This is a genomic window from Phaeospirillum tilakii, assembly GCF_042683125.1.
Taxonomy (GTDB): Bacteria; Pseudomonadota; Alphaproteobacteria; order Rhodospirillales; family Magnetospirillaceae; genus Phaeospirillum; species Phaeospirillum tilakii.
Window position 1 is genome coordinate 57186 of the sequence record NZ_JBHUIY010000006.1, and the last position, 91272, is coordinate 148457.

The 91272-nt window shown below is 69.1% G+C and carries 88 protein-coding genes, 1 tRNA gene and 3 CRISPR repeat arrays (1 of these 92 cut by a window edge); of the genes, 42 read left to right on the forward strand and 47 right to left on the reverse strand.

The features are described 5' to 3' along the window. The 19 genes in view from rpsE to rpsJ are tightly spaced (at most 31 nt apart) and all read right to left on the reverse strand, a layout consistent with a single transcriptional unit that may run on beyond the window. Window positions 1-563, reverse strand: the 5' portion of a protein-coding gene (gene rpsE / locus ACFSNB_RS04745) for a 30S ribosomal protein S5 (RefSeq protein ID WP_377314889.1). The gene continues 73 nt to the left of window position 1, outside the view; only the first 563 of its 636 coding nucleotides appear in the window; it begins with the start codon at window positions 561-563; its stop codon lies beyond the left edge, outside the window. 12 nt (window positions 564-575) lie between these two features. After that, on the reverse strand, window positions 576-938 hold the full coding sequence (rplR, locus tag ACFSNB_RS04750; RefSeq protein WP_377314890.1) for a 50S ribosomal protein L18: 363 nt from the start codon (window positions 936-938) through the stop codon (window positions 576-578). Between the two features lie 11 nt (window positions 939-949). Beyond that, window positions 950-1483, reverse strand: coding sequence for a 50S ribosomal protein L6 (rplF, locus tag ACFSNB_RS04755; RefSeq protein ID WP_377314891.1), 534 nt, complete (start codon window positions 1481-1483; stop codon window positions 950-952). Window positions 1484-1499: 16 nt separating this feature from the next. Further along, on the reverse strand, window positions 1500-1898 hold the full coding sequence (gene rpsH, locus ACFSNB_RS04760) for a 30S ribosomal protein S8 (protein WP_377314892.1): 399 nt from the start codon (window positions 1896-1898) through the stop codon (window positions 1500-1502). A 13-nt stretch (window positions 1899-1911) separates the two neighbouring features. After that, window positions 1912-2217 carry a 30S ribosomal protein S14 gene (gene rpsN / locus ACFSNB_RS04765; RefSeq protein WP_377314893.1) on the reverse strand — a complete coding sequence of 102 codons (306 nt, stop codon included), beginning with the start codon at window positions 2215-2217 and terminating at the stop codon, window positions 1912-1914. A gap of 14 nt (window positions 2218-2231) precedes the next feature. Continuing rightward, a complete protein-coding gene (gene rplE / locus ACFSNB_RS04770; protein ID WP_377314894.1) occupies window positions 2232-2771 on the reverse strand; it encodes a 50S ribosomal protein L5 in 540 nt (179 codons plus the stop codon). 15 nt (window positions 2772-2786) lie between these two features. Next, complete coding sequence (gene rplX, locus ACFSNB_RS04775) at window positions 2787-3104, reverse strand: 50S ribosomal protein L24 (protein ID WP_377314895.1); 318 nt, start codon at window positions 3102-3104, stop codon at window positions 2787-2789. Next, window positions 3104-3472 (reverse strand): 50S ribosomal protein L14, encoded by a 369-nt coding sequence (gene rplN, locus ACFSNB_RS04780; RefSeq protein ID WP_068489803.1) that lies wholly within the window; start codon window positions 3470-3472, stop codon window positions 3104-3106. Before rplN ends, rplX begins: the two co-directional genes overlap by 1 nt. Before the next feature lie 31 nt (window positions 3473-3503). Further along, the gene (gene rpsQ / locus ACFSNB_RS04785; protein WP_377314896.1) at window positions 3504-3743 is read right to left on the reverse strand and encodes a 30S ribosomal protein S17; all 240 of its coding nucleotides are present in this window, start codon (window positions 3741-3743) and stop codon (window positions 3504-3506) included. 16 nt (window positions 3744-3759) lie between these two features. After that, window positions 3760-3963: a 50S ribosomal protein L29 gene (gene rpmC, locus ACFSNB_RS04790; protein WP_377314897.1), complete on the reverse strand. Its 204-nt coding sequence runs from the start codon at window positions 3961-3963 to the stop codon at window positions 3760-3762. Window positions 3964-3966: 3 nt separating this feature from the next. Next, a complete protein-coding gene (gene rplP / locus ACFSNB_RS04795) occupies window positions 3967-4383 on the reverse strand; it encodes a 50S ribosomal protein L16 (protein WP_377314898.1) in 417 nt (138 codons plus the stop codon). Window positions 4384-4402: 19 nt separating this feature from the next. After that, window positions 4403-5086 (reverse strand): 30S ribosomal protein S3, encoded by a 684-nt coding sequence (rpsC, locus tag ACFSNB_RS04800; RefSeq protein ID WP_377314899.1) that lies wholly within the window; start codon window positions 5084-5086, stop codon window positions 4403-4405. A gap of 3 nt (window positions 5087-5089) precedes the next feature. After that, window positions 5090-5473: a 50S ribosomal protein L22 gene (gene rplV / locus ACFSNB_RS04805; RefSeq protein WP_377314900.1), complete on the reverse strand. Its 384-nt coding sequence runs from the start codon at window positions 5471-5473 to the stop codon at window positions 5090-5092. Window positions 5474-5475: 2 nt separating this feature from the next. After that, window positions 5476-5754 (reverse strand): 30S ribosomal protein S19, encoded by a 279-nt coding sequence (gene rpsS, locus ACFSNB_RS04810; protein ID WP_002725433.1) that lies wholly within the window; start codon window positions 5752-5754, stop codon window positions 5476-5478. Between the two features lie 12 nt (window positions 5755-5766). After that, the gene (gene rplB, locus ACFSNB_RS04815; protein ID WP_377314901.1) at window positions 5767-6597 is read right to left on the reverse strand and encodes a 50S ribosomal protein L2; all 831 of its coding nucleotides are present in this window, start codon (window positions 6595-6597) and stop codon (window positions 5767-5769) included. A gap of 4 nt (window positions 6598-6601) precedes the next feature. Next, window positions 6602-6913, reverse strand: coding sequence for a 50S ribosomal protein L23 (locus ACFSNB_RS04820; RefSeq protein WP_377314902.1), 312 nt, complete (start codon window positions 6911-6913; stop codon window positions 6602-6604). Next, window positions 6910-7530, reverse strand: a complete 621-nt coding sequence (gene rplD / locus ACFSNB_RS04825) for a 50S ribosomal protein L4 (RefSeq protein WP_377314903.1) — start codon at window positions 7528-7530, stop codon at window positions 6910-6912. Before rplD ends, ACFSNB_RS04820 begins: the two co-directional genes overlap by 4 nt. A 12-nt stretch (window positions 7531-7542) precedes the next feature. Continuing rightward, a complete protein-coding gene (rplC, locus tag ACFSNB_RS04830) occupies window positions 7543-8235 on the reverse strand; it encodes a 50S ribosomal protein L3 (protein WP_377314904.1) in 693 nt (230 codons plus the stop codon). A 13-nt stretch (window positions 8236-8248) separates the two neighbouring features. Then, window positions 8249-8557, reverse strand: a complete 309-nt coding sequence (gene rpsJ, locus ACFSNB_RS04835) for a 30S ribosomal protein S10 (protein WP_002725423.1) — start codon at window positions 8555-8557, stop codon at window positions 8249-8251. A 410-nt stretch (window positions 8558-8967) separates the two neighbouring features. Between rpsJ and ACFSNB_RS04840 the strand changes: the two genes are divergently transcribed. Together ACFSNB_RS04840 and ACFSNB_RS04845 are read left to right on the forward strand one after the other, a co-directional pair. After that, window positions 8968-11406 (forward strand): coiled-coil domain-containing protein, encoded by a 2439-nt coding sequence (locus tag ACFSNB_RS04840; RefSeq protein ID WP_377314905.1) that lies wholly within the window; start codon window positions 8968-8970, stop codon window positions 11404-11406. A gap of 288 nt (window positions 11407-11694) precedes the next feature. Then, complete coding sequence (locus ACFSNB_RS04845) at window positions 11695-11958, forward strand: hypothetical protein (RefSeq protein WP_377314906.1); 264 nt, start codon at window positions 11695-11697, stop codon at window positions 11956-11958. Window positions 11959-11977: 19 nt separating this feature from the next. On the opposite strand, the gene ACFSNB_RS04850 is transcribed toward ACFSNB_RS04845, so the two are convergent. Both ACFSNB_RS04850 and ACFSNB_RS04855 read right to left on the reverse strand, forming a co-directional pair. Then, window positions 11978-12724 (reverse strand): ABC transporter ATP-binding protein, encoded by a 747-nt coding sequence (locus ACFSNB_RS04850; protein ID WP_377314907.1) that lies wholly within the window; start codon window positions 12722-12724, stop codon window positions 11978-11980. A gap of 4 nt (window positions 12725-12728) precedes the next feature. Next, the gene (locus ACFSNB_RS04855) at window positions 12729-13562 is read right to left on the reverse strand and encodes an ABC transporter permease (protein WP_377314908.1); all 834 of its coding nucleotides are present in this window, start codon (window positions 13560-13562) and stop codon (window positions 12729-12731) included. A 225-nt stretch (window positions 13563-13787) separates the two neighbouring features. Here ACFSNB_RS04855 and ACFSNB_RS04860 point away from each other — a divergent pair, with 225 nt between their 5' ends. From ACFSNB_RS04860 to ACFSNB_RS04940, 17 genes are all read left to right on the forward strand, one after another. Continuing rightward, entirely contained in the window at window positions 13788-14339 is a 552-nt protein-coding gene (locus tag ACFSNB_RS04860; RefSeq protein ID WP_377314909.1) for a GNAT family N-acetyltransferase, read from the forward strand. A gap of 137 nt (window positions 14340-14476) precedes the next feature. After that, window positions 14477-14866 carry a DUF4280 domain-containing protein gene (locus tag ACFSNB_RS04865; RefSeq protein ID WP_377314910.1) on the forward strand — a complete coding sequence of 130 codons (390 nt, stop codon included), beginning with the start codon at window positions 14477-14479 and terminating at the stop codon, window positions 14864-14866. Continuing rightward, complete coding sequence (locus tag ACFSNB_RS04870; RefSeq protein ID WP_377314911.1) at window positions 14866-15324, forward strand: hypothetical protein; 459 nt, start codon at window positions 14866-14868, stop codon at window positions 15322-15324. The genes ACFSNB_RS04865 and ACFSNB_RS04870 overlap by 1 nt, the downstream gene beginning before the upstream one ends. Before the next feature lie 4 nt (window positions 15325-15328). Beyond that, on the forward strand, window positions 15329-16684 hold the full coding sequence (gene tssK / locus ACFSNB_RS04875) for a type VI secretion system baseplate subunit TssK (protein ID WP_377314912.1): 1356 nt from the start codon (window positions 15329-15331) through the stop codon (window positions 16682-16684). Continuing rightward, the gene (locus ACFSNB_RS04880; protein WP_377314913.1) at window positions 16681-17529 is read left to right on the forward strand and encodes a DotU family type IV/VI secretion system protein; all 849 of its coding nucleotides are present in this window, start codon (window positions 16681-16683) and stop codon (window positions 17527-17529) included. Before tssK ends, ACFSNB_RS04880 begins: the two co-directional genes overlap by 4 nt. Further along, entirely contained in the window at window positions 17526-21392 is a 3867-nt protein-coding gene (locus ACFSNB_RS04885; protein ID WP_377314914.1) for a type VI secretion system protein, read from the forward strand. Before ACFSNB_RS04880 ends, ACFSNB_RS04885 begins: the two co-directional genes overlap by 4 nt. Before the next feature lie 176 nt (window positions 21393-21568). Next, window positions 21569-22144 carry a helix-turn-helix domain-containing protein gene (locus ACFSNB_RS04890; protein WP_377314915.1) on the forward strand — a complete coding sequence of 192 codons (576 nt, stop codon included), beginning with the start codon at window positions 21569-21571 and terminating at the stop codon, window positions 22142-22144. Next, entirely contained in the window at window positions 22131-23195 is a 1065-nt protein-coding gene (gene tssA, locus ACFSNB_RS04895; RefSeq protein ID WP_377314916.1) for a type VI secretion system protein TssA, read from the forward strand. The genes ACFSNB_RS04890 and tssA overlap by 14 nt, the downstream gene beginning before the upstream one ends. A 94-nt stretch (window positions 23196-23289) precedes the next feature. Further along, the gene (tssB, locus tag ACFSNB_RS04900; protein WP_377314917.1) at window positions 23290-23859 is read left to right on the forward strand and encodes a type VI secretion system contractile sheath small subunit; all 570 of its coding nucleotides are present in this window, start codon (window positions 23290-23292) and stop codon (window positions 23857-23859) included. Window positions 23860-23910: 51 nt separating this feature from the next. Then, window positions 23911-25374: a type VI secretion system contractile sheath large subunit gene (tssC, locus tag ACFSNB_RS04905; protein WP_377314918.1), complete on the forward strand. Its 1464-nt coding sequence runs from the start codon at window positions 23911-23913 to the stop codon at window positions 25372-25374. A 74-nt stretch (window positions 25375-25448) separates the two neighbouring features. Further along, window positions 25449-25940, forward strand: a complete 492-nt coding sequence (locus tag ACFSNB_RS04910; protein WP_377314919.1) for an Hcp family type VI secretion system effector — start codon at window positions 25449-25451, stop codon at window positions 25938-25940. Between the two features lie 66 nt (window positions 25941-26006). After that, on the forward strand, window positions 26007-26426 hold the full coding sequence (gene tssE / locus ACFSNB_RS04915) for a type VI secretion system baseplate subunit TssE (RefSeq protein WP_377314920.1): 420 nt from the start codon (window positions 26007-26009) through the stop codon (window positions 26424-26426). Then, window positions 26416-28233, forward strand: coding sequence for a type VI secretion system baseplate subunit TssF (gene tssF / locus ACFSNB_RS04920; protein ID WP_377314921.1), 1818 nt, complete (start codon window positions 26416-26418; stop codon window positions 28231-28233). Before tssE ends, tssF begins: the two co-directional genes overlap by 11 nt. Beyond that, a complete protein-coding gene (gene tssG, locus ACFSNB_RS04925) occupies window positions 28197-29255 on the forward strand; it encodes a type VI secretion system baseplate subunit TssG (RefSeq protein ID WP_377314922.1) in 1059 nt (352 codons plus the stop codon). Before tssF ends, tssG begins: the two co-directional genes overlap by 37 nt. Window positions 29256-29396: 141 nt before the next feature. Next, a complete protein-coding gene (locus ACFSNB_RS04930) occupies window positions 29397-30332 on the forward strand; it encodes a DUF4157 domain-containing protein (RefSeq protein WP_377314923.1) in 936 nt (311 codons plus the stop codon). 24 nt (window positions 30333-30356) lie between these two features. Continuing rightward, complete coding sequence (locus tag ACFSNB_RS04935) at window positions 30357-32297, forward strand: type VI secretion system Vgr family protein (RefSeq protein WP_377314924.1); 1941 nt, start codon at window positions 30357-30359, stop codon at window positions 32295-32297. 15 nt (window positions 32298-32312) lie between these two features. Continuing rightward, window positions 32313-32996: a hypothetical protein gene (locus tag ACFSNB_RS04940; RefSeq protein ID WP_377314925.1), complete on the forward strand. Its 684-nt coding sequence runs from the start codon at window positions 32313-32315 to the stop codon at window positions 32994-32996. Here ACFSNB_RS04940 and ACFSNB_RS04945 read toward each other — a convergent pair. From ACFSNB_RS04945 to ACFSNB_RS04955, 3 genes are all read right to left on the reverse strand, one after another. Next, complete coding sequence (locus ACFSNB_RS04945) at window positions 32902-33225, reverse strand: DUF4236 domain-containing protein (RefSeq protein ID WP_377314926.1); 324 nt, start codon at window positions 33223-33225, stop codon at window positions 32902-32904. The two genes, ACFSNB_RS04940 and ACFSNB_RS04945, sit on opposite strands and share 95 nt — an antisense overlap. An 81-nt stretch (window positions 33226-33306) precedes the next feature. Continuing rightward, on the reverse strand, window positions 33307-35238 hold the full coding sequence (locus ACFSNB_RS04950) for a potassium transporter Kup (protein WP_377314974.1): 1932 nt from the start codon (window positions 35236-35238) through the stop codon (window positions 33307-33309). 15 nt (window positions 35239-35253) lie between these two features. Beyond that, the gene (locus ACFSNB_RS04955) at window positions 35254-37143 is read right to left on the reverse strand and encodes a potassium transporter Kup (RefSeq protein ID WP_377314927.1); all 1890 of its coding nucleotides are present in this window, start codon (window positions 37141-37143) and stop codon (window positions 35254-35256) included. 219 nt (window positions 37144-37362) lie between these two features. Between ACFSNB_RS04955 and ACFSNB_RS04960 the strand changes: the two genes are divergently transcribed. Beyond that, window positions 37363-37983 carry a D-sedoheptulose-7-phosphate isomerase gene (locus ACFSNB_RS04960; RefSeq protein WP_377314928.1) on the forward strand — a complete coding sequence of 207 codons (621 nt, stop codon included), beginning with the start codon at window positions 37363-37365 and terminating at the stop codon, window positions 37981-37983. Window positions 37984-38127: 144 nt separating this feature from the next. On the opposite strand, the gene rpoH is transcribed toward ACFSNB_RS04960, so the two are convergent. Both rpoH and ACFSNB_RS04970 read right to left on the reverse strand, forming a co-directional pair. Continuing rightward, window positions 38128-39006: an RNA polymerase sigma factor RpoH gene (gene rpoH, locus ACFSNB_RS04965; protein WP_377314929.1), complete on the reverse strand. Its 879-nt coding sequence runs from the start codon at window positions 39004-39006 to the stop codon at window positions 38128-38130. Window positions 39007-39132: 126 nt separating this feature from the next. Further along, window positions 39133-40116: an RluA family pseudouridine synthase gene (locus tag ACFSNB_RS04970; protein ID WP_377314930.1), complete on the reverse strand. Its 984-nt coding sequence runs from the start codon at window positions 40114-40116 to the stop codon at window positions 39133-39135. A 50-nt stretch (window positions 40117-40166) separates the two neighbouring features. Between ACFSNB_RS04970 and ACFSNB_RS04975 the strand changes: the two genes are divergently transcribed. From ACFSNB_RS04975 to cas6, 4 genes are all read left to right on the forward strand, one after another. Next, window positions 40167-40496: a hypothetical protein gene (locus ACFSNB_RS04975; RefSeq protein ID WP_377314931.1), complete on the forward strand. Its 330-nt coding sequence runs from the start codon at window positions 40167-40169 to the stop codon at window positions 40494-40496. Next, window positions 40493-40927, forward strand: a complete 435-nt coding sequence (locus tag ACFSNB_RS04980) for a M67 family metallopeptidase (protein WP_377314932.1) — start codon at window positions 40493-40495, stop codon at window positions 40925-40927. Before ACFSNB_RS04975 ends, ACFSNB_RS04980 begins: the two co-directional genes overlap by 4 nt. A 143-nt stretch (window positions 40928-41070) precedes the next feature. Beyond that, window positions 41071-41146: transfer RNA gene (locus ACFSNB_RS04985), tRNA-Glu, on the forward strand. Between the two features lie 533 nt (window positions 41147-41679). Beyond that, window positions 41680-42339, forward strand: a complete 660-nt coding sequence (cas6, locus tag ACFSNB_RS04990; RefSeq protein ID WP_377314933.1) for a CRISPR system precrRNA processing endoribonuclease RAMP protein Cas6 — start codon at window positions 41680-41682, stop codon at window positions 42337-42339. A 77-nt stretch (window positions 42340-42416) separates the two neighbouring features. Continuing rightward, window positions 42417-43591: a CRISPR direct-repeat array (repeat unit 32 nt; unit sequence GTTTCAATCCGCTCCCACGCGCGGAAAACGCC). A 193-nt stretch (window positions 43592-43784) separates the two neighbouring features. On the opposite strand, the gene ACFSNB_RS04995 is transcribed toward cas6, so the two are convergent. From ACFSNB_RS04995 to cas1, 6 genes are all read right to left on the reverse strand, one after another. Beyond that, window positions 43785-45974: a TIGR03986 family type III CRISPR-associated RAMP protein gene (locus ACFSNB_RS04995; RefSeq protein ID WP_377314934.1), complete on the reverse strand. Its 2190-nt coding sequence runs from the start codon at window positions 45972-45974 to the stop codon at window positions 43785-43787. Next, window positions 45971-47269, reverse strand: a complete 1299-nt coding sequence (locus ACFSNB_RS05000) for an RAMP superfamily CRISPR-associated protein (RefSeq protein WP_377314935.1) — start codon at window positions 47267-47269, stop codon at window positions 45971-45973. The genes ACFSNB_RS04995 and ACFSNB_RS05000 overlap by 4 nt, the downstream gene beginning before the upstream one ends. Beyond that, complete coding sequence (locus tag ACFSNB_RS05005) at window positions 47262-48935, reverse strand: RAMP superfamily CRISPR-associated protein (protein ID WP_377314936.1); 1674 nt, start codon at window positions 48933-48935, stop codon at window positions 47262-47264. Before ACFSNB_RS05005 ends, ACFSNB_RS05000 begins: the two co-directional genes overlap by 8 nt. Beyond that, window positions 48932-50452: a hypothetical protein gene (locus tag ACFSNB_RS05010; RefSeq protein ID WP_377314937.1), complete on the reverse strand. Its 1521-nt coding sequence runs from the start codon at window positions 50450-50452 to the stop codon at window positions 48932-48934. Before ACFSNB_RS05010 ends, ACFSNB_RS05005 begins: the two co-directional genes overlap by 4 nt. 195 nt (window positions 50453-50647) lie before the next feature. Continuing rightward, a CRISPR array of direct repeats spans window positions 50648-51460; the repeat unit is 37 nt; unit sequence GTCTCAATCCGCTCCCGATAGCGGAGACGGCTTAGCC. Between the two features lie 168 nt (window positions 51461-51628). Continuing rightward, window positions 51629-51916, reverse strand: a complete 288-nt coding sequence (cas2, locus tag ACFSNB_RS05015) for a CRISPR-associated endonuclease Cas2 (RefSeq protein WP_377314938.1) — start codon at window positions 51914-51916, stop codon at window positions 51629-51631. A gap of 2 nt (window positions 51917-51918) precedes the next feature. Beyond that, window positions 51919-53874, reverse strand: coding sequence for a CRISPR-associated endonuclease Cas1 (cas1, locus tag ACFSNB_RS05020; RefSeq protein ID WP_377314939.1), 1956 nt, complete (start codon window positions 53872-53874; stop codon window positions 51919-51921). 168 nt (window positions 53875-54042) lie between these two features. Continuing rightward, window positions 54043-54930: direct repeats of the CRISPR family, unit length 37 nt; unit sequence GCCTGGAGCCCATCCGCTGTTGGGAGCGGATTGAGAC. Between the two features lie 123 nt (window positions 54931-55053). Here cas1 and ACFSNB_RS05025 point away from each other — a divergent pair. Continuing rightward, window positions 55054-56649, forward strand: coding sequence for a hypothetical protein (locus ACFSNB_RS05025; RefSeq protein WP_377314940.1), 1596 nt, complete (start codon window positions 55054-55056; stop codon window positions 56647-56649). A gap of 104 nt (window positions 56650-56753) precedes the next feature. After that, a complete protein-coding gene (locus tag ACFSNB_RS05030) occupies window positions 56754-57533 on the forward strand; it encodes a hypothetical protein (protein WP_377314941.1) in 780 nt (259 codons plus the stop codon). A gap of 126 nt (window positions 57534-57659) precedes the next feature. On the opposite strand, the gene ACFSNB_RS05035 is transcribed toward ACFSNB_RS05030, so the two are convergent. The 4 genes from ACFSNB_RS05035 to ACFSNB_RS05050 all read right to left on the reverse strand — a co-directional run bounded on the left by ACFSNB_RS05035 (window position 57660) and on the right by ACFSNB_RS05050 (window position 63063). Further along, complete coding sequence (locus ACFSNB_RS05035; RefSeq protein WP_377314942.1) at window positions 57660-61004, reverse strand: plasmid replication protein, CyRepA1 family; 3345 nt, start codon at window positions 61002-61004, stop codon at window positions 57660-57662. Next, on the reverse strand, window positions 61001-61471 hold the full coding sequence (locus tag ACFSNB_RS05040; protein WP_377314943.1) for a hypothetical protein: 471 nt from the start codon (window positions 61469-61471) through the stop codon (window positions 61001-61003). Before ACFSNB_RS05040 ends, ACFSNB_RS05035 begins: the two co-directional genes overlap by 4 nt. A gap of 4 nt (window positions 61472-61475) precedes the next feature. Beyond that, on the reverse strand, window positions 61476-61679 hold the full coding sequence (locus tag ACFSNB_RS05045) for a helix-turn-helix transcriptional regulator (protein WP_377314944.1): 204 nt from the start codon (window positions 61677-61679) through the stop codon (window positions 61476-61478). Between the two features lie 139 nt (window positions 61680-61818). Next, window positions 61819-63063: a tyrosine-type recombinase/integrase gene (locus tag ACFSNB_RS05050; RefSeq protein WP_377314945.1), complete on the reverse strand. Its 1245-nt coding sequence runs from the start codon at window positions 63061-63063 to the stop codon at window positions 61819-61821. A 463-nt stretch (window positions 63064-63526) separates the two neighbouring features. Here ACFSNB_RS05050 and ACFSNB_RS05055 point away from each other — a divergent pair, with 463 nt between their 5' ends. From ACFSNB_RS05055 to ACFSNB_RS05065, 3 genes are read left to right on the forward strand one after another with little or no spacing between them, the layout of a single operon-like run. Then, the gene (locus ACFSNB_RS05055; RefSeq protein ID WP_377314946.1) at window positions 63527-64822 is read left to right on the forward strand and encodes an O-acetylhomoserine aminocarboxypropyltransferase/cysteine synthase family protein; all 1296 of its coding nucleotides are present in this window, start codon (window positions 63527-63529) and stop codon (window positions 64820-64822) included. 32 nt (window positions 64823-64854) lie between these two features. Further along, the gene (locus ACFSNB_RS05060) at window positions 64855-66390 is read left to right on the forward strand and encodes a nitrogenase component 1 (RefSeq protein WP_377314947.1); all 1536 of its coding nucleotides are present in this window, start codon (window positions 64855-64857) and stop codon (window positions 66388-66390) included. After that, the gene (locus tag ACFSNB_RS05065; protein WP_377314948.1) at window positions 66387-67742 is read left to right on the forward strand and encodes a nitrogenase component 1; all 1356 of its coding nucleotides are present in this window, start codon (window positions 66387-66389) and stop codon (window positions 67740-67742) included. Before ACFSNB_RS05060 ends, ACFSNB_RS05065 begins: the two co-directional genes overlap by 4 nt. A gap of 241 nt (window positions 67743-67983) precedes the next feature. Here the strand turns inward: ACFSNB_RS05065 and ACFSNB_RS05070 are convergent, their stop codons facing one another. The 7 genes from ACFSNB_RS05070 to ACFSNB_RS05100 form a co-directional block, all read right to left on the reverse strand. Further along, a complete protein-coding gene (locus tag ACFSNB_RS05070; protein WP_377314949.1) occupies window positions 67984-69378 on the reverse strand; it encodes a nitrogenase component 1 in 1395 nt (464 codons plus the stop codon). Between the two features lie 12 nt (window positions 69379-69390). Next, window positions 69391-70905 carry a nitrogenase component 1 gene (locus ACFSNB_RS05075; RefSeq protein ID WP_377314950.1) on the reverse strand — a complete coding sequence of 505 codons (1515 nt, stop codon included), beginning with the start codon at window positions 70903-70905 and terminating at the stop codon, window positions 69391-69393. A 12-nt stretch (window positions 70906-70917) separates the two neighbouring features. Beyond that, a complete protein-coding gene (nifH, locus tag ACFSNB_RS05080) occupies window positions 70918-71790 on the reverse strand; it encodes a nitrogenase iron protein (RefSeq protein ID WP_377314951.1) in 873 nt (290 codons plus the stop codon). A 44-nt stretch (window positions 71791-71834) separates the two neighbouring features. Continuing rightward, complete coding sequence (locus ACFSNB_RS05085) at window positions 71835-72794, reverse strand: radical SAM protein (RefSeq protein ID WP_377314952.1); 960 nt, start codon at window positions 72792-72794, stop codon at window positions 71835-71837. Window positions 72795-73093: 299 nt separating this feature from the next. After that, window positions 73094-73492 carry a NifB/NifX family molybdenum-iron cluster-binding protein gene (locus tag ACFSNB_RS05090; RefSeq protein WP_377314953.1) on the reverse strand — a complete coding sequence of 133 codons (399 nt, stop codon included), beginning with the start codon at window positions 73490-73492 and terminating at the stop codon, window positions 73094-73096. A 435-nt stretch (window positions 73493-73927) separates the two neighbouring features. Continuing rightward, a complete protein-coding gene (locus ACFSNB_RS05095) occupies window positions 73928-74143 on the reverse strand; it encodes a hypothetical protein (RefSeq protein WP_377314954.1) in 216 nt (71 codons plus the stop codon). A 160-nt stretch (window positions 74144-74303) separates the two neighbouring features. Next, a complete protein-coding gene (locus ACFSNB_RS05100; RefSeq protein WP_377314955.1) occupies window positions 74304-74510 on the reverse strand; it encodes a cold-shock protein in 207 nt (68 codons plus the stop codon). Between the two features lie 381 nt (window positions 74511-74891). On the opposite strand from ACFSNB_RS05100, the gene cowN reads away from it, so the two are divergent. Continuing rightward, entirely contained in the window at window positions 74892-75209 is a 318-nt protein-coding gene (gene cowN, locus ACFSNB_RS05105; protein ID WP_377314956.1) for a N(2)-fixation sustaining protein CowN, read from the forward strand. A gap of 46 nt (window positions 75210-75255) precedes the next feature. Here cowN and ACFSNB_RS05110 read toward each other — a convergent pair whose 3' ends face one another. Both ACFSNB_RS05110 and ACFSNB_RS05115 read right to left on the reverse strand, forming a co-directional pair. Further along, complete coding sequence (locus tag ACFSNB_RS05110; RefSeq protein WP_377314957.1) at window positions 75256-75519, reverse strand: DUF2312 domain-containing protein; 264 nt, start codon at window positions 75517-75519, stop codon at window positions 75256-75258. 144 nt (window positions 75520-75663) lie between these two features. Then, on the reverse strand, window positions 75664-76569 hold the full coding sequence (locus tag ACFSNB_RS05115; protein WP_377314958.1) for an AsmA family protein: 906 nt from the start codon (window positions 76567-76569) through the stop codon (window positions 75664-75666). Window positions 76570-76581: 12 nt separating this feature from the next. On the opposite strand from ACFSNB_RS05115, the gene tilS reads away from it, so the two are divergent. The 6 genes from tilS (at window position 76582) to ACFSNB_RS05145 (ending at window position 84571) form a co-directional block, all read left to right on the forward strand. Continuing rightward, window positions 76582-78012 (forward strand): tRNA lysidine(34) synthetase TilS, encoded by a 1431-nt coding sequence (gene tilS, locus ACFSNB_RS05120; protein WP_377314959.1) that lies wholly within the window; start codon window positions 76582-76584, stop codon window positions 78010-78012. Between the two features lie 47 nt (window positions 78013-78059). Continuing rightward, window positions 78060-79985: an ATP-dependent zinc metalloprotease FtsH gene (gene ftsH, locus ACFSNB_RS05125; RefSeq protein WP_377314960.1), complete on the forward strand. Its 1926-nt coding sequence runs from the start codon at window positions 78060-78062 to the stop codon at window positions 79983-79985. Window positions 79986-79990: 5 nt separating this feature from the next. Beyond that, entirely contained in the window at window positions 79991-81157 is a 1167-nt protein-coding gene (gene folP, locus ACFSNB_RS05130) for a dihydropteroate synthase (protein ID WP_377314961.1), read from the forward strand. 92 nt (window positions 81158-81249) lie between these two features. After that, window positions 81250-82569: an alginate export family protein gene (locus ACFSNB_RS05135; protein ID WP_377314962.1), complete on the forward strand. Its 1320-nt coding sequence runs from the start codon at window positions 81250-81252 to the stop codon at window positions 82567-82569. 96 nt (window positions 82570-82665) lie between these two features. After that, on the forward strand, window positions 82666-83901 hold the full coding sequence (locus ACFSNB_RS05140; RefSeq protein WP_377314963.1) for an ABC transporter substrate-binding protein: 1236 nt from the start codon (window positions 82666-82668) through the stop codon (window positions 83899-83901). Window positions 83902-83983: 82 nt separating this feature from the next. Further along, on the forward strand, window positions 83984-84571 hold the full coding sequence (locus ACFSNB_RS05145) for a Tll0287-like domain-containing protein (protein WP_377314964.1): 588 nt from the start codon (window positions 83984-83986) through the stop codon (window positions 84569-84571). Here ACFSNB_RS05145 and ACFSNB_RS05150 read toward each other — a convergent pair. Beyond that, entirely contained in the window at window positions 84555-85430 is an 876-nt protein-coding gene (locus ACFSNB_RS05150; RefSeq protein WP_377314965.1) for an MBL fold metallo-hydrolase, read from the reverse strand. The genes ACFSNB_RS05145 and ACFSNB_RS05150 overlap by 17 nt on opposite strands. A 229-nt stretch (window positions 85431-85659) precedes the next feature. Between ACFSNB_RS05150 and ACFSNB_RS05155 the strand changes: the two genes are divergently transcribed. Next, entirely contained in the window at window positions 85660-86037 is a 378-nt protein-coding gene (locus tag ACFSNB_RS05155) for a NifB/NifX family molybdenum-iron cluster-binding protein (RefSeq protein ID WP_377314966.1), read from the forward strand. Between the two features lie 161 nt (window positions 86038-86198). Here the strand turns inward: ACFSNB_RS05155 and ACFSNB_RS05160 are convergent, their stop codons facing one another. Then, window positions 86199-87863, reverse strand: coding sequence for an FAD-dependent oxidoreductase (locus tag ACFSNB_RS05160; RefSeq protein ID WP_377314967.1), 1665 nt, complete (start codon window positions 87861-87863; stop codon window positions 86199-86201). Window positions 87864-87977: 114 nt separating this feature from the next. On the opposite strand from ACFSNB_RS05160, the gene ACFSNB_RS05165 reads away from it, so the two are divergent. From ACFSNB_RS05165 to ACFSNB_RS05185, 5 genes are all read left to right on the forward strand, one after another. Next, window positions 87978-88310: a metalloregulator ArsR/SmtB family transcription factor gene (locus tag ACFSNB_RS05165; RefSeq protein WP_377314968.1), complete on the forward strand. Its 333-nt coding sequence runs from the start codon at window positions 87978-87980 to the stop codon at window positions 88308-88310. Further along, on the forward strand, window positions 88307-88738 hold the full coding sequence (locus ACFSNB_RS05170; protein ID WP_377314969.1) for a YeeE/YedE family protein: 432 nt from the start codon (window positions 88307-88309) through the stop codon (window positions 88736-88738). Before ACFSNB_RS05165 ends, ACFSNB_RS05170 begins: the two co-directional genes overlap by 4 nt. A 13-nt stretch (window positions 88739-88751) precedes the next feature. Continuing rightward, a complete protein-coding gene (locus tag ACFSNB_RS05175; RefSeq protein WP_377314970.1) occupies window positions 88752-89156 on the forward strand; it encodes a DUF6691 family protein in 405 nt (134 codons plus the stop codon). Between the two features lie 221 nt (window positions 89157-89377). Then, window positions 89378-90361: a glycosyltransferase family 2 protein gene (locus ACFSNB_RS05180; RefSeq protein ID WP_377314971.1), complete on the forward strand. Its 984-nt coding sequence runs from the start codon at window positions 89378-89380 to the stop codon at window positions 90359-90361. After that, on the forward strand, window positions 90358-91272 hold a 915-nt coding region (locus tag ACFSNB_RS05185), incomplete at its 3' end, for a glycosyltransferase family 2 protein (RefSeq protein WP_377314972.1). The genes ACFSNB_RS05180 and ACFSNB_RS05185, both read left to right, overlap by 4 nt.

Below are 91272 nucleotides of genomic sequence, written 5' to 3' on the forward strand. Positions count from 1 at the left end.
TTGGCGGCGACGCTGCGCGGCGACGCCATCGCGGTCAGGGCGGCGAAGGTCGCCTTGATCATGTTGTGCGGGTTCGAGGTGCCGAGGCACTTGGCCACGACGTCCTGGACGCCCATGGTCTCGAACACGGCGCGCATCGGGCCGCCGGCGATGATGCCGGTACCGGCGGGCGCCGCCCGCAGCACGACCCGGCCGGCCCCGAAATGGCCATACGAGTCATGATGCAGGGTGCGGCCTTCGCGCAGCGCGATCTTGATCATGTTGCGCTTGGCCTGTTCGGTCGCCTTGCGGATCGCTTCCGGCACTTCGCGGGCCTTGCCCGAGCCGTAGCCGACGCGACCCTTGGCGTCACCGACCACCACCAGGGCGGCGAAGGCGAAGCGACGGCCACCCTTCACCACCTTGGCGACGCGGTTGATGTGAACCAGCTTGTCGACGAATTCGGATTCCTCGCGCTCACGCGGGGACTGCTCGCCGCCGCGGCCACGGGCCCGATCGCCGCGCTCGCCGCGCTCACCACCGCGACCGCGCTCGGGCCGGTCAGAATTGGGAGTACGTGCCATTGCTCATCATCCTCAGAAAGACAGGCCGCCTTCGCGGGCCGCGTCGGCCAGGGCCTTGACCCGACCGTGGTAGATGTAGCCGCCGCGGTCGAACACCACCTCGGTGATGCCGGCCGCCACCGCGCGTTCGGCAATCAGCTTGCCGACGGCGGCCGCGGCCGACTTGTCGGCCCCGGTCTTCAACGTCTCCCTCAGCGACTTCTCCAGGCTGGAGGCGGAAGCGAGGGTGACCCCCCGCTCGTCGTCGATCACCTGGGCATAGATGTTCTGGCCCGAACGATGGACCGACAGCCGCAACCGGCCGTGGCTCTTCGCCTTGAGGGCCTGACGGACGCGCCGCTTGCGGCGCTCGAACAATTCCTTCGGCGTCATCATGGCGGTGCCCCTTACTTCTTCTTGCCTTCCTTACGAAGGATGGTCTCGGTTTCGTACTTGATACCCTTGCCCTTGTAGGGCTCGGGACCACGGAAGGCGCGGATTTCCGCCGCGATCTGGCCGACGATCTGACGATCGCGCCCGCTGATCGAGATGGCGGTCGGCTTGTCGCACTTCATGGTGATGCCTTCCGGGATCGGATAATTGACATCGTGCGAATAGCCGAGGGCCAGCTTCAGGGTCTTGCCCTCGACCGCGGCGCGGTAACCGACGCCGTTGATTTCGAGGTTGACGGTGAAGCCTTCCGACACGCCCTTGACCATGTTGTTGATCAGGGCGCGGGTGGTCCCCCACATCATCCGAGCCGGCTTCGACTCGTTCTTCGGCTTGACCCACACCAGGTTGCCGTCGAGGGTGACCTCGACGTCGTCCCGGATGACCAGCTCGGACTCGCCGAGCTTGCCCTTGACGGTCAGGTTGGCGCCGGTGATCTGAACCGTGACCCCCGACGGCACCGTGACCGGATATTTACCGACACGCGACATTGTTGAGAGCCTCCGATTAGAACACTTCGCAGAGGACTTCGCCGCCGACGTTGCTGGCGCGGGCCTCGGCGTCGGACATCACGCCGCGCGGGGTCGAGAGGATCGAAATCCCCAGCCCGTTGGCGACGCGGCGAAGGTCGGCGATCTTGGAATAGACCCGGCGGCCCGGCTTGGACACGCGCGAGATCTCCCGGATCACCGGCTGACCTTCGTGGTACTTCAGTTCGATCGACAGTTCCGCCACACCGGGACGGATGTCGACGCGGCTGTAACCGCGGATGTAACCCTCGCGCACCAGGACGTCGAGGACATTGGCCCGCAGCGACGAGGCCGGCGCATTGACGGCGGTCTTGTGCGCCCGCTGCCCGTTACGGATGCGGGTCAGCATATCGCCGAGAGGATCGGACATGGACATGGCTCGCCCTCCCTTACCAGCTGGACTTGACCATGCCGGGGATCTGCCCCTGCGAGGCGAGCTCGCGGAGCTTGTTCCGGCACAGTTTGAACTTGCGATAGTTGCCGCGCGACCGGCCGGTGACTTCGCAGCGCAGGCGCACGCGGGTCTTCGACGAGTTGCGGGGCAGGGTCGCCAGCTTGAGGGAGGCTTCGAACCGTTCCTCGGGGCTGGCCTCGCGGTTGTTGGCGACCGCCTTGAGGCGCTCGCGGCGGGCGGCGAACTGCTTCGCCATCCGCTCGCGCTTCTTGTTGCGCTCGACCGAGCTCACTTTAGACATTCCCCAAACCTCCCTCAGGCCACGAACGGCATGTCGAAGCCCTTGAGGAGCGCCTTGGCTTCCTCGTTGGACTTGGCCGTGGTGACGAAGATGATGTCCATGCCCCGGATGGTCTCGACCCGGTCGTAATTGATTTCCGGGAAGATGATCTGTTCCTTGAGCCCAAGGGCGTAGTTGCCGCGCCCGTCGAAGCTCTTGGCCGGCACGCCGCGGAAATCGCGGACACGCGGCAGGGCGATGTTGATCAGGCGGTCGAGGAATTCGTACATCCGGTCCGCCCGCAGGGTGACCTTGCAGCCGACCACCTGACCCTCGCGCAGCTTGAACTGCGCGATCGAGGTCTTGGCCCGGGTCACCACCGGCTTCTGGCCGGCGATCAGGGTCAGCTCGGCCACCGCCGACTCGATCTTCTTCGCATCCTGGGCGGCTTCACCGACGCCCATGTTGATGACGATCTTCTCGAGCTTCGGCACCTGCATCGGGTTCCGGTAAGAGAACTGCGACTGCAGGGCGGGACGGACGACCTTTTCGTAATGAGTGCGCAAACGTGCCATGTCTGGTCCCTCCCCTTACCGGTCGATCACTTCGCCGGAGCGGCGGGCGATGCGGACCTTGCGGCCGTCCTCGAGGATCTTGTGGCCGATACGGGTGGCCTTGCCGTCCTTGGGATCGACGTGGGCGACGTTGGAGACGTGGATCGGCGCCTCCTTCTCGACGATGCCGCCGGGCGTGGCCGGGGTCTGGCGCTGATGGCGCTTGACCACGTTGACGCCCTGCACGACCACGCGCTCTTCCTTCGGGAAGGCGGCGATCACTTCACCCTTCTTGCCCTTGTCCTTGCCGGCGAGGACCACGACCTGGTCCCCCTTCTTGACATTGAGGCCCATCACAGCACCTCCGGCGCGAGCGAAATGATCTTCATGAACTTCTTGCCACGAAGCTCACGGGTAACCGGCCCGAAGATACGGGTGCCGATCGGCTCGCCCTGCTTGTTGATCAGAACGGCGGCGTTGGTGTCGAACCGGATCGCCGAGCCGTCGGGGCGCCGAATTTCCTTGGCGGTGCGAACGATGACGGCGCGATGGACGTCACCCTTCTTCACGCGACCACGCGGAATCGCCTCCTTGATGGAAACGACGATGACGTCGCCCACCGTGGCGATGGTGCGGTGCGAACCGCCCAGCACCTTGATGCACTGCACCCGGCGGGCACCCGAATTATCGGCGACGTCCAGGTTGGTTTGCATCTGGATCATGTCACGGGTTCCTTATTCCCAGGGCCAACCGTCAAGCCTGCGGCTCGACGATCACTTCCCAGCACTTGGTCTTCGAGATCGGGCGGCACTCGCGGATGCGGATGGTATCGCCAACCTTGAAGGTGTTGTTCTCGTCGTGGGCGTGGTACTTCTTCGACCGACGGATGAACTTCTTGTAGATCGGATGCATCACGCGCCGCTCGACGCTGACCACCACGGTCTTTTCCATCTTGGCGCTGACCACGGTCCCCTGAAGAATGCGCTTCGGCATTTCGATGGGTCTCCTATTACGACGCGCTACGGGCGCGTTCGCCAAGCAGCGTCTTGATGGTCGCGATCTCACGACGCACGGCACGCACTTCGGCGGTGTTTTCCAGCTGGCCCGAAGCCTTGCGGAAACGCAGGTTGAACTGGGTCTTCTTCAGCTCGAGCACGCGCTCCTTGAGCTGGTCCGACGTCTTCTGGCGCAGGTCGGCGGTCTTGTCGGCCATGGCTTAGATCCCTCCGAGACGGCTGACGAACTTGGTCTTGATCGGCAGCTTGGCGGCCGCGAGCGCGAAACCGTCGCGCGCGATCTCTTCCGACACCCCGTCCACTTCGAACAGGATGCGGCCGGGAGCGACGCGGGCGACCCAGAACTCGGGGGCACCCTTACCGGAGCCCATGCGGACTTCGGCGGGCTTGCTCGACACCGGCAGATCCGGGAACACCCGGATCCACACCCGGCCCTGACGCTTCATGTGACGGGTCAGGGCACGGCGGGCGGCCTCGATCTGACGGGCGGTGATCCGCTCGGGCTCGAGGGCCTTGAGGCCGTAGGCGCCGAAATTCAGCGCCGAACCGCCCTTGGTCAGGCCCTTGATCCGGCCCTTGTGGGCCTTGCGGAATTTGGTACGCTTGGGCGAAAGCATCGTCTAACCCTCTTTGCGATCAGCGCGCGGCCGGGGCGTTTTCGCCCGCGGCCCGCTTGTCCTGGGCCATCGGGTCATGGGCGAGGATTTCGCCCTTGAACACCCAGACCTTGACGCCGCAAGTGCCGTAGGTGGTCTTCGCGGTGGCGACACCGTAATCGACCTCGGCGCGCAGCGTGTGCAGCGGCACGCGCCCCTCGCGGTACCATTCCATGCGGGCGATTTCCGCGCCGCCGAGACGGCCGGAGCAGTTGATGCGGATGCCCTGGGCGCCCAGACGCATCGCCGACTGCACGGCACGCTTCATCGCACGACGGAAGGCGACCCGGCGCTCGAGCTGCTGGGCGATGCTTTCCGCCACCAGCTGGGCGTCGAGTTCCGGCTTGCGGATTTCGACGATGTTGAGGTGCACCTCGGAGCCGGTCATACGCGACAGCTCCTTGCGCAGCACCTCGATGTCGGCGCCCTTCTTGCCGATCACCACGCCCGGACGGGCGGTGTGGATGGTGATGCGGGCCTTCTTCGCCGGGCGCTCGATCACCACGCGGGAGACGCCGGCCTGGGCCAGCTTCTCGCGCAGATAGGCGCGCAGCTTGAGGTCCTCATGCAGCAGACGGGCATAGGTCTCGTCGGCGAACCAACGCGAATCCCAGGTCCGGTTGATGCCGACGCGGAGCCCGATCGGATTGACTTTCTGACCCATCTGTTACTCCCCCGCTTCGGCGCGTTCGCGCACGATGACGGTCAGATTGCTGAACGGCTTCTCGACCCGGCCGACCCGGCCGCGAGCGCGGGCGCGCCAGCGCTTCATCACCATCGCCTTGCCGACATGGGCTTCGGCGACGAACAGGCGATCGACGTCGAGCTGGTGGTTGTTCTCGGCGTTGGCGATCGCCGACTGGAGGACCTTGCGGACCTCCACGGCGACCCGCCGCTTCGAGAAGGTGAGAGCGTTGAGCGCCACGTCGGCCTTCAGGCCACGGATGCTCTCGGCCACCAGGTTCAGCTTGCGCGGGCTGGTGCGGATGGTGGCGGCGAAGGCCTTGGCCTCGGTGTCCGCCAGAACCCTCTCTGCGGGTTTCTTGCCCATGACTACTTCCTCTTCGCCTTCTTGTCGACGGCGTGGCCGTAGAACGTGCGGGTCGGCGAGAACTCGCCGAACTTGTGGCCGATCATGTTCTCGGTCACCAGCACCGGGATGAACTTCTGGCCGTTATAGACGCCGAAGGTCAAGCCGACGAACTGCGGCAGGATGGTCGACCGGCGCGACCAGATCTTGATCACCTCGTTGCGGCCGCTGGCGCGGGCCTTGTCGGCCTTCCCCAGCAGATAACCGTCGAGGAACGGGCCTTTCCAAACGGAACGAGCCATTCTCTTCCGCTCCTACTGGTTCTGATGACGGCGGCGCATGATCAGCCGATCCGTCTTCTTGTTGCTGCGAGTCTTCTTGCCCTTGGTCGGCTTGCCCCACGGGGTGACCGGATGACGGCCGCCCGAGGTGCGACCCTCACCACCACCATGCGGGTGGTCGATCGGGTTCATCGCCACGCCACGGACGCTCGGGCGCCGGCCCAGCCAGACGTTGCGGCCGGCCTTGCCGAGCGACACGTTCTGCTGGTCGGGGTTCGACACCGCGCCGATGGTGGCGAGGCACTCGCCGCGCACCATGCGCAGTTCGCCCGAGGCGAGACGGAGCTGGGCGTAGCCCTGGTCCTTGCCGACCAGCTGGGCATAGGTGCCGGCGGAACGGGCCATCTGGCCGCCCTTGCCCGGCTTCAGCTCGACATTGTGGACCACGGTGCCGACCGGGATATTCTTCAGCGGCATCGCGTTGCCCGGCTTGATGTCGACCTTCTCGCCCGCGACCACCTGATCGCCGACGCCGAGGCGCTGCGGAGCCAGGATGTAGGCCTTCTCGCCGTCGGCATAGCTGATCAGGGCGATGAAGGCGGTGCGGTTCGGATCGTATTCCAGCCGTTCGACGGTGGCGACCACGTCAAACTTGGTGCGCTTGAAGTCGATCAGACGGTAGCGGCGCTTGTGCCCGCCGCCACGACCGTAGGCGGTGATGCGACCGGTGTTGTTGCGGCCGCCCTTCGAGCGCAGACCCTCGGTCAGGCTGCTGAGGGGCTTGCCCTTCCACAGGTCGGAACGATCGACCAGAACCAGCTGGCGCCGGCCCGGAGTCGTCGGCTTGAACGTCTTGAGTGCCATGGCGTCAGACTCCCGTGGTCACGTCGATGGAGTGGCCTTCGGCCAGGGTCACGATCGCCTTCTTGACGTCGCTGCGGACGCCGATCCGGCCACGGAACCGCTTGACCTTGCCCTTGGCGATCAGGGTGTTGACCGCGGTGACCTTGACACCGAAGATCCCCTCGACCGCGGCGCGGATTTCCGGCTTGGTCGCGTCGAGCGGCACCTTGAACGACACCTGGCGGAACTCGGAGCCCATGGTCGCCTTTTCGGTGATCACCGGGGCGCGGACCAGATCGTACATCCGCTCCTTGCTGATGATGACGGGCTTGCTCATTTCAGGCGGGCCTCCAGGGCTTCGACCGCCTCCCGGGTCAGGACCAGGGTGTCGCGGCGAAGGATGTCATAGACGTTGGCACCCGCCTGCGGCAGCACATCCACGTAGGGGATGTTGCGGCTGGCGAGGGCGAAATTGCCGTCGACCGCCGCGCCGTCGATCACCAGCACCGACGACCAGCCGAGGCTGGCGAGGCGGGCGGCGAGCTCGCGGGTCTTGGGGGTGGCGGCGGCGGCGGTGTCGAGCACCACCAGCTTGCCGTCGGCGGCCTTGGCCGAAAGCGCGGTCTTCAGCGCCAGCTTGCGGACCTTCTTCGGCAGGTCGTGGGCGTGCGAACGCACCACCGGGCCGAAGATGGTCGCGCCGCCGCGGAACTGCGGGCTGCGCAGCGAACCCTGACGGGCGCGCCCACCACCCTTCTGCGCGAACGGCTTCTTGGTGGTGCCGGAGATGTCGCTGATCCCCTTGGTCTTGTGGGTGCCGGCCTGGCGCTTCGCCAGCTGCCAGTTGACCATCCGGAACAGCAGATCGGCGCGCACCGGCAGACCGAACACGGAGTCGGCCAGCTCGATCTCACCGACCGTCTGATTGTCGAGGCTGATTACACTCGTCTTCATCGCCGTAATTCCTTACTGCTCGGCGGCCGGGGCGGTCTTGACGCCGGCGGGGAACGGCACGCCGTCGGGCAGCTTGCGCTTGACCGCGTCGCGGATCAGCACCCACGAACCCTCATGGCCGGGGACCGAACCCTTGACCAGGATCAGGCCACGGTCGGCGTCGGTCGAAACCACCTGGATGTTCTGGGTGGTGACCTGAACCTCGCCGAGGTGACCGGCCATCTTCTTGCCCTTGAACACCTTGCCGGGGTCCTGGCGCTGACCGGTCGAACCGTGCGAGCGGTGCGACACCGACACGCCGTGGGTGGCTTCGAGGCCGCGGAAGTTCCAGCGCTTCATGACGCCGGCGAAGCCCTTGCCGATGGTGGTGCCGGTGACGTCCACGTACTGGCCGACCAGGAAGTGATCGGCGGACAGCTCGGTGCCGACCGGCAGGACGGCGTCGGCGCTGACGCGGAATTCGGCAAGCTTCTTCTTCGGCTCGACCTTCGCCTTGGCGAAGTTGGCGCGAGCGGGCTTGCTCACGTTCTTCACCTTGGCCTGGCCGGCGCCAAGCTGAACGGCAATGTAGCCGTCGGTTTCCTCAGAGCGGGTCGAGACCACCTGGCAGGTGTCAACCTTCAGCACGGTGACCGGCACGTGGGTGCCGTCCTCGGCGAAGATCCTCGTCATGCCGACCTTCTGGGCGATGAGACCGGATCGCATCGTTGTTGGTTCCTTAGAGCTTGATCTCGACGTCGACACCGGCGGCCAGGTCGAGCTTCATCAGCGCGTCCACGGTCTGCGGGGTCGGATCGACAATGTCCAGCAGGCGCTTGTGCGTGCGAATTTCGAACTGTTCGCGCGACTTCTTGTCGATGTGCGGGCTGCGGTTGACGGTGAACTTCTCGATCCGACTGGGGAGCGGAATCGGTCCGCGCACCTGCGCTCCGGTTCTCTTGGCGGTATTGACGATTTCGCGGGTGCTCTGATCGAGAACGCGATGGTCGAACGCCTTGAGGCGGATGCGGATGTTTTGGCTTTCCATGATGCAAGTCATCCGTCAAATCGGATCGGCGCCCCATCGGGGCGCCGATCGGTGAATCTGGTTCAGTTCAAAGAGCCTCCCGCAGTCAGCCGCTCCCACCCTAGGGGGCCGCTCTTACGGAAAAGGCCGAAGCCGAGGGCCGTCTTATACAGGCAGATCGGCCCCAACGCAAGCACCGCGTTGGCTTTTTCGGGCCGCCGCCCCCGGTTTTTTCGCCCTCGCCGCCGCCCGCCCGGCTCGCCCGCCCTTCCGCGCTAAAAAGGGGAGGATGTTATTAACAAAAACCCGAAATGGGTTGGCGGGCCGGGACCCGAGGGGCGGGCGAATTTGCTTTTCGGCGACGAAGCGGGCATCCTCGCCACAAGGCCCGGTAGCGGGCGGCGGCAGGTGAAGCGAGGGAAAACAGCAAGATGGACGGCGGAGAGGGGAGCGAGCGGACGACGCCGCTCGGAGCGTTCGGCGCGCTGCTGTCCCTGGGTTGGCTCGGCCTGTGTGCCGTCCTGCTGGCGCGCGACCCCGGCTGGGCCGGGCTGGCGGCGCTGCCGGTTCCCGCCTCGGCCGGGCTGGTCGGCGGCCTGTGCCTGCCGCTGGTGGTGCTGTGGACCATCCTGGGGCAGATCGCCCGCGTCCGCGCCCTGAAGGCGCTGGAGCGGGGGCTGCGGGCCGAGCTGGCCGGGCTGACCCTACCGGACGAGGCGGTCGGCCGTCAGGGCGCGGCGGCGGCGACGGTGCTGCGCGATCAGGCCCGCACCCTGGCCGAGGCGGTGACGGCGGCGGCCGGAGTGCGCGACGGGCTGGCCGGACAGATCGGCCGGCTGGAGGGATTGTGCCGCGACGCGGCCCAGGCGGCGGAGCGGCTCGACGCGGCGGCGCAGGCGGCGACCCAGGCGGCCCAGGGCGCGGAAGGCACGGTGCGGGGCGAGGCGGAGCGGCTGGAAGGCAGTCTCGCCGGGTTCGGCGCCGGGCTCGACCGCGCGGTGGACCGGCTGGGGGCGCTGGGCGAGCAGGCCGGCCTTCAGGCCGAGCGGCTGAGCCAGACCGCCGCCGACGCGGCCGACCGGGTCGAGGCGGTGGTGTCGCAGGGGGCCGAACTGGATCAGGCGGCCAAGCGGCTGGATGAACAGGCGGCGCGGCTGGCGGCGGCGCTGACGGCGCGGGCGGCCGGGCTGGATCAGGCCGGGGCGCGGGCGGCGGAGCGGGCCGGCGAGGCCGAGGCGGCGCTGGCGGCGCGGGCCGAAAGCACCGCCGCGATCATCGAGGCGGCGGCGGCGCGGATCGGGGTGATCGTCGCGGCGATCGCCCGCATCGAGGACAAGGTCGGCACCCTGATCGAGCGCGGCGGCGCCGATCTGGCCCAGCTCGGCGCCGCGCTGGAGCGGGCGGCCGGCCAGGGGCAGGCGGCGGCCGAGGCGCTGCGCCTGCCGGTCGAATCGCTCGGCCAGAGCGCGGAGCGGGCGGCGATCCAGGCCGAATCGGTGCGCCAGAGCCTGAGCCAGCAGACCGCCGACCTGACCGAGGCGGCGCGGGTGGTGGCGGGACAGGCCCGGCTGTCGGGCGAGGCGCTCGGCCAGCAATCGCGCGCCCTGGTGGCGACCGCCGATCAGGTGATGGGCAAGGTCAAGGCCACGGTCGAGGCGCTGCGCCAGGGCGGCGACGAACTGGAGGGGATCCTCGGCCGGGCCGCGATCGATCTCGACACGGTGGGCGAGGCGCTGCGCCAGCGCGGCGACGAGGTCGGCCACGCCGCCAGCCGCGCCAATGCCGAGACGCTGGAGGTGGCGGAGACGCTGGAGGCCCGGGCGGAACAGCTCGGGCTGGTCGGCGCCACCCTGCACCAGAAGCTGCGCGAGGCGGGCGAAGGACTGCGCCAGCAGGCGGAACGGATGGCGGCGGCGGCCGGACAGGCCGAAACCGCGGTGGCCGGCGTCGCCGAGACGGTGCGCGGCCAGACCCAGGCGCTGGCGCGCGGCGCCGACGACGCCACCGACCTGCTGCGCGGCTTCGGCCAGACCATCCAGCGCAGCGCGCTCGATCTGGCCGAGGCGGCGCGACAGGTGCAGAGCCAGGCCCAGGCGGCGGCGGCGGCGCTCGACGGGGTCGGCGCCGGCTTCGACGCCGGCATCGCCCAGGCCGCCGGTCAGATCACCACCGCCGGCGAGATCCTCGATGCCGGGCTGCGGGCGCTGTCGGCCACCGCGACCCGGATCGACGAGATGCTGCGCGGCAGCGGCGACGGGCTGCGCCGGGCCGCCGCCGAGGCCGAGGCCGACGCCGCCCGCGCCGCTGGCGCCGTCGCCACCGCCTTCGAATCCGCGCGCGGCCATGCCGCCGAGATCGCCGGCGAGGGCGATCGCCTCGCCGAACGGGCCGGCGCGGTGACGGCGGCCTTCTCCCGTCAGGTGGCGGCGATCACCGAGGCCTCGACCCTGGCCGAGACCCGCGCCCGCGAACTGGAGGCCAAATGCGCCGCGATCGCGCTCGAATCGGTGCTCGACCGCGCCGGGATCCTGCTTGAGCGGCTGCAATCGCTGTCGATCGACCTCGCCCGGGTGTTCAACGTCGCCATCGATGAGAAGATGTGGAAGGAGTTCCACGCCGGCGACCACACCCTGTTCCTGCGCAAGCTGCCGCGCAACCTCGACCGCCACCAGATCGCCGCCGTGCGCGCCCGCTATCAGGACGACAGCGAGTTCCGCGAATATGTCGATCGCTACCTGACCGAGTTCGACGCCCTGCTCGCCCAGGCCCGCGACTGCGACCATCGCGACGTGCTGGTCGCCACCTTCCACTCCTCCGAGGTCGGCCGGATCTATCTGGTCCTGGCCCGCGCCCTCGGCCGCCTCGACTGACCGGGTGGGCTGCCGCCCACGCCCGCCCGGGGCGATGCCCCGGACCCCCTTTGTTTTCATCGATCAGCACGGGGGTCGGGGAGCTTTGCGCCCCGGGCGGGCCGCCTGACTCTCCGATGCGGCGCCCATAATAATAAGGACGCGCCGATCAAATCAAAACGCGGCATTGTCGGCAATTTCACACATCGTTCACAAGATGTTTACATGCCGATGGCCGTGGTTTTTGTTGGCGCCGCTTCGGGGTGGGGGTAGAGTTCTGATCGACCCGGGGCGGAAAAGGAGGCGGTGATGGCCTTGTCCGAGACCACTTTGACGCTGGATGCGGTGCTGGCGGAAAAGGAGGCGCTCGACCTCCGTCTCGACGAGGCGTTGCGCGCCTTCGCCACCTTCGAGGAAGAAATGAATCACCGCTGGCGCGACGCCGACGCCAGCGCGCGGCAGGCGCTGCTGGCCGAGCGGGCCCAGGTGGAGGAATCGCTCGGCATCGTCGCCCTGGTCGATCGGCTCGACCAGATCCGCGACCTGCTGGCCCGGTTGCGCGGCACCGCCTGATGCCGGGCGGTATCAGCGGTCAGGCGGCGGTGGCGGCCTCGTAGGCGGCGACCACTTCGGCGGCGGGGCCGAGGGCGCGGATCCGGCCGTGATCGAGCCACAAGGCCTTGGTGCAGTGCGACAGGATCTCGCTCATGCCGTGATTGGCGAACACGGTGATCGCGGTGCGCGCATGCAGTTCGCGCATCCGCTGTTCCGCCCGGATCCGGAACCCGGAATCGCCGGCGCTGAACACCTCGTCGAGCAACAGGATCTCGGGATGCTGGGCGGTCATCAGGGCGAAGGACAGCCGCAGCTGCATCCCGGCGGAATAGGTTTTGACCGGCAGATCGAGGAACGGCCCCAATTCGGTGAAATCCGCGATCTCGGCCACCAGCGCGGCGCGGCTGGGCAGGCCGAGCAGCACCCGGGCGCGGTCGATGTTCTCGTAGCCGGTCATCTCGCCGTCGAGGATCGCGCCGAGGCTGAGCAGCGCGGCGGTGCTGCCCTCGATCACCGCCCGGCCGGCGGTGGGCTCGCGCAGCCCGGCCAGCACCCGGATCAGGGTGGTCTTGCCGGCGCCGTTGCCGCCGATCAGGCCGAGGCGGTCGCCGTCCTCCAGCCGCAGGTCGATGCCGTCGAGGGCGCGCACCTCGACCACGCCGCGCCGCTGGCGCGCAATGGCGCCGCCGACCGCGAGGCGGGCCAGCGAATGGCGGAACGAACGGGCGGCGCCGTCATAGACCGGGAAATCGACCGTCACCCCGTCAAGCTGGATCCGGGCCATCGCGTCACAACCAGTAGGGAATGCGGCGGCGGCAGGCGGCGAACAGCGCCAGCGCCGCCAGATTGAGCCCGACCGCCAGCCCGAGCGCGATCAGCACGCTGGGGCGGGGCAACATCTCGCCGAACAGCGGGGCGCGCACCAGGGTCAGCAGATGGTGGACCGGGTTGATCTCGACCCACCATTTGCTGGCCAGCGGCAGATCCTCGGGCCGCCACATGATCGGGGTCATGAAGAAGGTCATCTGGCCGATCACCTCGATCACCGGGCCCAGGTCGCGAAAACGCGCCCCCAGCACCGCCAGCAGCACCGTCACCGGAAACAGCACCGCGCCGAGCAGCAGCAGGCTGAGCGGCAATTGCAGCAGCGCCGGCCCCAGCCGCCCGCCCAGCACCAGATAGGCCACCACCGCCACCGCCAGGGTGTGGACGTAGATCAGCAGATGGCGCACCAGGACCCGCAGGACGTGGCTGAGCAGGGGCATGCGCAGGGCGTTGATGACGTGCTGGGCCTCGATGAACACCCGGGGGCCTTCCGCCGCCGCCCCGAACAGCAAGCCCCAGGTCACCAGCCCGAGGGCGAGATAGGGCAGATAATAGCGGACGTCGGTCTTCAGCACCGCGCTGAACAGCATGCCGAGAAAGACGAAGGTCGCCGCCTGACTGACGCTGATCCACAGCGGACCGAGCAGGGTGCGGCGGTAGCGGATCAGGATGTCCTGGAGCCCCAGCCCCCACCAGACCCGCCAGCCGACCAGCGCGGCGGCCAGATCGCGGCCCGCCGCGCCCAGGGCCGCCCCCAGCCGAACCCGCGCGGGCAGGGAGGAGGCAACGGGGCTCATGGCGATACTCGCGACCGGAGAAGACTGGGTTCGGTTTGTTTCACATCTCGCCCCCGAAATCATCAGGAAATGCTCCCGACCGGCCGCAACCGGGGCGCCGCCCGAGGCCAAGGCCCCCCCGCCTCGGTCGCGGCCGGCTTGCCCGATCGCCGCCACGGTGTAGACTGACCGGGCGCCACCCGTGGCGCCGGCAACGGAGGAGCGATGGCCAGGGGACAACGGGCAATGGCGGCGATCGCGGCCGACGGGGGCGCCCCGGCGCTGAGCGCGCCGCTGGCGCTGGCCGGAATCGAGTTGCGCCGCCGGCAGGGAAGCGACGAGGCCTTTCTCGCCGCGCTGTTCGCGGCGGTGCGCGGGCCGATGCTGGCCGGCACCGGCTGGCCGCCGGCGCGGCGGCAGGCCTTTTTGCGCGAGCAATTCGCCCTGCAGACCCGCCATTACGCCCGCGCCTTCCCCGGCCTGTGGCCGGGCATCGTCGAACAGGGCGGCCGGCCGGTCGGCCGGCTTTATCTGTGGCGGCGGCCGGACGACATCCGCGTCGTCGATATCGCCCTGCTGCCCGAGGCCAGCGGGCGCGGCCTCGGCGGCGAATTGCTGCGGTGCGTGCTGGCCGAGGCGGCGGCAAGCGGACGCAGCGTCAGCCTGCATGTCGATCTGACCAACCCGGCGCAGCGTCTGTACCACCGGCTCGGCTTCCGTCCCGAGGGCGAGGCGACCTTCCCCGACCAATTGCTGCGCTGGCGCCCCCCCGTCGCGGCGGCGCCCGATCTCGCCTGAGCGGCGACGAGAGGGGACCAGGGCGGCGCCCTCCTTGTGGCGCGCGCCCCACCACCGCCGCCAGGGACGTTGCGGATCGCAAGGCGAGCCGATAGAGTTGTGAGGCGGGGCGATGCGGGAAGGAAGGGTTGTGGCGAATGGCCTGCCAGGTTTGCTCCGGCGCGCTGCTGATGTGCAGCTTCGGCACCGCGCCAAGCTCGCTCGCGGTGCTGCCGACCAACCGCACCTTCGCCGGCGGCCCGGTGGCGGCGACGATCATGGATTACGCGCCGATGGTCAACATCCTGCCCTTCGCGCTGTGCACCAGCCTCGCCAACCCGATGGTGGCCTCGGCCACCGCGGCGGCGCTCGGGGTGCTGACGCCGATGCCCTGCCTCCCCGCCACCGCCGCCCCCTGGATGCCGGGCACCCCCACCGTGCTGATCGGCTCGATGCCGGCGCTCGACGACACCAGCAAGCTGATGTGCTCCTATGCCGGGGTGATCCAGATCACCTTCGCCGGGCAGGTCACGGTGCAGATCCCCTGATGACCGCCCGCCGCCCCGCCCTCCCCGCCCTGTTGCTGGCCGCGCTGCTGGCCACCGTCGCGGCCGGCTGCGGCCCCCGGCTGGTGGCGCTCGATCAGGTGACGATCCACGCCGCCCCCGACGCCAACGCCAACAACGCGGTGGCGATCGATCTGGTGCTGGCCGACGATCCCGCCCTCGACGCCACCCTCGCCACCCTGCCGGCCGGCGAATGGTTCCGCCGCCGCGCCCAACTCCTGCGCGACTTCCCCGAGGGGGTGAGCGTGCTGTCGTGGGAACTGGTGCCCGGGCAGCGGATCAGCGCGCCGGTCCGGCGCAAGGCCGCCGGAGTCTATCTCTTCGCCGCCTATGCCAGCCCGGGCGACCACCGCACCCGGCTGGGCTTCGACCGATCGGAGGTGACCGTCACCTTGCAAGCCGACGATTTCGTCCTCGACGCCGCCGACAGGGCCGAGTGAGGCCATGACCGAGTTCTGCGACATCCCCGAGCCGGTGCAGTGGCACGAGGGCATGCTGCTCGCCCCCCAGCATTTCCAGCAATCCTGGCTGCGGTCGGAGGCGCTGCTCGGCCACGCCTTGGGCGAGACCGGGCTGTTCCCGTGGGGGGTGCGGCGGCTGTCGATCGACCGCGCCCTGCTGGCCGGCGGCCGGCTGCGCCTGCTGGTGGTCGAGGCGCTGCTGCCGGACGGGCTGGCGGTGCTGCACCCGCGCGAGGGCGATCCGTTCCTCGAACTCGACCTCGCCCCGCTGAAGGGCGAACTGGCCCAGGCGGCGATGACGGTCCACCTCACCCTGCCGCGCGAGCATCCCCGCCCCGAGCCGGGCGAGACCCGGCGCTGGCGCTCGGTCGAGGGCGCCCCGGTCGCCGACGCCAACACCGGCGAGGGCGAGGTGGCGATGCCCCGGCTGCGCCCGGCCCTCGGCCTCGCCGTCACCCCCGGCCCGCTGGCGCCGCCGTCGCGCCGCTTCGTCTCGCTGCCGCTGGCGCGGATCGGCTTCCGCGACGACGCCTTCACCCTCGAACCCTACGCCCCGCCGCGCACCGACTTCCCCGCCGGCAGCGACCTCGCGGTGCTGACCGCCTCGGTCGCCCAGCGCCTGCGCGAGCGCGCCGCCGCCCTGGCCGACCGCCTGCTGGCCGCGCCGGGGGCCGAGCCGCCCGGCGGCGGACCGCTCGACGCGCTGAAGGCGATGGTCGGCGCCCTGCCCCGGCTGGAGGCGCTGCTGCTGGCCGAGCGGGTCCATCCCTTCCTGGTCTATCTCGCCCTGTGCGACCTGTCGGGCGCGCTGGCCTGGCTGGGCGGCCAGCCGGTGCCGCCGCCGCCGCCGCCCTATCATCATGACGACCCCCTGCCCGCCTTCGCCACCCTGGTCCATTTCCTGCTGCGGATGATCGAGCGGGTGCGCGAGGGCTACCGCGTCCACCGCTTCCGCCGGGTCGGCGACAACCGCTTCGCCCTGACGCTGGAGGCCGGGATGATCGGCGCGGGCGGATTGGTGATCGGCGCCCGCGCCGGCGCCGGTGCCCCGGTGGCCGAACTGCACGCCTGGCTGGCCGAGGCGCTGATCGGCAGCCGGGCGGCGATGCCGACGATCAGCCAGCGCCGCCTGCGCGGCGCCGCCCGCGTCCGGATCGAGGCGGCCGAGGATCTCGGGCTGGTGCCGCCGCCGGGGATGGCCCTGATCCGGGTGGTGGCCGATCCCGATTTCGTCCTGCCCGACCAGCCGTTCGAGCTGGCCGGCAGCGGCAACGAACCGGCCGAACTGCTGCTTTACACCGCCGAAGCGCCGGGTGGCCCGGCGGCGGGGACGGCATGAGCGGGCCGCCCCGCCCGCTGCCCCAGGCGAAGAAGGCGATCGACCGCTTCCTCGCCTTCCACGCCGAACTGGTCGCGGTCAAACGGCTGGCCGACGCGATGGTGGCGCCCGACGGTGAGGTCGGCGCGGCCGGAACCGCCGCCCCAGCCGACGCGCCCCCCGGCGACGCCCCGCCCGCCGCCTTGGCCGAGACGGGCGGCGACATGGGCGGCGAGCCCGCCCCGCCCCCGGCGACGATCGACCTGTTCCTGCGGCTGCGGGTGGCGATCTGCCCGCAGGGCACCCCGACCCCGGTGCCGGACGGCACCGTCGATATCGGCTACGTGATGGCGGCGCTGGGCGACGAGGCGCTACTGCTCGACGTCGAATGGCCGGGACGGTCGCAATGGCTGGGCCTGCTGCTGGAACAGTCGCTCTACGGCACCCGGCTGGCGGGGGAAAGGATCTTCGATCTGGCCGAGCAGCTGATCGACGGCCGCCTCCCCGGCCGGCCCGACCTTGCCGCCGCGATCCTGATCGCCCTGTCGCTCGGCTTTCGCGGCAAGCTGCGCGGGCGCGGCGCCGAGGCCGAGATCGCCCGGATGCGGCGGGGGCTGTACGAACTGGCCTACACCCAGCCGCCACCGCGCCGGATCGACTGGAGCGCCGCCTTCGCCGCCGCCGCCGAGCCGGTGCTGCCGGGCGAGCGGATGCGGCCGCTGCCCCGCCTCGCCCCGTGGCTGGGCGGGATCGGGCTGGTGCTGGCGCTGTACCTCGCCGCCTCGTCGCTGGTGTGGTGGCAGGCGACACGGCCGGCGCTGGGGCTGGCCGACCGGATCCGCATCCTGGGCGGAGGGGGGTCATGACCCCGGCCGCCGCCGCCGCGCCCGGCTGGCTGCCGGTGCTGCTGCTGGGGCTGCTGGTGCTGCTGCTGATCGCCCTGGCGGTGGCCGCGATCGTGCTGTGGCGCCGCCACCGCGCCGCCCGGGACAAGGCGCCGCCGCCGACCCCCGCCCGGGCGTTGCGGCGGCAGGTGCGGCAGGCGCTCGGCACCCTGGCCCGGCTGGGCGATGCCGGGGCCGATCCCTATGCGGTGCCGTGGATCGTCGCCCTCGGCGCCGAGGGGGCCGACACCCCCCGCCTGCTGGCGGCGATCGACTCCGCCGCTCCGGCCGAGGCCAGCGTCATTCCCGGCGCCGGGGCGGTGCATTTCCTGCCCCAGGGCGCGGTGTTCCATGCCGGCGACAGCCTGATCGAGCGGCCGGGCGGACTCGACCACTGGCGCCAGCTGGTGCGGCTGCTGGCGGAGTGCCGGCCGCACCGGCCGCTCGACGGATTGGTGGTGGTGCTGCCGGCCGACGCCCTGTCCGGGCCGGCGGCGCTGCCGTTCGACCGGGTGGCCGAGTGGGGCGCCCGCCTCTGCACCCTGATCGCCGCCGCCCAAGGCCTGACCGGGCTGCGGGTGCCGGTCTCGATCGTGATCGATCGCTGCGACCGCCTGCCCGGACTGGCCGCCCTGATCGGCGCCCTGCCCGAGGCGGCGCGCGACGCCCCGCTCGGCTGGGCCAACCCTTACGCGCTGGAGACCGCCTTCCAGCCCGACTGGGCCGATCAGGCGGTCGAGACCGTCGCCGCCGGCCTGTCCGACCTCGGCATCCAGCTGCTGCTGGGCGAGACCGCCCCGGCCGATCCCGATCCGCTGCTGCTGGCGCCGTCCGAGGTGCGGGCCCTGCTGCCGCGGCTCAAGCCGCTGCTGGCGGCGATGTTCCAGCCTTCGGCCTATCACGAGGCCTTCCTGTTCCGGGGGCTGTTCCTGGCCGGAGCGAGCGACGACGAGGGACCGGGGCAGGCCTTCGTCCCCGGCCTGTTCAATCACCGCGTCTTCCGCGAATTCCAGCTGGTGCGGCCGGTGCGCGGGCTGCTGACCCGCCGCACCCGCCGGCTGCGGCTGACCCAGGCGGCGCTGGCGGCCAGCCTGCTGGCGGCGGCGGCCGGGCTGACCGCGCTGGCGGTGGGGGCGCCGCGCCGGGCCTTCTCGTTCGAGACCCTGCTGACCACCATCCAGTCCGACCTGACCCACCGCCGCCAGAGCGTGCAGCGGCTCGACATCGACGCGGTGCGCGGCGCGGCCAGCCGGCTGCTGCAGGGGCTGGCCCGGCTCGACGTCGAGACCGTCACCACCCCGCTGGCGCCGCTGGCCTATCTCTACAATCCCGACCACGACTTGATCGAGGCGATCGCCATCGGCTACGGCGCGATCGTCGTCTCCGAGATGCACCGCCGGTTCGAGACCCGGCTCGACGACATCCTGACCGGTCCGGCCGACCTGCCGGACGGCGGCGACCCGATCGACTCGCTGGCCCGCACCGTCGATGCCCTGGCCGAGTTCGACGACGTCTACCGCACCTATCAGGACCTGCCCCAACTGCGCAGCTCGGCGGCGCTCGACAAGGTGGCGGGCTACACCCTCGCCCTCAGCCTGGGCGACACGTTCCAGCAGAACGACCGCACCTATCGCGAGGCGATGGGGATAACCTCGATGCCGGCGCTCGACCATGCCCGGCAGACCATCGGCGCGGCGCTGCGCCGCCAGTTCGCCGCCGCCTATCAGGCGAAGTTCGACATCGGCGCGCTGCGCCGCCGGCTCGACCGCATCGCCGTGCTGAGCCGGGGCGGCGACCGGGCGATGGCGCCGCTCGACCTGCTGGTCGATCTGCGCGGCCAGCTCCAGGCGATCGGCGACGACCTCGATTCCCACAATTACGGCTGGATCAACGGCGAGGGCGCCGACCTCGGCCCGCGCCTCAACGGGCTGCTCGACCGCCTCGCCGGCCTGCAACTGGTCGAAGGCGGCGACGTCGCCGCCCTCCGGGCGATGGGGGAAGAGCAGATCCGCACCGCCCGCCGCACCCTGATCGACACCCTGTCGCGCCAGTCGCTGCCGCAGATCCGGGTCGAGGGCGGCAAGGTGGTGCTGGCCGACTCGCTGGCCGCGCTCAAGCAGCAGCTCGACGCGCTGATGGCCCATCCGGTGATGAGCGAGCCGCTGGCCGGCCCGGCCGAGCTGCGCACCGGGGCGCGGCCGCTGCTGTGGGATCTGCCCGGGCTGAAGCAGGCGACGCGGCTGACCGAGGACCAGATTACCCTGATCGCCGCCGACCTGCCCCGCTTCCCGCCCGCCTTGGCCGGGGTGGTCGAGCGGGCGGCGACCGAGCAGGCCGGCCTGCGCATCACCGCCGCGATCGCCGCCGCCGCCCAGCCGGCCGAGCGGGTGCTGACCGGCCCCTATCAGATGGATACCGAGCTGAAGGCGCTGATCGGGGTGCAGCAGCCGCTGACCGGGCTGGCCGACCAATTGTTCCAGGCCCGGCTCGACCGCGTCGCCCTGCGGCTGGGCGACACGGTGCAGACCCAGGCGCTCCGCCTGCTGGGCGAGATCGACCGGCTGTCGGCCGGACTGATCCTGACCGCCGCCCCGCCCGATTTCTCCTGGTGGGACGGCAGCCTGCCGGTGGCGGCCCGCGCCTTCCGCGCCAGCAGCCTGCCCGAGCTGTCGCTGACGCTGGAGGGCGAGCGCGAGGTGCTGACCCGGCTGTCGCGCGACGGGGCCGAGCCGCTGCTGCGGCTGATCGCCACCTTCGCCGCCGAGGACGGCAACCGTCCGCTGGTGGCGAAATGGCAGGGCATCGCCCGGGCGATCGCCCGCGACGGGCAGAAGGACCAGAACGCCTCGCTGCGCCAGCTCGAAAACTTCATCCTGACCGCGATCGACCGGCTCGACCCGGCCCAGTGCCGCGCCCTGGCCGCCGCGCCGCCGACCCCGGGCGGCGACCTGTTCGCGCTCGAACTCGACCGGCTGAAGGCCAATCTCGGCCAGCGTTGCGTCGCCCTCGCCGGCGAGCGGATCCGCGCCCGCTACGCCGAGATCCAGACCCTGTTCAACCAGACCCTGGCCCGCCGCTTCCCGTTCTCGGCCGATGCCCGGCCCGAGGCGCCGCGCGCCGAGGCGCTGGCGGTGCGGCGCTTCTTCTGGGCGCTCGATCAGGCGCCGCTGCCGGCCCGCGCCGAGCTGGCCGCCGCCGCCGGCGGCCCGGCCGCCGATTTCGCCGCCGCCCTGACCGCCGCCGAGACCGCGCTGGCGCCGATGCTGGTCGATCCCACCCTCGACCAGCCGCTGGCCTATGCCGTCAGCGCCGAATTCCGCGCCAACCCCGCCAATGACAGCGGCGGCAATCAGGTGATCGAATGGACGCTGGAGTGCGGCCCCGGTCAGGGGCTGTCGTCGCGCGATCCGAAAAAGAGCGTGGTGTGGTCGAGCGGCCAGCCGGTGCGGCTGTCGGTGCGCTTCGCCGCCAACGCCCCCGGCATCCCCGCCGCCGATCCGCAGGGGCGCTATCGCGTCGATGGCGCCACCGCGCGGTGGGAAGCCAATGATCCCTGGGCGCTGCTGTCGCTGATCGCGGCGCAGGGAATCGGGGATGGCCAGGGCTTCGACCTCGCCGACCGCCGGCCCCATCTGCTCGGCCTCGACGTCGAGCTTCAGCGCAACCCCGCCGCCGCCCCCGGTGCCGCCCTGCTGCCGCACGCCCGGCTCTATCTCCGCCTCGGCCTCGATGCGGTGATCCGCCGCCCCGGCAAGCCGGAGGAACGCAGCCCGCTGCTGCTGCCGGTCTTCCCCGTCGCCGCCCCCGGCGCCGAGGGGGGCGCGCCGCAAAGGCTCGAACCCTGACGCGGGGCCGCCGCCCCGGCCCCGCCCGGAGGCGGGCGCCTCCGGACCTCTCCTTTTTTCAGGTAAGAGGGGAGGAGGAGGCATCGCCCCGGCGGCGGAGCCCGCGCCGACAGCGATGGTCGCAACGCACGGATTGGGCTACACTCACCCGACCGACGCCACTCCGGGGACCGGTCATGGCCAACAGCGTCAACGGTTATGTGACCATCCAGGTCGGGGTTGCCAACGGCCAGCGCCGCCTTCCCCCCTCCGGGACCCTCAGCGAGACCGAACGCAACCGGCAGGCGAAGCGCCTGCGCAAGGAAGGCTATTCCTATCGCCGCATCGCCGCCGCGCTGGGGATGAGCTACGCCGCGGTCTGTCACCTGCTCGACGGCGAGGAGGGACGGGCCCCGGTGACGCCGCTGTCCTACCGTCCGCCGTCGCCGCCGCCGTCCCCCCCGGTCCCGGCCGGGATCGCGGTGGCGCCGCCGCCGGACAGCCTGCCGACCGGCACGGCGCGGCTGGAGGAAATGGCGGCGGAGATCCATCAGTTGCGGCAGCGGCTCGATCTGGTGCTGGCCCAGAACGAGGGGCAGCGCCAGGGACTGGCCCGGCTGGAACGGACCCTGGTGGCGACGGTGCAGAGCGAAAACCGCGCGCTGGGGGAAAGGATCACCGGCTCGGTGCGCAGCCTGCTGGAACGGTTGATGCCGGCGGCGCTGCGGGCGCGGGCCGCCGCCGGGGAAGGATGTGGCGATGAGCCCGGCTGAGACGGCGCGCCGCCCGGCGGTGGCGCTCGACCCCGAGGCGATCCTCGCCCCGCTGGCGGGGCCAAGCCCGGCCGGACCGGACCTCGGCGAGGCGGTGCCCGGCCCGTTCGCGGCGGTGGCCGAGGCCCGGCGCGAGGATGACAGCCTCGACCAGGGGGTATGGGTGCGCGACCGCAAGCTGGCCGACTGGTCGGCGGTGGTGGCGCTGTGCCAGGAGGCGCTGGCCACCCGCACCAAGGATCTGCGCCTGCTGGCCTGGCTGGTCGAGGCGCTGGTCGAGCGCGACGGCTTTGCCGCCCTCGCCCCCGGCCTCGACCTGATCGAGCGGTTCTGCCAGACCTTCTGGCCCGACCTGCATCCGGCGATCGACAGCGACGGCGACCTCACCGCCCGGGTCAACGTCATTTCCTGGCTCAATTCCCGCCTGCCGCCGCTGCTGCGGACCAAGCCGGTGACCGCCTCGGGCTTCGCCGAGCCGGTGCGGCTGACCTGGGGCGATTACGAGATGGCCCGGCTCTATCAGGCGCGCGGCGCCCAGGGCCCCAGCCTGACCGCGTTCCAGGCCAGCGCCGACGCCACCCCGCTCGACCAGCTCGACCGGCTGCGCCGGCAGATCGGCGCCGGGCTCGAGGCGACCGAGCGGCTCGACCACAGCCTCGACGCGCTGTGCGGCAGCGAGGCGCCCTCCCTGGTTGACCTCAAGACCCTGCTCGGCGACATGATGGCCTGGCTCGACGCCACCCTGCCGCCGCCCCGCCCCGCCGCCGCCGAGACCGAGCCGATGGAAGACGAGTCCCCCGCCCCGCCGCCCCCGCCCCCGCCGGCCCGCCGCGACGGCGCCGCCACCATCGCCAGCCGCGAGGACGCCTATCGCCGCCTCGCCGAGGTGGCCGACTATCTGATGCGGGCCGAACCGCACAGCCCGGCCCCCTACGTCCTGCGCCGGGTGCTGGCCTGGAGCAACATGCCGCTCCAGGAAGTGCTGCTGGAAATGGCCAGTGGACGCAATGATCTCTCCTCGATTCTTGACCTCATATCATTCCGCGAGTGAGTCCGTATGATGCCGCCAAAGGGTTTGACATTCATTCGGTCTCGGATCAAAGTTGTTGCCGAAACGCCGGTTTCATACATTGAGGGACAGGGCCATGGCTGAAAGCTCACAAAAGTGGTTACTGCGCAATCGCCCGCCTCGCGTAAAGATTACTTATGATGTCGAAACCGGCGGCGCGATCGAACGCAAGGAACTGCCGTTCATCATCGGCGTGCTCGCCGACCTGTCGGGCAAGCCGGCCGAACCGCTGCCGCCGGTCAAGGAACGCAAATTCGTCGAGATCGACCGGGACAATTTCAACGACGTCCTCGCCTCGATCAAACCGCGTCTGGCCTTCCGCGTCCCCAACCGGCTGAAGCCCGAGGCGGACGAGCAGCTTTCGGTCGAGCTGTCCTTCCAGCATCTCGACGATTTCAACCCGGTCGAGGTGCTGAAGCAGGTACCGGCGCTGGCCCACCTGTTCGCGGTGCGCGAACGGCTGCGCGACCTGCTGATCAAACTCGACGGCAACGAGGCGCTCGAGGATCTGCTGAAGGAGGTCGCCGCCGACCCGGCCAAGCAGGCCGAGCTGAAGGGGCTGCTGGCGCCCGCCGCCGGCGAGGCCGCCCCCGATGCCGCCGCCCCCGCCACCCCGCCGGACGAGCCCGCGCCGCCGCCGGCCTGAGCCGGCCCCCTCTCCTCCGTGTGACGCCCCCTGCGAGCAAACGAGGCAACGATGGCCGAAGACACCACTCCCTCCGCCTCCCTCACCCTGCTCGACCGGTTGCTGGTCGAGGGGAAGATGGCGCGTGACGAATCGCAGCGGGCCTATGCCCGCGAGTTGCTGGCCGAGTTCGTCAACGACGTGCTGGCCGAAAGCGGCGGCACCGTCGGCAACGACATCCTGGCCCTGATCAACGAGCACATCGCCAACATCGACGCGCTGCTGACCGCCCAGGTCAACGAGATCCTGCATGCCCCCGACTTCCAGAAGATGGAGGCGGCGTGGCGCGGGCTGGCCTATCTGGTGTTCAACACCGAAACCAACACGATGCTGAAGATCCGCCTGCTCAACGTCGCCAAGGCCGATCTGCTGAAGGATCTCGAAAAGGCGGTCGAGTTCGACCAGAGCGCGCTGTTCAAGAAGGTCTATGAAGAGGAATACGGCACCTTCGGCGGCAATCCCTACAGCGTGCTGATCGGCGATTACGAATTCAGCCGCCATCCCCAGGACATGGCCCTGCTGGAGAAGATCTCCAACGTCGCCGCCGCCGCCCATGCCCCGTTCATCGCCGCGCCCCATCCCGGCCTGTTCGACATGGACAGCTTCACCGATCTCGGCTTGCCGCGCGACCTCGCCAAGATCTTCGAAAGCGTCGAACTGATCAAATGGCGCTCGTTCCGCGCCAGCGAGGACAGCCGCTACGTCGCGCTGGTGCTGCCGCGCGTGCTGCTGCGCCTGCCCTACGGCCCCGACACCGTCCCGGTCGAGGGCTTCGACTTCACCGAGGATTGTTCCGGCCTCGATCACCGCCACTATCTGTGGGGCAACGCCGCCTATGTCGAGGGGCAGCGGATCGGCGCCGCCTTCTCCCATCACGGCTGGACCGCGGCGATCCGCGGCGTCGAGGGCGGCGGCAAGGTCGAGGGCCTGCCCGCCCACACCTTCCGCAGCCCGGACGGCGACATCGCCCTCAAATGCCCGACCGAGGTGTCGATCACCGACCGGCGGGAAAAGGAACTGTCGGACCTCGGCTTCATCGCCCTGGTCCATTGCAAGAACACCGACTATGCCGCCTTCTTCGGCGGCGCCACCGCCAACCGGCCCAAGCTTTACATCACCCCCCAGGCCAACGCCAATTCGCGCCTGTCGGCGATGCTGCCCTACATCCTCAACGCCTCGCGCTTCGCCCACTACATCAAGGTGATCATGCGCGACAAGATCGGCAGCTTCATGACCAAGGACAATGTCGCGACCTACCTCAACACCTGGATCTCGCAATATGTCCTCGGTCAGGACGATGCCGGCCAGGACATCAAGGCACAATACCCGCTGCGCGAGGGGCGGATCGACGTGTCCGACATTCCCGGCAAACCGGGCTGCTACAACGCCGTGGTGTTCCTGCGTCCGCACTTCCAGCTCGAGGAACTGACCGCCTCGATCCGTCTGGTGGCCGAACTGCCGCCGCCAGCGGCCTGAGCGGGGACGGGACGGCCCAGGCCCAGAGCTTCCGCCGGTGACGGAAGCGCCTTCAATCCGGGAGCATCAGCCTCATGGCCCAGAATTTCTTCATCAAGATCGACGGCATCGAGGGCGAGTCGAAGGTCGAAGGTCACGACAAGGACATCCAGGTGCTGTCCTGGAGCCATTCCTTCAACCAGCCGACCTCGGCCACCCGCTCCTCCGCCGGTGGTGGCACGGTCGAGCAGGCCAACCACGCCGATTTCTCGATCACCAAATATCTCGACATCGCCAGCGTGCCGCTGATGAAGCAGTGCTGGAGCGGCAAGACCGCCGCCACCGCCACCTTCACCGCCTACCGCTCCGACGGCGATGCCCTGGTTGAATATCTCAAGATCGAGATGAACAACGTGCTGATCTCGAACATCTCGCTCGGCGGCGGCACCGGCGACATGGCCACCGAGACCGTCACCCTGTCCTACAGCAAGGTCCAGTACACCTACGTCCAGCAGAAGGTCGCCGGCGGCGGCAATGACGGCAACAAGGTCGCCTCGCACGATCTGGCGTTGCAGAAGATCGGTTAAGCCGGCATGGCGGGCCCGCGGCCGGTCACAGGCGGCCCGCGGTCGGTCGAAGGGGGCCGCGCCCTGTTGTTCGAACGGCTGGTCGATCTCGCCCCGGGAGAGGGCGAGAGCCAGCCCTTCCTGCTGCATGACCGCGACGGGCTGAAGGCCTCGGTCGCGGCCGAACTGGCGGCGCTGCTGTCGACCCGGCTGTCGCGCCCGCTGGCGCTGCCGCCCGGCCAGGACCGTACCACCCTCGATTACGGCATCCCCGACGCCGCCGGGCTGGCCCCCGGCGATGCCGAGGGCCGTGCCGCCTTCGCCGCCGAGATCCAGGCGGCGATCCTGGCGTTCGAGCCCCGGCTGGAGACGCCGCGGGTGACCCTGTCGCCCGATCCCGCCCGCAGCGACGGGCTGATGGCGCGGATCGAGGCCCATCTGCGCTGCGGCGACGAGATGGAGCCGGTCTCCTTCGCCCTCGCCTTGGGACGCGGCGATGAGTCTTGACCCGTTCGACCCGCTGTTCCGCGCCTATGTCAACGAACTGGCCTGTCTGCGCGGCGCCGGGGCCGATTTCGCCCGCAGCCACCCCAAGCTGGCGCGGCGGCTGGAACTGGCCCGCGACGGCGCGGCCGACCCCCAGATCGAACGGCTGATCGAATCCTTCGCCTTCCTGGCCGCGCGGATCCAGCGCGAGATCGAAGCCGACTTCCCGCTGATCCCCGCCGCGCTGCTCGGCACGCTCTATCCCCACCTCACCGCGCCGGTGCCGTCGATGGCGATCGCCCGCTTCGACACCGACCCGGCCCATTCCCGGGCGACGATGGGGATCGCGGTGCCGCGCGCCACCCCGCTTTACGCCAGCGCCGAGGACGGGCTGACCTGCCGGTTCCGCACCTCGGCCCCGGTCACGCTGTGGCCGGTCGAGGTGGCCGGGCTCGATCTGCTGTCGCCGTTCGCCCTGACCGCGGTGGCGGGCGAGGCGGAACGGCTGGGCGCCGCCGCCCTGCTGCGGCTGCGGCTGACCTGCCAGGGCAACCGCGATTTCGCCGAGTTCACCCCGAACCGGCTGCGGCTGTTCCTCGACGCCGATCCGACCACCGCCGAGACCCTCTACGAACTGCTTGGCCACCGCGTCGGCGGGGTGCTGGTGCTGCCGGACGGGGCCGAGCGGGCCCGCCGCAGCCGGATCCGGGTCGAGCCGGTCGGGTTCGGCCCCGACGAGGCGCTGCTGCCCCACCCCGACACCGCCCATCAGGGCTATCGCCTGTTGCAGGAATATTTCCTGTTCCCGGAGAAATTCCTGTTCGTCGATCTGGTCGATCTGCCGCCGCTGGGGCCGGGGCGGGTGGTCGATCTGGTGTTCCTGCTGACCCGGCGGCCGCCGGGCGGGCTGATCCTGCGCCCCGACACCCTGCGGCTGGGCTGCACCCCGATCATCAACCTGTTCCCGCGCACCAGCGAGCCGATCCGGCTCGACCATACCCAGGTCGAATACCGGCTGATGCCCGACATCCGCTGGGAACGGGCCACCGAGATCCACTCGATCCTCAAGGTGTCGGACACCGCCGCCGCCAACGCCCCCGACCGCGCCGTCCTGCCGTTCTTCTCGACCGGCCATCCCTCGACGCGGGGCGAGCGCGACTGCTACTGGATCGCCCGGCGCCAGCCGACCGGACGGCCCGACCTGCCCGGCAGCGAGATGCTGCTGTCGTTCAAGGATCTCGGCCTCGACCCGGCCCTGCCGTCGAGCCCGGTGCTGTTCGCCCATACCCTCTGCACCAATCGCGGCGCCGCCGAGCAGATCGCCCCCGGCACCGCCCTGACGATGGAACGCGCCGCCCCGGTGGCGGCGATCGTCTGCCACACCCGCCCCACCGCCCAGCTCGCCGCCCCCGAGGATGGGGAGACGCTGTGGCAATTGGTGTCGCATCTGTCGCTCAACCACCTGTCGCTGGCCGGCGGCGCCGACAGCCTGGAGGGACTGAAGGAGATCCTGCGGCTGTATGGCGGCCGGCAGGCCGGCCACGGCCAGCAATTGATCGACGCCCTGACCGCGCTCGCCACCCGGCGGGTGGTGCGGCGGATCGGCGCCGACGCCTGGCGCGGCTTCTGTCGCGGCACCGAGGTCACCCTCACCGTCGATGACCGCACCCTCGGCTCGGCGCTGTACCTGTTCACCGGGGTGCTGTCGCACTTCCTCGGCCTCTATTGCGGGGTCAACCTGTTCACCGAGCTGCGGGTCACCACCCCGCGCCAGGAAGGAGCCTGGATCACATGGCCGCCCCGAACCGGCGAGGCGATCGTCCTCTGAGCGCCCGGCTGCGGGCCGAACCGCAGCGTTTCGCCCTGCTCCAGGCGGTGGCGCTGGCCGAGGCCGAACGCCCGGAGGCCCAGCCGGTCGGCAGCGGCTTCGACACCAGACAGGAGGCGGTGCGCTTTCGCGCCAGCCTGTCGCGCGCCTTCCCCGCCAGCGACGTCACCGGCTGGCGCGACGGGGCAGACGGCGCCCCGCCCGAGCTGGAGACCGCCTTTCTCGGCCTCGCCGGCGCCTTCGGCCCGCTGCCGCCGCCGCTGGCCGAACTGGCGCTGGAGCGGGCCCGGCGCGGCGATACCGGCATCCGCGACTTCCTCGACCTGTTCAACCATCGCCTGATCGCGCTGTTCGTCCGCGCCAAGCGCGCCCATCGCCCCACCCTCCAGCCCGGCCGGCCCGACGCCACCGGCTTCGCCGGCCTGCTGTGGGCCCTGCTCGGCCTCCGCACCCCCGGCCTGCGCCGGGGACTGTCGCGACGCGGCCGCTCCCGCCTCGCCGGCCAGGAACGCGCCCTGCTGGCCTGCGCCGGGCTGCTCAACCAGCGCCCGGTCAGCGCCCACGCCCTCGAACGCCTGCTCGCCGCCGCGCTGACCCTGCCGGTGCGGGTCGAGTCGTTCGTCGGCGGCTGGCTGCGGCTCGATCCCGACCAGCGCACCGAACTGGGCGGGCCCGGCCGCAACCAGACCCTCGGCGACGGCGCGGTGCTGGGCGGCCGGGTGTGGGACCAGGGCGCCGGCATCCGGGTGGTGCTGGGGCCGATCAGCCTGCGCCGCCTGCATCGCCTGCTGCCCGGCGCCGCCGACCACGTCACGCTGTGCGCCCTGCTGGCCTATGCCCTCGGCGGCAGTGTCGCGGTCGAGGCCCGGCTGGTGCTGCCGCCGCGTCAGGTGCCGGGCTCGCGCCTCGACACCCGTTCCCCGGCCCACCAGCCCCGGCTGGGCTGGACCAGCTTCCTCACCACCGCCCCCCGCCGCGCCCCCGGCGAGGTGCTGCTTCAGCTCGGCCGCCCGGGCGAGTGAAGGATGCGGGCCGGGCCCGACCATCGAAGCAGGTCCAGGAGCCGCTGGCTCCTGGCGGGTGCGGGCAGAGCCCGCTTTTCGGTTGCGACGGCCTGCCGCTCATCGCACAATGGATTGGTCAGACTTGCCGGGAGATCCGTCGTGTCGCAGCGTCACGCGCCCCCGCCGACCCGGTTCGGCCCCGCCGCGCCGGCCCAGGCCAAATCCGGCTACCAATTGGTGGTCGGGGCCTATCTGCATCAGGGCAGCCAGCCGGCGGCACTGGCCGGGCATGCCTTTGTCGGCATCGAGCGCCCCAACGGCCAGCGCGAAACCTTCGGCTTCTCCCCCGCCGATTACGGCCGGTTCGACCCCCGGCGCGACTATCAGCGCCTGTCGGCCGGGGTTCAGGGCAAGGTTCACGGCGACGCCGGCGCCTTCGCCCAGCCCGGGGTGCGGGTGGCCAAGGTGCCGATCAGCGATTCCCAGGCCCGCGCCGCGCTGGCCACGGTCGAACGCTACAAGGCCAGCAACGCCGATTTCAGCGCCACCCGCCGCCAATGCACCACCTTCGCCAGCGACGTCGCCCGCGCCGCCGGGGTGTCGGTGGCGGCGGCGCCGGGCCAGCCGCGCGCCTTTTATGCCGCGCTCGGCCGGCCGGACGGGGTGATGCAGGGGCGCTTCCCCGGCGGCTGCATCCAGCGGCGGGGCGCCACCAACGGCAACGCCTTCGCCCTGCCCGAGACCTTCACCCTGCCCGCCGCCAGCGGCCAGCCGCTGCCCGACGGGGTGCGCGGCAAGATGGAGAGCTTCTTCGGCACCGATTTCTCACGGGTGCGGGTCCATGTCGGGCCGGAAGCCCCGGCGATCGGCGCCCTGGCCTTCACCGTCGGCGACACCATCGTCTTCGCCCCCGGCCAGTACGATCCCTCCAGCCCGCGCGGCCAGCAGATCCTCGGCCATGAACTGGCCCATGTCGTCCAGCAGCGCGCCGGCCGGGTGCGCAACCCGTTCGGCGCCGGCCTCGCCGTGGTCCAGGACGCCGCGCTGGAGGCCGAGGCCGACCGCCTCGGCATGCGCGCCGCCTTCGGCCGCTGAGACGTCGCCGCCCGCCCACCCCCGATGCCCACCGTCAACACCCCGCTGTCGCTTCAGCTCACCACCCCGCTCGGCCCCGACAAGCTGGTTGCCACCGGCCTGTCCGGCAGCGAGGGGATCAGCGAGCTGTTCCTGTTCACCGTCACCGCTTCCGCCACCGCCGACGGGCTCGATGCCGGCGCGGTGACCGGCAAGGCGGTGACCCTTACCCTGGTCGATGGCGCCGGCCTGACCCGCTCCATCAACGGCATCGCCACCCGGGTGGCGGTGTGCGGCAAGAGCTGGTCGATCGATCTGCGGCCGTGGACGTGGCTGCTGGGGCTGGCCAGCGACAACCGCATCTTCCAGCAGAAGAGCGCCCCCGACATCGTCAAGGCGGTGTTCGCCGACGCCGGCTTCACCGATTTCCAGGACAAGCTGACCGGCAGCTACGCCGCCCGCGATTACTGCGTCCAGTACCAGGAAACCAACCTCGCCTTCGTGCTGCGCCTGTTCGAGGATGAAGGGATCTGGTTCAGCTTCAGCCACGAGGACGGCAAGCACACCCTGGTGATGGGCGACGATTGCTCGGCCCATGCCGCCTGCGCCAACGTCTCGGCGGTCAAGTTCCTCGAACTGACCTCCAGCCGCAACTGGCTGGAAAACAACCGGGTCGAGGCGCTGTCGCTTGAACACAACGTCGTCACCGGCAAGTACCAGTCGGAGGATTTCAATTTCGAGACCCCCACCGCCGAGCTGAAGGCCAACGCCGCCGGCAGCGGCCCGGCCTATCAGATCTACGATTATCCCGGCTGGTACCAGACCAAGGATGCCGGCGACGCCCGCGCCGGCAAACGGCTCCAGATCTTCGAGGCGATGACCAAAATTCTGTCCGGCCGCGCCGACGTCCGCCACTTCACCGCCGGCGGCAAGATCACCATTTCCGGCCATCCCGACAGCGCCCTCAACGGCGATTGGGTGCTGGCCGAGGTCCGCCACGACGCCGCCCCGGGCGCGTACGCCAACAGCTTCACCGCCTTCCCCGCCGACGTGGTGTTCCGGCCGGCGCGGCGCACCCGCAAGCCGCGCATCGCCGGCAGCCACACCGCGATCGTCACCGGCAAGGCCGGCGAGGAGATCTGGACCGATTCCTACGGCCGGATCAAGGTGCAGTTCCCCTGGGACCAGCTCGGCAAGCACGACGAGAACACCACCTGCTGGATCCGCGTCGCCCAAAGCTGGGCCGGCAAGTCGTGGGGCGCCTGGGTGCTGCCGCGCATCGGTCAGGAGGTGGTGGTGACCTTCCTCGACGGCGACCCCGACCGGCCGCTGGTCACCGGCTGCGTCTATAACGGCGACAATTCGCTGCCCTACCCCCTGCCCGACAACCAGACCCGCAGCACGCTGAAATCGAACAGCTCGAAGGGCGGCGCCGGCTACAACGAGATCCGCTTCGAGGACAAGGCGGATGCCGAGGAGATCTTCGTCCACGCCCGCAAGGACCTCAATATCGAGGTCGAGAAGGGCAACCGCACGGTGACGGTGATGGAGGGCAATGACAGCCTGACCATCAGCAAGGGCAACCGCACCACCACCATCACCGAGGGCAACGAGACCCACGAGGTGCAGAAGGGCACCCGCGCCATCACCGTCAAGGATGCCGAGACCCACACCAACCAGGCCGACTTCACCCATGAGGTAAAGGGAAACTACACCCTCAAGGTCTCGGGGGACTTCCTGCTCCAGGTTTCTGGTAAGATCACCGTCAAGTCCGATGGCGATGCCCTGGTTCAGTCCGGCGCCGCCGGCACGGTCAAGACCGGCACCAGCCTGACCCTTCAGTCCGGCACCGACCTGACCGCCAAGGCCGGCACCGGCGCCACCCTCCAGGGCGGCACCACCGTCGAGGTCAAGGGCTCGGCCTCCGGTACCGTCGATGGCGGCGGGATGCTGACGGTCAAGGGCGGGATGGTCAAGATCAACTGAGGCGGGAGGCATCCGATGGCGATCACCTGGCACCAGCCACCGCCCCAGCCGCCCCTGCGCGGCGGCGCCGCCGCGTCCGTCCCCCCGGCCAGCACGGTCCAGCCGCTGCGCGCCTTCGCCGCCGTGCCGCACACCGCCGCCCCGCCCCGCCGCGCCCCGGCCGGCGACGAATTGCTGAGCCTGCCCGGCGGCGGCTTTCAGTTGCGGCTGCATGACCGGCAGGTGATGGCCCGCCCGAACGGCACCTACAATTTCGTCCGGGTTCAGGGCCTGACCCGCAACCAGACCACCACCGTGCTGTCGCCGCGCGCCGCCCATGCCGCCCTCGCCGCCGGCCGGCCGGTGCTGTATGCCGGCACCGCCGCCTTCGCCGACGGCCGGCTCGATTGGTGGAGCAATTATTCCGGCACCTACCAGCCCCAGGCCGAGTTCAACCGGCAGGCCGGCCTGCCGGCCGACAAGTTCATTCCCTGGCAGAAATTGCAGATGGGCGGGCTTGGCCTGCAACGCGGCATGCTGGGCGAGCGCCGCGCCGCCCTCGCCCCCGAACGGCCGGCGGCCAAGGCGGTCAGCCCCGACCGGGCCGGCCACCCTGGCCCGGCGGCTACTTCGTCAGCTGCGACAAAAGATGCGACAGCGACGGCACATGCGGGAACAGCTTCGGGTTCACCAGCGTCAGGCCGGCCAGGATCAGGCTGACCACGATCACCGCGATCGCGATCCAGGACGGCCGCGCGCCGCCGCGCAGCGGCACCCGCTCGGAATAGGACAGGCCCGAGCCGGGCAGCCCGACGGTGCCGCGCACCCCCTGCCGGCCCAGATTGACCGTCGCCCCGCGCCCGCCCAGCGACAGGCTGATCCCGCCCTTGCCGATGTTGAGCCACAGGCCGGGGGCGATCTTCAACACCTGACGGACCCGCAAACCCATGCCATTCCTCCGCGATCCGGTTGAAACCGGCGGCAGCATAGCCCACCACCTCCTGTCCTGAGAAGCGGGCTCTGCCCACATCTACAGCCGGATCTGCGCCCCCAGTTCGACCACCCGGCCGGGAGGGATGCGGAAGAATTCGGTGGCGGAGACGGCGCTGCGGCTCATCACCACGAACAGGCGTTCGCGCCATTCCGGCATTTCGTGCCGGTCGCCCGAGACGATGGTCTCGTGGCCGAGGAAGAACGAGGTGTCCATCAGGTCGAAATCGAGCCCGAGCGCCTTGCACAGCCGCAGCGCCTTCGGCACGTCGGGTTCCTGGACGAAGCCGTAGCGCAGAATCAGGCGGTAGAAGCCCTCGGCCAGGGCCACCACCTCGATGCGGTCGCGGCCATGGACCCGGGGGATGTCCTCGACCAGCACGGTCAGGAAGATGATGCGGCGGTGCAGCGCCCGGTTGTGCTTGAGGTTGTGCAGCAAGGCGAGCGGCACCACGCTGGAGGCGCTGGTCATGTAGACGGCGGTGCCGTCGACCCGGATCACCCCCTTCGAATCCTTCTGCTGGGCGATGAACTGGTCGAGCGTCAGCGCCCCCTCGGCGAGGCGGCGCGTCAGGATGGCGCGGCCCTTGCGCCACGTCCCCATCAGCAGCAGCATCCCGGCGCCGACCACCAGCGGGAACCAGCCGCCGCTGCCGAGCTTCAGCAGGTTGGCGCCGAAGAAGGCAAGATCAATGGCGAGGATCACCCCGCCGAGGCCCAGGCACAGCGCCAGCGGCCAGCCCCAGCTCAGCCGCGCCACCACCATCACCAGCACGGTGGTCGCCACCATCGTCCCGGTGACGGCGACGCCATAGGCCGAGGCCAGGGCGTTGGAACTGCCGAAGCCGACCACCAGCACGATCACCCCGGTCAGCAGCCACCAATTGGCGCGCGGGACATAGACCTGCCCTTCCTCCTCGTCCGAGGTGTGGCGGATGGCAAGGCGGGGGGAATAGCCGAGCTGCATCGCCTGCCGCGACAGCGAGAACACCCCGGAGATCACCGCCTGACTGGCGATCACCGTCGCCGCCATCGCCAGCAGCACCATCGGCAGCACCGCCCAGTCCGGCACCAGCAGGAAGAACGGGTTCTCCGCCGCCCCCGGATTGTCGAGCAGCAGCGCCGCCTGACCGAGATAGTTCAGGAGCAGCGCCGGCAGCACCAGCAGGCTCCATACCAGCCGGATCGCGGTGCGGCCGAAATGGCCGATGTCGGCGTACAGCGCCTCGGCCCCGGTCACCGCCAGCACCACCGCCCCCAGCACGGCGAAGGCGGCCCAGCCGTGATGGATCAGGAACATCACCCCCAGGCGGGGATCGAACGCGGCGACGATGGTCGGCTGCTGGACGATCTGGACCGCCCCGAGCAGGCCGATCACCACGAACCACACCACCATCACCGGGCCGAACAGCCGGCCGACCCGCTCGCTGCCCCGGCTTTGCAGCATGAACAGCCCGACCAGGATCACCAGGGTCAGCGGCAGCACCGCCGAGGCGAAGGCCGGGCTTTCGACTTCGAGCCCCTCGACCGCCGACAACACCGACATCGCCGGGGTGATCATCCCGTCGCCGAAGAACAGCCCGGCCCCGGTCAGCCCCAGCGCCATCAGCAGCCCGGCCGAGGCGCGCGGCCCGACCGCGCGGAGCGCCAGCGCCAGCAAAGCGAGGATGCCGCCCTCGCCCCGGTTGTCGGCCCGCAGCACCAGCCCGACATATTTGAGGCTGACCACCAGCAGCAGCGCCCAGATCACCAGCGAGGTCACCCCCAGCACGTTGTCGGGGGTCGGCGCCACCCCCAGCGCCGGGCCGAAGCAGGCGCGCAGGGCGTAAAGCGGGCTGGTGCCGATGTCGCCATAGACCACCCCGAGCGCCGCCAGCGACAGCGCGGCAAGACGGGCCCGGCTCGGCGCGACGGCGGAGGACGCGGCGGCGGGCGGCGGAACGGCGGCGGGATCGGGCGCGGCGGGCGACAGGATCGGTTTCCCCCTTCAGATCTCGACCTGGCTGCCGAGTTCGACCACCCGGTCGCTCGGCAGGTGAAAGAAGTCCGAGGCGCTGGTGGCGGTGCGGGACAGGGTGGCGAACATCTGCTCGCGCCAGCCCAGCAGGCCGGGGCGCCGGCGCGGGATCACCGTCTCGCGCGACACGAAATAGGATAGGGACATCGGCTCGTAGAAGAAACCGAGTTGCGCGGTGCTGGCCTGGGCCAGCGCCTTCGGGATGTTCGGGCTTTCCATGAAGCCGTAGCGCAGCAGCAGCCGGATCACGTTGGGGGCCAGCTCGCGCTTTTCCAGCCGCCGCTCGGCGGCGACGAACGGGGTCTCCTCGACCAGCACGGTCAGCAGCACCACCCGCTCATGCATCACCCGGTTGTGCTTGAGATTGTGCAGCAGGGCGACCGGCACCCCCTCGCTCATCCCGGTCAGGAACACCGCCGTGCCGGGCACCCGCGGCACCCGGTCGGACAGGCTGGCGAGGAAGTCGGCCACCGGCAGGCTGTTGGCGCGCGAACGCTCGGTCAGCAGGCGGCGGCCGCGCTTCCACACCGTCAGGGTGACGAACACCGCCAGCCCGACCGCCAGCGGGAACCAGCCGCCATAGGGGATCTTGACCGCGTTGGCGAGGAAGAAGGCGAGATCGACCACCAGGAAGCCGCCGACGAAGATCGCGATCTTGCGGTGAGGCCATTTCCAGATCAGCAGCATCGCCAGCCCGACCAGCAGGGCGTCGATCACCATCGTCCCGGTCACCGCCACCCCATAGGCGGCGGCGAGGTTGCTGGAACTGCCGAACCCGATCACCAGGGCGCAGACCGCGACCATCAGCAGCCAGTTGATGAACGGCAGGTAGATCTGGCCGATTTCCTCCTTCGAGGTATGGATGATCTCCATCCGCGGCAGGTAACCGAGCTGGATCGCCTGCCGGGTGACCGAGAAGGCGCCGGAGATCACCGCCTGACTGGCGATCACGGTGGCGGCGGTGGCCAGCAGCACCAGCGGCATCGTCGCCCAGGCGGGGGCGAGGCGGAAGAAGGGATGGGCCAGCGCCGAGGGGTCGTGCAGCAGCAGCGCCCCCTGGCCGAGATAATTGAGCATCAGCGCCGGCAGCACGAACACGTACCACGCCAGCCGGATCGGCAGCCGGCCGAAATGGCCCATGTCGGTGTAGAGCGCCTCGGCCCCGGTCACCGCCAGCACCACCGAGCCGAGGGCGAGAAAGCCGTACCAGCCGTGATCGAACAGGAACGCCAGCGCGTAATGCGGGCTGAGCGCGGCCAGCACCCCGGGGGTGAGGACGATGTTGCGCAGGCCGAGGATCGCCAGCACGGTGAACCAGCCGAACATCACCGGCCCGAACAGCCGGCCGACCGTGCCGGTGCCCTGGCGCTGGATCAGGAACAGCCCGACCAGCACCACCAGGGTGATCGGCAGCACCGCATGCTCGAGCGTCGGCGCCACCACCCCCAGCCCCTCGACCGCCGACAGCACCGACACCGCCGGGGTGATCATGCTGTCGCCGTAGAACAAGGCGGCGGCGAAGATGCCGAGCGCGCCGACCAGCAGCGACAGGCCGCGCCGTCCCTCGGCGGCGTGGGCGACCAGCGCCATCAGCGCCAGCGAGCCGCCCTCGCCGCGATTGTCGGCGCGCATGATCACCAGCACGTACTTGATCGAGACGATCACGGTGATCGCCCAGAACACCAGCGACAGCACGCCGAGCACGTTGCCGCGATCGAGCGGCAACGGATGCGGCCCGGCGAACGTCTCCTTGAGGGCATAAAGAGGACTGGTGCCGATATCGCCGAACACCACCCCGATCGCGGCCAGCATCAGCGCCGGCACGTTGCGGGACGTCCCCTCGGCCGGTTGGGTGGTCATGTTGGGGTTCCCCTCCGCCTTGCTCGGCTCATGCCTACCCGGTTTGCCCCAGGAGTCAAGCCCCCCGGCCCCAACCGTCAGGCGAGTGTGAGAGATTCCCTTGATTTACCAGACGTTTCCAATGCAGCCGGCGCGGCCCGTGACAGAACGGGCGAAGCCCGCTACAGTCGTCGCGACGGCGAAACCGCCGCCCCCGACCCGATCCGAACGGTATCCGCCATGAGTTTTCCCGACCATCCCTACGCCGAGGCCGGAGCGTTCTGCACCGATTATTTCGCCGAACTGGCCCGGGCCGCCGCCTCGGTCGATCCGGCTTCGGTGGCCCGCGCCGCCGCCCTGCTGACCGAGGCCTTCGCCCGCGACGCCACCCTGTTTTCCTGCGGCAATGGCGGCTCGGCGGCGATCGCCGACCATCTGGTGTGCGACTGCGCCAAGGGGGTCCAGGCCGATACCGACTGGCGCCCCCGGGTGGTCAGCCTGTCGGCCACCACCAGTCTGGTCACCGCGATCGCCAACGACATCGCCTATGCCGAAGTGTTCGCGTGGCAGGTCAATACCTTCGCCCGCCCCGGCGATGTGCTGCTGACGATTTCCTCCTCGGGCAATTCCCCCAACATCGTGCGCGCGGTCGAGGCGGCCCGGGCACGGGGGGTGGCGAGCATCGCCCTGACCGGCTTCGACGGCGGCGCCTCGGCCGGCCTCGCCGACGTCAACCTCCACGTCGCCGCGCGCAATTACGGCATCGTCGAGGACACCCATCAGAGCCTGATGCACATCCTGGCCCAGTATCTGCGCCAGAGCCGGATGGACCCCGCCCTGGTCGCCGCCCGCACCTTCTAGGATGTGGGCTCCGCCCACACCCGCCAAGGGCCGCAGGCCCTTGGAACCCATTGGTTTTCCGGGGGTGGGCACGAAGGATAAGGGAAGGGGATCCAAGGGCCTTGCGGCCCTTGGCGGGTGCGGGCAGAGCCCGCTCCCCGTTGTTCAGACCCGGGCGGCGGCGGCGGCCGACTGCACCGACTTCTGCAACTTCTCGAAGGCGCGGACCTCGATCTGGCGCACCCGTTCGCGCGAGATGCCGTAGCGGCGCGACAGGTCGTCGAGGGTGGCCGGCTCCTCGGCGAGACGGCGATGGGTCAGGATCGCCCGCTCGCGCTCGTTGAGGCTGGCCAAAGCGGCGGTGAGGAAGCCGCGCCGCTGTCCCAGTTCCTCGCGCTCGCCCAGTTCGGTTTCCTGGTCCTCGCGCTCATCGACCAGCCAATCCTGCCATTCGCCCTCGCTTTCGGCGCGCAGCGGCGCGTTGAGCGAATGGTCGGGGCTGGCGAGGCGGCGGTTCATGTTGACCACCTCCTCCTCGCTGACGTCGAGCGATTCGGCGATGCGGCCGACCACCTCGGGGGCGAGGTCGCCTTCCTCGATCGCGTTCATCTGCCCCTTCAGCTTGCGCAGGTTGAAGAACAGCTTCTTCTGCGCGGCGGTGGTGCCCATCTTCACCAGCGACCAGGAATGCAGGATGTATTCCTGGATCGCGGCGCGGATCCACCACATCGCGTAGGTGGCAAGCCGGAAGCCACGATCGGGATCGAAGCGGCGCACCGCCTGCATCATGCCGATGTTGCCTTCGGAGATCATTTCGCCGAGCGGCAGGCCGTAGCCGCGATAGCCCATCGCGATCTTGGCCACCAGCCGCAGATGGCTGGTGATCAGCCGTTCCGCCGCCGACCCGTCGTCATGGTCGCGGTAGCGCTTGGCCAGGAGATATTCCTCCTCGGGCGGCAGCATCGGGAACTTGCGGATGTCCTGCAGATAGCGGGTGAGGTTGCCCTCGGGCGCGAGCGACAGGCTGGAACTGATGGCCGTCATCGTCGTGTCTCCTCTTCCGGCGGGAGGGGGGTTCCCTCCCTGGCGGGGCGGCGGCGCTTGCCGCGCCTTGTCCGTCCCGCGAGTTGGAAAACGATGCCACAGCTGGGCGGTCAAGTATAGCTCTTTTTAAACCGCCTCTAAAATTTTTATCAAGCTACTGATATCCGAAGGTATAGCACTCTCAAACCTCAGCCAACCCCCTTGGGTGGGGTGGCGAAACCCGAGCAGATAGGCATGAAGGGCCTGACGGGGAAACGCCTGTAGGGCTTGACGCTGCACGTCCGGTAGCCGTGACATTCGGCTAGGACGTACCCTACCATAGGTCATATCACCAACCAAGGGATTATTCACACTGGTCATATGAACCCGGATCTGATGTGTCCGGCCGGTGGCGAGCCGGCACTCGACCAGACTGACCGCGCCGGCCAGGAAACTTTTCATCACCCGATAGCGGGTCAGCGCCGGCTTGCCGCCATGGCTGACCACCGCCATGGTCTTGCGGTCGCGCGGATTGCGGCCGATCGCGCCCTCGATGCGGCCCTCGGCCGGGTTGGGCAGGCCCCACACCAGGGCGCGGTAGGCCCGCTCCAGGCTGTGGTCGGCGAATTGCTCGGCGAGGCCGCGATGGGCGGCATCGGTCTTGGCCACCACCAGCAGGCCGGAGGTGTCCTTGTCGATGCGATGGACGATGCCGGGGCGGCGCACCCCGCCGATCCCGGCCAGCGACTCGCCGCAATGGGCCAGCAGGGCGTTGACCAGGGTCGAATCCGGGCTGCCGGGGGCGGGATGGACCACCATGCCGGCCGGCTTGTCGATCACGATCAGGTCGGCGTCCTCGTAGACCACCACCAGGGCGATGTCCTGGGGCTCGGGCGTGGCGGGAGCGTCGGGCGGAACCTCGACCCGGGCGGTCTGGCCGGGTTTGACCCGGTACGAGGGGTCGGCTATCGTCGCGCCGTCGAGGCCGACCTGGCCGGCCTCGATCAGAGCCTTGATCCGGCTGCGCGACAGCTCGGGCAACCGGGCGGCCAGCCATTTGTCGAGACGGTCGCCGGCCTCGTCGGGCGTGGCCGGGACGGGGATGAGAACACGGGAAGCGATGTCGGTCATCGCCGCATCATCGCCGATCCGGCCGCCGGCGGCGACAGGGGAAATCACAGATGAAAGCACTGAAAGCCTTGGTGATCGTGCTCGGCCTGCTGATCGTGGCCGGCGTGGTGCTGCTGATCTACGGCGTGTCGTCGAAGCTGGGGCCGCGCCCGGCCCCGAGCGCGGCGGCGGGAACGGCCGGCGGCGCCACGGCTTCGTTCGGCACGGTGGCGGTGCCGCTGCCGGGCGGAGCCCAGGTGGTGCAGGTGCTGAGCGCGGGCGAGCGGCTGGTGGTGCGGATCGCCACCCCGGACTCGACCGAGCTGGTGGTGCTCGACCCGGCACGCGGCGAAATCGCCGGCCGCTTCAGCCTCGCCGCGCCGACGCTGGCGGCGCGATGATCCTGCTGGCGGCGGCGGAGGCGGCGGCGATCGCCGCCCACGCCGAGGCCGCCTTTCCCGGCGAGGGCTGCGGCCTGCTCGCCGGCACCGGCACCGCGCCCTTGCGGGTGACCCGGATGGTGCCGGCCGCCAATTTGTGCGCCGGCCAGCGCGACGACCGCTTCGAGCTCGACCCCGCCGCCCGCTTCGCCCTGACGCGCGCCCTGCGCGGCACGCCGGAGCGGCTGATCGGCCACTGGCACTCCCACCCCAACGGCCGCGCCGAACCCTCCCCCACCGACCTCGCCCGCGCCTGGGAGCCGGACCTGGTGTGGCTGATCGTCCCGGTGAGGACCGACGCCGGGGGGCGGCCCCGGGCCGGAGCGCCGCGCGCCTTTCGGCTTGATGGCGAACGGGGGGTGATCACGCCGGTAATGTTGCGGCTGACGTAGGATCGCGCGGGCGCCGCCCGCGAGCCCGCCGGGGCGATGCCCCGGACCCCCTTTGTTTTTATGGGAAAATGGGAAGACCCAAAAAAAGCGCTTGCCAAGGGATCCGCTATCCGGCATAAACCGCGCCGCACCGAGCCTCCAGCGTCCCCATCGTCTAGAGGCCTAGGACATCGCCCTCTCACGGCGGTAACCGGGGTTCGAATCCCCGTGGGGACGCCAATGGTTTCAATGGCTTAGGTAGCGCCCTCCCCCTTCAGTGTCCTGTCCGTATCCAGTCCGAGTCGGTGGATGGAGAGGGATCTTCGTGGACAAGGGTGGCGTGTTCGTTCCAGGAACCCCCATCCCGACCTGAAAAGCCGGGTCTGCATCCCAGCGCCGCCCTTACCTCTTTCGGGCGGCGCGACCTCGGGATATTTTCTCCCCTCACCTGTGCTTCGGCCCCAGCCGGTTCCGTAAACCGGGGCCCCTCCCGCCTTGGACGGACCGTGGAAGATTCCCTGCGTCAGAGACTGAGCCAGCCGGCCCGCACGATCACCCTCGAACAAGCCCTCGCGATCTGGCACGTCGTTGACGTTTCGGTACGCTGCCGTGGCGTCGGGAGCTGGGCGCAAGATCCACGCCTGCCCGCCCGCCTTCGCGGCGCCCTGGGACGGCAACTGACCGAAAGCGCCTCGCCGGAAGCCCGAGCCGGCCAGCCCTGCCCCTGGTGGCCGCCCTGCGCTCTCGACCTGTTGTTCGGCCAACATGGCAAAGTGACCGGAGGGATCGAAATCCCCAAGCCCTATGTCGTTGCCGCCAGGGCCGACGGAACCGATCTGGTGGCAAGCGTGACGCTGTTCGGTCTGGCCGCCGACTGGGCCGGATCCGTCGCCGATGCCCTGGTGCGGGGCCTGCGTCAGGGGATCAACGAGGCCGATGCCGACCGGGCGCGGTATCGGTCGCTGGAGGTCATCGACCGCACCATCGCCGTCGGCACCGGCCCGGAGCCGTTCACCCCCGACAGCGGAACGATCCTGCTGGTCACGCTGGAAACGCCACTGTCGATCCGCAGCGGCGACACCATTCGCTCGCCTGATTTCGGCGATCTGGTCTCATCCCTCACCTCCCGGGTCCAGGGACTGGCGCGGTGGCATGACGCGGCCCTCACCGCCGACTGGCCGGACCTGATCCGGCAAGGGCGCACCCTGCCCCGCCATGACATCGCCCGCACCGCCCCCCTCCTGTGGCAACGGGGCTCGACCCGACAGGATCGGGCGTTTAGGGTGGGCGGCGGACGCGGGCAATGGCTGGTCGATACGCCCTCCCCCGACCTGATGGCCCTCCTGCTGCTTGGCCAGACCACCGGGGCCGGCGGCCGCACCACCCTCGGTCTGGGCCGTTTCCGGATCGATCTGGTGTCAGAGCCGACCTGACACCACACGGCTTCGCATCGGCGCGCCCCTCGCGTCACCCACAACACCGGCGAGCCGGCCAAACCTCAGATCAGCCAACTGCACTCCGCTCCCATGCGCGGAAAACGCCCGATGGTTCCCGGATCGACGGTGCCCGTTCATCGGCGTGTTTCAATCCGCTCCCATGCGCGGAAAACGCCATGGTCGGCGCGCTGAGCAAGGCGCTCCCCGCCGTTTCAATCCGCTCCCACGCGCGGAAAACGCCATCACCCGCTGCGAGACGGTCCACCTTGCCCGCGTTTCAATCCGCTCCCACGCGCGAAAAACGCCAAGACCGCCTGAGTGATATCCCCCGGCCGGTTCTTCGTTTCAATCCGCTCCCACGCGCGGAAAACGCCAGAAATCGGCCGCGTCAGAATTTGACCAGACACTGTTTCAATCCGCTCCCACGCGCGGAAAACGCCGAGGGCAGTCAGAGCGTGGTCGGCTTGAAGGTGGAGTTTCAATCCGCTCCCACGCGCGGAAAACGCCGCCGGTGGAAGGACAGATGGTCGCTACCGAGATGGCGTTTCAATCCGCTCCCACGCGCGGAAAACGCCTTTGTTTCGGGTCATTTCAAGGTACGGCAAAGCGGAGGTTTCAATCCGCTCCCACGCGCGGAAAACGCCACAAACCGAGGTCGAAACTCTGCTGCGTCAGGCCGGGGTTTCAATCCGCTCCCACGCGCGGAAAACGCCACTCACGGTCCTTCGCGAATTTCGCGATGTCTTCATGTTTCAATCCGCTCCCACGCGCGGAAAACGCCACGCGACATGAACTTCAGATGCCCCATCACGGGCGTTTCAATCCGCTCCCACGCGCGGAAAACGCCGATCATGGGCGGCGAGGAAAAGAAGGGGACGTGGGTTTCAATCCGCTCCCACGCGCGGAAAACGCCACCAGGGGCGGCCCCACCCCCCGGCCCCCGCCCCGTGTTTCAATCCGCTCCCACGCGCGGAAAACGCCTTGCGGTGGCGAACCTCTCGGAGGACCTCAACAAGGTTTCAATCCGCTCCCACGCGCGGAAAACGCCTCAACCAACGAGTTTCATTGGGTCGCGCGTCGATGTTTCAATCCGCTCCCACGCGCGGAAAACGCGTCAGGTCGCATACCTGGACCATCGAGTCATTCGGCGTTTCAATCCGCTCCCACGCGCGGAAAACGCTGTCGGAACTGGCCTATATCGAGATGCAGTCCCGGCTGTTTCAATCCGCTCCCACGCGCGGAAAACGCTCCCTTTTTTCAAGGTTATTGTGAAACAAGGAGAATTCCTGGTCAATCCGCGAACCGACCCCGCAGAAAGTACCCAGAGCCGCAAATCGACGACCCCCAGAAATATTCCCATTGAAAAAATTTGGTTTTTTTCAGGTGCGAACCTCCCTGGGACCATACGCACGCTACCGGTTCGCACCAGCGGAACCGATGCCCTACCGCGAGGGTTTCGGTGCCAGCAGCCGATCCTCGGCGAAGCCATGGCAGACGGGAGTGTTCCCCTTGATCCGTTGCACCGCCCGACGAAGCGCCGAGAACTTTTCCGGGGCAGGCAGGTAATCAAGCCCGTCGGCCACCGCACCGGGGCGCGAGCAGGTCAGGAAATCCTCGATCGGCTGGCTATCCCGCCATTCATTACCACCCATCCGGGCTTCGAATGCTTTCAGAAAGGGGGAAAGGTCCGCGATCGGTTCGGCGGGCGCGCCGGGACGGTTGGCGCGCAGGGTCAGGGCGACGCGGTCCACCCGGATCTGCCCGGCGCCGAACGGCTTGGCCCGGCCGAGCATGTGGCGGTATTTCTCCTGCTCCCCTCCATGAGTCAGGGCCCACAGCACCGCGCCGATTTCTTCCCGGCCGACATTGTGCAGGCGGATGGTGCTGGTGAAGGAAAATTCTTTCCGCCCCTGGTCCGGCACCAGAAAACGCAGCCTAGTCTGGATATTGGGGTTGTCGCCCTGGGCGCGGTTCGGGGTGTTGTTTCGGATGTTTTCGATCTGGCGCCTCAGCATCGGTTCGATCGTCGTGCAGGAGGCCCCGCCGTCATAACGTGGCAGATAACGTTTCCGCCCCGCCAGCCGGGCCTCGCTATCGCTGTAATCCTTGAGAGGCCCGGCGAGGTAGAACGGAGCAAAGGACGGACGCGGCGCCATCATCACCGTGGTCATGAGGGGGCCAACCTTGACCGGCGTGGTTTTGCTGTCGATCGTGCCGAACGAGAACGCCACCTTGCCCTTGCGGGCGATTGAGCGGGGTTGCTCATCCCCGCCCTCGAACTGGTCACCTTCGAGCACGTAACCGAACAGGGTTTCGACCAGATCGAGGTTGGAAACTCCGTCCTTGGTACGAATCGGCCGGGTGGCGTGATCCTTGCTCCGCGCCCGGATCTCGCCGAGCGAATAGCGGTGCGGCACCTTGAACAGCCGGGTCAGGCCGAACGCGAAATTATCGCCCTGTTGCTCCAGGGAGCCGACATAGAACACCGGCACCCGTTTTCCGGCCTTGAGGGTGGCTTGAAGTTTTTTCCAGGTGCCATCCGGTTCGCTCTTGTTCTTGGCCGGCTTGGAATACATCCGCCGGAACTGGCGAAAGCTGTCTTCAGACAACTTCCATTCCTTTCCCACCGGACCATGAAATACATATTCGACTTTCTTCCCGTTTTTCCCGCCCTTTCCAGGAATCTTGTCGGAAAAAACCAGCACGCCTTCAATCGTACCATGCGGGTCGATCCGCACAGCATCCTTGTTATTATGCACCACCCTCGATGAAAACCGAAATAACTTGCCAAAATCATATATATCGCCGTCCAGCATCCCAAACTTCTGATACTTATCCTTCAGATCTAGTTGCACCCACTGCTCACGGTCGCCGAATTTTTCATTTTCTTCGATCAGGATCTGCGACCACTGACAGGGGGTGATGCGATAGATATCCCGTATCGGTTCGCCGTTTTCTTCCGGTTCTTTCCGGAGCGACAACCATCCCGCCTTCACCTCCGTGACCTTGCCGACCGGGTAACGGCTGTTCTCTCCGGCATAGTCGGGATGGAGGAAGTCGCGCAGGCCATAACGGCGATGGGCATTAAGGTGGGACAGCCGGCCGAAGGTGATGATTTCTAGCACCGCCCGCAGCATCCCGCGCAACGACGCCCCCGGCACCACCCAGTTTCCCTCGCCAAACGCCATCGGCACGACCACGCTGGATTCGTCCTTGCCCTCCTGCTGACCGATCAGCAACGGCGTCTCCGCCGTCCAGGTCACCTCGATCCGGCCGCAATAGCCATCGGAACGCGGCTTGTCGAGCGGGGCGCGTTCCGTCTCCGTGGCCAGTTCGACCCGGTCGTTGAGCGCGACGAACCGGAACGGCGCCGAGGGAGACGGCGCTTTATGACATTGGCGATCACCCGGCTTCTCGTTCTCTCTCCCTCTGTTCCCGGGCCGATCCGCCCATTGCGACGGCCGGGGCGAGGCCACATTGCGTTGCTCGTGTTCCAACGCCGCGATCACCGCGTTGACCTGATCCTCGTCATACCCCTGTTCGACCATCTTCTCGAACACGTCTTCCCAACTGAAGCCGGGATTGGCCTGTTTGATCTCCAGGGCCCGGGCTCTGATGTCCGCGTCGGTCATTGCCTGTCCTCCCGGGTCACGGTGAACCAGCCGAATCCCTTGTTGGTGCCGTGGCCCAGCATCAGCCCCTCTTCCACGGCATCGGCGATCAGCCGCTCGCACAGGGCGCGGTCGGCCTCCGTGCAGCGCGCGGACTCTTCCAGCCGCTCGGCCTCGGTGCAACGCCCGGTCTCGTCCAGCCGCAGCCAGACCTCATAGTCGCAGCCGACAAAGACGGTGGTGGTGAACAGCGCCCCGTCAAGCGGCGCCTGGGAAAAGGAATCGAGCGCCACCGAGGTGATGTCGAACTTCTGCCCCGGCGCGCGGGTTTCGATCCGCTCGACCGCCAGCAAGCCGCGCCAGCCATTGACCCCGAACAGCCGCTCCACCGGGGTCAAGGTCGTCTCGCCGGCCCGATAGATCCGGTCACGATCGTCCACCTTGTCGGGATTGGCGCCGGTGTCGATCGCCGCCAGCCACGCCGCCCGCGCCCGCAACACCCCGAGCAATTGGGTCGGCCGCAACACCGGCCGCCCGTCCCCATCGAGCAAAGGTTGCAGCTTCTCCGGCTCGTCGTCCTCGTCACGGTTTTTCTGGCGCTGACGCTTCGAGGAATCGAGCGTCAGATAAGGGCCGGAACAATGCAGCCTCAGCACAATCGGTTTGGTCCGCGCCGGGGGCGGGGCCAGCCCGTCCAGTCCCTCCACCGTTTCCGGCCGCAGCCACAGCCGGCCATACCCATCGCTTTGACCATGGCCGACCATCAGCCCGGCCGGATCGGTCAGTGCCCCCAACACCCTCCTCAGCAGATCCAGCCGCCCCGGATCGGGCCGCAGCAGGATCAGCCGCAGGCCGAACCGGCTGCCCGGCGCCACCTGCTCGACGTGAAACAGCTTGGCATCGTCGGCGGTGCCGGTGGCGCGATCGATCCGAGTGCGGGCGTCGATGAAGATCCCGGTCTCGCCATTGCCCTGGGGCAACTTTTCCGCCCCCGGCCCGGGCGCCAGCAACAGCGCGGCCCGCACCAGCAGCCAGCCGCCGGACCCGGGTTCCTCCTCGCTGCGTGGTGCGATGCGAGGTGAACCGAACAGCGCCGTCACCGCCGCCGCGTCGGCCAGCCCCTCGGCCACCCGGCGCAGCAGCCCCTTGAGGGTCGAGCCGGGCAGACAGGGCTTGCCCTCGAAATCGCGGATCACCTCCGCCATCGTGGCCGTCTCGCCGTCGGTGCGGGTGAAACTCCCCCGCTCGCCGCTGCCGACATGCAGCGGCGCCAGGGTTTCCAGCACGCCGGAAATCTCGAACCGAACCTCAGGCATTGGCGCCCCCCGGCAGCAAATCGGCATGATCGACCACGCCAAGATCGAACGCGCCGAAGCCGTTTTCCGGCACGAACGGGCAGGTCTGCCACGTCGCCTCGGCCAGCCAGTCCGGCAACGGCAACCCGCTGCGGCGCAGCGCGGCATAGGTGGCGGGATCGCCCCCTTCCAGCAGGAACACCGCCCCCGGCTCGGTCAGCAGGAACGGGTAATAAACGGTGCGGCGTGCCTTCTTCGCCTGCCATCCCCCCGCCAGACGCTGGGTGGCGAAGAAGGTCACCAGCCGCGCCCCCGGCACCGCCCGCGCCCAATAGGCGCCATAATCGGCCATCAGGTCGGGATCGGCATACAGTCGCTGCGGATCGCCATTGAGCAACGCCGGGGTCCGCAAGGTGACCGCCCAGCCCGCCCCGGAGCGCACCGGCTCGGGCGGCGGCTCGGCGGGGGCGGTCAACGTGATCTTAGCCCGGGCGTCGGTCTTGCCGATCCCGTCCAGCCCCTCTTCCAGCACCGCCAGCAGCAAAGCGAACGCCGCCGGATCGGCGCCGTTGCGCTCGATCTCGGCCTGCCAGCACCGCTTGCCGGGGATCAGGGCGGAATAGGAGAACAATTGACTTTCACTCGATTGACCGGTCTCCCGATCGATCGCGGTGCGGGTCCGGGTGAGAAAGTCGAACGCCACCTCCGCCGGCCACCCCAGGTGCTCGCGGACCGCATCCACCTCCGCCGCCTTCCAGTCGAGGGCGAAGCGCGGCGCCTGACCGTTCAGCAACGGCGGCGGCGCGTCGGGTGGCGCCAACAGCAAATCGGCCTCCGCCCCGCCCTGCTCGCCGATCACCAGCGACAGCGGCAACGGCCGGTGCGACAGCCGCCCGTCCTCCCCCACCGGGAAGGCGTGGCCGATCCGCATCCGGCTCAACGCCTGATCCAGCCCGTCCCAGCCCCCCCGCCGCACCCGCGCCGCCAGGGCTCCTTTCAGCACCCCGCCGGGGATCACCGCCTGACCCTGGAACACATTGTTGGCAACCCGACGGGCATCGACCAGCAACGGCCGGTCGAACTGCAAGGTCACCTCGACCCGGTCGCCCAGATCGGCGCGGGGAGCCGGCCGCGACGCCAACGGCCGCGAGGCGACCTGATCGGGCACCAAATCGAGCGCCCAATCGACCACCACCCCGAACCCCACCGTCTTGAACGCCCCGACCGCAACGATTCGCTCCAGCGCGGCGCGCAGATCGTCGAACACCGTCTCGTCGGCGGCGAACACCACCAGCGGCCCTTCGAACGTCACCACCTGCCCGATCGGCCGGGCCAGTTCGATCGAGAACAGCGCCCCAGCCTGGGCCGCCCCGGTCGCGTCATCGATCGCCACCCGGGTCAGAATTTGGGGTTCCCCCCCGTCGTCAAGCTGCGCCACCAGATCGCCCAGGATCAGCCCGCCCCGATCCGTCTCCTTCTGTCCGAACAACGGCACCGGGTCGCGCCCGATCTCGGCGAAGGCATGGCGCAGATTGCCCCGGATCAACTCGGCCGGCAGCACCACCCGGTCTTTGGCATCGCGGCATTGGGCGATGTCAATCCCCCAAGCGGCGACGGTCAGGCCGTGCGAGACGAACGGGCTTTCCACCCGGAGACGCAACCGTCTCTCGAACCGAATCTGGCTCATGCCACGTCCCCCGCCGCCGCCGTAACCGGATCAACGTAATCCCACAGCCCGGCGATCGCGGCCAGACGCAGCAGCCGGCCATCCGTTGCGTCGGCGACGGGCGGCGGCCCAAGGAGAGTGTCGGCGGTGATCTCTCGATATCCATTGTCGGCAATCACCTGCGCCAGTTCCTTCGCCCGCGCCGCCACCCCGTTCGAATCGAGGAACCCGCCCTGGTCCCGCGCCGCAAACAGCAGCCGGTACAATTGCGAGCGGGGGAAATGCTTTCGTGCCGTCTTTACCGCTTCAATCAGTTTCCCCCATTCCTCGTCACCAAGGGTGAACAGGGCGGAAAACGCGGCCTGATCGGTCACGGTGTGGTTCGGATCGAACCGCCGCCGGCGCTGACGGTCGAGGTAGCCGTCCGGAATGTCCAGGCTTTCCAGGATTTCGATCTGGAGGGCGCTGCGGCTGCGGTCACCCTTGGCATTGTCGGCCAATTGATGGGCCAGGGCGATCATCTGCCGCACCGGAGTCTTGTAGGAGCCGATCACCACCCCGCCGGCATGGGTCAGGCGGTGCCCGCCGATCTTCCACTCCCGGCTCTGCTTGAAAAAGGCTCCCACCAGCGGCACCGCCAGCCACGCCGGCACCGCCCACAACATCTCGTCGCCGCCCCACACCAGGGTTTCCAGCGGCAGGCGCGGCGTTTCCGGGTCATCCGGGTCCTCGGCATTGTCCCTGAAGAACCGGGATTCCACCAATCCCCCATTCGGCGCCAGCAGCGCCGCCATCAACCCCCGGCGCAGCTCCAGCAACGCCTCGGAAAATTGTCGGTCATTCTTCACGTCCTCGCGGATCTTTCCGAACCGGTTGCCGTCGAAATAGATCAACGCCAGCTTGTCGCGGATCGCCTCGTTGGCGGGGCGCGGCGGCGCGCTCACCAGCCCGAGAAAATCATCGGCCCACCGGGGCCGTAGCCCCGCCGCCAGACCGATCGTGCTGTGATAGAACGCGTCGCGGTGGCCGCGCCGATATTGCCGGCGGGCCTTGACGCTGGCCGAGACCAGCCCCTCTCGGTCCGCTTCCACCCCCGGCCGCACCCGGTCGATCACGCACGGGTCGGTCGCCGTCGCATTGGGCTCCGGCAGCCGCACGGTCAGGGTCTGCACCTGCCGGCGCCGGTTACGGGCCAACACCCGCTCTTTCGCCCGCTCCTCGTCCGCCCCGATCGGCTCGACATCAACCACGAAACTGAGATGGGAAAACACCACTCCGGACCCGACCAGAAAGCCCCGGGCAGCCTCGGCCACGTCCTCCGCCGCATCGTCTGACTCGGCCTCGAACCGGAACAGCCCCTGCGACGCCCCGACATAAATCGGCTCCAGCCGAGTTCCCTGCCTCGCGCCGTGCTGCCTGACCGCCTCGGGCGCGTTGAGCAACGCCAGACTGGCTCCCTGGGTCGCCCCCAGATCCTGGGTGTCATCCAGCGAGGCCGCCAGATTAACCCCCTCGACCCGCAACAGATACCGCCGCAAGCGCCCCTCCTCGACCGAAGGATGTCCTGCGTCTCACGATAACACGCTGAAGAAAGGTGACAAGTCGAAGTGATTACTGCGGATAGGAGGCGTGACTGCCGGAAACGTGGGCTCCGCCCACACCCGCCAAGGGCCGAGGGCCCTTGGAACCTGTCAATGGCCATCTCGGGATGGGCCGCGCCCCTCGGCATCAGCCCCCCAATCCGCTCCCGATAGCGGAGACGGCTTAGCCGAAACGCTCGAATTGGTGCGGGCGTACTATCGGATCGTCTCAATCCGCTCCCGATAGCGGAGACGGCTTAGCCGATCACCCCGGAATACCTGATCTGCTTCGAAGTCTCAATCCGCTCCCGATAGCGGAGACGGCTTAGCCGCGACCGACACGCTCAACGTCGAGGTGGTCCGCGTCTCAATCCGCTCCCGATAGCGGAGACGGATTAGCCTACACTCCCCACAAAGCGAGGATGAGAGATCCTGTCTCAATCCGCTCCCGATAGCGGAGACGGCTTAGCCGATCATCATCGCGCGGGATCTCTTCGAACAGCTGTCTCAATCCGCTCCCGATAGCGGAGACGGCTTAGCCTTCCGGTGGTGGTCGGGTGCATCCTCGATCATCACGTCTCAATCCGCTCCCGATAGCGGAGACGGCTTAGCCGCGTGATCTCTTCGAACAGCTCGACGAGGAGCAGGTCTCAATCCGCTCCCGATAGCGGAGACGACTTAGCCAAGCCAGTCACTGGGGGCAACTTGCGCCGAACGTCTCAATCCGCTCCCGATAGCGGAGACGGCTTAGCCTCAGCGTTTAAGGCTTGATCCTGTTTCAGGCTGTCTCAATCCGCTCCCGATAGCGGAGACGGCTTAGCCCCTCCTTCGGTATCGATCCATATCGGTCAATTGGTCTCAATCCGCTCCCGATAGCGGAGACGGCTTAGCCACGCCTATCACATGACGGCAATAAATGTGATGTGCAAGTCTCAATCCGCTCCCGATAGCGGAGACGGCTTAGCCTCCCCCCATCGTAAGCCCTTGTCAATCGGCCACAATTTCCGCCTCTTTCCACGGGGTGAAGGGCGACCGCGCGAGAATCAGCCTGTTCCAGCGACAAACAGAACCGTTTCATCAGATATTCCCATTATAAATCATGGTCATAACCAGCTTTCCACGGGGTAGGGCCCTCTACAGCAGGATGTAGGGCTCGTTTTCGAGCATCGGGCCACCGCCGACGACATGGCAGCGGGACCGGCCGACGGTGGCGACGGCATAGACCCGGAGCGAATCGCCGGGGTCGAGCAGCGCGGCCGCCGCCCGGGTCACGGCCTGGGTGCGGGCGGCGGTGAGGCGGGCCTCGAACACGCTCTTCTGCACCCGGACGGCGAAATCCTCCAGATAGGCCGACAGACGGCGGCGGGTCCGGTCGCTCTCGACGTCATAGACGAACACGGTCAACATCTCGGCATCGGCCATGGTCAGTAATCCATCCGATAGGGCGCATAGGGAGCCTCGTCGCGACAATGGGCGGCGTAGGCCAGCACCTGCTCCTCGATCAACCGCCGCCACACCACCTTGCCGCCGCGCGGGCTGGCGACCGGACGGTCGAGCCAGCGTTCATAGCCCTGGATCACCCGGCGGCGCCCCTCGCCGGTCAGCCGCACCGCCGCCGCCGGGGTCTCGACCGTCAGGAAATCCGCCGCCGACACCTCCCGATTGTTGAACAGGGTGACGGTCAGCCCCTCGGCCAGCGGGGCGCGGAATTCCTCGACCAGATCATAGACACAGCCGTCATGCCCGTCGCGCGAGCCGTGCAGCGCCCCAAAACCGGGATGCAGGCCATGGCGCGACACCAGCGCCGCGACCTCGCGGGTCAGCATCGCCGCCGTCAGCGACAGCACCGCGTTGACCGGATCGGTCGGCGGCCGCCGCACCCGGTGGGTCAGGCTCCAGCCCCGCTTCAGCCGCCGCCCCAGCGCCGGCCAGTACAGCGCCGCCGCCGCGCCCTCGGTGCCCATCAACGCGGCCAGATCCAGGGTGGGATCGGCGGTCTGACGATAGGCGCGGTTGAGCCCGGCCAAGGCCGTCTCGGTCTCCGCGTCATGCGCCCCGGCCGGCAGCAACCGGCGCAACAGCGCCCGCTGGTTGTGGATCCGCCCCGCCACCAGCCGCCGCGCCAGCTCCAGCCGCCGCACCGGATCGAGCACGATCCCGGCCTGGGCCAGATGCAGCCCGGCCCGACGCGACGAGGACGGGGTCAAGGTTCCCTCGGTGGCGCCGAAGCCATCGACGAACTGCACCACGATCCCGGCGGCCAGCGCCTGACGCAGCGCCACCGGCTCCGCGTCGGCCTCCGGCCCCAGATCGATCCGCTCGACCCGCTCCGCCGGCAGGGCGAGCAGTTCCCGGCCCTCCTCGCTGACGGTCAGACTCTGGTTGCGCAGCCCCAGACGCCGCCGCCCGCCATGGAGATAGAGAACCCGCTGGGTGGCGCGCCAGCCGGCCCGCTCCCCGGCCTCGGCCTCGTCGCGGGCCCGGGCGGCGCGCTCATCCCCGGCGGCGATCTCGCGCAACAGCCGGGTCGCCGCCTCCTCGGCCCCATCCTCCTCGGGATCGACCTTCATCGCCAGCGAACGGACGAACAGATGGCCGAGGAAACGGAACCCCTCGGCGAAATCAACGATCCGGGTCTTTTCCGGATTGAGCCGCAGGCCGCGTTCCTCCAGCAGCGCGGCCACCCGGGGCAGCATCGCCCGTGCCCGCGACTCCGACCGGCACAACAGCACGAAATCATCGGCGAAGCGGACCAGACGCACCTCCGCCGCCTCGACCGCGTCGTCGAATCCGTCGAGATAGAAATTCGACAGCAGCGGCGACAGCGGCGAGCCCTGGGCCAACCCCCGCCCGCCCTCCGCGCCGGCGATCAGCCCCTGTTCGATCAGATCCAGTACCGCCCGGTCTTCGATCACCCGGCCCAGCGCGCTCATCAGCGCGTCATGCGGCACCTTCTCGAAATAGCGTTCGATGTCGGCATCGATCACCCATTGATAGCCGGCATCGCGGAACCGTTCGATCCGCGCCACCGCCTGCCGCACCGACCGCCCGGGCCGATAGCCGAAGCCGTCCTCGGCCATCCCGGCATCGAAAACCGGGGTCAATTCCAGCGCGATCGCCGTCTGCACCACCCGGTCGCGCACGCAGGGAATCGATAACGGCCGGGTGCCGCCCGACCGCTTGGGGATCAGCACCACCCGATGCGGCCCGGGATGATACCGCCCCGCCCGCAGCTCCCGATGCAGCGCGAGCAGATGCGAGGGAGCCTCGGCGGCGAAGGCGGATACCGTCTCGCCATCACCACCGGCGGCGCCGGCATTGCCCTTGACCTTCTCCCACGCCGCCTCCAACGTCGTCAGCGACGAAATCGCCTCGAACATCGGCCTCCACCCCGTGGAATGAATGACAAACGATTATTATAAAATGATTTTTTCGCTCTTTTTCAACCGGCGCGACGGGAAATCGGATCCTCCGGCCCCGACCGTTGCCCCACCCCGTGGAACAGGCCCTGTTTTCCGCTTGATTGACAACGGCTTGCCAAGGGAGGAGCCTGGAGCCCATCCGCTGTTGGGAGCGGATTGAGACCTTTCACTATCACGCTGATGATCATATTGTTATCGAGCCTGGAGCCCATCCGCTGTTGGGAGCGGATTGAGACCTTATCCTTGATCAACTTAAGAATGGTGCCGTGCCTGGAGCCCATCCGCTGTTGGGAGCGGATTGAGACTCAGCCAACCAGGTTACTGCCAACCAGGCACGCCTGGAGCCCATCCGCTGTTGGGAGCGGATTGAGACTTCATTCGGTCAAGCCGGAAATGGTTCACGAATGCCTGGAGCCCATCCGCTGTTGGGAGCGGATTGAGACTTCGCGGCGTCGTCGGTCCACTTCCGCGCCAGGGCCTGGAGCCCATCCGCTGTTGGGAGCGGATTGAGACGACTGCGAGGGCGAGACCGCCAAAGACTACGAGCCTGGAGCCCATCCGCTGTTGGGAGCGGATTGAGACACGACCAGCTGCCGATCAGCGTTGAAGAATCTGGTCGCCTGGAGCCCATCCGCTGTTGGGAGCGGATTGAGACAGGATGACGATGCTGACAACGCCGATCGCACCGACGCCTGGAGCCCATCCGCTGTTGGGAGCGGATTGAGACATGTGGCCCACCTTGAGCCATTTCTTCATCCAGCTGAGCCTGGAGCCCATCCGCTGTTGGGAGCGGATTGAGACCGAATAGCCCTTGCCCTTGGGGCCAGTGGCGATGCCTGGAGCCCATCCGCTGTTGGGAGCGGATTGAGACCAGCTCGGAAGCCTCCGCCTCGGCCAGAATCCGGGCCTGGAGCCCATCCGCTGTTGGGAGCGGATTGAGACAGCAGGGCTTCGTTGATGGCCGCGTCGTCCTGCTTGCCTGGAGCCCATCCGCTGTTGGGAGCGGATTGAAACGGTTCGGCCCGGAGCGCCTCGCGATCGCACCCAGCGCCCAAAGCCACCGGATCGGCTCTTGCCTTCGTCGCCGCGCAACCGCACCCTGCACCAGGGAAACCACCGCAACAGGAGCCGGGAGCGATGGAAAAGGCCGCCCTCCCCTTGATCGAGGTCGAGCAGTTCCGCGAGATCCTGTTATGGCCGTTCCGCCTGGACATTCCCAAACGGGACCGCACCGAACAGATCAGCGACCGCATCAGCCGCGAGGCGGATCGTCTGAAGGCCTCGGGCTGGGAAGAGGTGACGAAGTCCCGCCTGGATGCCCTGTCTTCCCTCGGATCGCCGCAGGATGGCGCGGCCGATGCCTACGCCGAATTCGTCTACTTCCACCCCTTCATCCAGGATCTGCTGTTTTCCGACCCATCGCCGCTCCGGCTGTTCCGGCTCGGCGCCGGCATTGAGCGGATGGAGGTCAGCTTTGGGACCGGGGATCCCCTGATTTTCAGCGTCGAACGGTGCCACCTCTACCTGCTGCCGCCGATGGGGGTGGCGCTGCTGGCGCTGGAGGTCTCCTCCGAGACGCTGGGCACGCTCGACCGGGCGCTGACCGTACTGGACACCCTGCGCCGTGCCTATCCACCGTACTGGATCTCGGAGAAAGAGCCCGGCCTGTCGCCCGACACGGTGCGCTGGCTGGGGCGGGGGGACACGGAAATTCGCCCATCCGAGCCCCTCGACCGCGATCAAGCGATCAATTGGGTTCGCACCCATCACACCTCGCCACTGGCGTCGCATTGGCGGGCCCTGCTCCAGCCGCTTCAGTTCGATCCCCAACACTGGCGTCAGCTCGGCGACGAACGGATGCCGGTGATGGCCTGGCTGAAGGTGAAACACCCCGAGGCGATCTCCCGGGGCGACTGGGTCCGGCTGGCCCTGCTCGACAAACCCGACGGTCACGCCCTGCCCTACGGCACCGCTTATCTCACCGATTTCGAGGCGCGGCATTGCTACGACGCCTTTTGGGATCCAAAAGAGGGGAAAACGACCCGAACCCTGTTGTCTGGTCATAGTTTCGTGATGGTCGGTAACGATGACTTCTTCACCACGCACGCCCGCACCCATTTCCGGCGGCATTACTTCCAGATGGGACTGATCGCCCATCTTCAGATCGCCGCCCTGCTGGCCTTGTCGCACCGGCTGAGCCATGCCAGCGATTTGTCCGACCCGGCCGCCGAGGACATCCTCAAGGCGGCGCTGGATTTCACCCATCGGCTGTGGTTCCCCGATTTGTCCAACCACAGCCAAAGCCGCGAGTTGTTCCAGCACTGGCGAAGCTTCCTCGGCACCGAGACCCTGTATGCCCAGGTGATGCGCGAGGCCCAGGACCATTTGGCCTTCCGCAATGCCCGCTCCGACCGCGCCGCCGCCGACGCCGCCAACACCCTCAGTCTGGTTGCCACGGTCGGGCTCACGCTGTCGCTGGTGGTCGGCCTGCTGGGGATCAACGTGCTGATTCCGGGACAGACCGGATCATCCGTCCCCAATGCCGCCGAGCCGGTGACTCGCCAAGCCGTCTGGGCCTTCGTCGAGACGACGATCGCCGGCGTGCTGGGCTGTACCGGCCTGGGGCTGGGGCTGATCGCCACCCGGCGACGATGGCGCGAAGCCGGATGGGTCGCGGCTGTGCTGGGATTGGTCGCGATGGTCGCGGCATATCTGGCGCAGCGTCAACTATGATAGTATCCCTCTGAATAATAAGGGGGTTTGGGGCATCGCCCCAAGCGGGTTCGGGCGGCAGCCCGACAACAGCGCCACCTCCAATTCTGCGGAGGCCGGATGAAATGACACGCTGGTGCTTCCTGCTCGGCGGCGGCGACCTGGAAATGACCACCATTCGCGCCTTGGTCGCCGCGACCCTGGGGGAGGAAGCGATCCGGGACCGGGGCCTGACCTGGGGCGCCCGCCTGTCCGATTATGCCGAGGATCTGGGAGTGCTTCCGCCGGAGACCGTGCCGGTGCTGGTGGAACTCGCCCTCGACATCGAACCGCCGCCCGGCGCGGTGGTGATCGACCACCACAACGAGGACAGCGGGAGCGACCGCCCGACCTCGCTGGAGCAGGTGTTTGCCTTGCTCGGGCTGCCGCCGTCAGCCTGGACCAGAGCCTTTGCCCTGGTCGCCGCCAACGATCGCGGCCATGTCCCGGCTTTGCGCGCCCTGGGCGCCAGCGCCGAGGAAATCGAAGCGATCCGCCGCGCCGACCGGCAGGCCCAGGGCATTACTCCGGCCGAGGAACGGGACGGCGAGACCGCCACCGCCCGCCGCCGGCCCGCCCTGGACGGCGCCGTGACCCTGGTCGATCTGCCCCATGCCCGCACGGCCACGGTGACGGACCGGCTGGCGACGCTCGACCCGCCGCCCGAAGCGGTGCTGATCCGCTCGCCGACCGAGGTCAATTTCTTCGGCCCCGGCCCAGCGGTCCGGGCGCTTGACGCGGCGCTTCCCGGTGGCTGGCACGGGGGCGACCTGCCCCGGGCCGGCTTCTGGGGGCGGGGCGAGCCGCTGCCGGAAACCGAGGCGCTGCTGGCTATCCTGGCGGATCCTCTTGCGAAAAAAGGATGATTTTCCAGGACCTCCCTTGGGAAAAAACAACAAAAACCCTTTCCAGGGCCCACCCACACCGCACGGCCGGCGGTGCCGTGGTCGCCGCAAGCCATGGCCCCGGGGAAGGACCCGTGAAGGGGGGGCTCAGCCCACCCCCTCGACCGGACGGCACCGATTGCGGCTGGCGGCCTGTCGGGCGATGCGGTTCCAACTCTCGGCGGTGATCTCGTGCCACGTCTCGGTTGCCACGATCGCCCGCCGCTGGGTGCCAGATGGGGGGATATCTTCTAAACAGATATCAGGGGATGTGGCACCCACCGCCGCCTTGTGCTGGTTGCGACGGCGACGGCATTCGAGCCCCATCCGCTCGAAAATTTCCCTGACGTCACGCAGGGGATAGGCCGGCATCGGCAATGCCCCGGGCTGGCCGTTGCGGTCCACCCCCACATAGCGGGCCCACTTCGCCGGCACGATCGCGAGATAGGCCAGCAGGTAGCGGCGTTCAATCACCCGGCCGAGCAGGTGGGTTGCCAGCTCGGGCGTGATCCGCAAGCCAGAACGCATCGTCACCCCGGCCAACAGCGCGCGGTAGGCCAAGACCCTCGCCCGCTCGAACCGATGCAACGCCAGATCGCCCGAGGCGGGGTCACGAGGGTCGGCCAGCCCGAGAACCCCGGCGCTGAAGCGATCCATCCGGCGCGGCCCCCGCCCTTCGTCCCAGACCTCCAACGCGGCCTCGTCAACATCATCAACGCCGAGGTCGGTTTTGATCCGATGCCGCAGCAGGGCCAGTCGCTCCGCCTCGGTCGGGCGCGGGATGTCGCGCAGGAGGGCGGCCTCCGCGTCGCTCAGGTCCGGCGCGGCCAGAATGGCGGAACGCCCCTGCTCGCGGATCGCCGCCCGCACGGCCTTGACCTCGGCGCCAAGTGCCTCGTCCACCACCAGCGGCAACCGTTCGACCCGGAACCCCTGATGCTCCAGTCCCCACCATAGCCCGGCGGCGAAGTCGGCCCGCTGTGTGGCGTGATCGGCTTCGACCTTGGCGACGAAGTGGTCGAAATCGCTGGCATGGGTCACGGCGAGGCCTTCACGCGCGGCGGCCTCTTCCATCCCGGCGGTGATCGCTGCGGCATGGTCGATGTCGCGGCGATTGTTCGCCAGGACCACGATCGTCCAGGAGCGCAGATAGCGGACCCGCCGCAGCATCTGCATCGCATCGGCCGGAGTGATGGTCGCGCCGTTGGCGAACAACAGGCCGTGGGAGAAATAAGGACCGGTCTCGCGATGCTCGATGCTCAATCCGGAAGAAATGACCCCGGTATGCACCACGGCATCGTAGGTTCGGGAAACGCCTTCCGGATCCTGCCAGAATTTGGCCTGTTCCGGATTGTTCCGGTTGTCGCCATGCAGCAGCAGCACCCGCGCCCCGCCGGCCTCCAGCACCCGGGCGACCTCGATCGCCCGACTTTTCTCGCCACACCCGACCCACAGGCGTTCCCCGGCACTGAGCCGAGCCTGCGCCTCGCCATAGGCCGTGACCTGGGCGTCCTGACCGAAGCCGAATTTCACGGCCAACCCCTCGTTGCGGTGCGGCAGGTGGATGATGCGAAAACGCTCCCCTGGCCGGCAGGCTTCCAGAAAGGCGATAACCCGGTCGTCCATCCCGGCATCGGCACCGATGACGCATTCCGCCTTTCGCACCAGATCGCGCAGGGCGTGGAACACGTCGGCCGGGCTTTTACCGTCGGCCACCGTGACCTTGGACGCGAGCGAGCGCAGCACCTGGGCGATTTCATCCAGGAACACGAACCGCACCTTGCCCAGGATGGGAGCGTGGTCGGCCTTGACGATGCTCGGCAAACAGGTCGCCAACGCCTCGACCGAGGGCGCCAGATCGGCCGGAACGTCCTGGTAATGACGGCATCCCAGCCGCAGGGCCAATTCGTCAACCAAGCTCTGCCGGTGACAGATCGCGACGAAACGGCCGGGCTGTTGCTTGGCCCAGGCGGCGAACGGGGCGCCGATGCGCTGGGTCTTGCCGCTCCCCATCGGCGCGTTGAGCAGGATCACGCCGTGATAATCCGCCGCCGACAGGCTGGGCAACGTCGCCACGGTTTCCACATCGTGCCGCCCCATGACGTCCGGGCTGATCGCGACCGCCGACAGGGCGCACTGTTTCCGCTGCTCAAGCCGCTTCCGCCGATCCTCGCCGATGGCCCGCAAACTGTCGGGATGCAACAGACCCGCCGGGGCTGTGTCATGCAGCCGCCCCAACAGTTCCTCCAGACTGAACACATGCGGACAACGGGCCGACACCCGGCGGGCAATCGCCCAGGCCAGCGCGGCGACATCACCGGCCGACTCCGCCGCCGCCAGCTTGCCCCACCATGTCGCTTCGCGCCCTTCCAGCGCGACCGCCGGGAGAGAGCGTGGGGAGGTGAAGGCCTCGGCGTTGGCATTCACGATCGCGGCCCGGACCGCCTCCCACCCCGCATCGTTCCAATCCTGGCCGCCCCGCCACGGCATCAGCACCGGCAAGCCGGTTTCCCGCGCCGCTTTTTCTCCCGTCCCCGACGTGTCGTTGTCGGCCGCGACCAGATCGGCCCGGGCATACGAAGCGACCAGGGGCAAGGCTCCGGCCGAGAAAGCCACGATCACGGTATCGCCGCTTCCCCGGTGCCACGTCGCCCCGGTTGCCAGCCCTTCCACCAGAACACGCCGACCACTGCCGCCGGGGATCTCGAAATGGCACCCGTGGGCACGACCGCCGAGGATGAAACGTTTCCGCCCCCCGGCATCGATCCGTTGCAGGTTGACCAGCCGGCCCGCCTCGTCATGCATCGGCACCAACAGATCGCCGGCTCGGACCGCCGGAACGTCGCACCAACCCCGCTCCGCGCCACCCCACAATTGCGCCCGGCAATCGATCCGGGCCACCCGCAAGCCCGGAACCGCAATCCGTTTGCGGGTCAGATAGGGATGGTCCTCGCTCGGGATCGCCTGCTCCCAGGCGGCACGGGCCGCCTCGGCTGCGGCGCGGTGTCCATCCTCCTGTTGGCGGTCACGCGCGGCAGCCTGTGCCGCTTGGGCCTGACGGGTCGCTTCGACGGCGGCACGATAGGCCTCGACCTGCGGCTGATTGTCGTTGGCCTCGCCAAGACCAGGATCCCGGCTGAATTGTCCCCAGGCCTCGTCCCGAGGCTTCCAGAACAGGGTTTGCCCGCCATGTCGAAACGATTTGAACGTGATCGCCGGCCAGACTGTGCCATCCCGATCCTCGGTGAGGCTGGCGATATAAAACTGCTTCTGATCCCTGCGGCCATTCAGCGCGGGCAGGTAGTGGCGGCGCCCATCCAGTTTCGGAAGCTCATCCAGGCGGGCGCCCACCTGTGCCGCTGCCGCCTGGGCGCTCGGGAAAAACGCGGCCAGAAGGTCTTCCGGTGTCGAATAATGCCGGCCGCACCAATCGAGGAAAGGGGCCGCCGTCATGATGAGGCCCCCTGGTCGGCGGCCATTTCCCTTGCGATCAACTCCCGTGCCGTCTGCCGGGCAGATTCAGAGCATTTTCCTTCCCGGTCCTCCCGTTCGGCCACGGCCAAACATTCAGCCAGATAACGGAGGCGGGAGAAGGTTTCCATCCTGCGCCCACGACGGCGGGTATTGGCCCCGCTCCATCGAACCGAGAAAAGCAGGCCATCAAGGCGAAACTCACCTCTGTCCACCTTGAGGATAAGCTCTTTCACCTCCTCGACGCTCGGGCGACCGAGACGGTTGATTCGGAGAACGAGAGCCGAAGCGACAATGTCGAAACGGTCGTAACGAACGGAGGCGGGAAGCTGTTCGATCACATACTCATCAATCGTCAGCATGTCTTCCGCAATTTCGTCCAGACGTGCGGCATCCATTCGCGGATGGGCGTCTGAACATTTCCGGTTTTTCCAGCGCGGCAGAGCCATTGCGTCAGCCCTCCTGCCCAGTGACCGGACGAGCGGCGATCCGCGCCGCGATCCAGCGTTGCACCTCGCTTTCCGGCCATGCGGACGCACGGCCCACCGGGTGCAGCGGAGAGGGAAACAGCCCCTCGCCAATCAGCTTGTAAACCGTCGATCGTCCCAGGCCGGTCTGGCTAACGACGTCTTTAATTCTGATAAGTTTCTCAGCCATCTTGGATGTGGCCCCTTTTTGTTGGTAGATGTCCACACCATGCCCTGGCTGTCCGGGGCTTTCCCCGGGGGGTATTTCACAATCGACAACGGCGCCCCGAAAGGCGCCGCTGCGTTTAAACGGTCCATGGAGCAGCGGGTTACCCGTGCCGCAGGCTGACCACATCTCCTGTCTTGGCGCCCCCATCGATATCCAGCAGCCCATGGCGGGCCAACGCATCGGCATGGTCGGCGATATGGGCGCTGTAGTTCCGTTCGATCATCACCACCGACGTATCATGCTGTACCGCGACCACCCGGACCGGCACACCCCGCAGCAGGCTGCGAACGATCGAGGAATGGCGCAGGGCGTAAAGGGTGATCTCCGCCGGCTCATAGGGGGCGATCTCGTCTGCCGAGAACCCGGCGGCCCCCACCGCACGGGCGAACAGCCGGCTATGGTCGCTCTTGCCCCAGGGAGCGCCGGAGGGCTTCAGAAGCAAAGAGGTCTCCTCTTCCCGCCCCTGTGCCACTTCGGCCAGTCTGACGGCCAAGCCGGCCGGGATCGGCAGGGGACGGCGCAGAGTCTTTTTGGTTCCTTTGCCTTTTTTCGATGTCGGCATGTTCAGGCGCTGGCCGGGCAGGATGTCCCCCACCAACAGCCCGGCGATCTGGGAATAGCGGCTGCCGGTGACGGCAGCCACTTCGACCAGCAGTCCGAAGGCATGTGACACACGATAGGCCGCCTGAACGATCCGCTCCACCACCGCATCCGACAGAATCACATTTCGCGCCTGCTCGGCGTCAGGCAGTCCGGCCAGTCCATGCCGCCACGCGTTGCCGTTACTGATCCGGTCATTGTGACGGGCGGCCAGTTCCAGCGCGGCGCGAAGACCGTTGGCCGTTCGATTGACCGTTGCCGGGGCAAGGGTCTGCAACAGGTCATCCCGCCATTTCCGCAAATCGGCCGCCGTCAATTCGACCACCGGCTTTTCCGCCAGCCGGTCGGAAAGGTGGCGTCGAACGCGCTGGACGTTGCCGACATCTCCGCGCCGGGCGGCAAGGTCGGCTTCGTAACTGTCGAGCGCGGCGGCAACGCTCATCCGGTTGGTTGGCGATACGTCGGCTTCATTGGCGGCGGTTTCCAGCGCCAGCGCCTGGGCCTGCGCCCAGGACAGCACCCGTTCGCCGTCGGCATCCTCGTAATCGTCGGCAAGCCCGATCACGCGCTGGGTTGATCCGCCCTTGCCATCTGATTTGCGGACGACCCAGGTTCCGGCGCTGGCATTGCGGCGATAACCCACGCTGGTCCCGCCGCCCAGGCTTTCGAACACCGGCTTTTTCGCCACCGGCAAAGCCAGCCGGGCCTTTTTCGTTGCCAGCGGAGAAGCCTTCGCACGCGCCATTTCGTCCCTCCATCCATTACCGCCGAAGTTCGGCGGAAAAATCGGTGTCCTGTCAGTGTCCAGTCTGCGTCTGCGGATCAGGGTAGACAGGAGGGGACGTCTCCGCAACAAAAACTGTTTATTATCAGCATACTCATAAACGACGAGAGACATGACTGGACGATAAAAATTGCCCTCTCACGGCGGTAACCTGGGTTCGAATCCCCGTGGGGACGCCAATGACTTCAATGACTTAAGGCCGCCTTCGGGCGGCCTTAGTCGTTTTTGTCCCGTGTTGGCCCAACAGGCATTCCGCGACGCCGCCGGCCAGGGAGGGACACCCCCCCTGAAAATCCATAAAATATATAGACTATATTGACATGATTGGCAGCACCCCGTAGCCTTTTCCGTGTCGAAGCGTGGCAGGGGATACGCCCGGGGCGTGTTCCCTCGGCCGCGCCGGACAAACGGCGGGAGAGCGGCTATGTCGGTCGAAACGCGCAATATCGACACCCTGGTGCTGCATGGCGGCGGCTTTCGCGCCGACCCGGCCACCGGTGCCACCACGGTCCCGATCTATCAGAGCGTGTCGTTCGATCTCCAGGACACCGCGCGGGCCGAGCGGCTGGCCAATCTGGCCGAGATCGGGTTCATGTACAGCCGGGTGGCCAACCCGACCCAGGACGCGCTGGAACAGCGGCTGGCCGCGCTGGACGGGGGTGCGGCGGCGCTGGCGCTGGCCTCGGGGCAGGCGGCAACGGCGATCGCGGTGCTGACCCTGGTCGAGGCGGGCGACAACATCGTCAGCAGCACCGACCTGTACGGCGGAACCTGGAATTTCTTCGCCAACCGGCTGCGCCAGTTCGGTGTCGAGGCCCGTTTCGTCGATCCGGCCGATCCCGCGAATTTCCGCCGCGCCACCGATGCCCGCACCCGGCTCTATTTCGGCGAAACCCTGCCGAACCCGAAGCTGGAGGTGTTCCCGATCCGCGAGGTCGCCGAGATCGGGCACCAATTCGGCATCCCGCTGATCATCGACAACACCCTGGCGCCGGTGCTGGCCCGCCCGATCGACCATGGCGCGGCGGTCGTGATCTATTCGGCGACCAAATATATCGGCGGCCACGGCACCACCATCGGCGGCGCGATCATCGACAGCGGCCGTTTTCCCTGGGCCGACCATCCCGAGCGTCAGCCCCTGCTGAACCGGCCCGACCCGTCCTATGCCGACCGAAGCTGGGTCGAGCTGGCCCAGCCGTTCGGCCCGATCGCCTTCCTCCTCGCCGCCCGGGCCGGGCTGCTGCGCGATCTCGGCCCGGCGATCGCGCCGCAAAACGCCTTCCAGCTCGCCCAGGGGCTGGAGACCCTGCCGCTGCGCATCCAGCGCCACAGCGAAAACGCCGCCCGGGTCGCCGCCTTCCTGTCCGGCCATCCCAAGGTGGCCAGCGTGATCTATCCCGGCCACCAGGCGGGCGAGGCCCGCCGCCGCGCCGACGCCTATCTGACCGGCGGCCATGGCGGGCTGGTCGGGGTCGAACTGAAGGATGGGATCGAGGCGGGCAAGCGGTTCATCGATGCCCTGAAACTGCTCTACCACGTCGCCAATATCGGCGACGCCCGCAGCCTCGCCATCCATCCCGCCAGCACCACCCATGGCCAATTGCCGCCGCGCCAGCAGCACGCCTCGGGCGTCACCCCGGGCTATGTCCGGCTGTCGATCGGGATCGAGAACGCCGACGACATCATCGCCGACCTGTCCCAGGCCCTCGACCACGCCTGAATCCCCGTCGTCCGGCCAGAGAAAGGGACGCCATGGCCATCAATCTCAAGCATCCGGAAGCGGAAACCCGCGAACAGCGGCTGGGGACGATCACCCAATGGGAAGGAAGCGCCAGCGAGCTGGCCCGCGATTCCGCCTTCACCGCCGGCTGCGGCAACGCCGGACGCGGCCAGGGCGGCAAGCGTCTGTGCGAGCGGGACAGCCCCTTCACCCAGGCCTCGATGTGCGCCGAATGCATCGCCGTCACCAACGCCACGATCATCCAGGATTCCGTCGTCATCCAGCACGCGCCGATCGGCTGCGCCGCCAGCCAGTCCTTCACCTGCCGTTATTATCGCGACCTCGCCGCCCAGCGGGGGTGGGAGGTCAGCAACCCGCAGGCGATCTGCACCAATCTGGTCGAACGCGACATGGTGTTCGGCGGGGTGGCCAAGCTGGAACAGGCGATCCGCGCGGCGTGGGAGCGCCACCGCCCCCAGGTGATCTTCGTCGCCAGTTCCTGCGCCACCGGGATCATCGGCGACGACATCGACGGTACCGCCCAGCAGTTGGAAGCGGAACTGGGCGTCATCATCGTCACCCTCCATTGCGAAGGCTTCAAATCAAAGCATTGGAGCAGCGGCTGGGACGTGATCGAGCACGGCATCCTGCGCCGGCTGGTGCGCCGCGACCCGCCCCGCCGCCAGCCCGACCTGATCAACGTGATCCATCTCGGCGGCCCCGACGTGTTCTCGCCGCTGCTGGAACCGCTCGGCCTGACGGTCAATCTGGTGATGGGGGGCAGTCCGCTCGACCGGCTGGCGCGGATGTCCGAGGCCGCCGCCACCGCCACGATGTGCTTCGTGCTGTCCTATCTCGCCACCGGGCTGGAGCAGGATTACGGCGTGCCGGAGGTCAAGGCGCCGCTGCCCTACGGTCTTGACGCCACCGACGCCTGGCTGCGCGACATCGCCCGCATAACCGGGCGCGAGGAGCGGGTCGAGGCGCTGATCGCCCGCGAACGCGCCCGGGTCGAACCGGAGTTGGCGCGGCTGCGGCGCGCCCTGGCGGGGAAGAAGGGCTTCATCGCCGCCGGCGCCGCCTTCGCCCACGGCCTGCTGGCCGATCTGCGCGAATTGGGAATTGAGGTCGATGCGGCCTATTCCTTCCATCATGATCCCAGCACCGACAGCGGCGATCCCCGCCAGGATTCGCTGTCGCATCTGGTCGAGACCTGGGGCGACGTGACCAATTTCACCGTCAGCCCCGATCAGCATTTCCAGGCCCACGCCGCCTTGCAGCGGGCCAAACCCGATTTCGTCATCTGCCGCCATACCGGCTCGATCGCCGCGCTGGCGGGACGGCTGGGCATTCCGGTGCTGCCGGTGTTCTACTCGAATGACGGGCTGGGCTATGACGGACTGATCACCATCGGGCGGGGCATCCTGCGCATCCTGCCGAGGCGGCGCTTCTATCAGGACGTCGCCGCCCATTCCTCCTTTCCCTATCAGCGTTGGTGGAAGGACGAGACCAACCCCTACGCCCCGTTCCCCCCCGCCGCCCCAGCCGAAGAGCCCGCCCCGCGATGACCGCCCTCCCCCCCGCCTCGCCCTGCGCGGAATCCCGCCCGCTCGAACAGGTCCGCTATGTCTGCGCGCTCGGCGCCCTCGCCAGCGTCATCGCCATTCCCGGCGCCCAGCCAATGACCCATTGCGGCCCCGGCTGCGCCTCGAAGCAGTTCCACGCCCTGTCGGGAATCAGCGGCTATCAGGGCGGGGAGTTCCAGGTCCCCAGCACCAACATCGGCAACCGCGAGGTGATCTTCGGCGGGGCCGACCGGCTCGACACGGTGATCGCCGCCACCCTGAAGGTGATGGAGGCCGATCTGTTCGTGGTGCTGTCGGGCTGCGTACCCGCCCTGATCGGCGACGATGTCGGCAATGTCGTCGCCGGCCATCGCCAGCGCGGCGTCCCGATCGTGCTGGCCGAGACCAGCGGCTATCAGGGCAACAACTTCACCGGCCACGAGATCGTCGTCCGGGCGATCATCGACCAGTTCGCCGACGCCCATGCCGGCCCGACCCGGCCCGATCTGGTCAACGTCTGGTCGCTGCTGCCCTATCAGCATCCGTTCTGGCGCGGCGATCTCGAGGAGATCCACCGCCTGCTCGAAGGGATCGGGCTCGAGGTCAACATCCTGTTCGGCCATTCCAGCCAGGGGGTCGAGGAATGGCGGCAGGTGCCCAACGCCGGGTTCAATCTGGTGCTCGGACCCTGGCTGGGGCTGGAGACCGCCCGGCATCTGGAGGCGAAATACGGCCAGCCGTTCCTGCACCGCCCCACCCTGCCGATCGGCGCCCGGGAAACCGGCGCCTTCCTCCGCGCGGTCGGCGCCTTCACCGGCCGGGATCCCCGGCGGGTGGAACGCTTCATCGCGGCGGAGGAGCGACGCTATTACCTCTATCTGCGCGATTTCTCGTCGTTCTATGCCGGCTGCACCAGCCAGTACCGGCTGCCGTCGGCGCTGATCGTCGTCAGCGACAGCGCCTACGCCCTGGCGGTGGCCACCTTCATGATCGAGCAGTTGGGGCTGGTGCCGGCCGGCCTGATCGTCACCGAGAACCCGCCCGAGGCGGCGCGGCCGGGAATCGTCGCCGCCTTCCACGCCCTGACCGACGCGGTCCCGGTTCATTTCGCCGATGATGGCTACGAGATCGATCGGATCCTGCGCGCCACCGATCTGACCGGCCATCTGCCGATCCTGTTCGGCACCACCTGGGAAGGCGAAATGGCCAAGGCGCTCGACGCGCCGCTGATCGAGATCGGCTACCCCTGCACCGACGAGGTGGTGCTGTCGCGCGCCTGTCTCGGCTATCGCGGCGCGCTGCATTTGATCGAGCGCATCTACACCACGGTGGTGCGCGCCGAAACGATGGGGTGATCCCTGCTTTCCGATTCGCGGGCTCCGCCCGCACCCGCCAAGGGCCGCAGGCCCTTGGATCCCTTTCCTTGCCCTTCGCGCGGCCAACGCCAGCGCCCAAGCGGAAAGGCCGTTCCGCGCCCGACCATCAATGGGTTCCAAGGGCCTTGCGGCCCTTGGCGGGCGTGGGCGGAGCCCACACCACCGCGAAACCCGAGCGGGCAGCCCTGCCGGTTCGCGGCAGGGCCCCGGCCGGCAACGCTCAGGCGCTGGCGCCGACGGTGGTGGTGTAGATCTTCTCCAGCAGGGTCAGGGCGCCGCGATAGCCGACATAGGCGCGCGACAGCACCACCTCGTAGGAGGCGGGGAAGCCGACCTCGACGATCGAGCCCTTCAGTTCCTTGGCCAGATCGCGTTCCCAGGTGGTGCCGAAAATGATCGGCGCCTTGTGGCCGAAATGGGTGTCCCGCAGCTTCTGATGGATGGTGTGGCTGTCCTCCTCGAAATCGATTTCGGTCGAGACATCGTCGGCGATCGCCCGGAACTGGGCGCGGATGTCGTCCCGCACCTCTTCGGGCGGGTTGTCGGTGACGATCTGGCGGCCCGGGATCAGCCCGAGCTGGTTGACCAGGAACCGGGTCAGGGCCAGGGCGTAGGTGCTGTCGGCGACCACGGCGAACTTGGCCGGCAGCCCCCACCAGTACTCGGCATAAAAATCGGTGAAATCCTCGATGTATTTGTAATAGCGGGCCTCCTCGTCGGCGATGAACGCCTCGGCCTTCTTGCGCGCCCGCCCCTTGTTCAAGCCGGCGAACTCGAGCACCCGGCGCAGGAACGCCCCGGTCTCCTTGGCCCCGATCGGCAGCACCGGCGCATGCAGGAACGGCTGGCCGTATTTCGCCTCCAGGTGCCGGGCGGTCTCCAGCCCCAGCCAGGGGCCGAGCACCAGATTGAACTGGGCCTGGGGGATGCTCTTCCATTCCGCCACCCCGGCGGATTCCGGCCCGAACAGGATGTTGACCCTGAGGCCGATGCCTTCGAGGATCCGCTTGATCTCGGTCAGGTCGCCCCGCCAGAAGGTGTTGTGATAGGGCAGCAGCGACCAGACATTGACCAGCCCCTTGACCCGCTCGCCGTCATACGGGCCGACGAACTGATCGATGATCGCCCGGGTGACCAATTCGTGGCCGGTGAAGTTGTTGCCGCGAAAACCGCCGGTCTCGGCGAAGACGATCGGGACGCCGCGCTGCTGGAACGGCTTGACCACCGAACCGACATCGTCGCCGACCAGATCGGAGATGCAGCCGGTCAGGACGACGAACAGATCGGCCTCCAGCACCTTGAGGGTGGCCCCGATCAGTTCGGTCAGCCGCTCGGCGCCGCCGAACACCACCTCGCGCTCCGAGGCATTGGTGCTGGGCACCACCGCCCCGCCGCCATAGCCGCCGCCCTGAAAGCCGTTATAGAAGGACAGGTTCATGAATTGCTTGTCGGCGCAGCCCGGCCCGCAATGGGTGATCGGAATCGCGCGCGGAATGGCGGCGACGCTCTGCATCGCCCCGATCGAGCAGCCATAGCGGACCTGCTCGATCGAGTTGGTCTTGCCGGCGGCGAGACCGCTCGCCGCCACCTTGTCCTGGGAATCAATGATCGACATCGGTTTCTCCGGTCACGCGGCGCCGTTGCGGGCCAGCACGAAGGGGTCTTCCTGCTCCAGCCACCATTTGCGATAGGGCAGCCGGACATGGGCGGCGAGGTCCTGGTGAAACTTCTTGTGCGCCAGCACGTCGAGAATCGATTCGCCCAGGTTGAGGATGCCCTGATAGCCGACGGCATGATGCTCGTCGCCCAGCGGAATCGCCGGGATGCCCAGGCGCGCCGCCAGCGGGGCCAGCCCGTTGTGGCGGATGATGATGAAGTCCGGCTTGACCCGCTGGAGCAGGGCGAAGAACTGGTATTGCTGGCGGTTGCCGACGGTGAATTGCGGCACCTCGCCATAGGTGTCGAGCAGGTGCGACAGCGAATCCTGGCGGGGATCCTGGCTGTCATAGACCGGGTCGTGGTGGAACACCAGCGAGCCGTCCACCTCGATTCCCAGTTCGCGCAACACCCCGATCAGGCCGTGGGAATAGGCCGAGCCGGTCGAGACGTAGCCCTTCTTGCCCTTCAGCAGCGCCCGCAATTCCTCCAGGCGCGGCCGCACCCGCTGATGTTCGCGGGCGATGTACTCTTCCGCCCGTCCCTCGCGGTGGGTGACGCGGGCGATCTCGCGCAGCCAGGCATCGGTGCCGGCGAAGCCGTAGGGCTGCGGCGCCTTGACCTCGGGCACGCCGTATTCCTGCTCCAGCGCCGCCGCCATGTAGGAGGACAGGGTGTAGCAGAACCCCACCGTCGCCGCCGCCTCGGACATCTGGGCCAGATCCTCGACCGTGGCCAGATCGACGACGTAATTCACCCGCAGTCCGAGTTCGGCCAGCATCGGCGAAAACACGTCCGATCCCCACAGATTGATGACGTTGACCAGATCCTCCTGCTTTTTCTCCGGGTCCTTGCGGACGAGCTGGCGCAGGATGCCGTGCTGGGTGGCGTCGAATCCGGTGCTCCAATGCTTCGAGCGGAAGCCCTCGCAATGGAGCGGGATCACCGGGATGCCGAGTTCGGTCTCGAGCTGGCCGGCGACGCTTTCGATGTCGTCGCCGATGATCGCGGTGGCGCAGGAGCTGGCGATGAAGATCGCCTTGGGGTGATGGCGTTCCCAGGCGTCGCGGATGGTCCGCTCCAGCTTGGCTGCCCCGCCGAACACCATGTCGCGCTCGCCCAGATTGGTGCTGATCAGGTGCAGGTTGGTCACCGGCAGGCCGCGCAGGGCCAGCCCGTTGCGGTAGATCGAGTTGTAGATCACCTGACCGGTGCCGCAGCCGATCGGGGAATGCTGGATCAGCACCGCGTCGCGGACATTGCCGGCCTGGCATTCGACCATCTGCTCGCTGCACACCGAGCCCTGGGTGAACGGGCTGTTCAGCTCGCACACCCGGCGGGCCTTCTGGCCGCATTTGCTGCCGCATCCGCCCCGGGCATAGGCGGATTCCTTCGCGAGGTCGGAGGCCTTGCCGTCCCAGCCGATGATGGTGCCCAGCCGCTGCTCGCGGCTTTCGACGACGGCGGTCTTCAGATTGATCGGCATGATCGCCCCCCCTTACGACGCGGCCAGCAACTGGTTGCCGCGCTCGATCTCGATCAGGTGATCGGCCCAGCCGGCCGACCAGTCGCGCAGTTCCTGCTGATTGAGCGGGGTCGGCACCTTGGACTCGGTGTGCTCCGCGATCCGCCGGGCCAGCCGGCGATAGGTTTCCGCCTGTTCCGAATTCGGCGCCGCCTCGATGGTGGTTTTGCCCTGCAACTCGGCCTGGGTCACCGTCAGGGAGCGCGGCACGTATTCGATCACCTGGGTCTGGGTCCGCCGGGTGAAATCATCGACGATCTGGCGATGGAAGTCGGTGTTGATCGAATTGGCGATCACCCCGCCCAGCAGGGCGCCGCCCTTGTTCGAGTAGGTCTGGATGCCCTTGAACAGGTTGTTGGCGGCATAGATCGCCATGAAGTCCGAGGAGGAGACGGTGAAGACGTGTTCGGCGATGCCTTCGCGCACCGGCACGGCGAAGCCGCCGCACACCACGTCGCCGAGCACATCGTAGATGACGTAATCGAGGTCGAGTTCCTCGAAGATGTTCTGCTGCTTCAGCAGTTCGACCGCCGAGATGATGCCGCGCCCGGCGCAGCCCACCCCCGGCTGCGGCCCGCCGGCCTCGACGCAATAGACCCCGCCGAAGCCACGGAAGATCGCCTCGTGGGCATCGACCCGGGCGTTCTGACGCAGCAGATCGAGCACCGACGGAATGTATTCGCCGCCGCGCAGGGTGTTGGTCGAATCGCTCTTCGGATCGCAGCCGAACTGCATCACCTTGTGGCCGGCCTCGACCAGGGCGGCGCTGATGTTCGAGGTGGTGGTCGATTTGCCGATCCCCCCCTTGCCGTAGATCGCGATCTGCTTCGGTTTCTTGCTGGCCATGTCGGTTGGAATCCTTGCTCTGGAGGGGGGGGACGCAGGCGGCCTCAGCCGTGCGAAAAGGTGCTGTCCTGAGCCGGCCGGGCGGCATAGAGCGCGTCGGCATAATCGGTCAGGCCGGGAATGCCGCAGGCATCGGCGCGGCAGCGGCTGCAATGGCTGAAGACGGTCAGATGACGCGCCGCCTCGGCCTGGGCCCGGGCCTGCTGCGCCGCCGTCGGCGCCGGCCGGTCGGCGAACTCATGTCCCGGCAGCAACGGAATCAGGTTGATCATCGACGCCCCGGCCGCCGCCACCGTGCGGGCCACCGTTTCGACATGCCGGTCGTTGAGACCGGGAATCAGCACGGTGTTGACCTTGACCACCCCGCCCAGCGCGACGATGCGGCGGATGCCCGCGATCTGGTTGGCGATCAGGCGCTCGGCGGCGGGAAGACCGGTCAGGCGCCGGCCGTGATAGGTGATCGTCGGACTGATTTCGGCCTGGAGCGCCGGATCGACCGCATTGACGGTGACGGTCACCGTCCCCACCCCGGCGGCGATCACCGGCTCGGCCTTTTCGGCCAGCAGCAGACCATTGGTCGACAGGCAGTTGATCAGGTCGGGAAAGGCGGCATGGATCAGGGCGAAGGCGCGCAGCGCATGATCGGTGCACAGGGTGTCGCCCGGCCCGGCGATGCCGACGACCGAAATCGTCGGGCATAAATCCAGGGCGCGGCGCACCACATCGACCGCCTGATCGACCGCCACCAGCCCCCGGGCCACCCCCGGCCGCCATTCGTCGCGGTTGAAGTCGCGCCGGCAGAACCGGCAGGTGATGTTGCAGGCCGGGCTGACCGGCAGGTGCAGGCGGCCGCTGCTGGCGTGCCCCTCCGCCGTCAGGCTGAAGCAGGGATGGCGGCCTTCCAACTGGGGGAACGGCGACGAGGCCTCCGGCCGGCGCTGCCCCGGGCAGCGGCGGGCGTTGTCGTCGGCGGATTCGGGGCGGAGGGGGGGAACCAGGGTCATCACGCCCGCTCCCGCCCCGGCCGCCGCCCCGCATCGGCCCGGCCGGCGTGACAAACCCTTGGGCGATCCCGCCAGGGCAGGATGGTTTCGATCGACATCTGTCTTCCCGTTCAAATCTCTTCCCGGGATGCGCGGCGGCAGCGCCCCGCATCCATCGAGGGAATTGAACACGCCGGGACGGGCGGATGTCAATTAAATCTATAAATCTAGTCTAAAGGCGATGTGTGCGGAGGAGCCCCCCCTGCCGGACCGCCGCGCTCCGCCCGCGCGGCGCCGGGTCCCTGCGCGGGGGCAGAGTCCTAGGGGCGAATATCTTCCAGCCAGCGCTTCTTCGGCTGCACCGGCTCGTCGAGAGCGCCGCTGTCGATCAGACGGCCGAGGGCGGATTCGATGAAATCGGGAATGACGAAGGCCTGGATCCCCCGTTCGGCCAGCCGCACCACCGCGCCGACGCCGACCTGGGCACTGATCACCGCCCGGCAATCCGCGATCAGGGCGACGGTTCGGCCCATGCTGCCCTCGTCGTGCCCCCTCTCGCCCGCCTCGTCCGCGCCGCCGCAGGGAGGGCGGTTGGGACGGACCTCAAGGAAACGGACCGAGCGGCCGTCGATTTCGCAGACGACGAACTGGGTCGTCTGCCCGAAATGCTGGTGCACCGTTCTGCCATCGGCACTGGATATCGCGACCTTGACCGGCATTCGACCCTCCCTTGCCTGGGGGAGGAGAATCCAACCACCGTCGGTCCGACAATGTCAACACTCTCTATAGATTATGTCATGATTTATCGGCGCCGAGGCTGACGGCGCAGGCCGATCGCGATCCGCCGACCGGTCTCGACAACGCCCGACCCTCTTCAGGCGTGGCGCGGCGGCCGGCCGTTTTCGGTCCTGTTCGTCTCGACCATTTCAAGCGGATCAACGACAGCCATGGCCACGAGGCGGACAATGGCGGAATGCCTGAGCCGCCCCCCCTGCGCCAGAGCGATCTGGTTGGGCGGATCGCCGAACCCTGTGTCAGGCGATCAAGGCGCTGTGGCCGAACATCGGCCGGACGAGGCGATGTATGCCGCCAAACGGCAGGGCCGCAACCGCGTCACCTGCATCGACGAATCCTAGCCTTCCCTGTCGCCGGGATCACCCCAGCCGGCTGCGGCGCAGCAGGCTGCGGCTGGCGGCGATGGCGTTGCGGCTGGCGGTCAGGCCGGGGGTCGCCACCGCGTCGCGCCACCGTTTCGCCGCTGCGACCATCCGGGCGGATTCCTCGACCATCTGGGCCGCCTCGGCCGCCGCCCGATCGCTGGCGCTGGCGGTTTCCGCTCCCGGGCTCACCGGCTTGTGTTCGCTCGACATGCCCTGCCCCTTCCCCAAAACGGGAAAACCCCGCCGACTCAGGGACTGAGCCAACGGGGTTTCCGGCGAACGCCAGCCGAGGGAACGGGATCACTCGGCCGGCACTCGAGCCTTCCGTGCGTCCCGGGTCGCCCCGGAACACCAGCAGGCGTCTGTTCGCTTAGGCCGCGCGCAGATTGACCGCGGCCAGCTTGCCGGTCCGGCCGGTCTCGACCTCATAGGACACCTTCTGGCCTTCGGTCAGGTTGCCCAGGCCCGAACGCTCGACGGCGGAGATGTGAACGAACACGTCGTTCGAGCCGTCGGAGGGCTGAATGAAACCGAAGCCTTTGGTGGAATTGAACCATTTCACGGTGCCAGTGGACATTGATGTCTCCCATGGGCTGGCGTTGCCCCGGCCGAAACGAGCCGCGGCATCAAATCAGTAATGGGTAGGTCCAGAGGTCGCCCGCAAACGGGATGGCTGTGGGAAATGCCCAACGAATTCGAATGGTTCATTTGCTCATGAACCGATGGCCGCCGTCAACACATTTCGCTTTTTTCTGACCGCCCCGCCCCACCGCGCGGAAATCTTGCCGGGATTTTGCCGGACCGCTCCCGCCCCCTCTCCTTCCGCCCGCCTGCGGTTGGTGCGGCAAATCTGCCGTTGGTGCAAGAGTCCGGCATTTCGGGCGGGAAGGGTTGGCAGCAGGCCCCCGGGCGGGTCAGGGTGGCCTACCCCCACCCCACCCAGCCGAAGGTGCCGTCGATGACCGCCGCTCCCGCTCCCGCCGCCGAGACCGATTCCCCCGACCGCTATGTCAGCTTCCGCGGCATCGATTTCGAGGCCAACATGGCCGCCGTGATGGCCCATCTGCGCCGCTACATCGACGATCCGGCCACCAGCAACGCGCTGTGGGAGCGGTTCAAGCAGCGCCTTGCCGTCGCCGAATCCAGCGACACCCCGACCACCGACAAATTGCTGCTGCTGCATTCGCACGTCTATTACATGGTCGAGATGTTCGAGGACCATGACGACGAGGCGGCGCTCGAGGCGCTGAAGAAACTCGAAGAAGAGTGTTTCTGAGCCGCCGGGCGGCGCCGCCCGACGGCGGCGCCCCGGTCGGACCGGATCAGGCCTCGCCCAACGCGGCGAGGTACAGGGCGAGGATCTCTTCCTCTTCCTCCCGCTCCTGACGGTCCTTCTTGCGCAGCGAAATGATCTTGCGCAGGATCTTGATGTCGAATCCCTGCGACTTGGCCTGCGCGTAGACGTCCTTGATGTCGTCCGACAGCGCCTTCTTTTCCTCCTCCAGCCGCTCGATCCGATCGACGAACTGGCGCAGGGCGTCGGCGGCAATGCCACCGATCTCGTTGGAGCTGGACTCTTCGCTCATCACCTACGGTCCTTACGCTACGAAAAAACGGAGGGCCGACCATAACCGGCTTTTCCGCCCCTGTCACGGGCGGGCGGAACGGCTCGACCGCCGGGGGAACCGGCCGACCGGCCGGCTCCCCCAGGTCGATGCCAGACCGCCGTCTTAGCGGCCCAGCGCCTTCAGGGCCTCGCCGGCCTGCTCGGGCAGCGCCTGCTTGACCGCGTCGAGCACCGCGCCCCCCTGCGGCGCGCTGAGGCTGATCGAGGATTTGAGCGACGCCGACAGCACCGCGTCGAGCACCGCCCGGCCGATCTCCGCCCCAGTGGCCCCGCCGCTCTTCTCGCCCAGATCGTTGAGGACGATGTCGTCGAGCCGCGCGGTGGTGCTGGCGCCGGGCAGACCGGTCACCGCCAGACTGACCCGACCCTGGGCGATCGCCAGATGACGGATCACCACCTTCTTCTCGGCCGGCTTGGCCGCCTCGGCCTTGACCGGTTCCGCCTTGGCGGGTTCGGCCTTAGCGGGTTCGGCCTTGGCCGGTTCCGGCTTGGCCGGCTCGGTTTTGGCGGGTTCGGCCTGGGTCGCTTCCGGCTTGGCCGCTTCTTCCGGCTTGGCCGCCTCGGCCGGGGCCGCGTCCTCCGGCTTGGCCGGCGCCGCCTCGTCCTGGCCGGCGGTGGCGCCGGTCACGTTGCGGCGCAGCACGGCGAGATTGCTGCCCCCGGCCCCGAGTTCGAGCGCCACGGCCGGCGCCGCCACCGACACCTCCTTGATCACGATCGGGGAATGGTTGAGCGTGGTGGTGTCGAGCGCGATGGTGACCTCGCCCAGCCGGATCGCCGGCTCGGACGAGAAGCCGGGCGGGTTGGCCACGGTCAGGCCGGACAGCGTCGCCTTGCCTTCGGCCAGACGGAGCGCGACCCCGCCGACCGACACCTTGGTGCCGGCGACTTCGCTGCCGACCCGCTCGATCACGGTCTTGACGATGCCGTCGAGCGAGGAAAACAGATAGAACAGCCCGCCGGCGATCACCGCCAGCAACAGACCGACGCCGATGATGAACTTGCGCATGAGGGCTCCCTCGTGGTTGCTGAAATGGCCGCCAGTCTCGACCACCCCGCCGCGCTTGTCGAGACTCCGCCGGGGCGGGGCCGTTATGCTGACCTGATGGACGACAGCCCCCTCACCGACCCCGATTTTGCCGCATTGATGGACCGGCTCGGCCCGTTCGAACCCGCCCCCCGCCTCGCCGTCGCGGTGTCGGGCGGGGCGGATTCGCTCGCCCTCACCCTGCTGGCCGATTCCTGGGCCCGCGCCCGGGGCGGGACGGTCACCGCGCTGACCGTCGATCACCGCCTCCGCCCCGAGGCGGCGGCCGAGGCGGCGCGGGTCGGGGACTGGCTGGCCAAACGCGCCATCGCCCACCATGTGCTGGTCCGCGCCGGGCCCCGCCCCGCCGCCGATCTCCAGGCCGCCGCCCGCGCCGCCCGCCACCGGCTGCTGGAGGAATGGTGCGCGGCGGCCGGGCTGCTCCATCTCCTGCTCGCCCATCACCGCGAGGATCAGGCGGAAACGCTGCTGCTGCGGCTCGGGCGCGGCTCGGGGGTCGATGGGCTGGCGGCGATGGCCCCCTGCCGCCCCACCCGCTGGGGCCAGATCCTGCGCCCGCTGCTCGACATCCCCCGTGCCCGCCTGCGCGCCACCCTCGCCGCCCGGGGCCAGGACTGGATCGAGGATCCCTCCAACACCGACCCGGCCTATGCCCGGGTGCGGCTGCGCGGCCTCGCCCCGCTGCTGGCCGCCGAGGGGATGGACGCCGCCCGGCTGGCCGCCGCCGCCGACCGGCTCGGCCGCGCCCGCGCCGCGCTCGAGGCCGCCGCCGCCCGCGCCGCCGCCGCCCTGACCCGGCTCGATCCCGCCGGCTTCGCCCGGCTCGATGCCGCCGGCTTCGCCCGCCTGCCCGACGAGATCGCCCTGCGCCTGCTCGCCCGCCTGCTGGCGGCGATCGGCGGCGAGCCGCTGCCGCCGCGCCACCCCGCTTTGCTGCGGCTGGCCGACACCCTGCGCGGCGGACTGGGCGCCGCCACCCTGGCCGCCTGCGCCCTGACCGCCGCCGGCGGCTCCTGGACCCTCTGCCGCGAGGCCGCCCGCGCCGAACCGCCGGTGCCGCTGCCCCCCGGCGGCGCGGTATGGTGGGATCGTCGCTTCCGTGCCACCGTCGCCGCCGACGCCCCGCCCGGGCTGCTTCTGGGCGGGCTTGGCCCGGCGCCGGGACGGGCGCTCGGCGAGGCGGCCCGGCTGTTGGGCATCCCGGCGGCGGCGCGGGCGACGATTCCCGCCCTGCATGACCAGCGAGGTGTTTTCGCGGTGCCACGCCTCAGTTATAACCTTGCGGGCGCGCGCGCGGTGCTGCGCAGGCTGGAGCCGGCCCCGGCCCTGGCCCTGACCACCGTTGGCTGTTCTCTTGTGCCGGCGGTGTCCGCCCCCATATCCAGGGCGATGTCTTCGGCGTAGGCCCCGGCGCCCGGCGGCGGCGACGCCAAACCAGGAAGGACCCGACCTTGAATTTCAGCAAGAACCTGGCGTTGTGGGTCATCATCGCCGTGCTGCTGGTGATGCTCTTCAACCTCTTCCAGGCCTCAACCCCCCAGCGCGGGACCGGACAGGTGTCGTTTTCCGACTTCCTGTCCGATGTCGAGCGGGGCGGCGTGACCGACGTCACCATCCAGGGCAACTCGCTGAACGGCCATTACAGCGACGGACGGCCGTTCGCCACCTACCTGCCCGAGAGTTCGGGCGTGGTGGACCGGCTGCGCGCCCAGAACGTCCGCATCACCGCCGTGCCGCCGGCCGAGAACACCCCCACGGTGTGGAGCCTGCTGGTGTCGTGGTTCCCGATGCTGCTGCTGGTCGGGGTGTGGATCTTCTTCATGCGCCAGATGCAGTCCGGCGGCGGCAAGGCGATGGGCTTCGGCAAGAGCCGCGCCCGCCTGCTGACCGAAAAGACCGGCCGCGTCACCTTCGAGGACGTCGCCGGCATCGACGAGGCCAAGCAGGAGCTGGAGGAAATCGTCGAGTTCCTCAAGGACCCGCAGAAGTTCCAACGCCTCGGCGGCAAGATTCCGAAGGGTTGCCTGCTGGTCGGCCCGCCCGGCACCGGCAAGACCCTGCTCGCCCGCGCCATCGCCGGCGAGGCCAACGTCCCCTTCTTCACCATCTCGGGCTCCGACTTCGTCGAGATGTTCGTCGGCGTCGGCGCCAGCCGCGTCCGCGACATGTTCGAGCAAGGCAAAAAGAACGCCCCCTGCATCATCTTCATCGACGAGATCGACGCGGTCGGCCGCCATCGCGGCGCCGGCCTCGGCGGCGGCAACGACGAACGCGAACAGACCCTCAACCAGTTGCTGGTCGAGATGGACGGGTTCGAATCCAATGACGGCGTGATCCTGATCGCCGCCACCAACCGCCCCGACGTGCTCGACCCGGCCTTGCTCCGCCCCGGCCGCTTCGACCGGCAGGTGGTGGTGCCCAACCCCGACATCGCCGGCCGCGAAAAGATCCTGCGCGTCCACATGCGCAAGGTCCCGCTGTCGCCCGACGTCGATGCCCGCATCATCGCCCGCGGCACCCCCGGCTTCTCCGGCGCCGACCTGTCGAATCTGGTCAACGAGGCCGCCCTGCTCGCCGCCCGCGCCGGCAAGCGGGTGGTCGGCATGGCCGATTTCGAGGAAGCCAAGGACAAGGTGATGATGGGCGCCGAGCGCCGCTCGATGGTGATGAGCGAGGACGAGAAGAAGCTCACCGCCTATCACGAGGCCGGCCACGCTTTGGTGATGCTCCACGTCGCCGGCCACGAGCCGCTGCACAAGGTCACCATCATCCCGCGCGGCCGCGCCCTCGGTCTGACCATGTCGCTGCCCGAGCGCGACCGCTATTCGATGTCGCTGAAGCAGATCAAGGCGATGATCGCCTCGTTCTTCGGCGGCCGCGTCGCCGAGGAACTGACCTTCGGGCCGGAGGCGGTCACCACCGGCGCCTCCAACGACATCCAGCGCGCCACCGAACTGGCCCGCAAGCTGGTGACCGAATACGGCTTCTCCGACAAGCTCGGGCCGCTGCGCTACAACGAGAACCAGGAGGAGATCTTCCTCGGCCATTCGGTGACCCAGACCAAGAACATCTCCGAGACCACCGCCACCCTGATCGATTCTGAGGTGCGCCGGTTCGTCGAGGAGGGCGAGGCCACCGCGCGCGACATCCTGACCCGCTTCAACGAGGATCTGGAGACCATCGCCAAGGGTCTGCTCGAATACGAGACCCTGTCGCGCGAGGACATCGAAACCCTGATCCGGGGCGAGGCGATCATCCGCCCCGACGGCACCCGCTTCCAGCCGCGCGAGACGCCCCGGCGCTCGTCGGTGCCGAGTTCGGGCGGCCCCTCGGCCGGCGGCCCGGGCTTCGGCCCCGAGCCCGAACCCCGGGCCTGACCGCGATGGGCGCGGTTCCCGCCGTCGCCTCGGCCTTCCAGCGTTGCCCCGTGCTGCCACGGGGCTTCGCCCTGGCCGGGCTGGATCTGGCCCGCGCCCTCTATCTGCTGCCCGCCGGCATCGTCGCCGGCGAGCAGGGCGCCGCCGCGGTGATCGCCGGCCAGGGCTGGCCGATCGCCGACGGCCCGCTGGTGTTCACCGCCGTCGCGGTGGTGCTGCGCAGCCCCGAGGGCGGCGCCCATGTCACCCTCGCCCCGTTTTCCGCCGTGCTCGACTGGGCCGAGGTCGAGTCGCCCGAGGTCAGCCGCCACATCGCCGACACCCTGCGCCGGATCGGCCGCCGCCGCGACCCCTGGGCCGGGCTGGCCCTCGACGCCCCGTTGGTGATGGGGATCGTCAACGTCACCCCCGACAGCTTTTCCGACGGCGGCGATTTCGTCGATCCAGACGCGGCGATCGCCCACGGGCTGGCGCTGGCCCGCGCCGGCGCCACCATCCTCGATGTCGGCGGCGAATCCACCCGCCCCGGCGCCGCCCCGGTCGCGCCGGAGGAGGAGGAGCGCCGTGTCCTGCCGGTGGTGCGCGCCCTGGCCGAGCGCGGCCTGGTCGTCTCGATCGACACCCGCCACGCCCGGGTGATGGACTCGGCCGTCGCCGCCGGGGCCAGGATCATCAACGACGTCACCGCCCTGACCGGCGATCCCGACTCGCTGCGCGTCGCCGCCGCCAGCGGCGCCGCGCTGTGCCTGATGCACATGCAGGGCGACGATCCCCGCACCATGCAGGCCGACCCGCACTACGATTGCGCCCCGCTCGACGTCGCCGACCACTTGGCCGAGCGGATCGCCGCCGCCGAGGCGGCCGGGATCGACCGGGCGCGGATCTGTCTCGATCCCGGCATCGGCTTCGGCAAGACCACCGAGCACAACGCCCAGGTGCTCGCCGCCTTGCCGCTGCTGCACGGCTTCGGCTGTCCCCTGCTGCTCGGCGTGTCGCGCAAGCGTTTCATCGCCGCCCTCTCCGCCGACGAGCCGCCCCGCCAGCGTCTGCCCGGCACCCTCGCCGCCAATCTCGCCGGCCTCGATGCCGGGGTGCAGATCCTGCGCGTTCACGATGTCGCCGAGACCTGTCAGGCGTTGCGCGTCTGGCAGGGCATGCGCGGCGGAGCTTGATGGCGGGCGCCCGCCAGCGCGCGCAACGCAACGTGAGGGCGGGCTCCCGCCCGCGCCCGGCCGGGGCGATGCCCCGGACCCCCTTCTTTTTTATGCTGGTCGCGGGCGTTCTATCCAGTTCGGCCCGCGCCGAGGAGGCGCTGACCGTTACGCCGGAACTGACCGCTGGGATCGGGGTGTTCTCGGTCAGCGATGCCGGGTTTGGGCAGGGGGTTGGTCGCCGCGACGGCAGCGGCAAGGTTCGGTCGCCGAACTGGGGCGAGGGCTATCTCAAGCCTGGGCTGACCGTGCGGCTCGACCGGCCCGGGCTGGGGGCGGTCTATGGCGCGGTGTCGGTGGTCGGCTCGACCACCCAGGGGGAGGGCGACGCCATCGCGCCCAATCAACTGACCCATGGCGGGGTGTCGCATGCCGACCTCGAACGCGCCATGGTCGGGTGGAAATCGGGCGATCTGCTGGGGCAGACCGATGCGATCGACCTGTCGTTCGGCCGCCAGGATTTCCTGATGGGCGACGGCTTCCTGCTCAATGACGGCAATCTCGACCAGGGGCGGGAGGGCGCAAGCTGGTTCGGGCCGCGTTCGGCCTGGGCCGGCTCGGCGATCGGGCGGTTCAGCTGGGATCCGCTCCATGCCGACCTGTTCTGGCTGAAGAGCGACCCCGACACCGGCGGGATGAGCATCGCCGGGGTCAATGTCGAGGCCCGCTTCGGCGAGCGCGGCACGATCGGGGCGGCCTTGCTGCGGCTCGGCCACGACAACCCGACCGGCTCGGGCCGCCTCGGCAGCGACGGGGTGTCGAGCCTGCGCGAGGGGATGCGGGTGGTCGATCTGCGCGCCCGGGGCACCCCGCTCGCCGCCCTGCCCGACCTGACCCTGGCGGCGGAGGGGGTGATCGAGCGCAATGACGGCACCGGCCGCCGCCTCGCCGCCGAGGGCTGGTACGCCGAGGCCGGCTGGAGCTTTTCCGCCCTGCCCTGGCGGCCGGTTCTGACCTACCGCTATGCCCATTTCAGCGGCGACGATCCCGCCAGCCGCGACCGTTCGGAAAATTTCGACCCGCTGCGCTACGGCATGGTGCGCGGCTGGGGCTCGTATTATCACGGCGAGGTCGCCGGCCAGTATTACCTGTTCAACAGCAACGAAAACCTGCACATGGTCCAGCTGGCCGCCGGCCCGCGCGAGGATCTGCGGGTTGGCGCGATCTGGTACGCCCTGGCCCTCGACCGCGCCGCCGCCTGCGAATCGCGCGATTTCGGCCGCGAGATCGATCTCTACGCCGACTGGACCGCCGCCCCCTGGCTGACCCTGAGCGGGGTGTGGGGCCTGCTGGCGCCCGAGGCCTATGCCCGCCGGCATTACGGCGACGATCCGACCCTGGTGACCGAACTGATCGCCACCCTGCGGTTCTGACCCGGGGGATTGCCCCCGCCCGGCGCTTGGCAACCGCCCCATCATCGACCAGACTGCGAACAGCACCGCCCGTTCCTCCTCCCTTCGTTGGAGCCGATGCCGCTCGACCCCCGCCCCGCGCCCGCCTCCACCGCTTCCCGCCCCCCGGCGCGGACCGGCGGCCGGGGCCTTGTCCTCTGGCTGATCCGCGCCGGGGGGGTGGTCGCGCTGCTGCTGGCGCTGAGCCCGCAATGGCGCTCGCTTGAGGAGATGGGGCAGCGCCGCACCGCGTTGCTCAACGACAAGAGCGACGAAATGCTGGTGGGGGTGTCCTGGCCGTTCCGGCTGAGCGGCCCCGGCATGGCCGACGGGCTGGTGCTGGCGCGCGACCGCATCAATGCCGAAAACCTCGCCGGCGGGCCGAAGCTGCGGCTCGACCTGCGCGACGACAACGACGACTGGCGCCATGGCCACGCCATCGCCCTCGATTTCGCCGCCACCCCCGAGATGGCGGCGGTGATCGGCTATGACGACGAAAGCGTCGCGGTGCGCGCCGCGCAGATCTTCGAACGCGCCCGCCTGCTGCACATCCTGGTCAACGTCAACAACCAGGCGGTGACCCGCCACGACGCCAAATACGTGATCCGCACCGTGCAGACCACCGACGAGATCGCCCGCCATCTCGCCCGCTTCCCGGCCGACCGGCCGGCGGAGAAACGCTACGCCGTGGTCTGGCGCGACGACGCCTACGGCCGCAACCTGCTCTACCAATATCAGATCGAACAGGAAAGCCATGGCGGCCGGCTGGTCTATCAATGGTCGTTCCCCCCCGGCACCCACGATTTCCGCGAGCCGGCCAACCGGCTGACCCTGATCGAGGCCGACGTGATCCTGTTCTGGGGCGATGACGCCGAGATCGTCCGCTTCCTGCGCAAGCGGCGGGAGGTCGGGGTCACCACCCCGGTGGTGGTGGCCGCCGACCTCGGCAACGCGATCCTCGCCGAGGGCGGCGGGGCGATCGAGGGCGTCACCTTCCTCTCACTCTACAACCGCGCCGATCCCGCGCCGGAAAACCAGGATTTCGTCGCCCGCTATCAGGCCCGGTTCGGCCGCCTGCCCGACACCGCCGCCGCGCAGGGCTATGACGCGCTGATGATGCTGGCGGCGGCGGTGCGCGAAACCCGTTCGCTCAATCCGCTCGACCTGTCCTATCACCTGCGCTTCCACCCGTCCTGGCGCGGCGCCAACGGCTTCTACAGCTTCGACGAAACCGGCGACCTCAACGACAAGCCGCTGCACGTGGTGGTCGGCCGGACCGGAAGCGACGGCGTGCCGGCCGATCCCCGCGACTGATCCCGTCCGCGCCGGGCGCAAGGCTTGCCGAGAATCATGTTGTCCTAATATTATCCCTTCGCCCCGGCCGAAGGAGAACCCGATGTCCCGCCCGCCCCTGCCTTACCTGCTGCCGATCCTGATCGCCCTGCCCCTGCTGGGGCTGCTGCTCGCGCCGACCGAGGACCCCACCCCCCGCCTGACCGCCGAGGCCGACGCCCTGGCGGCGCGCTATGCCGGTTCGCTGCAAACCGCGCTGAAGCAGGCGATGGAAGCGGGCGGCCCGGTGGCGGCGATCGGCGCCTGCCAGCAGCAGGCCGGGCCGATCGCCGACCGGCTCGGCGCCGACAGCGGCTGGCGCATCAAGCGGACCGCGCTGCGGCTGCGCAACCCGTCCTCGGCCCCCGACGCCTTCGAGACGGCGGCGCTGGAGGAGTTCTCCCGCCGGATCGCCCAGGGCGAGCCCGCCACCGCCCTGACGCGCGGCGAGATCGTCACCGCCGCCGACGGCACCGCCAGCTTCCGTTTCGTCAAGGCGATCGCGATGGGCGAACCCTGCGCCACCTGCCATGGCGTCACCCTCAAGCCCGAGGTCGGCGCGGCGCTGGCCGAGCTTTACCCACGGGATCGCGCGACCGGCTTCCAGCCGGGCGACCTGCGCGGGATCATCTCCCTCAGCCGGCCGCTGTAGCCGCCCCGGCCGGGCACAGCCGGCCGAGGCCAAGGGCGAGTCCAGCCCGGCCGGGGCGGACCACCGTCCCGCCCAGGTCGCGGCCGAGCCGGGCCACCGCCGCCGCGCCGCTGCAATGGCACGGCACCACGAAATCGGGCGCCCAGGCGCGCAGCCGGGCCACGCTGTCGGCCAGCCGGGCCTCGTCGGCATTGAGCAGGTGGAAGCCGCCGACGATCCCGGCCACCCGGTCGATGCCGCTGACCGCGCGCACCCGCTCGACGGTGTTGATCAGGCCGGCATGGCAGCAGCCGACCACGATCACCACACCGGCGGCGGTTTCCAGCCACAGCGCCTGATCGTCGTCGAGCGGATCGGCCTCGGCCGCCGCCGGATCGAGGAAGAACGGCCCACCGGCATCCTCGCCCGACCAACGCGGGATCGGGCCGGTGAGACCGATCCCCGGCGCCAGCCACAGCGGTTCCCGCACCTCGACCCGCCGCGCCGGCGGCAGCGCCTCGATCCGCGCCCGGACCTCCGCCGCCATCCCGATCGCCCGGGGCGGCCGCCCGGGCGGGCAACTGAAGCGGGCCCGGCCGATCCCGGGCGCGCCATACAGCACCGCGTCCGCCGCCACCGCCAGGACCTGGGGCAGGCCGCCGCTATGGTCGTAATGGCCGTGGCTGAGCACCACCGCCTCGGCCGCCGCGAGGTCGATCCCGAGCGCGGCGGCGTTGGCCACCAGTGCCCCACCGGCCCCGCTGTCGAGCAGCAGGCGCCGCCCGCCCGCCTCGATCCAGGCGGCGAAGCCATGCTCGACCGCCAGCCCCGCCTCGGCCTGATTGTCAACCACCAGACGCAGTCTGGCATCGCCCGTCATGCCGTCCCCCCCCTCTTCTCGAAATATCGCCATGAACAACCGCGTCGCCCTGGCGATTTACCCCCGCATTGAGCAAGCAAACCGCCCGGACCTTCATTGAAAAATGTCATGGCGGGGGCGGATCCCGGCCCGTTATTGACCGTTGGCACGCGCGGCTTCCCACCGCTCCGCTTCCGGGATCCGCCCCTCCCCCGCCGTTTCGTCACGGCCAACACAGGAAACCTGCCCGATGTCCATGTCGCTGATTGCCGTGCCGTCCGAACTGCCGGGCGGGCTCGACGCCCCGCTCGCCGGCCATTTCGGCCGCTGCGACGTCTATACCCTGGTGCGGATCGACAACGGCACCATCGCCGACGTCACCCTGCTGCCCGGCCTGCCCCATGCCGAGGGCGGCTGCATGGTCCCGGTCCGGCTGCTGGCCGACCATGGCGTCGATGCCCTGGTCGCCGGCGGGATGGGACGCAATCCGCTGATGGGCTTCATGGCCGCCGGGATCGCGGTCTACCGCCCCGGCCGCGACGGCAGCGTCGGCGCGGCGGTCCAGGCCCTGCTGGCCGGCGAGGCGGAGCAATTCACCCCGCAGCACGCCTGCGGCGCCCATCACTGAGCGCCCGCCGGGACCCGGCTCTCGCGCCGGGTCCCGGAGCCGGTTCATACCGGCCGCCCTTTAAAATGATCCGTTCGGCGGCCGGTCAGCCCGCGCGGCGATTGAGCGTCACCGTCTCGGCCTGACCTGACCCAACGGGTCAGGTCATTGGCCGGGCGGTATCAGGGACTCGGCAGCTTGCCCGGGGTGCGCGGATCGACATTGGCCTTGAGGCCGCCGCTGAAGCTCTGCACCGCGAAACCGTGCTGGGCCAGCACCCGCGCCGCGAAATAGCTCATCTTGCCGAAGGCGCAGACGGTGACCACCGGCCGGTCGCGGTCGAGCCGGTCGAGATTGGCCCGCAGGGTGGGGAACGGGATGTTGACGCTCGGGACCGGCACCGGATAGGCCTCGGCCAGCGCCGCGCCGCGCACATCGACCACCTGGACCCGGGGATCGTCGGGCAGGTCGGTGGTGTGGCTGACCAGCCCGTCGCGGCGATTGCAGGCGGCGAAGCCGGCCAGATTGACGATGTCCTTGGCCGCGCCGAACGGCGGGGCGTAGGCCAGTTCGAGATGACAGAGGTCCTCGACCGTCATCCCGGCGGTGATCGCCGTCGCCAGCACGTCGAGCCGCTTGTCGATTCCCTCGAAACCGCTGACCTGAGCGCCGAGCAGCCGGCCGCTGTCCGGCTCCCACAGGATCTTGAGGGTCATCGGCCGCGCCCCGGGATAATAGCCGGCATGGTGGCTGTCATTGACCGTCACCGTCTGATAGGGCCGCCCGGCGGCCACCAGCCGCTTCTCGCTCCAGCCGGTCAGCCCGGCCACCGTTTCGAACACCCGCAAGATGCCGGTGCCGAGCGAGCCGGGATAGGGCCGGGCCTTGTCGGCCAGGAAGATATGGTCGGCGGCGACCCGGCCCTGGCGATTGGCCGGGCCGCCCATCGGCACGGCGGTACGGCCACCGCCGACCCGGTCGGCGGTCTCGACCGCGTCGCCGGCGGCGTAGATGTCGGGGTCGGAGCTGCGCTGGAACCCGTCCACCACGATATGGCCGCGCGGGCCGAGGTCGAGCCCGGCCGCCCGGGCCAGCTCGCTGTCGGGGCGAACCCCGATCGCCAGGATCACGATGTCGGCGTCGAGGGCGCGGCCCGAGGCAAGGTGGCAGCGCAGAGAACCGGCGGCCGGCTCGAACCGGGCGATGCCCTCGCCGAGATGCAGGCCGATGCCGTGCCGGCGCAGCTCGCTGTCGATCAGCGCCGCCATCGGCGCGTCGAGCGGCGGCAGCACCTGCGGCTGCAATTCAACCAGTTCGACCGCCAGCCCCTTGTGCCGGAGCTGCTCGGCCATTTCGAGGCCGATGAAGCCGGCCCCGATCACCACCGCCCGTTTCCCGGCGCTGGTGGCGGCGACGATCCGGTCCATGTCCTGAAGATTGCGCAGGGTGAAGATGCGGGGATCGTCGATCCCCGGCAGCGGCGGCCGCAGCGGCGAGGCGCCGGGCGCCAGCATCAGCTTGTCGTAGGGCAGCCATTCGTGCCGCCCGCTGGCGAGGTCGCGCAGTTCGACCCGCTTGCCGGCGCGGTCGATCGCCACCGCCTCGGTGCCGACCCGCACCTCGAGATTGAGCAGGGCCTTCAGCGACGCCGCCGACTGTACCGCCAGCGCCCCCCGGTCGGCGATCTCGCCGCCGATGTGATACGGCAGGCCGCAATTGGCGAAGGACACGTCGGGGCCGCGTTCGATCACGGTGATCCGCGCCGCTTCGTTGAGGCGCCGCGCCCGGGCGGCGAAGGAGGCCCCGGCGGCGACGCCACCGATCACCACGATGTTCAGTTGTTCCATGGCTCCGCTCCCAGACGCAGATTTGCCGCTTGCCGCCCCAAGGCGACGGCGGAACCCTATTGCCAGACGCCATCGTTGTCAATATTATACTAATATAAACATTATGAGATGGTGATGGACACCGCCCTCCCCGCCCCCGATCCCGCCCGCCTGCGCCAGGCCGCCGGCGCGGTCGCGACCACCCTGTCCGCCCTGGCCAACGAGAACCGCCTGCTGCTGCTGTGCCAGTTGTGCCAGGGCGAGAAATCGGTGGGCGAGCTGGAACAACTGCTCGACATCCACCAGCCGACCCTGTCGCAGCAACTGGGGGTGCTGCGGACCGAGGGGCTGGTGCGGACCCGGCGCGAGGGCAAGCGGATCTATTACGCGGTCGGCGATCCCAAGCTGCACCGCCTGCTCGCCACCCTGCTCGACCTCTATTGCCCCCTGAAGGATCCCCTGCCATGACCCTTGACTGGAGCGGCTTCACCCCCATCCCGGCCCTGCTGGGCGGCGCCCTGATCGGTCTGGCCGCCGCGCTGCTGCTGCTGGCGCTCGGCCGCATCGCCGGGATCAGCGGCATTGTCGGCGGCCTGCTGCGCCGGCCCGACCGCGCCGAGACCCCGTGGCGGCTGGCCTTCGTGCTGGGGCTGGGGCTGGCCCCGCTGGCCTGGACCCTGGTCGCGGCCTTGCCGCCGCCCCGGATCGCCGCCGACACGCCCACCCTGGTGGCGGCCGGGCTGCTGGTCGGGTTCGGGGCGCGGCTGGGCTCGGGCTGCACCAGCGGCCATGGCGTCTGCGGCCTGTCGCGGCTGTCGCCACGCTCGCTGGCCGCCACCCTGACCTTCATGGCCACCGGTTTCCTGACGGTGTTCGCCGTCCGCCACCTGATCTGAGCGGAGCAGGATCATGCGCAACGCGATCTCCTTCGCCGCCGGCCTGCTGTTCGGGCTGGGGCTGATCCTGTCCGGCATGGCCGACCCGGCCCGGGTGCTGGGCTTCCTCGACCTCGCCGGGAGCTGGAACCCGTCGCTCGCGCTGGTGATGGCCGGGGCGATCGGGGTCGGCCTGCTCGCCTTCCGCGCCGGAAGCCGGCGCGAACGCTCCTGGCTCGGCCTGCCGATGCAGCTTCCCACCGCCACCCGGATCGATCGCCGCCTGCTGACCGGCAGCGCCCTGTTCGGCGTCGGCTGGGGGCTGGCCGGGATCTGCCCCGGACCGGCGCTGGTGCTGCTGGGCGAGGGCAGCGGCCAGGGCGTGCTGTTCGTGCTGGCGATGCTGGCCGGAATGCTGGCCCACCGGCTGCTGCCCTGAGCCCCCCTGGCGGGTTGCCGCCCGCACCCGCTTGGGGAGCGAAGCTCCCCAAACCCCACCTTCTTTTTATCGATGAAAACAAAGGAGGTCCGGGGCATCGCCCCGGCGGGTCGCGGGCAGAGCCCGCGCGAGAGGCGCGCGACCCACGATGACTTTCGCGGTTTCGGTTCCGGCGCAAGCCTGCTATTTTCCCGCGCGGACAGCAACGGCGTGAGACGGAAATGAGCGGGGAGCGGGGAAACGGGGCGCCTCGGGTCGATGTGATCGTCGCCGCCTGGAATCGGGCCGACACCATCGAGCGGGCGGTGCGATCGGCGCTGGCGCAGGACGGGCTGGGGCGGGTGATCGTGGTGGACGATGCCTCGACCGACGACACCCCGGCGCGGATCGCCCAATTGGGCCGCGACGAGCCGCGTCTGGTTTCGCTGCGCTTCGCGGTCAACCGGGGGCCGGCGGCGGCGCGCAACGCGGCGCTGGCCCTGGCCTCGGCCCCCTATGTCACCCTGCTCGACGGCGATGATTTCCTGCGGCCGGGGCGGCTGGCCGGGCTGCTCGGCTTTGCCGCCGGGCAGGATTTCGTCGCCGACGACCTGTTGCAGGTGGCCGCGTCCGCGCTGGACCGGGTCGAGCCCCAACCGATGCTGGGCGGCGCGTTCGCGCCGTGGCCGCTTGATTTCGCCGGCTTCGTGCGCGGCAACGTCTCGCGCCCGGGCCGCAACCGGCGCGAGCTGGGCTTCTTCAAGCCGCTGATGCGGCGGGCCTTCCTGGTCGAGCACCGCCTCGACTACGACGAAAGCCTGCGGCTGGGCGAGGATTTCGACCTCTATGCCCGCGCCCTGCTGGCCGGGGCCCGCTTCCTGGTGGTGCCGGCCCAGGGCTATGTCAGCGTGGCGCGGCCGAATTCGCTGAGCGGCGCCCACGGCCGCGCCGACCTCGAACGGCTGTATGCCCGCAGCCGGGCGCTCGATCGCCCCGGGCTCGGCCGGCGCGAGCGGGCCGCCCTGGCGGCGCACGGCCGCAGCCTCGACGCCCGGATCCAGTGGCTGCGGCTGATCGAGGCGGTCAAGGCGCGCGACCCGGGTGCCTGCCTGCGCCCGTTCCTGCGCTCCACCACCGTCAGCGGCTTCCTGCTGCGCAATCTGGCCGAGCAGCTGGTGCGGCGCGGCGGCGGCCGGCTGGCCGCCCTGCTGGGAGCCCGGGGGTGACCGTTTTCCCCCCGCTGGTCAGCGTGGTGATGGCCTGCCGCAATGTCGGCCGGTTCCTCGACGCCGCCCTTGCCTCGGTGCGGCAACAGAGCCTCGCCGCGATCGAGATCCTGCTGGTCGATGACGGCTCGACCGACGACACCGCCCACCGCGCCCGCGCCCACGCCGCCGCCGATCCGCGCCTGCGCCTGCTGGAGGGATGCGGCGAGGGGCCGGGGGCCGCCCGCAACCGCGCCCTTGCCGTCGCCCGGGGCGAATGGCTGGCGGTGATGGACGGCGACGACCTGATCCATCCCCGCCGGCTGGAAATCCTGCTGGCGGCGGCGGGCGCCGCCCCGGTCGAGATCGTCGCCGACACCCTGCTCGCCTTCCAGGCCGGACCGCCCGGCCGCCGCCACGCCGCCACCCTGCCGGCCGGCCCCGACTGGCTGCGGCCGGTCGAGATCGACCTCGCGACCTATCTGCGGGCCAACCGATTGTTCGCCGGCGGGGCCGCGCTCGGCTATCTGAAGCCGCTGATCCGGCGCGACTGGCTGGCGGCGCGCGGCATCCGCTACGATCCCGGCCTGCGCATCGGCGAGGATTACGACCTGATCGCCCGGGCGCTGGCGGCCGGCGCCCGCTTCCGGGTGGTGCCGCCGCCGCTTTATTTCTATCGCCGCCATGCCGGCTCGACCTCCTACCGGATGCGCGCCGCCGACGTCGCCGCCCTGGCCGCCGCCGGAGACCGCTTCCTGGCCGGGCTGCCCGCCGGCCCGGCCCGCGCCGCCGCCGAGGCGCGCCAGGACTCGCTGGTGGTGGCATGGCATTTCTCGACCACGGTGGAGGCGCTGAAACAGCGCCGCCCCGACCGCGCCGCCGCCGCCTGCCTCGGCCGCCCGCGCGCCGGGCTGCTGCTGGCGCTGGCGCTG

Excerpts from the sequence above, each read along its gene's own strand:
- rplR (WP_377314890.1), bottom strand. The coding sequence starts at position 938 with ATGATGACGCCGAAGGAATTGTTCGAGCGCCGCAAGCGGCGCGTCCGT.
- rplF (WP_377314891.1), bottom strand. The coding sequence starts at position 1,483 with ATGTCGCGTGTCGGTAAATATCCGGTCACGGTGCCGTCGGGGGTCACG.
- rpsH (WP_377314892.1), bottom strand. The coding sequence starts at position 1,898 with ATGTCCATGTCCGATCCTCTCGGCGATATGCTGACCCGCATCCGTAAC.
- rpsN (WP_377314893.1), bottom strand. The coding sequence starts at position 2,217 with ATGTCTAAAGTGAGCTCGGTCGAGCGCAACAAGAAGCGCGAGCGGATG.
- rplE (WP_377314894.1), bottom strand. The coding sequence starts at position 2,771 with ATGGCACGTTTGCGCACTCATTACGAAAAGGTCGTCCGTCCCGCCCTG.
- rplX (WP_377314895.1), bottom strand. The coding sequence starts at position 3,104 with ATGGGCCTCAATGTCAAGAAGGGGGACCAGGTCGTGGTCCTCGCCGGC.
- rplN (WP_068489803.1), bottom strand. The coding sequence starts at position 3,472 with ATGATCCAGATGCAAACCAACCTGGACGTCGCCGATAATTCGGGTGCC.
- rpsQ (WP_377314896.1), bottom strand. The coding sequence starts at position 3,743 with ATGCCGAAGCGCATTCTTCAGGGGACCGTGGTCAGCGCCAAGATGGAA.
- rpmC (WP_377314897.1), bottom strand. The coding sequence starts at position 3,963 with ATGGCCGACAAGACCGCCGACCTGCGCCAGAAGACGTCGGACCAGCTC.
- rplP (WP_377314898.1), bottom strand. The coding sequence starts at position 4,383 with ATGCTTTCGCCCAAGCGTACCAAATTCCGCAAGGCCCACAAGGGCCGG.
- rpsC (WP_377314899.1), bottom strand. The coding sequence starts at position 5,086 with ATGGGTCAGAAAGTCAATCCGATCGGGCTCCGCGTCGGCATCAACCGG.
- rplV (WP_377314900.1), bottom strand. The coding sequence starts at position 5,473 with ATGGGCAAGAAACCCGCAGAGAGGGTTCTGGCGGACACCGAGGCCAAG.
- rpsS (WP_002725433.1), bottom strand. The coding sequence starts at position 5,754 with ATGGCTCGTTCCGTTTGGAAAGGCCCGTTCCTCGACGGTTATCTGCTG.
- rplB (WP_377314901.1), bottom strand. The coding sequence starts at position 6,597 with ATGGCACTCAAGACGTTCAAGCCGACGACTCCGGGCCGGCGCCAGCTG.
- ACFSNB_RS04820 (WP_377314902.1), bottom strand. The coding sequence starts at position 6,913 with ATGAGCAAGCCCGTCATCATCAGCAAGGAGCGGATGTACGATCTGGTC.
- rplD (WP_377314903.1), bottom strand. The coding sequence starts at position 7,530 with ATGAAGACGAGTGTAATCAGCCTCGACAATCAGACGGTCGGTGAGATC.
- rplC (WP_377314904.1), bottom strand. The coding sequence starts at position 8,235 with ATGCGATCCGGTCTCATCGCCCAGAAGGTCGGCATGACGAGGATCTTC.
- rpsJ (WP_002725423.1), bottom strand. The coding sequence starts at position 8,557 with ATGGAAAGCCAAAACATCCGCATCCGCCTCAAGGCGTTCGACCATCGC.
- ACFSNB_RS04840 (WP_377314905.1), top strand. The coding sequence starts at position 8,968 with ATGGACGGCGGAGAGGGGAGCGAGCGGACGACGCCGCTCGGAGCGTTC.
- ACFSNB_RS04845 (WP_377314906.1), top strand. The coding sequence starts at position 11,695 with ATGGCCTTGTCCGAGACCACTTTGACGCTGGATGCGGTGCTGGCGGAA.
- ACFSNB_RS04850 (WP_377314907.1), bottom strand. The coding sequence starts at position 12,724 with ATGGCCCGGATCCAGCTTGACGGGGTGACGGTCGATTTCCCGGTCTAT.
- ACFSNB_RS04855 (WP_377314908.1), bottom strand. The coding sequence starts at position 13,562 with ATGAGCCCCGTTGCCTCCTCCCTGCCCGCGCGGGTTCGGCTGGGGGCG.
- ACFSNB_RS04860 (WP_377314909.1), top strand. The coding sequence starts at position 13,788 with ATGGCGGCGATCGCGGCCGACGGGGGCGCCCCGGCGCTGAGCGCGCCG.
- ACFSNB_RS04865 (WP_377314910.1), top strand. The coding sequence starts at position 14,477 with ATGGCCTGCCAGGTTTGCTCCGGCGCGCTGCTGATGTGCAGCTTCGGC.
- ACFSNB_RS04870 (WP_377314911.1), top strand. The coding sequence starts at position 14,866 with ATGACCGCCCGCCGCCCCGCCCTCCCCGCCCTGTTGCTGGCCGCGCTG.
- tssK (WP_377314912.1), top strand. The coding sequence starts at position 15,329 with ATGACCGAGTTCTGCGACATCCCCGAGCCGGTGCAGTGGCACGAGGGC.
- ACFSNB_RS04880 (WP_377314913.1), top strand. The coding sequence starts at position 16,681 with ATGAGCGGGCCGCCCCGCCCGCTGCCCCAGGCGAAGAAGGCGATCGAC.
- ACFSNB_RS04885 (WP_377314914.1), top strand. The coding sequence starts at position 17,526 with ATGACCCCGGCCGCCGCCGCCGCGCCCGGCTGGCTGCCGGTGCTGCTG.
- ACFSNB_RS04890 (WP_377314915.1), top strand. The coding sequence starts at position 21,569 with ATGGCCAACAGCGTCAACGGTTATGTGACCATCCAGGTCGGGGTTGCC.
- tssA (WP_377314916.1), top strand. The coding sequence starts at position 22,131 with ATGAGCCCGGCTGAGACGGCGCGCCGCCCGGCGGTGGCGCTCGACCCC.
- tssB (WP_377314917.1), top strand. The coding sequence starts at position 23,290 with ATGGCTGAAAGCTCACAAAAGTGGTTACTGCGCAATCGCCCGCCTCGC.
- tssC (WP_377314918.1), top strand. The coding sequence starts at position 23,911 with ATGGCCGAAGACACCACTCCCTCCGCCTCCCTCACCCTGCTCGACCGG.
- ACFSNB_RS04910 (WP_377314919.1), top strand. The coding sequence starts at position 25,449 with ATGGCCCAGAATTTCTTCATCAAGATCGACGGCATCGAGGGCGAGTCG.
- tssF (WP_377314921.1), top strand. The coding sequence starts at position 26,416 with ATGAGTCTTGACCCGTTCGACCCGCTGTTCCGCGCCTATGTCAACGAA.
- tssG (WP_377314922.1), top strand. The coding sequence starts at position 28,197 with ATGGCCGCCCCGAACCGGCGAGGCGATCGTCCTCTGAGCGCCCGGCTG.
- ACFSNB_RS04935 (WP_377314924.1), top strand. The coding sequence starts at position 30,357 with ATGCCCACCGTCAACACCCCGCTGTCGCTTCAGCTCACCACCCCGCTC.
- ACFSNB_RS04940 (WP_377314925.1), top strand. The coding sequence starts at position 32,313 with ATGGCGATCACCTGGCACCAGCCACCGCCCCAGCCGCCCCTGCGCGGC.
- ACFSNB_RS04945 (WP_377314926.1), bottom strand. The coding sequence starts at position 33,225 with ATGGGTTTGCGGGTCCGTCAGGTGTTGAAGATCGCCCCCGGCCTGTGG.
- ACFSNB_RS04955 (WP_377314927.1), bottom strand. The coding sequence starts at position 37,143 with ATGACCACCCAACCGGCCGAGGGGACGTCCCGCAACGTGCCGGCGCTG.
- ACFSNB_RS04960 (WP_377314928.1), top strand. The coding sequence starts at position 37,363 with ATGAGTTTTCCCGACCATCCCTACGCCGAGGCCGGAGCGTTCTGCACC.
- rpoH (WP_377314929.1), bottom strand. The coding sequence starts at position 39,006 with ATGACGGCCATCAGTTCCAGCCTGTCGCTCGCGCCCGAGGGCAACCTC.
- ACFSNB_RS04970 (WP_377314930.1), bottom strand. The coding sequence starts at position 40,116 with ATGACCGACATCGCTTCCCGTGTTCTCATCCCCGTCCCGGCCACGCCC.
- ACFSNB_RS04975 (WP_377314931.1), top strand. The coding sequence starts at position 40,167 with ATGAAAGCACTGAAAGCCTTGGTGATCGTGCTCGGCCTGCTGATCGTG.
- ACFSNB_RS04980 (WP_377314932.1), top strand. The coding sequence starts at position 40,493 with ATGATCCTGCTGGCGGCGGCGGAGGCGGCGGCGATCGCCGCCCACGCC.
- ACFSNB_RS04995 (WP_377314934.1), bottom strand. The coding sequence starts at position 45,974 with ATGACCGACGCGGACATCAGAGCCCGGGCCCTGGAGATCAAACAGGCC.
- ACFSNB_RS05000 (WP_377314935.1), bottom strand. The coding sequence starts at position 47,269 with ATGCCTGAGGTTCGGTTCGAGATTTCCGGCGTGCTGGAAACCCTGGCG.
- ACFSNB_RS05005 (WP_377314936.1), bottom strand. The coding sequence starts at position 48,935 with ATGAGCCAGATTCGGTTCGAGAGACGGTTGCGTCTCCGGGTGGAAAGC.
- cas2 (WP_377314938.1), bottom strand. The coding sequence starts at position 51,916 with ATGGCCGATGCCGAGATGTTGACCGTGTTCGTCTATGACGTCGAGAGC.
- cas1 (WP_377314939.1), bottom strand. The coding sequence starts at position 53,874 with ATGTTCGAGGCGATTTCGTCGCTGACGACGTTGGAGGCGGCGTGGGAG.
- ACFSNB_RS05025 (WP_377314940.1), top strand. The coding sequence starts at position 55,054 with ATGGAAAAGGCCGCCCTCCCCTTGATCGAGGTCGAGCAGTTCCGCGAG.
- ACFSNB_RS05030 (WP_377314941.1), top strand. The coding sequence starts at position 56,754 with ATGACACGCTGGTGCTTCCTGCTCGGCGGCGGCGACCTGGAAATGACC.
- ACFSNB_RS05035 (WP_377314942.1), bottom strand. The coding sequence starts at position 61,004 with ATGACGGCGGCCCCTTTCCTCGATTGGTGCGGCCGGCATTATTCGACA.
- ACFSNB_RS05040 (WP_377314943.1), bottom strand. The coding sequence starts at position 61,471 with ATGGCTCTGCCGCGCTGGAAAAACCGGAAATGTTCAGACGCCCATCCG.
- ACFSNB_RS05045 (WP_377314944.1), bottom strand. The coding sequence starts at position 61,679 with ATGGCTGAGAAACTTATCAGAATTAAAGACGTCGTTAGCCAGACCGGC.
- ACFSNB_RS05050 (WP_377314945.1), bottom strand. The coding sequence starts at position 63,063 with ATGGCGCGTGCGAAGGCTTCTCCGCTGGCAACGAAAAAGGCCCGGCTG.
- ACFSNB_RS05055 (WP_377314946.1), top strand. The coding sequence starts at position 63,527 with ATGTCGGTCGAAACGCGCAATATCGACACCCTGGTGCTGCATGGCGGC.
- ACFSNB_RS05060 (WP_377314947.1), top strand. The coding sequence starts at position 64,855 with ATGGCCATCAATCTCAAGCATCCGGAAGCGGAAACCCGCGAACAGCGG.
- ACFSNB_RS05065 (WP_377314948.1), top strand. The coding sequence starts at position 66,387 with ATGACCGCCCTCCCCCCCGCCTCGCCCTGCGCGGAATCCCGCCCGCTC.
- ACFSNB_RS05070 (WP_377314949.1), bottom strand. The coding sequence starts at position 69,378 with ATGTCGATCATTGATTCCCAGGACAAGGTGGCGGCGAGCGGTCTCGCC.
- ACFSNB_RS05075 (WP_377314950.1), bottom strand. The coding sequence starts at position 70,905 with ATGCCGATCAATCTGAAGACCGCCGTCGTCGAAAGCCGCGAGCAGCGG.
- nifH (WP_377314951.1), bottom strand. The coding sequence starts at position 71,790 with ATGGCCAGCAAGAAACCGAAGCAGATCGCGATCTACGGCAAGGGGGGG.
- ACFSNB_RS05085 (WP_377314952.1), bottom strand. The coding sequence starts at position 72,794 with ATGACCCTGGTTCCCCCCCTCCGCCCCGAATCCGCCGACGACAACGCC.
- ACFSNB_RS05090 (WP_377314953.1), bottom strand. The coding sequence starts at position 73,492 with ATGCCGGTCAAGGTCGCGATATCCAGTGCCGATGGCAGAACGGTGCAC.
- ACFSNB_RS05095 (WP_377314954.1), bottom strand. The coding sequence starts at position 74,143 with ATGTCGAGCGAACACAAGCCGGTGAGCCCGGGAGCGGAAACCGCCAGC.
- ACFSNB_RS05100 (WP_377314955.1), bottom strand. The coding sequence starts at position 74,510 with ATGTCCACTGGCACCGTGAAATGGTTCAATTCCACCAAAGGCTTCGGT.
- cowN (WP_377314956.1), top strand. The coding sequence starts at position 74,892 with ATGACCGCCGCTCCCGCTCCCGCCGCCGAGACCGATTCCCCCGACCGC.
- ACFSNB_RS05110 (WP_377314957.1), bottom strand. The coding sequence starts at position 75,519 with ATGAGCGAAGAGTCCAGCTCCAACGAGATCGGTGGCATTGCCGCCGAC.
- ACFSNB_RS05115 (WP_377314958.1), bottom strand. The coding sequence starts at position 76,569 with ATGCGCAAGTTCATCATCGGCGTCGGTCTGTTGCTGGCGGTGATCGCC.
- folP (WP_377314961.1), top strand. The coding sequence starts at position 79,991 with ATGGGCGCGGTTCCCGCCGTCGCCTCGGCCTTCCAGCGTTGCCCCGTG.
- ACFSNB_RS05135 (WP_377314962.1), top strand. The coding sequence starts at position 81,250 with ATGCTGGTCGCGGGCGTTCTATCCAGTTCGGCCCGCGCCGAGGAGGCG.
- ACFSNB_RS05140 (WP_377314963.1), top strand. The coding sequence starts at position 82,666 with ATGCCGCTCGACCCCCGCCCCGCGCCCGCCTCCACCGCTTCCCGCCCC.
- ACFSNB_RS05145 (WP_377314964.1), top strand. The coding sequence starts at position 83,984 with ATGTCCCGCCCGCCCCTGCCTTACCTGCTGCCGATCCTGATCGCCCTG.
- ACFSNB_RS05150 (WP_377314965.1), bottom strand. The coding sequence starts at position 85,430 with ATGACGGGCGATGCCAGACTGCGTCTGGTGGTTGACAATCAGGCCGAG.
- ACFSNB_RS05155 (WP_377314966.1), top strand. The coding sequence starts at position 85,660 with ATGTCCATGTCGCTGATTGCCGTGCCGTCCGAACTGCCGGGCGGGCTC.
- ACFSNB_RS05160 (WP_377314967.1), bottom strand. The coding sequence starts at position 87,863 with ATGGAACAACTGAACATCGTGGTGATCGGTGGCGTCGCCGCCGGGGCC.
- ACFSNB_RS05165 (WP_377314968.1), top strand. The coding sequence starts at position 87,978 with ATGGACACCGCCCTCCCCGCCCCCGATCCCGCCCGCCTGCGCCAGGCC.
- ACFSNB_RS05170 (WP_377314969.1), top strand. The coding sequence starts at position 88,307 with ATGACCCTTGACTGGAGCGGCTTCACCCCCATCCCGGCCCTGCTGGGC.
- ACFSNB_RS05175 (WP_377314970.1), top strand. The coding sequence starts at position 88,752 with ATGCGCAACGCGATCTCCTTCGCCGCCGGCCTGCTGTTCGGGCTGGGG.
- ACFSNB_RS05180 (WP_377314971.1), top strand. The coding sequence starts at position 89,378 with ATGAGCGGGGAGCGGGGAAACGGGGCGCCTCGGGTCGATGTGATCGTC.